This window comes from Acinetobacter sp. 22323, from assembly GCF_052044895.1.
Taxonomy (GTDB): domain Bacteria; phylum Pseudomonadota; class Gammaproteobacteria; order Pseudomonadales; family Moraxellaceae; genus Acinetobacter; species Acinetobacter schindleri.
Genome location: NZ_JBQEOL010000008.1, coordinates 1 through 115,343, shown reverse-complemented (window position 1 = coordinate 115,343; position 115,343 = coordinate 1). Strand labels below are relative to the sequence as shown.

The 115,343-nt window shown below is 42.4% G+C and carries 106 protein-coding genes, 1 other RNA gene and 2 pseudogenes (1 of these 109 running past the window's edge); 57 read left to right on the top strand and 52 right to left on the bottom strand.

Annotated elements, in window-relative coordinates; genetic code table 11:
- The 6 genes from ACTJIX_RS07265 to ACTJIX_RS07240 form a co-directional block, all read right to left on the bottom strand.
- Positions 1-740, bottom strand: the 5' portion of a protein-coding gene (locus ACTJIX_RS07265; RefSeq protein WP_004812609.1) for an RNA methyltransferase. Its footprint begins 109 nt before the window's first position; the window shows 740 of its 849 coding nt (coding positions 1-740); its start codon is at positions 738-740; the stop codon falls past the left edge of the window.
- Between the two features lie 35 nt (positions 741-775).
- The gene (dnaE, locus tag ACTJIX_RS07260) at positions 776-4,348 is read right to left on the bottom strand and encodes a DNA polymerase III subunit alpha (RefSeq protein ID WP_004894359.1); all 3,573 of its coding nucleotides are present in this window, start codon (positions 4,346-4,348) and stop codon (positions 776-778) included.
- 659 nt (positions 4,349-5,007) lie between these two features.
- A complete protein-coding gene (locus ACTJIX_RS07255; protein WP_005221724.1) occupies positions 5,008-5,703 on the bottom strand; it encodes a methionine ABC transporter permease in 696 nt (231 codons plus the stop codon).
- On the bottom strand, positions 5,700-6,725 hold the full coding sequence (locus ACTJIX_RS07250) for a methionine ABC transporter ATP-binding protein (protein WP_005221726.1): 1,026 nt from the start codon (positions 6,723-6,725) through the stop codon (positions 5,700-5,702). Before ACTJIX_RS07250 ends, ACTJIX_RS07255 begins: the two co-directional genes overlap by 4 nt.
- 73 nt (positions 6,726-6,798) lie before the next feature.
- Positions 6,799-7,674, bottom strand: a complete 876-nt coding sequence (locus ACTJIX_RS07245) for a MetQ/NlpA family ABC transporter substrate-binding protein (protein WP_005221728.1) — start codon at positions 7,672-7,674, stop codon at positions 6,799-6,801.
- A gap of 590 nt (positions 7,675-8,264) precedes the next feature.
- A complete protein-coding gene (locus tag ACTJIX_RS07240; RefSeq protein ID WP_262478622.1) occupies positions 8,265-8,819 on the bottom strand; it encodes a GNAT family N-acetyltransferase in 555 nt (184 codons plus the stop codon).
- A gap of 92 nt (positions 8,820-8,911) precedes the next feature.
- Between ACTJIX_RS07240 and ACTJIX_RS07235 the strand changes: the two genes are divergently transcribed.
- Positions 8,912-9,862 (top strand): DUF4062 domain-containing protein, encoded by a 951-nt coding sequence (locus ACTJIX_RS07235; protein WP_005221732.1) that lies wholly within the window; start codon positions 8,912-8,914, stop codon positions 9,860-9,862.
- A 47-nt stretch (positions 9,863-9,909) separates the two neighbouring features.
- Here ACTJIX_RS07235 and purD read toward each other — a convergent pair whose 3' ends face one another.
- The 8 genes from purD to ACTJIX_RS07195 all read right to left on the bottom strand — a co-directional run bounded on the left by purD (position 9,910) and on the right by ACTJIX_RS07195 (position 17,921).
- Complete coding sequence (purD, locus tag ACTJIX_RS07230; protein WP_005221734.1) at positions 9,910-11,193, bottom strand: phosphoribosylamine--glycine ligase; 1,284 nt, start codon at positions 11,191-11,193, stop codon at positions 9,910-9,912.
- A gap of 127 nt (positions 11,194-11,320) precedes the next feature.
- Positions 11,321-12,895: a bifunctional phosphoribosylaminoimidazolecarboxamide formyltransferase/IMP cyclohydrolase gene (purH, locus tag ACTJIX_RS07225; RefSeq protein WP_005221736.1), complete on the bottom strand. Its 1,575-nt coding sequence runs from the start codon at positions 12,893-12,895 to the stop codon at positions 11,321-11,323.
- A gap of 94 nt (positions 12,896-12,989) precedes the next feature.
- Positions 12,990-13,259, bottom strand: a complete 270-nt coding sequence (gene fis / locus ACTJIX_RS07220) for a DNA-binding transcriptional regulator Fis (protein ID WP_001086304.1) — start codon at positions 13,257-13,259, stop codon at positions 12,990-12,992.
- Positions 13,260-13,659: 400 nt separating this feature from the next.
- Positions 13,660-14,538: a DUF3426 domain-containing protein gene (locus tag ACTJIX_RS07215; RefSeq protein ID WP_004812626.1), complete on the bottom strand. Its 879-nt coding sequence runs from the start codon at positions 14,536-14,538 to the stop codon at positions 13,660-13,662.
- 14 nt (positions 14,539-14,552) lie between these two features.
- Entirely contained in the window at positions 14,553-15,455 is a 903-nt protein-coding gene (gene prmA, locus ACTJIX_RS07210) for a 50S ribosomal protein L11 methyltransferase (protein ID WP_004812628.1), read from the bottom strand.
- A 135-nt stretch (positions 15,456-15,590) separates the two neighbouring features.
- Positions 15,591-16,478, bottom strand: coding sequence for a bile acid:sodium symporter family protein (locus tag ACTJIX_RS07205; protein WP_004812629.1), 888 nt, complete (start codon positions 16,476-16,478; stop codon positions 15,591-15,593).
- Between the two features lie 81 nt (positions 16,479-16,559).
- Positions 16,560-17,450 carry a bile acid:sodium symporter family protein gene (locus ACTJIX_RS07200; protein WP_004812632.1) on the bottom strand — a complete coding sequence of 297 codons (891 nt, stop codon included), beginning with the start codon at positions 17,448-17,450 and terminating at the stop codon, positions 16,560-16,562.
- A 126-nt stretch (positions 17,451-17,576) separates the two neighbouring features.
- On the bottom strand, positions 17,577-17,921 hold the full coding sequence (locus tag ACTJIX_RS07195) for a hypothetical protein (protein WP_004812635.1): 345 nt from the start codon (positions 17,919-17,921) through the stop codon (positions 17,577-17,579).
- Positions 17,922-18,186: 265 nt separating this feature from the next.
- Between ACTJIX_RS07195 and mnmG the strand changes: the two genes are divergently transcribed.
- The 3 genes and pseudogenes from mnmG (at position 18,187) to ACTJIX_RS07180 (ending at position 22,039) form a co-directional block, all read left to right on the top strand.
- Positions 18,187-20,067 (top strand): tRNA uridine-5-carboxymethylaminomethyl(34) synthesis enzyme MnmG, encoded by a 1,881-nt coding sequence (mnmG, locus tag ACTJIX_RS07190; RefSeq protein WP_004812636.1) that lies wholly within the window; start codon positions 18,187-18,189, stop codon positions 20,065-20,067.
- 306 nt (positions 20,068-20,373) lie between these two features.
- Positions 20,374-21,585: pseudogene (gene mhpT, locus ACTJIX_RS07185) on the top strand (3-(3-hydroxy-phenyl)propionate transporter MhpT).
- A 127-nt stretch (positions 21,586-21,712) separates the two neighbouring features.
- On the top strand, positions 21,713-22,039 hold the full coding sequence (locus tag ACTJIX_RS07180; RefSeq protein ID WP_004812643.1) for a hypothetical protein: 327 nt from the start codon (positions 21,713-21,715) through the stop codon (positions 22,037-22,039).
- A gap of 59 nt (positions 22,040-22,098) precedes the next feature.
- Here ACTJIX_RS07180 and glnG read toward each other — a convergent pair whose 3' ends face one another.
- Complete coding sequence (gene glnG / locus ACTJIX_RS07175; protein WP_004812644.1) at positions 22,099-23,571, bottom strand: nitrogen regulation protein NR(I); 1,473 nt, start codon at positions 23,569-23,571, stop codon at positions 22,099-22,101.
- Complete coding sequence (gene glnL / locus ACTJIX_RS07170) at positions 23,558-24,667, bottom strand: nitrogen regulation protein NR(II) (protein WP_004812645.1); 1,110 nt, start codon at positions 24,665-24,667, stop codon at positions 23,558-23,560. The genes glnG and glnL overlap by 14 nt, the downstream gene beginning before the upstream one ends.
- Positions 24,668-25,018: 351 nt before the next feature.
- On the opposite strand from glnL, the gene rimO reads away from it, so the two are divergent.
- The 12 genes from rimO (at position 25,019) to lpxA (ending at position 37,377) form a co-directional block, all read left to right on the top strand.
- Positions 25,019-26,362, top strand: coding sequence for a 30S ribosomal protein S12 methylthiotransferase RimO (rimO, locus tag ACTJIX_RS07165; RefSeq protein WP_004812646.1), 1,344 nt, complete (start codon positions 25,019-25,021; stop codon positions 26,360-26,362).
- 40 nt (positions 26,363-26,402) lie between these two features.
- Complete coding sequence (gene pyrH / locus ACTJIX_RS07160; protein ID WP_004812647.1) at positions 26,403-27,131, top strand: UMP kinase; 729 nt, start codon at positions 26,403-26,405, stop codon at positions 27,129-27,131.
- 77 nt (positions 27,132-27,208) lie between these two features.
- Positions 27,209-27,763 (top strand): ribosome recycling factor, encoded by a 555-nt coding sequence (frr, locus tag ACTJIX_RS07155; RefSeq protein ID WP_004812648.1) that lies wholly within the window; start codon positions 27,209-27,211, stop codon positions 27,761-27,763.
- Between the two features lie 7 nt (positions 27,764-27,770).
- The gene (uppS, locus tag ACTJIX_RS07150) at positions 27,771-28,523 is read left to right on the top strand and encodes a polyprenyl diphosphate synthase (RefSeq protein ID WP_004812649.1); all 753 of its coding nucleotides are present in this window, start codon (positions 27,771-27,773) and stop codon (positions 28,521-28,523) included.
- A 3-nt stretch (positions 28,524-28,526) separates the two neighbouring features.
- Positions 28,527-29,351, top strand: a complete 825-nt coding sequence (locus tag ACTJIX_RS07145) for a phosphatidate cytidylyltransferase (RefSeq protein WP_004812650.1) — start codon at positions 28,527-28,529, stop codon at positions 29,349-29,351.
- The gene (ispC, locus tag ACTJIX_RS07140; protein WP_004812652.1) at positions 29,352-30,548 is read left to right on the top strand and encodes a 1-deoxy-D-xylulose-5-phosphate reductoisomerase; all 1,197 of its coding nucleotides are present in this window, start codon (positions 29,352-29,354) and stop codon (positions 30,546-30,548) included. It abuts the gene before it with no gap.
- A 3-nt stretch (positions 30,549-30,551) separates the two neighbouring features.
- Positions 30,552-31,907, top strand: a complete 1,356-nt coding sequence (gene rseP / locus ACTJIX_RS07135) for an RIP metalloprotease RseP (RefSeq protein WP_004812654.1) — start codon at positions 30,552-30,554, stop codon at positions 31,905-31,907.
- Positions 31,908-31,947: 40 nt separating this feature from the next.
- Positions 31,948-34,455, top strand: a complete 2,508-nt coding sequence (bamA, locus tag ACTJIX_RS07130) for an outer membrane protein assembly factor BamA (protein WP_034592579.1) — start codon at positions 31,948-31,950, stop codon at positions 34,453-34,455.
- 80 nt (positions 34,456-34,535) lie between these two features.
- Complete coding sequence (locus ACTJIX_RS07125) at positions 34,536-35,027, top strand: OmpH family outer membrane protein (protein WP_034592588.1); 492 nt, start codon at positions 34,536-34,538, stop codon at positions 35,025-35,027.
- A 3-nt stretch (positions 35,028-35,030) separates the two neighbouring features.
- Entirely contained in the window at positions 35,031-36,101 is a 1,071-nt protein-coding gene (gene lpxD / locus ACTJIX_RS07120) for a UDP-3-O-(3-hydroxymyristoyl)glucosamine N-acyltransferase (protein ID WP_008305277.1), read from the top strand.
- A 5-nt stretch (positions 36,102-36,106) separates the two neighbouring features.
- Positions 36,107-36,592, top strand: a complete 486-nt coding sequence (gene fabZ / locus ACTJIX_RS07115) for a 3-hydroxyacyl-ACP dehydratase FabZ (RefSeq protein WP_008305276.1) — start codon at positions 36,107-36,109, stop codon at positions 36,590-36,592.
- Positions 36,589-37,377, top strand: coding sequence for an acyl-ACP--UDP-N-acetylglucosamine O-acyltransferase (lpxA, locus tag ACTJIX_RS07110; RefSeq protein WP_004812664.1), 789 nt, complete (start codon positions 36,589-36,591; stop codon positions 37,375-37,377). The genes fabZ and lpxA overlap by 4 nt, the downstream gene beginning before the upstream one ends.
- A 56-nt stretch (positions 37,378-37,433) precedes the next feature.
- Here lpxA and ACTJIX_RS07105 read toward each other — a convergent pair whose 3' ends face one another.
- The gene (locus ACTJIX_RS07105) at positions 37,434-38,255 is read right to left on the bottom strand and encodes a YbgF trimerization domain-containing protein (RefSeq protein WP_004812666.1); all 822 of its coding nucleotides are present in this window, start codon (positions 38,253-38,255) and stop codon (positions 37,434-37,436) included.
- Between the two features lie 294 nt (positions 38,256-38,549).
- Between ACTJIX_RS07105 and ffs the strand changes: the two genes are divergently transcribed.
- An RNA gene (gene ffs / locus ACTJIX_RS07100) (signal recognition particle sRNA small type) lies at positions 38,550-38,646 on the top strand.
- Between the two features lie 209 nt (positions 38,647-38,855).
- Here ffs and ACTJIX_RS07095 read toward each other — a convergent pair.
- The 4 genes from ACTJIX_RS07095 to ACTJIX_RS07080 all read right to left on the bottom strand — a co-directional run bounded on the left by ACTJIX_RS07095 (position 38,856) and on the right by ACTJIX_RS07080 (position 41,860).
- Positions 38,856-39,473 (bottom strand): regulatory protein RecX, encoded by a 618-nt coding sequence (locus ACTJIX_RS07095; RefSeq protein WP_004812668.1) that lies wholly within the window; start codon positions 39,471-39,473, stop codon positions 38,856-38,858.
- A 77-nt stretch (positions 39,474-39,550) separates the two neighbouring features.
- Positions 39,551-40,594, bottom strand: coding sequence for a recombinase RecA (gene recA / locus ACTJIX_RS07090; RefSeq protein WP_004812670.1), 1,044 nt, complete (start codon positions 40,592-40,594; stop codon positions 39,551-39,553).
- A 146-nt stretch (positions 40,595-40,740) separates the two neighbouring features.
- Positions 40,741-41,181: an RNA-binding S4 domain-containing protein gene (locus ACTJIX_RS07085; protein ID WP_004812671.1), complete on the bottom strand. Its 441-nt coding sequence runs from the start codon at positions 41,179-41,181 to the stop codon at positions 40,741-40,743.
- On the bottom strand, positions 41,174-41,860 hold the full coding sequence (locus ACTJIX_RS07080; RefSeq protein ID WP_004812672.1) for an HAD-IA family hydrolase: 687 nt from the start codon (positions 41,858-41,860) through the stop codon (positions 41,174-41,176). The genes ACTJIX_RS07085 and ACTJIX_RS07080 overlap by 8 nt, the downstream gene beginning before the upstream one ends.
- A gap of 12 nt (positions 41,861-41,872) precedes the next feature.
- On the opposite strand from ACTJIX_RS07080, the gene ACTJIX_RS07075 reads away from it, so the two are divergent.
- From ACTJIX_RS07075 to ACTJIX_RS07065, 3 genes are all read left to right on the top strand, one after another.
- Complete coding sequence (locus tag ACTJIX_RS07075) at positions 41,873-42,724, top strand: 3'(2'),5'-bisphosphate nucleotidase CysQ family protein (protein ID WP_004812673.1); 852 nt, start codon at positions 41,873-41,875, stop codon at positions 42,722-42,724.
- Between the two features lie 60 nt (positions 42,725-42,784).
- The gene (locus ACTJIX_RS07070; RefSeq protein ID WP_008305272.1) at positions 42,785-43,534 is read left to right on the top strand and encodes a histidine phosphatase family protein; all 750 of its coding nucleotides are present in this window, start codon (positions 42,785-42,787) and stop codon (positions 43,532-43,534) included.
- A gap of 119 nt (positions 43,535-43,653) precedes the next feature.
- Entirely contained in the window at positions 43,654-43,779 is a 126-nt protein-coding gene (locus tag ACTJIX_RS07065; RefSeq protein WP_004812675.1) for a hypothetical protein, read from the top strand.
- Positions 43,780-44,027: 248 nt separating this feature from the next.
- Here the strand turns inward: ACTJIX_RS07065 and rpsT are convergent, their stop codons facing one another.
- A complete protein-coding gene (gene rpsT, locus ACTJIX_RS07060; RefSeq protein ID WP_004786139.1) occupies positions 44,028-44,297 on the bottom strand; it encodes a 30S ribosomal protein S20 in 270 nt (89 codons plus the stop codon).
- 214 nt (positions 44,298-44,511) lie between these two features.
- Between rpsT and ACTJIX_RS07055 the strand changes: the two genes are divergently transcribed.
- The 3 genes from ACTJIX_RS07055 to ACTJIX_RS07045 all read left to right on the top strand — a co-directional run bounded on the left by ACTJIX_RS07055 (position 44,512) and on the right by ACTJIX_RS07045 (position 46,579).
- The gene (locus ACTJIX_RS07055; protein WP_004812676.1) at positions 44,512-45,177 is read left to right on the top strand and encodes an NAD-dependent epimerase/dehydratase family protein; all 666 of its coding nucleotides are present in this window, start codon (positions 44,512-44,514) and stop codon (positions 45,175-45,177) included.
- Positions 45,178-45,188: 11 nt separating this feature from the next.
- Positions 45,189-45,698 carry a ribonuclease E activity regulator RraA gene (gene rraA / locus ACTJIX_RS07050; protein ID WP_108675948.1) on the top strand — a complete coding sequence of 170 codons (510 nt, stop codon included), beginning with the start codon at positions 45,189-45,191 and terminating at the stop codon, positions 45,696-45,698.
- 101 nt (positions 45,699-45,799) lie between these two features.
- The gene (locus tag ACTJIX_RS07045) at positions 45,800-46,579 is read left to right on the top strand and encodes a glutathione S-transferase N-terminal domain-containing protein (RefSeq protein WP_004812679.1); all 780 of its coding nucleotides are present in this window, start codon (positions 45,800-45,802) and stop codon (positions 46,577-46,579) included.
- 80 nt (positions 46,580-46,659) lie between these two features.
- On the opposite strand, the gene ACTJIX_RS07040 is transcribed toward ACTJIX_RS07045, so the two are convergent.
- Positions 46,660-47,829 (bottom strand): ribosomal protein uL16 3-hydroxylase, encoded by a 1,170-nt coding sequence (locus tag ACTJIX_RS07040; RefSeq protein ID WP_440611317.1) that lies wholly within the window; start codon positions 47,827-47,829, stop codon positions 46,660-46,662.
- Between the two features lie 419 nt (positions 47,830-48,248).
- Here ACTJIX_RS07040 and ACTJIX_RS07035 point away from each other — a divergent pair, with 419 nt between their 5' ends.
- Complete coding sequence (locus ACTJIX_RS07035) at positions 48,249-49,493, top strand: BapA/Bap/LapF family prefix-like domain-containing protein (RefSeq protein ID WP_228156491.1); 1,245 nt, start codon at positions 48,249-48,251, stop codon at positions 49,491-49,493.
- 59 nt (positions 49,494-49,552) lie between these two features.
- Here ACTJIX_RS07035 and ACTJIX_RS07030 read toward each other — a convergent pair whose 3' ends face one another.
- Together ACTJIX_RS07030 and ACTJIX_RS07025 are read right to left on the bottom strand one after the other, a co-directional pair.
- The gene (locus ACTJIX_RS07030; RefSeq protein WP_004812682.1) at positions 49,553-50,146 is read right to left on the bottom strand and encodes a Maf family protein; all 594 of its coding nucleotides are present in this window, start codon (positions 50,144-50,146) and stop codon (positions 49,553-49,555) included.
- Entirely contained in the window at positions 50,146-50,529 is a 384-nt protein-coding gene (locus ACTJIX_RS07025; protein WP_004812683.1) for a DUF2237 family protein, read from the bottom strand. Before ACTJIX_RS07025 ends, ACTJIX_RS07030 begins: the two co-directional genes overlap by 1 nt.
- A 140-nt stretch (positions 50,530-50,669) precedes the next feature.
- Between ACTJIX_RS07025 and ACTJIX_RS07020 the strand changes: the two genes are divergently transcribed.
- From ACTJIX_RS07020 to ACTJIX_RS07005, 4 genes are all read left to right on the top strand, one after another.
- Positions 50,670-51,857, top strand: coding sequence for a phosphoglycerate kinase (locus ACTJIX_RS07020; RefSeq protein WP_004812684.1), 1,188 nt, complete (start codon positions 50,670-50,672; stop codon positions 51,855-51,857).
- Positions 51,858-52,015: 158 nt separating this feature from the next.
- Entirely contained in the window at positions 52,016-52,294 is a 279-nt protein-coding gene (locus tag ACTJIX_RS07015; protein ID WP_004812685.1) for a hypothetical protein, read from the top strand.
- Positions 52,295-52,413: 119 nt separating this feature from the next.
- A complete protein-coding gene (gene fba / locus ACTJIX_RS07010; RefSeq protein ID WP_004812686.1) occupies positions 52,414-53,448 on the top strand; it encodes a class II fructose-bisphosphate aldolase in 1,035 nt (344 codons plus the stop codon).
- Between the two features lie 95 nt (positions 53,449-53,543).
- Positions 53,544-54,398, top strand: a complete 855-nt coding sequence (locus ACTJIX_RS07005; protein WP_004812687.1) for a DMT family transporter — start codon at positions 53,544-53,546, stop codon at positions 54,396-54,398.
- Here ACTJIX_RS07005 and ACTJIX_RS07000 read toward each other — a convergent pair.
- Together ACTJIX_RS07000 and nfsB are read right to left on the bottom strand one after the other, a co-directional pair.
- Positions 54,367-54,588, bottom strand: a complete 222-nt coding sequence (locus ACTJIX_RS07000; RefSeq protein WP_004812688.1) for a hypothetical protein — start codon at positions 54,586-54,588, stop codon at positions 54,367-54,369. The genes ACTJIX_RS07005 and ACTJIX_RS07000 overlap by 32 nt on opposite strands.
- A 108-nt stretch (positions 54,589-54,696) precedes the next feature.
- On the bottom strand, positions 54,697-55,350 hold the full coding sequence (gene nfsB / locus ACTJIX_RS06995; protein ID WP_004812690.1) for an oxygen-insensitive NAD(P)H nitroreductase: 654 nt from the start codon (positions 55,348-55,350) through the stop codon (positions 54,697-54,699).
- 243 nt (positions 55,351-55,593) lie between these two features.
- Here nfsB and hpaI point away from each other — a divergent pair.
- A pseudogene (gene hpaI, locus ACTJIX_RS06990) lies at positions 55,594-56,388 on the top strand (4-hydroxy-2-oxoheptanedioate aldolase).
- Between the two features lie 126 nt (positions 56,389-56,514).
- Here hpaI and ACTJIX_RS06985 read toward each other — a convergent pair.
- Complete coding sequence (locus ACTJIX_RS06985; RefSeq protein WP_111810445.1) at positions 56,515-57,231, bottom strand: UDP-2,3-diacylglucosamine diphosphatase; 717 nt, start codon at positions 57,229-57,231, stop codon at positions 56,515-56,517.
- Between the two features lie 110 nt (positions 57,232-57,341).
- Positions 57,342-57,851 carry a peptidylprolyl isomerase gene (locus ACTJIX_RS06980; RefSeq protein WP_004812701.1) on the bottom strand — a complete coding sequence of 170 codons (510 nt, stop codon included), beginning with the start codon at positions 57,849-57,851 and terminating at the stop codon, positions 57,342-57,344.
- Positions 57,852-58,328: 477 nt separating this feature from the next.
- Between ACTJIX_RS06980 and ACTJIX_RS06975 the strand changes: the two genes are divergently transcribed.
- Positions 58,329-60,056: a glutamine--tRNA ligase/YqeY domain fusion protein gene (locus tag ACTJIX_RS06975; RefSeq protein WP_004894460.1), complete on the top strand. Its 1,728-nt coding sequence runs from the start codon at positions 58,329-58,331 to the stop codon at positions 60,054-60,056.
- A gap of 148 nt (positions 60,057-60,204) precedes the next feature.
- Positions 60,205-61,116: a bestrophin family protein gene (locus ACTJIX_RS06970; RefSeq protein WP_004894463.1), complete on the top strand. Its 912-nt coding sequence runs from the start codon at positions 60,205-60,207 to the stop codon at positions 61,114-61,116.
- Between the two features lie 33 nt (positions 61,117-61,149).
- Here the strand turns inward: ACTJIX_RS06970 and ACTJIX_RS06965 are convergent, their stop codons facing one another.
- The 4 genes from ACTJIX_RS06965 to putA all read right to left on the bottom strand — a co-directional run bounded on the left by ACTJIX_RS06965 (position 61,150) and on the right by putA (position 67,503).
- Positions 61,150-61,719 carry a lecithin retinol acyltransferase family protein gene (locus ACTJIX_RS06965; protein WP_004812708.1) on the bottom strand — a complete coding sequence of 190 codons (570 nt, stop codon included), beginning with the start codon at positions 61,717-61,719 and terminating at the stop codon, positions 61,150-61,152.
- A gap of 302 nt (positions 61,720-62,021) precedes the next feature.
- The gene (locus ACTJIX_RS06960) at positions 62,022-62,246 is read right to left on the bottom strand and encodes a hypothetical protein (RefSeq protein WP_008305254.1); all 225 of its coding nucleotides are present in this window, start codon (positions 62,244-62,246) and stop codon (positions 62,022-62,024) included.
- A gap of 242 nt (positions 62,247-62,488) precedes the next feature.
- Entirely contained in the window at positions 62,489-63,571 is a 1,083-nt protein-coding gene (trmA, locus tag ACTJIX_RS06955; RefSeq protein WP_005221794.1) for a tRNA (uridine(54)-C5)-methyltransferase TrmA, read from the bottom strand.
- A gap of 179 nt (positions 63,572-63,750) precedes the next feature.
- Entirely contained in the window at positions 63,751-67,503 is a 3,753-nt protein-coding gene (gene putA / locus ACTJIX_RS06950) for a trifunctional transcriptional regulator/proline dehydrogenase/L-glutamate gamma-semialdehyde dehydrogenase (protein WP_262478724.1), read from the bottom strand.
- A gap of 118 nt (positions 67,504-67,621) precedes the next feature.
- Between putA and ACTJIX_RS06945 the strand changes: the two genes are divergently transcribed.
- On the top strand, positions 67,622-68,119 hold the full coding sequence (locus tag ACTJIX_RS06945; protein ID WP_004812716.1) for an Lrp/AsnC ligand binding domain-containing protein: 498 nt from the start codon (positions 67,622-67,624) through the stop codon (positions 68,117-68,119).
- Positions 68,120-68,175: 56 nt separating this feature from the next.
- On the opposite strand, the gene putP is transcribed toward ACTJIX_RS06945, so the two are convergent.
- Positions 68,176-69,690: a sodium/proline symporter PutP gene (putP, locus tag ACTJIX_RS06940; RefSeq protein ID WP_008305250.1), complete on the bottom strand. Its 1,515-nt coding sequence runs from the start codon at positions 69,688-69,690 to the stop codon at positions 68,176-68,178.
- Between the two features lie 409 nt (positions 69,691-70,099).
- Between putP and aspA the strand changes: the two genes are divergently transcribed.
- The 5 genes from aspA (at position 70,100) to ACTJIX_RS06915 (ending at position 77,904) form a co-directional block, all read left to right on the top strand.
- On the top strand, positions 70,100-71,551 hold the full coding sequence (gene aspA / locus ACTJIX_RS06935; RefSeq protein WP_004894477.1) for an aspartate ammonia-lyase: 1,452 nt from the start codon (positions 70,100-70,102) through the stop codon (positions 71,549-71,551).
- 130 nt (positions 71,552-71,681) lie between these two features.
- On the top strand, positions 71,682-72,041 hold the full coding sequence (locus ACTJIX_RS06930) for a hypothetical protein (RefSeq protein ID WP_004894481.1): 360 nt from the start codon (positions 71,682-71,684) through the stop codon (positions 72,039-72,041).
- Between the two features lie 122 nt (positions 72,042-72,163).
- A complete protein-coding gene (gene mfd / locus ACTJIX_RS06925) occupies positions 72,164-75,622 on the top strand; it encodes a transcription-repair coupling factor (RefSeq protein ID WP_005221800.1) in 3,459 nt (1,152 codons plus the stop codon).
- A gap of 241 nt (positions 75,623-75,863) precedes the next feature.
- Positions 75,864-76,298: an HIT domain-containing protein gene (locus ACTJIX_RS06920; protein ID WP_004894486.1), complete on the top strand. Its 435-nt coding sequence runs from the start codon at positions 75,864-75,866 to the stop codon at positions 76,296-76,298.
- A 58-nt stretch (positions 76,299-76,356) separates the two neighbouring features.
- Positions 76,357-77,904, top strand: a complete 1,548-nt coding sequence (locus ACTJIX_RS06915) for an adenylate/guanylate cyclase domain-containing protein (protein ID WP_004894490.1) — start codon at positions 76,357-76,359, stop codon at positions 77,902-77,904.
- A 71-nt stretch (positions 77,905-77,975) separates the two neighbouring features.
- On the opposite strand, the gene fdx is transcribed toward ACTJIX_RS06915, so the two are convergent.
- From fdx to ACTJIX_RS06875, 8 genes are all read right to left on the bottom strand, one after another.
- Positions 77,976-78,314 (bottom strand): ISC system 2Fe-2S type ferredoxin, encoded by a 339-nt coding sequence (gene fdx / locus ACTJIX_RS06910; RefSeq protein WP_004812732.1) that lies wholly within the window; start codon positions 78,312-78,314, stop codon positions 77,976-77,978.
- 15 nt (positions 78,315-78,329) lie between these two features.
- Positions 78,330-80,189 carry a Fe-S protein assembly chaperone HscA gene (hscA, locus tag ACTJIX_RS06905; RefSeq protein ID WP_004894493.1) on the bottom strand — a complete coding sequence of 620 codons (1,860 nt, stop codon included), beginning with the start codon at positions 80,187-80,189 and terminating at the stop codon, positions 78,330-78,332.
- Positions 80,190-80,229: 40 nt separating this feature from the next.
- Complete coding sequence (gene hscB, locus ACTJIX_RS06900) at positions 80,230-80,745, bottom strand: Fe-S protein assembly co-chaperone HscB (protein ID WP_004812736.1); 516 nt, start codon at positions 80,743-80,745, stop codon at positions 80,230-80,232.
- A 135-nt stretch (positions 80,746-80,880) separates the two neighbouring features.
- Positions 80,881-81,201 (bottom strand): iron-sulfur cluster assembly protein IscA, encoded by a 321-nt coding sequence (gene iscA / locus ACTJIX_RS06895; protein WP_004894496.1) that lies wholly within the window; start codon positions 81,199-81,201, stop codon positions 80,881-80,883.
- A 41-nt stretch (positions 81,202-81,242) separates the two neighbouring features.
- Complete coding sequence (gene iscU / locus ACTJIX_RS06890) at positions 81,243-81,629, bottom strand: Fe-S cluster assembly scaffold IscU (RefSeq protein WP_004812740.1); 387 nt, start codon at positions 81,627-81,629, stop codon at positions 81,243-81,245.
- A 103-nt stretch (positions 81,630-81,732) separates the two neighbouring features.
- A complete protein-coding gene (locus ACTJIX_RS06885; RefSeq protein WP_004812743.1) occupies positions 81,733-82,950 on the bottom strand; it encodes an IscS subfamily cysteine desulfurase in 1,218 nt (405 codons plus the stop codon).
- 1 nt (position 82,951) lies between these two features.
- A complete protein-coding gene (locus ACTJIX_RS06880; RefSeq protein ID WP_004812744.1) occupies positions 82,952-83,425 on the bottom strand; it encodes an Rrf2 family transcriptional regulator in 474 nt (157 codons plus the stop codon).
- Positions 83,426-83,540: 115 nt separating this feature from the next.
- Positions 83,541-84,185, bottom strand: coding sequence for a hypothetical protein (locus ACTJIX_RS06875; RefSeq protein ID WP_004812747.1), 645 nt, complete (start codon positions 84,183-84,185; stop codon positions 83,541-83,543).
- Positions 84,186-84,388: 203 nt separating this feature from the next.
- Here ACTJIX_RS06875 and ACTJIX_RS06870 point away from each other — a divergent pair, with 203 nt between their 5' ends.
- The 3 genes from ACTJIX_RS06870 to ACTJIX_RS06860 all read left to right on the top strand — a co-directional run bounded on the left by ACTJIX_RS06870 (position 84,389) and on the right by ACTJIX_RS06860 (position 87,295).
- On the top strand, positions 84,389-84,868 hold the full coding sequence (locus ACTJIX_RS06870) for a phasin family protein (RefSeq protein WP_004894501.1): 480 nt from the start codon (positions 84,389-84,391) through the stop codon (positions 84,866-84,868).
- A gap of 157 nt (positions 84,869-85,025) precedes the next feature.
- On the top strand, positions 85,026-85,298 hold the full coding sequence (locus ACTJIX_RS06865; protein WP_004279807.1) for an HU family DNA-binding protein: 273 nt from the start codon (positions 85,026-85,028) through the stop codon (positions 85,296-85,298).
- A 131-nt stretch (positions 85,299-85,429) separates the two neighbouring features.
- Positions 85,430-87,295: a SurA N-terminal domain-containing protein gene (locus ACTJIX_RS06860; RefSeq protein WP_262478725.1), complete on the top strand. Its 1,866-nt coding sequence runs from the start codon at positions 85,430-85,432 to the stop codon at positions 87,293-87,295.
- Positions 87,296-87,493: 198 nt separating this feature from the next.
- Here ACTJIX_RS06860 and ACTJIX_RS06855 read toward each other — a convergent pair whose 3' ends face one another.
- Entirely contained in the window at positions 87,494-88,366 is an 873-nt protein-coding gene (locus tag ACTJIX_RS06855) for a DUF2797 domain-containing protein (RefSeq protein WP_406612179.1), read from the bottom strand.
- A 34-nt stretch (positions 88,367-88,400) separates the two neighbouring features.
- Between ACTJIX_RS06855 and ACTJIX_RS06850 the strand changes: the two genes are divergently transcribed.
- A complete protein-coding gene (locus ACTJIX_RS06850; RefSeq protein WP_004894508.1) occupies positions 88,401-88,871 on the top strand; it encodes a DUF6231 family protein in 471 nt (156 codons plus the stop codon).
- Between the two features lie 102 nt (positions 88,872-88,973).
- Positions 88,974-89,666, top strand: a complete 693-nt coding sequence (locus ACTJIX_RS06845) for a YidB family protein (protein WP_108675954.1) — start codon at positions 88,974-88,976, stop codon at positions 89,664-89,666.
- 60 nt (positions 89,667-89,726) lie between these two features.
- Here ACTJIX_RS06845 and ACTJIX_RS06840 read toward each other — a convergent pair whose 3' ends face one another.
- Genes ACTJIX_RS06840 through ACTJIX_RS06830 form a run of 3 tightly spaced genes read right to left on the bottom strand, consistent with a single transcriptional unit; the run spans position 89,727 to position 91,695 of the window.
- Positions 89,727-90,347: an OB-fold-containig protein gene (locus ACTJIX_RS06840; protein WP_076753468.1), complete on the bottom strand. Its 621-nt coding sequence runs from the start codon at positions 90,345-90,347 to the stop codon at positions 89,727-89,729.
- A 20-nt stretch (positions 90,348-90,367) separates the two neighbouring features.
- On the bottom strand, positions 90,368-90,676 hold the full coding sequence (locus ACTJIX_RS06835) for a Rieske (2Fe-2S) protein (RefSeq protein ID WP_008305220.1): 309 nt from the start codon (positions 90,674-90,676) through the stop codon (positions 90,368-90,370).
- A 14-nt stretch (positions 90,677-90,690) separates the two neighbouring features.
- The gene (locus tag ACTJIX_RS06830) at positions 90,691-91,695 is read right to left on the bottom strand and encodes an adenosine kinase (RefSeq protein WP_348903956.1); all 1,005 of its coding nucleotides are present in this window, start codon (positions 91,693-91,695) and stop codon (positions 90,691-90,693) included.
- A 275-nt stretch (positions 91,696-91,970) separates the two neighbouring features.
- Here ACTJIX_RS06830 and ACTJIX_RS06825 point away from each other — a divergent pair, with 275 nt between their 5' ends.
- The 3 genes from ACTJIX_RS06825 to ACTJIX_RS06815 all read left to right on the top strand — a co-directional run bounded on the left by ACTJIX_RS06825 (position 91,971) and on the right by ACTJIX_RS06815 (position 96,693).
- Positions 91,971-92,420 carry a GNAT family N-acetyltransferase gene (locus ACTJIX_RS06825; RefSeq protein WP_163168220.1) on the top strand — a complete coding sequence of 150 codons (450 nt, stop codon included), beginning with the start codon at positions 91,971-91,973 and terminating at the stop codon, positions 92,418-92,420.
- Positions 92,421-92,585: 165 nt separating this feature from the next.
- The gene (locus ACTJIX_RS06820) at positions 92,586-95,525 is read left to right on the top strand and encodes an insulinase family protein (protein ID WP_440611316.1); all 2,940 of its coding nucleotides are present in this window, start codon (positions 92,586-92,588) and stop codon (positions 95,523-95,525) included.
- 19 nt (positions 95,526-95,544) lie between these two features.
- Positions 95,545-96,693, top strand: coding sequence for a phospholipase A (locus ACTJIX_RS06815; RefSeq protein WP_008305212.1), 1,149 nt, complete (start codon positions 95,545-95,547; stop codon positions 96,691-96,693).
- 58 nt (positions 96,694-96,751) lie between these two features.
- Here the strand turns inward: ACTJIX_RS06815 and ACTJIX_RS06810 are convergent, their stop codons facing one another.
- From ACTJIX_RS06810 to ilvA, 3 genes are all read right to left on the bottom strand, one after another.
- Positions 96,752-98,089, bottom strand: coding sequence for a TrkH family potassium uptake protein (locus tag ACTJIX_RS06810; RefSeq protein WP_008305210.1), 1,338 nt, complete (start codon positions 98,087-98,089; stop codon positions 96,752-96,754).
- A complete protein-coding gene (locus tag ACTJIX_RS06805) occupies positions 98,086-98,742 on the bottom strand; it encodes a potassium channel family protein (protein WP_008305208.1) in 657 nt (218 codons plus the stop codon). The genes ACTJIX_RS06810 and ACTJIX_RS06805 overlap by 4 nt, the downstream gene beginning before the upstream one ends.
- Before the next feature lie 189 nt (positions 98,743-98,931).
- Complete coding sequence (ilvA, locus tag ACTJIX_RS06800; RefSeq protein ID WP_004812768.1) at positions 98,932-100,470, bottom strand: threonine ammonia-lyase, biosynthetic; 1,539 nt, start codon at positions 100,468-100,470, stop codon at positions 98,932-98,934.
- Between the two features lie 104 nt (positions 100,471-100,574).
- Here ilvA and rpiA point away from each other — a divergent pair, with 104 nt between their 5' ends.
- The 10 genes from rpiA to ACTJIX_RS06750 all read left to right on the top strand — a co-directional run bounded on the left by rpiA (position 100,575) and on the right by ACTJIX_RS06750 (position 110,618).
- Positions 100,575-101,246, top strand: coding sequence for a ribose-5-phosphate isomerase RpiA (gene rpiA, locus ACTJIX_RS06795; protein ID WP_004894532.1), 672 nt, complete (start codon positions 100,575-100,577; stop codon positions 101,244-101,246).
- A 140-nt stretch (positions 101,247-101,386) separates the two neighbouring features.
- On the top strand, positions 101,387-102,073 hold the full coding sequence (locus ACTJIX_RS06790; protein WP_406612177.1) for a YgjP family zinc-dependent metalloprotease: 687 nt from the start codon (positions 101,387-101,389) through the stop codon (positions 102,071-102,073).
- 208 nt (positions 102,074-102,281) lie between these two features.
- Positions 102,282-103,274, top strand: a complete 993-nt coding sequence (locus ACTJIX_RS06785) for an aliphatic sulfonate ABC transporter substrate-binding protein (RefSeq protein WP_440611315.1) — start codon at positions 102,282-102,284, stop codon at positions 103,272-103,274.
- Positions 103,275-103,348: 74 nt separating this feature from the next.
- On the top strand, positions 103,349-104,935 hold the full coding sequence (locus ACTJIX_RS06780) for a rhodanese-like domain-containing protein (RefSeq protein ID WP_406612175.1): 1,587 nt from the start codon (positions 103,349-103,351) through the stop codon (positions 104,933-104,935).
- A 296-nt stretch (positions 104,936-105,231) separates the two neighbouring features.
- Complete coding sequence (locus ACTJIX_RS06775; RefSeq protein WP_227590964.1) at positions 105,232-105,429, top strand: hypothetical protein; 198 nt, start codon at positions 105,232-105,234, stop codon at positions 105,427-105,429.
- Positions 105,430-105,562: 133 nt separating this feature from the next.
- Complete coding sequence (gene argC / locus ACTJIX_RS06770; protein ID WP_180184223.1) at positions 105,563-106,618, top strand: N-acetyl-gamma-glutamyl-phosphate reductase; 1,056 nt, start codon at positions 105,563-105,565, stop codon at positions 106,616-106,618.
- 75 nt (positions 106,619-106,693) lie between these two features.
- Positions 106,694-107,443 (top strand): DUF6776 family protein, encoded by a 750-nt coding sequence (locus tag ACTJIX_RS06765; protein WP_004812777.1) that lies wholly within the window; start codon positions 106,694-106,696, stop codon positions 107,441-107,443.
- Positions 107,444-107,462: 19 nt separating this feature from the next.
- Positions 107,463-107,876, top strand: a complete 414-nt coding sequence (clpS, locus tag ACTJIX_RS06760) for an ATP-dependent Clp protease adapter ClpS (protein ID WP_004812779.1) — start codon at positions 107,463-107,465, stop codon at positions 107,874-107,876.
- A 9-nt stretch (positions 107,877-107,885) separates the two neighbouring features.
- Positions 107,886-110,162 carry an ATP-dependent Clp protease ATP-binding subunit ClpA gene (gene clpA, locus ACTJIX_RS06755; RefSeq protein ID WP_440611314.1) on the top strand — a complete coding sequence of 759 codons (2,277 nt, stop codon included), beginning with the start codon at positions 107,886-107,888 and terminating at the stop codon, positions 110,160-110,162.
- 102 nt (positions 110,163-110,264) lie between these two features.
- Positions 110,265-110,618 carry a YnfA family protein gene (locus ACTJIX_RS06750; protein WP_004894552.1) on the top strand — a complete coding sequence of 118 codons (354 nt, stop codon included), beginning with the start codon at positions 110,265-110,267 and terminating at the stop codon, positions 110,616-110,618.
- Between the two features lie 18 nt (positions 110,619-110,636).
- Here the strand turns inward: ACTJIX_RS06750 and ACTJIX_RS06745 are convergent, their stop codons facing one another.
- Complete coding sequence (locus tag ACTJIX_RS06745; protein WP_005221845.1) at positions 110,637-111,113, bottom strand: hypothetical protein; 477 nt, start codon at positions 111,111-111,113, stop codon at positions 110,637-110,639.
- A gap of 339 nt (positions 111,114-111,452) precedes the next feature.
- On the opposite strand from ACTJIX_RS06745, the gene ACTJIX_RS06740 reads away from it, so the two are divergent.
- Complete coding sequence (locus tag ACTJIX_RS06740; protein WP_004812786.1) at positions 111,453-112,745, top strand: MFS transporter; 1,293 nt, start codon at positions 111,453-111,455, stop codon at positions 112,743-112,745.
- A 53-nt stretch (positions 112,746-112,798) separates the two neighbouring features.
- On the opposite strand, the gene argF is transcribed toward ACTJIX_RS06740, so the two are convergent.
- Positions 112,799-113,719 (bottom strand): ornithine carbamoyltransferase, encoded by a 921-nt coding sequence (gene argF, locus ACTJIX_RS06735; protein ID WP_004812788.1) that lies wholly within the window; start codon positions 113,717-113,719, stop codon positions 112,799-112,801.
- A gap of 110 nt (positions 113,720-113,829) precedes the next feature.
- Entirely contained in the window at positions 113,830-114,378 is a 549-nt protein-coding gene (locus tag ACTJIX_RS06730; protein ID WP_004812791.1) for a TetR/AcrR family transcriptional regulator, read from the bottom strand.
- 27 nt (positions 114,379-114,405) lie between these two features.
- Between ACTJIX_RS06730 and ACTJIX_RS06725 the strand changes: the two genes are divergently transcribed.
- The coding region (locus ACTJIX_RS06725) for an IS30-like element ISAba125 family transposase (RefSeq protein ID WP_079396101.1) at positions 114,406-115,343 on the top strand (938 nt) is incomplete at its 3' end.

Genomic DNA, 115,343 nt, shown 5'->3' with positions numbered 1-115,343 from the left:
CGATCTAATTGTATACGTCCAAATAGGCGACGCAAGCGTAAAGGTAGCAATCGTGGATTTTTAGGATCCATAAACTCAATTTCTGCCAGCATTTTTTCTAAATGTGGATAGAACTGTTCCATCTGTTCATGATTCACCAGCGGTTCATCCCATTCCATTTCAATGCCATCAATGACCTGCATGGTGGCTTTAGCATCACGTGGATGTTCTACCTGATCCAATGCAGCCATACGCAGTTCATAGCAGATGACCTGAATTGCTTGTGCGACATTGAGTACACCGTAGTCGGTATTCACTGGAATAGTGAGGTGATAATTTGCCATTGCCAGTTCTTCATTGGTCAGGCCACGGTCTTCACGACCAAACAGAATCGCAATTTCCTGTTGCTCTTGCACGACCGCAGACAGCGCTTTTTCAGCCGCAGGACGCACATCCAGAAGAGGCCAGGGAATGGTACGGCTGCGTGCGCTGGTACCGAATACAATCTGGCAGTCTTTAATGGCATCTTCAAGGGTTTCGACAATCTCGATCTGCTCGATCAGATCAGTTGCACCTGCAGCCAGGGCATCAATGTCCGGATGTGGGTAGGTTTTTGGTGCCACCAGAACCAGCTTGGACAAGCCCATGGTTTTCATGGCACGTAAGGCACTGCCGATATTGGCAGGTAAAGTGGTATTGACCATGACAATACGCACATGGGAGAGATGTGCTGAAACAGCAGCATTGTCAATTTGACTCATGATGATTCCAATATAAATATTTTAAAGGTCAGAATTTATGAATATTGCGGCTGAGACTCGGCTTCATATTGCGCCAGGGCATCATCCATACTCATATCTGCAGGGGGAGGCGGCACTTCAACCGGCTTGGCCTCTTCATAAGATACCGCGCGGGCAGCTTTAGATTTAACCTGATATTCAATATGCAAGGCAGCCTTACCAAAGTAGTCCCGTAATTTGACCAGCAGCTCATCCAGCGGAGCGACTTTCCAGTTCAGGCCCAGATGCAGCTCAGTCGTTGCATAGTCATAATCCAGATAAAGAATGACTGGAATATGCGTACTCATATCCACATTGGTATATGGCATTAAAATCTGTTGCAGATCACGGCTGAGGGTTTTACTGTAATGTTCCGCTTGCAGGGTAATCTTGATGCTATTGGCTCGTTTCTGGCGGATTTCGTTCAGGCTAAAGGCTTTGGTCAGACGACCCATTGGACGGTCAAAACCTTCGCGCTCATAAATTTCGCCTTCAATTACCACCACTTGATCCACCTGAACGATGTCTTTAAAGCGGTTAAAACGTTCATGATTGGTGGATACTTCAATCCGTGCCGTACCATCATCCAGCGTCACCATCATCCGGTTCGGGAAGTTGGCTACATCCACTACCAGACCTGCAAATACTGTCGTCACACCACGGCGGGTTGGGGGCAGTTCATTGATCTGACACGGTACAAAAGCTTTCAGCTCATTACGGTAAACATCAATCGGGTGACCAGTCAGATATAGACCAAGCGTATCTTTTTCGCCTTTAAGGCGGACTTCATCGGACCACGGTTTGACTGGCTTAGAAGGTTTGCGTTGAACTTCTTCAACTTCACCAAACAGATCCATAATACCAGTTTCACGGTTTTGGCGAGCCTGATCCGCAGCCTGTACCGCTTCAGGGAGTTGTGCCATCAGGTCAGCACGCTCGATGCCCAAGCAATCCAAAGCACCGGCACGAATCAAGGCTTCCAAAGTCCGTTTATTGATTTTTTTCAGGTCAATACGATGGCAGAAGTCAAACAGGTCTTTATAGGGACCTTCTTTCTGACGGGATTCAATCACCGACTGCATAGCCGCTTCACCAACGCCTTTAATCGCTCCTAGGCCATAGACAATGGTTTTTTCATCAGTAGCATGGAACTGGTAGATCGACATATTGACGGATGGTGGTAATACTTCCAGATTATTCTTGCGGCAGTCATCAATCAGGAATACCACGTTATCTGTATTCTGCATTTCCGAAGACATCACCGCTGCCAGGAACTCAGCCGGATAATGGGCTTTCAGCCACGCCGTCTGGTAAGCAACAAGAGCATAAGCTGCCGCATGCGATTTGTTAAAACCATAGCCGGCAAACTTTTCCATATAGTCGAAGATATGGTTAGCCGTGGCCTCATCAATATCTTTTTTCGCAGCACCTTCAATGAAGATTTTACGCTGCTTGACCATTTCCTCAGGCTTTTTCTTACCCATGGCACGACGCAGCAAGTCCGCGCCACCGAGGGTATAGCCGGCACAGAACTGTGCAGCCTGCATTACCTGTTCCTGATAGACCATAATCCCGTAAGTTGGCTCTAATACGCCTTCAAGCAGGGGATGCAGATATTCAAACTCACCGCCGTGCATACGATGGATAAAGTCAGGAATCAGGTCCATTGGACCCGGACGGTACAATGATACGAACGCGATAATCTCTTCAAACTTGCTTGGGCGTGCTTCTTTCAGCATCTTTTTCATGCCCACGGATTCAAACTGGAAGACCGCGGTAGTATTGGCTTCAGCAAAGACCAGATAAGCATCTTTATCATCTAGCGGGATATAAGCAATATCCAGCGGTTTATCGCTCTGAATTCGTTTATTGATATTCTTAACCGCATCTTCAATTACGGTCAGGTTACGCAAACCCAGGAAGTCGAACTTCACCAGGCCGGCTGCTTCAACATCGTCCTTATCGAATTGGGCAACACGCGCAGTACCATCAGCATCACACATCACAGCTGAGTAGTCTGTCAGCTTGGTTGGTGCAATTACTACACCACCGGCATGTTTACCGGTATTCCGGGTAATACCTTCAAGCTTGAGCGCCATTTCCCAGATTTCAGAAGCATCGTCATAATCCGGATTGGAGGGATTGGTAACGACGTCTTTCAGTTGTGGCTCGGCTTCCAGAGACTCTTCCAGGCTTAAACCCAAAGGTTTGGTGGGAATCAGTTTGGAAATGCGATCAGCCAGACCATAGGATTTACCGAGGACACGTGCCACGTCACGAATTGCCCCTTTGGCCGCCATGGTACCGAAGGTCGCAATCTGGGAAACTGCTTCTCGGCCATAAGTACGCGCTACATAATCAATTACGCGGTCACGACCAGCGATACAGAAATCGACGTCAAAGTCAGGCATCGAAACACGTTCCGGGTTTAAGAAACGTTCGAATAGCAGGTCATAACGCAGTGGATCAAGGTCAGTAATTTTTAAACTGTAGGCTACAAGAGAACCGGCACCTGAACCACGGCCCGGACCTACCGGTACACCATTCCCTTTGGACCACTGAATGAAGTCCATTACGATCAGGAAGTAACCCGGGAAGCCCATGTCCAGAATAATCTTGATTTCAAAGGCCAGACGTTCATCATAAGGCTGACGGATTTCCGGCCAGTCCTCACCACGTTGTTCAGGGGGATACAGAAAGTCTAGGCGTTCTTCCAGACCGACTTCACATAAATGGGTAAAATAACTGCCTATGGTATGACCTTCCGGAATCGGATAGTCTGGCAGGTCATTAAAGCCTAAACGCAAGGTGACATTGCAGCGTCTTGCGATATGAAAGGTATTTTCAATCGCGGTTGGAATATCCGAGAAAAGCTCTGACATTTCTGCTGAACTTTTAAAATACTGTTCAGGACTATAGGTTTTAGGGCGGCGATTATCACCAAGTACATAACCATCGGCGATACAGACACGTGCTTCGTGCGCTTCAAAATCTTCGCGTGCAATAAAATGCACATCATTATGTGCGACTACACCGATATTATATTTTTTGGCGAGTTTGACCGCTTCTTCAATGAAAAGGTCTTCATTAGGACGACTGGTACGAGTAAGCGCTAAATATACGCGATTACCAAATTTCTCTACCCATTCTTGTAGTAAAGGTTCAGCCTTATCGGGATTTGAGGTAATCAGCATTTTGCCGACATCAGATTGCATACCCAGCAATACGATCATGTCATCGTGCTGCTTTAAGATCCAATCTTTTTGTACACAAGGAATATCTAGTTGTTGGCCGCTAATAAACCCTTCAGAAACCAGTTCGGTCAGGTTACGCCAGCCTTTATTGGTCATGGACAGCAGGGTGACACGATGTTCGGCATCATTCAGGCGAATTTCAGAACCGAGAATTGGCTTGATGCCTTTATCTAGGCATTTTTTATAGAATTTGACCGCAGCATGGAGATTAGATAAATCGGTTAGCGCGAGTGCTGGCATCTCGTCATTTGCGGCAGCTTTGACCAGGTCCGGTATCCGTACGATGGATTCAGTAATCGAAAATTCTGTATGAATACCAAGATGAACAAAGTGCATAAATGAGTCCCTGCAAAAACCACTCGATAGTTTAGCACGGGATTTATTGTTTCAGTTTGAAATTGAGGGGAAATGGCTAACTTTTAGGTCAAGTTTGGATTTGTTCTTTTAAACTGATTATGGGCTAGAGGTTTGGAGATATTTCCTTTTACTTTTGACGGGGCAAAAGTAACAAAACCCCTTTGTTGATCTGATGGTACATCCCTGTACCACAGATCAACAGGCGACATCCCTGTCGCCATGACATGTAACAAATACTTTTCTGATTTTTTAATAGGGCTTTTTTTCAATAAGGGTTCAAATTGCTAATGCTTTTTTAAGAATTTATGAGAGAGATGATAGTGCCTATTGGCTCTTGAATAAGTTGTAAAGCTTGCGGAAGACAGGTCAACAGGCGACTTCCTGTCGCCGTGACATGTAACAAATACTTTTTTGATTTTTTAATAGGGCTTTTTATCAATAAGGGTTCAAATTGCTAATGCTTTTTTAAGAATTTATGAGAGATCTGATGGTGCCTCTTGGCTCTTGAATAAGTTGTAAAGCTTACGGAAGACAGATCAACGGCAGCATCCATGTGTTCGCTTCGATGTTTAAGATACAGATATTTTATGGGTAGAAAATAAAACCCTCAAAAAGAGGGCTTTATTTAAAGAACTAGATTAACGAATTCGGGATAACCAGTCACCGAGGCTTTGTACAATCTGCACCAGAATCAACAATACGATCACCGTCATGATGACTACAGAGGTATCAAAACGCTGATAACCATAAGAAATCGCTAAGTCACCAATACCACCCGCACCGACAGCACCGGCCATTGCCGTTGCTCCAATCAAACTGATGGTAGCAGTAGTCAAGTTTAGAATGAGTGAACTGCGTGCTTCAGGTAAAATAAACTTAAAGATAATCTGCATTGGCGTTGCACCCATGGCTTGGGCAGATTCGATAATGCCCTCATTTACTTCCAGCAGAGAGGTTTCTACCAAGCGGCCGATATAAGGCCCCACATAAATGGTCAAAGGCACAATTGCTGCCCAAGTACCAATTGATGTTCCGACCAGAAATTTAGTCAGTGGAATCACTGCGATCAACAAGATAATGAATGGCAGGGAACGCAGTGCATTTACAATCGGATTTAGACCATGATAAATCACCCGGTTTGGCAAAATTCCATTTGGACGAGTAACTAATAGAGTAATCGCCTGAATAAAACCCCAGATACAACCAAACAGCATCGCGAAGAACACCATATGGAAAGTTTCTTGCAGTGCGGTCACGAACTGGTCCATCGACAGCGAGCTTTTCCAGAAAGGCGCAGTGATCGTAGTAAGCCACTGTACAAATAAGTCTCTCATTCCTGTACTCCTGCCTGATCTACCTGTACGCCGTGATCTCTGAGATATTGTATTGCAGCTGTAATTTGTGCAGGATCACCGAGAAGCTGGATAAACATCTGTCCAATCACCGAACCATTAATTTCAGTCATATTGGCAAACAGGATATTCAAACTGATATCAAACTGTTTAATCACGCCCTGAATCACAGTTTCCTGCGCTGAGCTACCCAGGAACTTTAAACAATAAATACTGTGGTGATTCTGATTTTCCAGATTCGTCAGAATATTTACGGGCAAGTTTTGCTGTAGTACGGTTTGAATAAAGTTTTTCGTGGTCGGATGCTGAGGCTGACTGAAAATCTGTAAGGTAGAGCCAGTTTCAATCACATCACCTTTTTCCATGACTGCCACATAATCACACACAGTTTCAATCACATCCATTTCATGGGTGACCATCACAATCGTAATGCCTTGTTCCTGATTAATGCGTTTCAGCAGTTGCAGTACAGATTTAGTCGTTTGCGGATCGAGTGCTGAGGTTGCTTCATCACATAACAAGATCTTTGGATGATTTGCTAAGGCACGGGCAATACCGACACGCTGCTTCTGACCGCCAGAAAGTTCATCTGGAAAAGCATTGCGTTTATGTTTTAAATCAATAAAGTCCAGCAATTCTTCAAGACGCTTTTCCCGTTCAGCTTTACTCCAGCCAAGCAGTTTCATTGGCATTTCAATATTGGAAGCCACAGTTTTGGTCTGCATCAAATTAAAATGCTGGAAAATCATGCCAATCTGGGTACGTTCCTGACGCAATGATTTGGCATCCAAAGCAGTAAAATCTGTACCATTAATTATTACCCGGCCCGAAGTTGGTCGTTCCAGCAGGTTAATCAGGCGAATCAGGGTACTTTTACCAGCACCACTATAGCCAATAATACCAAAGATACTGCCAGTCGGAATCTGCAAGTTGATCCGGTTCAGGGCATGCAAGGTCTGGCCCTTCAGCTCGTACTGTTTGGAGATGTCTTTAAATTCAATCATAGTGTCAAATACTGCATCACGAATAAAAAAACAGGCAAGTTATCCTTGCCTGTTTTGAGTATTGATTATTGTATTACTTTGCTTCGGTCAAATAAGTTACCGGTTTGTTTACCGCAACCTTTGTACCGCCAAAGTGTTCATCAACATAGGCTTTCACAGCAGGAGTATGATACAACTGGCCAACTTTTTGAAGTACAGGATCATTTTGACGATCGGCTGCAACTGCTAAAACGTTCACGTTCATTTTAGTGCTTTGATCAATGGCTTCATAGTAGATCGCATCTTTCAATACGTTCAGACCACCTTCCATTGCCAGGGTATTACCTAAAACAATCGCATCGACTTCATCTTTTACACGTACCGCTGTTGCCATTTGAATCGGCTTGATCACGATCTGTTTCGCATTTTCAGTGATGTCAGCAGGCGTACCTTTAACCAGATCAAAGTTTGGTTTAAGTTTTACCAGACCCGCAGATTGCAATAATAACAGTGCACGTGATTCATTTGCGCCGTCATTTGGAATGGCAATCGTAGCGCCAGTTTTAAAGTCTTCTACTTTTTTTACTTTGCTTGAGTAAATCCCCATTGGCTCAAGATAAGTCGTAGAAAGTGGAGCAATCTTTTGTGTATTAGCGTCGTTATAAGCCACCATATAGGCATAAGACTGGAATGCGTTAACATCAATTTCTTTATTGGCAACAGCAGTGTTCATCGACACATAGTCGGTGAAGTTTTTTACATCCAGCTTGATGCCAGCTTGCTCGGTTTCAGGTAAAGTGGCAATGTAGCGCCAGATATCAGCATCTGAACCTGTAGAAGCCATAGTCACTGTTTGCAGTTCGCCTGAGTCTTTGTTTTGTGCTGCATCCGTTGCAGGGGCTTCTTGTTTTCCGCATGCAGTTAAAGTCAATACAGATGCACTGAGTAAAACGCCAAGTAGCTTTTTCATAAAGATGTCCTAATTCTCGTGTTGCCTAAAGTATATGCATTTTAAGGTCATGTTAAAGTGGAGTTTTATTACACTTTCATCTGACTCTAGATCGATGTCGCATGTGGCTCCGGCAGGGAAAATGCAAATGTACTGCAATAGTTCACGTTAGTTTGATCGGTTTAGAGTTCACCAAATGCTATATACTTTTTCTATTTGGAGAAAGTAAATAGAGATTATTTAAAGATATAGTCGTAAATGATGCTCTGGATGGGCGCAATCATACCAATTATTGTTTATTCAATATAGTGAATAAAAAAATGATTGCTTATCTGATTAAGTGAATAGCTAATTCATAAAAATGTTAGTAATTACAATATATTATTTTTACTTTAAATAAATTGAATACTCATTCTGATGAAAAGATGATCTTTATAATATTTTTGCCGATATTAAGCATAAAAATGCATATAGATAAATATAAGAAAAATATCTGATTCTTGGGAAATTAAGAAAATTCTATCTTAACGAGATAAATCTTTCCTTCATGCTCACTAGGCGATGCAGGATCTGATCTTGGTTTTTTTAGTTCATGATACTGCAAGCATGTTTTAACAGAAGGGGATATGCAGATAATCCGAACGCTGTTTTTCATAGAGTACGTGTCTACACAAGATATGATCGGAAGATACAAGCGGATGGTCAAATTCTCCTACTTTTTCTAAGCCAATATTTTGCATGACACGTTCTGATGGTGTGTTGATGCGAGCAGTAAAAGAAATGACTTTCTCTAGACGCAGGGTTCTAAAGGCATATTTCAGTACAGCTTTTGCACCTTCAGTTGCATAGCCTTGATGCCAATATTGTGGCAGTAAACGCCAGCCAATTTCAGGGGCATCGGCAAATTCTAGTTCAGGTGGATGAACATTCAGACCAATAAATCCGATGAATTCGCCTGTGGCTCTCAGTTCTACGGCAAACAAGCCCCAACCACGTTTTTCGATGTCTGTGCGGATGCGTTCTAGAAAAGCAGTTGCCTCAGTCGCATCGAGTTTTTTAGGGAAGTAGTGCATGACCTCGTCATCTGCACACATTTGGATAAATGGGGCAGTGTCGGATTCCTGCCATTGGCGCAGAATCAGGCGAGGGGTTTGGATGTTTGTCATAGATAAAGTTAATCTGATTTATTGATCATTGTTTGTAAACTTATGTAATTCTATTAGAATATTTATCAAATTAATTTGTTATACGAAATCTAATGAAAAAATATCAAGTTTTCATATCATCTACATACTTAGATTTAATCAATGAAAGACAAGCAGCGGTAGAAGCGATTTTAAAAGCAGGCCATATTCCAGCAGGTATGGAGCTATTCACAGCTTCAAATAAGAGTCAGTGGGACATTATCAAGAAATGGATTGATGAATCTGATATTTACATGCTGATATTAGGTGGTCGTTATGGATCTATCGAACCTGAATCAGGATTGAGTTATACAGAGTTAGAATATAATTATGCATTGCAACAAAACAAACCTTTGTTTGCTGTGGTCATGGAAGATGAAGCGCTACAAGCAAAAGTTCAATCAGTTGGTACTAAGGTTTTAGAGCTTGAGAACCGACCTAAATGGGAAAATTTTAAAACTAATGTCACATCTTATATGTGCTCATTCTTTGAAGATTATAAAGATATTAAATTAGCAGTACACGAAAGTATTGGACAATTAGAAAAAGAAAATCAAGTTGTTGGTTGGATTAGGGCTGATTCTGTACAGAATCCTCAAGAATATTTAGATCAAATCTTAAAATTGCAGCAAGAAAATAGAGTGCTGCAACAAGAAAATGTTTTATTAAAACGCAAAAAAGCGAGCAACAATACTTCGGAAGAGGATATAGCAGAATTAATTGAGCTTTTCTCACAAGAAAAGGTTAGTTTAAAGAGCTTAAAGAAAGAGGAAGATAGTTTCCCTGATGAGATTACTGTGTTACATGCAATAAAGAGTTTTCAAGATAAGATAGTAGTTGGTGTAAACAACTCAATGAATGCAACAAAACTGGATATGTTTATTTTTTATGAGTTAGCGCCAAGATTAATAATCCATAACTTAATGCAACAACAGAAACTAACAAATACGAGCACGGCGAGTAATGTGATAGTTACTGATAAAGGCAAAGAGCTTCTAGCTTATATAGTGAAAAATAAATTATAAGCATAAAAAACCCCGAACGAATCGGGGTTTTTTATGCTTAAATCAAATTAAGCATTTTCACGTGCAATTGCGCGATAACCAATATCTTTACGATATTGAACGCCGTCGAATGTCACTTTTTCGCAAAGCTCTAATGCTTTGGCTTGAGCTTCACCAATGGTGTTACCAAGTGCAGTTACGCAAAGTACGCGACCACCAGCAGTTACGATATCGCCATTCTCAAGTGCTTTCGTACCTGCATGGAACACTTTCGCATCTGCCATTTCAGTGTCTAAACCTGAAATCACATCGCCATTGCTAGACGTTTCAGGGTAGCCACGAGATGCAAGCACGATACCAACAGTTTTACGCTCATCCCATTCAGCTTCGGCAGGTAAGTTGCCTTCGATACCTGCTTGAACCAAATCAACTAATGATGATTTTAAACGCATCATGATTGGCTGAGTTTCAGGGTCACCAAAACGACAGTTAAACTCGATCACTTTTGGTTGACCTTTGTCGTCAATCATCAAGCCAGCATATAAGAAACCAGTATAAACATGACCGTCTTTTTTCATACCTTCAACGGTAGGACGCATCACTTCATTCATGGTTTTTTCAAACACGTCAGCCGTCACCACAGGCGCAGGTGAGTAAGCACCCATACCGCCGGTGTTTGGACCTTGGTCGCCTTCAAAAATACGCTTATGGTCTTGTGATGTTGCCATTGGCAAGATGTTGTCGCCATCAATCATACAAATGAAAGAGGCTTCTTCACCTGCAAGGAATTCTTCGATGACTACACGTGAACCCGCATCACCGAATTTGTTGCCAGCCAGCATGTCATCAATCGCATCAAATGCTTCTTGATTGGTCATGGCAACAATCACGCCTTTACCTGCAGCAAGACCATCAGCCTTGATCACGATTGGTGCACCATTTTTCTCTACAAAGGCTTTCGCTGCATCTACTTCGGTAAATACATCGTAGAAAGCTGTTGGAATGTTATGGCGTTTTAAGAAGTGCTTAGCGAATGCTTTAGAGCCTTCCAGCTGAGCAGCAAATTGGGTAGGGCCCCAAATTTTCACACCTGCCGCGCGACATGCATCGACTACGCCATTTACCAGTGGTGCTTCTGGGCCAACAATGATCAACTCAATGGCATTGTTTTTAGCAAAGTCGATAATTGCGGTGTTATCTAAAATGTTCAGTGCGACATTTTCACATTTTGGTTCAGTTGCTGTACCCGCATTTCCCGGTGCAACAAAAACTTGTGTAACTTGTTCATCTTGTGCGATTTTCCATGCCAATGCATGTTCACGACCGCCACTACCCAAAACTAAAATATTCATCGGTTCATACTCCATGAATCGAAAATGACATAAAGTCCTCAACCTTTAAAGGAGAGGACTTTATGCAAGATTAGAAATCTATGTCTCTTAATGTAAATGACATTGTCATTACAATTTAATCCATCAATTAGTGACGGAAGTGACGCATGCCTGTGAATACCATTGCAATGCCAGCTTCGTCAGCTGCTGCAATTGTTTCTTCATCACGCATAGAACCACCCGGTTGGATAATGCATTTGATACCAGCTTTGGCAGCGTTATCAATACCATCACGGAATGGGAAGAATGCGTCAGACGCCATTACAGCACCTTCAACCACAAGACCTGCATGTTCAGCTTTGATTGCAGCAATACGAGCAGAGTTGACACGGCTCATTTGACCTGCGCCCACACCAATGGTTTGACGATTTTTCGCATAAACAATCGCGTTAGATTTCACGTATTTAGCAACTTTCCAAGCGAAGATCATGTCATCAATTTCTTGTTCAGTTGGTGCGCGTTTAGTCACAACTTTAAGATCATCTTTAGTAATCATGCCTAAGTCTTGATCTTGAACTAACAAACCGCCGTTTACGCGTTTGTAGTCAAGTTGTGCAGCACGTTCGTCAATCTTTGGAAGTTCGCCACATACTAGTACGCGTACATTTTTCTTCGCACCAGTGACTTCAAGCACGCCTTCAGCAACGCTAGGAGCGATGATTACTTCAACGAATTGACGGTCAACAATTGCTTGTGCAGTTTCAACATCTAATTCACGGTTGAATGCAATGATGCCGCCGAATGCAGATTCTGGATCAGTTGCATAAGCAAGATCGTAAGCAGCTTTGATACCGTCTAAAGATACTGCAACGCCACATGGGTTGGCATGTTTAACGATGACACAAGCAGGCTTTGCAAATGATTTAACACATTCAAGTGCAGCGTCTGTGTCCGCAATGTTGTTATAAGAGAGTTCTTTACCTTGTAACTGTTTTGCAGTTGAAACAGAAGCTTCAGTTGCAGCTGGATCTACATAGAATGCAGCAGACTGATGCGGATTTTCACCGTAACGTAAATCTTGAGCTTTGTTCAATTGTGTATTGAAAGTACGCGCGAATTTGTCAGCCTGACCCTCCTCGACACCTACGCGAGCGCCTAAGTAAGATGCGATCATACCATCGTATTGCGCAGTATGTTCAAATGCTTTCACTGCCAGGTCAAAACGGGTTGCATAAGATAAAGCACCTTCCGCTTTAAGCTCAGCAATTACCGTTGCGTAGTCAGATGCATTCACTACGATACCGACAGAAGCATGGTTTTTTGCAGCAGCACGAACCATAGTCGGACCACCGATGTCGATGTTTTCGATCGCATCAGCAAGTGAACAGTTTGGTTTTGCTACAGTCGCAGCAAATGGATATAGGTTAACAACAACAAGATCGATCGCATCGATGTTGTGTTCAGCCATCACAGCTTCGTCTAGACCACGACGGGCCAGAATGCCGCCATGAATTTTCGGATGTAGTGTTTTAACACGGCCGTCCATCATCTCTGGGAAACCAGTGTGCTCTGAAACTTCAACTACAGCGACATTATTGTCTTTCAACAATTTATATGTACCGCCAGTAGATAAAATTTCTACCCCTAGAGCAGCAAGGTTTTGTGCAAACTCGACAATACCGGTTTTGTCGGAAACAGAGATTAAAGCGCGTTTAATAGTCATGATCTTCGTCACAGTTACCAAGGAACAGATTAAATCTAAATAGCTAATTTACAGTCAAAAAAAATGCCTGCGATTAACGCAAGCATTTTATCATTTATTCACTCATTAAACCGTGTGCTTTTAACTTTTTACGCAAAGTACCGCGGTTTAAGCCGAGAATTTCAGCAGCGCGGGTCTGGTTACCACGCGTATATTCTAGAACTACAGATAGAAGAGGCTTCTCCATTTCTGCCAGCACCATGTCATACACCTGAGAAGGTTGCTCGCCTTGCAGTTGTGCAAAATAGTGGCGAACTGCGCGATCTACGTGAATACGAAGAGCGACATCAGATTGTGCAGTAAAAATAGGAGATTTGCTATTCATGCGAATTAATCCGAAAAATCAAATACCACTTGGGTAAAGTGATATATAAAAGTGGTCTATAAATTAAATGAGCTTCTGTTTTAGATCCTAAAACAGAAGCTCTAAAACATGGTCATTACATTGAGCATGTAGCTTGACACATCTCAGCCAGTTGGTCGAAATATAAGCGTAACAATTGTTAAATTTTTGTTACCGACCAAAAATCAAACAAAAAAATCTGCATGATACGCAATAAGTGTTAGAGCGCATTAGCAAGACTGTATTTGTTGTGAAAAATTAGCGAAGAGTTGGCAGCACATAGCTTTCGTGGCGCGTATAATACCATTGTCTACAAAAAAGTGAGCAAGAAAACTGCATTTTTTTTTAGTTTTTTTATCTTTTTTGATAGTTTTTTTCAATATCAAGGACGAATTATTTCTAAACTATAGCTATCGAAACTTTTTCGCTTGACTGGAACCTGAAAGTCGAATTTAAAAGGACTATTTTTTGGAATACGCTGGATGCTCACTAAACTTTCAATCAGGTATTCTGAAGGTGAAAGCGTATAGGAAGCAGTAATCACCCCATTATCTTTTAAGTCGAGACGCAAAACTGGCATGGCCAGGCTGCGATCATGATAATTGATCAGTTCACCTGTAAATCGGGTTTGTTTTGAATCTGATGCCGTGACTTTAACATTCCTGGTATTAATCAGGTCGTAATGTTCTTCCATATTAGAACAATTGAATACATCACAAACAGCATTAAACGCTGTACCCATCACATGACTATTCTTTAAGTACTGTGGATTAAACCAGAAGAACTGAAAAACCAATATGCCGAGTAATAATACATTTATTGCTGTCCAGCCAATATATTGCAAGATAGAGCGCTGACTTCTGTCATGTGTATCTTCTTCCCAGTTCATGGCTGGAAGGGCACTGATGGGCTCGGTACTAAAATAGTTTAGATTATTCAAATAGGTTTTGAGATCAATATTCGAGTTTTCAACTTTTTCATCAAAAATATGTAAAAGATTGTTGAGGCGAGAAGAAATCTTGCTGTTATATAAGTCTGCATCAAATTGTGATGTAGGTTGAGCTGGACTAAGAGACTCAACATTAGCTTCAGGGGGGGTGCCAGTGGTCGAAGGCTGAGGTTCGGTCACCAGATGAGAAAGTGCATTAAATGAGGTGGTGCATTTGGGACAACAAACCATACCCTGAGCAATGGTTAACTGAGCAACCGTTACTTTGTAGATTGTGGAACAAGTCGGGCAGAGGGTTCGTTTATCACTCATACATTCACGCTTATTTAATTCTTATGGCGTTTACCAGAAATTCGACACCAGTATTCATCACGCTTCGCTACTTCTAATATATCAAAATGATTAGAGTAAATGCTAGTAACATCAGTAACTTGTTCTTCAATAACACCCGCAAGTGCGAATTCGCCCTCAGCTTTTACCAATTCTGCAAAGTGCGGTTCAAGCATCATCAGTGGACCTGCCAGGATATTGGCAACGAAAACATCTGCCTTTATTGCACCAAGCTCTTCGTTAAACTCTTCCGGTAAGCCTACATAAAGCCGATCAAGTACACCATTAAGTTCAGCATTTTGTTGGGTGGCTAAGACTGCTTGTGGATCAATATCGGTTGCATATGCTTTTTTCGCGCCAAGTAGCAGGGCAGCAACCGCTAAAATGCCTGAACCACAGCCATAGTCAATGACGATTTTGTCTTTGAGATCTGTTTTTCCCAGCCATTGCAGGCAGAGGAAAGTAGAAGCATGATTGCCTGTACCAAAAGCTAGACCAGGATCGAGCTTGATATTTACTGCATCTGCTTCAGGTGGTTCCATCCATTCTGGCACAATCCAGAACTTGTCAGAAATCTGAATTGGTTCATAAGCATCCATCCAGGTGCGTTCCCAAGCTTGATCTTCCAGAAATTCATGACGGATAGGCGCTTCAGGCATTTGTGCACGAATAAAGGTTTCGAGTGCATCGACATCGATTTCTTCGCCTTCTTCTTGTGCATAAATACCGGTAACAATCACTTTATTCCACAACGGTGTTTCACCTGGAAGTGGTTCAAGTAAATCCTGATTTTCAGCATCATCCAGCGTCACGCTCACCGCACCCAGCGAGCTGAGTAATGTTTCAGTGAAATCAACCTGAGCCTGATCAACCGTAATATGAATTTGTAACCACTTCACAGAAATAACCTTATGTATATCTTTTCAAAAAGCTATTGTAACGGAAGTTCCGGTTTTTGTGCGGCTAGATTGCTGTGCAGGTGTAAATAAAAAAAAGGATGCCTGAGACATCCTTTTAAAGGTTTTAGACTTTATCTAATCTAGATTTGTCAGGGGTTTTTGTACCTGAAGCGGTGCAAGTCGATTCAGTAAAGTGCCAAAAATTGCAGCAAATATATACATAAAAATCGAATAAACTGCCGCTGGCATTGCTACTGCTGAGCTGCCAATTACGGTCAGGGCAATGGTCATGGCAAGAGTGCTGTTATGAATACCGATTTCAAAAGCACTGGCGCGTGCTTGAGCGCTATTAATGTTAAGGAGTCGTGGAACCAGATAGCCGATGCCAAGGCTGAGGATACAGAATAAGGCAGTTGCCAGTCCGACTTGAGTCAGATATTCACTGATATTGGCACGTTCCTTCACAATGGTTGCGACAATAATAAGAACCAGAAAAGTAATAGCAAAAATCCGCAGTGGTCGATTCAATTTTGCTGTCACACCTGGTGCATAATGACGAATCAGCATGCCAATCCCAACTGGAATCAGAATAATCGCAAAGACCTGCAGAATTTTGCCAAATTGCAGGCCAACTTGCTGACCATCCTGCATGAAGTGCAAGATCGAGAAGTTAATAATTAAAGGCAGGGTAATTGCAGCAATGACTGAGTTGATTGCTGTCAAAGTAATATTCAGTGCTAGATCACCTTTGAATAGGTAGCTAAACAGGTTGGCTGTGGCACCGCCTGGAGAAGCAGCCAAGAGCATCAAACCGACTGATAACAGTGGTGGTAAAGCTAGTAGTTTACATAGTGCAAAGGCGATTCCCACTAGGATAATCAGCTGACAGAAAAGTGCGATGAGTACAGCTTTGGGATGGCGGGTAACTCGGCTAAAGTCACGTGGGGTAAGTTCAAGTCCAAGCCCCATCATAATGATCGCTAAAGCCAGTGGTAACAATATGGTAATAAAGCCAGAATCCATCTGTATACTCCTTATTTAAATGTCTTTTTTATCTATTTTTAAGTCCAGCATACAGAGGAAATTATGGTTTACATAGCGTGTTTACAAATCTGATAAACGATGCTTAGATTTCTGATAAATGATGCGTTGACGGCTCAGGATAATGCCAAAAAAGGTGGCAAGAGTGTACATGACAATAGTATAGATACCCGCAGGGATGGCAATAGTATTATTGCCTAATACGGTAATAGCGATAGTTATGGCAACAGCGGTATTATGAATGCCCACCTCAAAGGTACAAGCACGTGCCTGACGGTCTGGAATACCAAGCAGTAAAGGTAGGCAATAACCAATAAACAGGCTGGAAAAGCCAAAAATTACGGTTGCGATTCCGATGCTATTGAAATATTCCATCAGATTATGGCGTTCGCGTACGACTGCAAATACAAATAATGCAATGAGGAAGCCAATTGCGAAAATACGCATTGAGCGATTGACAGTGATTGTGAGCCTTGGGAATTTAGCCCGTAATGCCATACCGAAGATAACAGGAAGTAATATGATAAAAAATACCTGAACCATCTTCATGGCTGGCATGGTAATGGTATCGTCACTGCCCAGGAAAAAATGTAAGGATAAATTAATAATAAAAGGCAGGGTGAAGATCGATATAAAAGTATTAATTGTAGTGAGGGTGAAGTTAAGCGCTAAATCACCTTTATATAGGTAGCTGAAAAGATTGGCAGTTGGTCCACCCGGAGAGGCTGCCAGCAGCATTAAACCCACTGCCAGTAGCGGCGGCAAATCCAATATGATACAAATCAGAAAAGCCAGACTGGTCAACAGGATCAGCTGGATAAATAAGGCAATAAAAATGACCTTAGGATAGTTGAGTACACGAATAAAATCCTTGACGCGTAATTCAAGTCCTAACCCCATCATTAAAATTGCCAGCAGTACCGGCAATAAAAAAACAAAAAATACCGAATCCATAGAATGTCCTTTTTATTATTGGATCTTCATTTTTAAATTAAGTTTAACGTAAATTATTAAATAATCAATAGAAAATGGGCAAAACCTCAATTTTGCCCATTTATTCTTGTATCACTTCAAAGAGCTTTATTTAGGTCGAGGAGGAGTGAAGCCCAAGGCACATTTACCACTAATTTCCTGACCATTAACGGTGGTTGTGGTGTTTCCAGAAGCGTCTTGACAAGCACTGTAAATTTCAGCTTCATCACCCATTAAGGTTGTTTTAGAGTTGGAAAAAAACTGTGGTTCACAGGTTCCGTTCCAGATAATACCACGATGAGCAAAAGTTACGGCATCACCAGCTGATTTGCCTTTACAGACTTTTTGATACAAATCTGGATTGTAAACTTTAGCAACCTTATCATTTGCAGTTGCCATGCCTGTTACTGATAGTGCACCGAGCATTATTGAAAATAATATTTTCTTATCCATTTATTTCACCTTTTTTCTTCGTGTGGCGTCAAATTTACATCTTAGAAAATACTCAGCTGCATACAATTGCGATCAGGTAACCAATACAAGCTCTATGTATTGATTTATCGGTGTTTTGCTAAAAAATGAAAGATTAAGTGACAATTAAGAAGGTTTATAAAAATACGATAGGGTGACCTTGAATTAATTCCACTGAATTTGTCAACTATTCTGCAATTTTTGCTATAATCTTCGGCTATCCTTTTTTAATCTCTCAAATACCACTATGCACTATCCTAAAGTATACGATGTCATTGTGATCGGTGGCGGTCACGCAGGTACGGAAGCAGCATTGGCTGCGGCGCGTATGGGTCGACAGACTTTACTCTTAACTCACAATATTGAGACTTTAGGGCAGATGAGCTGTAACCCAGCCATCGGTGGTATTGGTAAATCGCACTTGGTGCGTGAAATTGATGCCTTGGGCGGTGCAATGGCACTTGCTGCTGACAAAGGCGGTATCCAATTCCGAATTTTAAACTCACGTAAAGGTGCTGCGGTTCGTGCGACGCGCGCGCAGGCTGACCGTGTACGTTATAAAGCTGCGATTCGTGAAACATTAGAAAACCAAGCGAATCTTGATATTTTTCAACAAGCAGCGGATGACCTGATTGTTGAAGGCGATACCGTTAAAGGTGTAGTAACCCAAATGGGTATTCGCTTTGATGCGAAAACTGTGGTGTTAACTGCAGGTACATTCTTAGGTGGTGTGATTCACGTCGGTCTTGAAAAATCAAGCGGTGGTCGTGCAGGCGATCCACCATCAATTTCATTGGCGCATCGTTTACGTGAACTTCAACTTCCAGTCGGTCGTTTAAAAACAGGCACGCCCCCACGTATTGATGCACGTTCAGTTGATTTCTCTGTAATGACACCACAGCCGGGTGATTTCCCATCTCCGACCATGTCATTCATGGGTGATGCTTCAATGCACCCTGAACAAGTGAACTGCTGGATTACACATACCAATGAAAAAACTCATGACATTATCCGTGGCGGTTTAGACCGTTCACCAATGTATACTGGTGTAATCGAAGGTGTGGGTCCACGTTATTGCCCATCGATTGAAGACAAGATTCATCGTTTTGCCGATAAAGACTCTCACCAAGTATTCCTTGAGCCTGAAGGTTTAGATACGCACGAGTTGTATCCAAATGGTATTTCAACATCATTGCCATTTGATGTGCAGTTTGAATTGGTGCGCTCAATCCGTGGTATGGAGAATGCACACATTCTTCGTCCAGGGTATGCGATTGAATACGATTACTTCAACCCGCAAGCGTTGAAATTCACTTTGGAAACCAAAGCGATTAATAACTTGTACTTTGCAGGTCAAATCAACGGTACAACAGGTTATGAAGAAGCAGGTGCGCAAGGTTTACTTGCAGGCTTGAACGCAGCACGTCGTGCGTGGGATCAAGAGCAATGGACACCAAAACGTGATGAAGCATACATGGGCGTACTAGTTGATGACCTAATTACTTTAGGTACTAAAGAACCGTATCGTATGTTCACTTCACGTGCGGAATACCGTTTGATGTTACGTGAAGACAATGCGGATCAACGTTTAACACCAATCGGTCGTGAAATGGGTCTGGTGGATGATGAGCGTTGGGCGGCTTACTGCGAGAAAATGGAAGCGGTTGAGCGTGAGACAGGTCGTTTGCAACATCTTTGGGCAGCGCCAAACAATCCAATGGGTAAAAAATTCGTTGAGATGACAGGTGCAGATCTTTCTAAAGAATGTTCTGCAATTGATTTATTAAAACGTCCTAATATTAGCTTTGCTCAAATTGCAGAACTTACTGGTTCTGACGTGTCAGCTCAAGTAGGCGACCAAATTGAGATTGCGGTGAAATACGAAGGTTATATTAACCGTCAGCACCAAGATGTAGCGCAAATGAAGCGTTTGGAAGAAACCAAGATTCCTACTGATTTTAACTATGACATCGTTTCAGGTCTTTCTCGTGAAATTACCTTGAAGTTAAAAGATGTTCGTCCTGAAACGCTTGCACAAGCAAGCCGTATTCCGGGTGTAACCCCTGCTGCAGTTCAACTGGTGATGATTACGATTCGCAAGAATGCACAAACAAAAAAATCTGCTTAAGATTTTGAATTAAAGAAGCCCGTGTAATGCGGGTTTTTTTATAAATAAAAGTTAATAATCACCGAGATGAATGATTCCATAGTTAAAAGCTACCAATAAAATAAATCATTGAAAAATAATAATATTGATAATTTTTCATCTAAAAATAGAATCACTGTCATTGTTTTTAAGTCTTATTTGGAGGTGAAAAAGCAAATCCTTACATTTCAAATCCTACCATTGTAGTGCTATTTATTCGAAAGGATTAGATTAACAATTAGGCAGTGGGCTAGGCCAAAAAAAGCCTGGAATTGAGGAAGATGAATCATGATGTTGACACAAAAGGAAAAAATACAAAAATTTCTGGTGATATTTTTGTGTTTCTAGGTCGCATTTTTTGAAGGCTTTGATTTACAAGCCCCTGGAATTGCAGCCAAAGGTATTGCAGAAACGTTTGCACTTGATCAGGTGCAAATGGGCTATGTATTTAGTCTCGGCGTTTTTGGTATGTTGTTCGGCGCTTTCTTTGGTGGGCGAATCGCGGACTATTTAGGTCAGAAACGAGTCTTAATGCTGTCAGTGGCTATTTTCGGGGTGTTCTTTGCACTTACAGCGATCGCACCAAGTATTGAAATTTTATATGCGGCACGTTTCCTGACGGGGTTGGGCTTAGGGGCTGCGATGCCCACCATGATTTCAGTAGTGGGGGATGAGGCGACTGAACTTAACCGGGGTAAGCTGAATAGCTTAATGTATTGTGGTTTGCCTGTAGGTGCGATTTTTGTTGCCGGGCTGGCAATCTATTTTAAGGACATTAGCTGGCAAACACTATTCCTGATCGGTGGTTTGACACCATTGGTCCTGCTGCCTTTCATAGCTTTGATTTTAATAGATAAACCGAGTGCTGTTAAAGCCTAAACGACTGAGCAACAGATCGCAGTACCCAATATGGCTGAAGTACTGTTTAAACAGGAACAATATAAACGTACTGTGCCATTGTGGTTCGGCTTTTTCTTTACCTTAATGATTAACTATATCCTGATCAGCTGGTTACCAAATTTACTGATGGAACAGGGGCTTTCCAAGCAGGAAGCTTTTAGTATCATGCTGATCTTCCAGGTTGGTGCTGTAATTGGTACTTTAGGGCTAGGTTATTTATTAGATCGCCTGAAACTCTGGCAAGTGGCTGCTATCATTTATGTAGGCCTGGCAATTGTATTGATTCTGCTCTTTACCAGTAAAGTGATTCCATTGCTGATCCTGGCCGGTTTAATGGGTGGAATTTTCTCTACCGGTGGCCAATCTATCCTGTATGGTATTTCTCCAATCTTCTACTCAGGGGCAGGTAAAGTTACGGGAGTGGGAAGTGCGATTTCACTCGGGCGTTTGGGTGCCATGACTGGTCCACTTTTATCTGGCAAGATTCTGGCATTGGGCTTGGGAACAACAGGTATTCTGTGGGCCAGCTTGCCGGCTGTGGTGATTTCTGCTGTGGCAGTCACTGCTCTGTCCCGTTATAAGACAAAAAACAAGCATTAATTTAAGTGATCTATCTATGAAAAAAGTTGGTCTGATGGCTGGCTTTTTTTATTTGAAGATATTTAGACAGATTATTTAACAGGTAGTTTTTGTTAATATAAGTTGAACTAAAAAACGAAATTGAGATATGAGCTATCAGTTAATTGAGCTGGATATAGACGCGACCGACAATATTACCTGCCTACATTGCCAGCAACAGATTATTAACTGGCAAGAAGAGCAATATGTCCAGCCTTGTGAACATACCCTGTTTATTGCCATGGATATTGGTTTTGAATACATCACTGATGAGTTTGAACAGACCATGCAACATACTGTGGATGATTTACATGCCAATGATGATCAGGTCAATATGTTCGCAGAGTTGACTGCAAGTACTTATCCGGAATTTATAATTTTAAAATCGGATCTGGGTGTGGAAGGTTATTCACGTTATATTGGCCTTACTGCTTAAATCTCAGAATGAAAAAAGCGCCAAATCAATTGGCGCTTTTTTGTGGCTAACTTTAAAAATTAACCTTCAACTTCTTCTTCAACATCATCATCTGCACTGTCCATACCCAGCTCTTTAAGTTTGCGCGTCAATGTATTTCGACCCCAACCTAAAAGCTCAGCAGCATGGCGTTTACGGCCACGAGTTTGCTGAAGGGCTGCATTAATCAGAGTGCGTTCAAACATTGGTGTTGCGATGTCGAGAATCTTCATCTCACCATTTTTTAGCTTTTGAATTGCCCATTGGTTCAGTAATTCATCCCAATGATGCGGAGCAACCTGATTCAGATTTGGAATTGGTGCACCATTGTCCTGCTGGATAGGAATCTGTTTCAGTTCAGGTGGCAAGTCTTCTGGATAAACTTCACGACCTGTGATCATAACCGTTAACCAGCGACAGGTATTTTCCAGCTGACGCACGTTTCCTTGCCAAGGCAGCTTTTGCATATATTCCTGAGTTTCAGGACGCAGAATCTTCGGATTGACACCAAGCTCTTTGCCTGCACGTGCCAGGAAATGCTGTGCCAGCATTGGAATATCTTCAGAACGGTGTGCCAGTTTAGGAATATGAATACGAATTACATTCAGGCGGTGATACAAGTCTTCACGGAAGCGGCCATCGTGTACCAGTTTTTCCAGATCCTGGTGAGTTGCTGCCACGATACGCACATCAACCTTGACTGGAATATGACCACCTACACGGTAAAATTCACCATCAGCTAGGACACGTAACAAACGAGTTTGTGTTTCAAATGGCATGTCACCAATTTCATCCAGGAACAGCGTACCGCCGTTGGCCTGTTCAAAACGGCCCTGACGTTGCGTATTTGCACCGGTAAAAGCGCCTTTTTCATGACCAAACAATTCAGTCTCAATCAGGTCTTTCGGAATCGCGGCCATGTTCAGGGCAATAAATGGCTTATTGCTACGTGGTGAATGGCGGTGCAAAGCATGTGCCACCAATTCTTTACCTGTACCTGATTCACCATTAATCAAAACAGTAATATGCGACTGAGATAGACGGCCGATAGCGCGGAATACTTCCTGCATTGCAGGAGATTCACCGATAATTTCAGTCGATTGAATTGTTGGAGTCGCTTTTGCAGATTCCTGTTGCTGTAACTTGGTGATGTGCAGGATGGCACGATTCACCAATGCTAGCGCTTCATCAATATCAAATGGCTTTGGCAGATACTCGAAGGCACCGGTCTGATAACTGGATACCGCTGATTCCAGATCCGAGTGCGCCGTCATAATTATGACAGGCAGATCAGGATTAGTATTCTTGACCTTACCTAAAAAGGTTAAGCCATCAATACCCGGCATTCGGATATCGGTCAGGATCACATCTGGTGCATCCACACTCAGCTGATCAAGTGCTGACTGGGCTTCTTCAAAACTGGTAACGTCGAAACCTTCTTCTTTGAATGTTTTTTCGAGTACCCAACGCATGGCACGATCGTCATCAATCACCCATATTTTATTTCGCGACATGATCTGACTCCCAAGGTAAAAATAAGCTAAATACGGTTTTTCCTGGAACTGACTGGCATTCAATCATTCCGTTATGTTGGTGCATTATATTTTGAGCAATACTGAGGCCCAGGCCGGTTCCTTTGGCACGGCTGGTCACAAGCGGGTAGAAAACGGCTTCAATAATATCGTCTGGTACACCCGGACCATTATCTTCAATGTCGATGCGTACCACTGAACGATGAATCACACCATTAATAGTATATAGACGCTGAATACGGGTTCTTAAAATCAGTTCAGGCTGATGCTCGACAAAGAAGTCTTTGTTTTCAGTCATCGCCTGAACCGCATTCACACAGATATTCAGCATGACCTGAATCAGCTGATCGCGGTCTGCTAAAACTTCTGGCAGGGACAGGTCGTAGTCCCTAGTGATTTTAATTTTCTTTTTGGTCTGATTTACAATTAGTGAGCGGACACGTTCTAAAGGCTCATGGACGTTGACCATTTCATAGCTTGGTAACTGACGTGAACCCAGCATACTATCCGCCAGATTTCTCAGGCGATCCACTTCACTGATAATAATATCTGTAAATTCTTTGTATTTCGGATCATCCAGGCTACGTGCGAGAAGCTGTGTTGCACCACGAATACCACCAAGCGGGTTCTTGATTTCATGTGCTACACCACGGATCAACTGGCGCGCCACCTGATGTTGCTGAATATAGTTTTCTTCACGTGAGATTTTCAACATACGGTCACGCTGATTCAGCTCAATCAGCAATAAGGGGTGATGTGGTTTGCCTGCATTCAGTAGCGAAACCGTGTAATCCACATGAATATCTTTAAAATTGACAATAATGGTCGCTTCACGGCGGGTATAAGGTTGTCCAGTATGCAGGGTGTTATACAGCGACTCTTCAGTATTGAACTCATCTGTAGGGGCTTGCAGGATATTTAATACCGGTGTGCCAAATGCGCGTAACAAGCTGATATCGAACATGGCCTCGCAGGCAGTGTTCAGGTAATAGATATTCAGGTTGCTATCAATCAGCATGACAGCAGTGGTCAGGTTGTCCACCAAAAGGCGATAGTCGATGGAAAGGGGCTGATCCATTAGCGATGGTTTTCCTGTATTAAAATAGCGCAATGGCATCTTCATAAAGCAAAATTTAAAGTCTTAAGTTCTCATTTGATGCACATTAAGCAAAATGCACGCCAACTTTTTAAATAATCCCTAAATTATTGCAATGAAATGGAAGTGGGGTCATGAAGATGCATGATTTGTTAATGGTATAGCTGATAAAAATCAGCATGTAAATCATAAATGTTCAATTTTGGTGCATGTATAATTATATTGAATATTTTATGGCTTTATTTTGGTGCTTGATGTAATCAGTCTCCATTTCAACTGTTTTTATGTTTCGAAAAGACATACAATACGCGCATTCTAGTGGAGCGCAGATTCATGAAGTCCCCCAAAGTCGGTTTTGTTTCTTTAGGTTGTCCTAAGGCATTGGTAGATTCTGAACGAATTTTAACTCAGTTGAAGACTGAAGGTTATGATGTCGCATCGGATTATGACGGTGCTGATTTAGTAGTGGTAAACACCTGTGGTTTTATTGAATCTGCAGTACAAGAGTCTCTAGACGCCATCGGTGAAGCGATGAGCGCGAATGGTCGCGTGATTGTGACGGGCTGTCTAGGTAAAGACGAAGACAAGATTCGCCAAATGCATCCGAATGTCCTGAAAGTGACTGGTGCTGCGGCTTATGAAGAAGTAATGGATGCGGTTCATCAATATGTCCCTGAACCGCCAAAACATAATCCATTTATTGATCTGGTTCCTGAGCAAGGCATTCGCCTTACTCCAAAACACTATGCGTACTTGAAAATTTCAGAAGGCTGTAACCACCGTTGTACTTTCTGCATTATCCCAAGCATGCGTGGTGATCTGGTATCGCGTCCAGTCGGTTCTGTGCTTGAAGAAGCTGCAGCGCTAAAACGTTCAGGTGTCAAAGAAGTACTCGTCATCTCCCAGGATACTTCTGCTTACGGCGTGGATACCAAGTACAAACTTGACTTCTGGAATGGTCAGCCAGTTAAGACCAAATTCTATGATATGTGTGAAGCGCTGGGTCAGTTAGGCATCTGGGTGCGTCTGCACTATGTCTACCCATATCCACATGTGGATGCGGTGATTGATCTGATGGCACAAGGCAAAATTCTGCCATACCTGGATATTCCATTCCAGCATGCAAGTCCTAAAGTATTAAAGCTGATGAAGCGTCCTGCGCACAGTGAAAATACATTAGAACGTTTGAAAGTATGGCGTGAAAAATGTCCTGAATTGGTGCTGCGTTCGACATTTGTAGTGGGCTTCCCGGGTGAAACCGAAGAAGACTTCCAAATGTTGTTGGACTGGTTGCAGGAAGCTCAGCTGGATCGTGTGGGTTGTTTCACTTATTCAGCAGTTGAAGGTGCAGCAGCGAATGATCTGCCAGATCATGTGCCGGAAGAAATCAAGCAAGAACGTTATGAACGTTTCATGCAGGTGCAGCAAGCGATCTCAGCAGCCAAGCTGCAAAAGCGTATCGGTCAGAAAATGACAGTGCTAGTCGATGATCTGGAAGAGGAATTCCCGGTTGCTGTAGCACGTTCTTATGCCGATGCACCAGAGATTGATGGGAATGTATTTGTTGAAGATATCGACAAGAGCCTGATTAAGACAGGTGCTTTGCTTGAAGTCGAAATTACCGATGCAGACGAATATGACCTGTTTGCAAAACTGATTTCGATTAAATCAGCCTAATACCTAGATAAAATTAAATGAAATAATTTGGAGTTTGATGATGTTGGATTCTAAAAAGCCGCGTTTTGGCCGTATTTTGCTGAAACTTTCAGGTGAAGCGCTTGCCGGCAATAAGGATATGGGTATTGATGCACCAATCCTTGACCAGATGTCTTTAGCGATTGCACACCTGGTTGGATTGGGTGTACAGGTCGGTATTGTTGTCGGTGGTGGTAACTTGTACCGTGGTAGCCAGTTGCAGAAAGATGGTCTGGTTGGTCGTGTAACCGGTGACCAGATGGGTATGCTGGCAACCGTGATGAACGGTCTGGCATTACGTGATGCGCTGGTACGCCGTAACATCAAGACACGTTTACTTTCAGCATTGCCAATTGGCACCGTTGTAGAATCTTACTCAAGCCGTGATGCGATTCGTCACCTGACGCGTGGTGAAGTCTGCGTATTTGTTGCAGGTACAGGTAACCCGTTCTTTACCACTGATACAGCAGCTTGCTTGCGTGGTATTGAAATTGAAGCGGACCTGATTCTGAAAGCAACCAAAGTTGATGGTGTCTATAATAAAGATCCAAGCAAATTTGAAGATGCTGTTAAATACGAAACCTTAACCTTTGACCAAGTGCTTGATGAAAAACTGGGTGTGATGGATTTAACGGCGATTTGCCTATGCCGTGATCATAACGTACCGCTACAAGTTTTCGACATGAACAAGTCTGGTGCTTTATTGTCCGTTGTGATGGGTGAAAAAGAGGGTACTCACGTTACCAATTGATGACGTGAACCTTGAAGCACTTTATACTAGTCAAAATTTAGCTTTTACATTTTTTAGAATTAAGTAAGGAAGATCATATGATTAACGATCTTAAAAAAGACGCAGAAGACCGTATGAACAAGTCACTTGACTCGTTGGAGCATGGTTTTGCCAAAGTTCGTACTGGACGTGCACATCCATCGATTCTGAACGGTGTTATGGTTCCTTACTATGGCTCTGACGTGCCATTGAACCAGGTTGCAAACGTAGGTGTTGAAGATTCACGTACCTTGCTGGTTCAACCATTTGAGCGTTCAATGGTTGCTGCAATTGATAAAGCCATTCGTGAATCAGATTTAGGGCTTAACCCAATTACTGCTGACGCAATTCGTGTACCAATGGCTGCGTTAACTGAAGAAACTCGCCGTGACATGCAGAAAGTTGCGCGTAACGAAGCTGAAAACGCTAAAGTTGCGATCCGTAACATTCGTCGTGATGTTTTAGGCGATATCAAAGCTTTATTGAAAGAAAAAGAAATTTCTGAAGATGAAGAGCGTCGTGCTTCTGACGAAATCCAGAAAATTACCGATAAATATGTTGCTGAAGTTGATAAACGTTTGGCTGCAAAAGAAGCTGAATTGATGAAGGTCTAATTCATCAATGACCTTTTCTGAAGAGAGTTCCCGTCTTCCAAAACATGTTGCCATCATCATGGATGGCAACAATCGTTTTGCCAAAAAAAATCAGATGCAAAAGGGTGAAGGACACCGTGAAGGTAAAAGCGTCCTTGATCCAATTGTAGAACACTGTAGAAAAAGAAAAATCCAGGCTTTAACTGTATTTGCGTTTTCGAGTGAAAACTGGAATCGTCCGCAGTATGAAGTGGATCTGCTCATGCGATTGCTCGAAGACACCATCCATGAACAGTTACCGCGCATGGAAAAATTCAATATTGCCTTGCGCTTTATTGGTGATTGCAGCCGTTTATCTCCAGAGTTGCAAGCTTTGATGTTGCATGCTGAGGAAAGGACTGCTAAGTTCGATAGCATGACGCTCACTATTGCCATTAGTTATGGTGGTATGTGGGATATGGCGCAGGCTGCGAAGCGAATTGCTGCGGATGTTTTAACAAATAAATTAGAACTTGATGCAATTAATGCTGATGTTTTTGGTCAATATGTAAGTCTTAGTGATTTACCACCTGTGGATCTGTTAATCCGTACCGGTGGAGATTTCCGCTTGTCAAACTTCCTGCTCTGGCAGGCAGCTTATGCGGAACTGTATTTTACTGAAACCTTATGGCCAGAATTTACCACGGAAGAACTTGACGATGCCTTTGCCGTATTTGGTGGGCGTGAACGTCGGTTTGGTAAGACATCAGAACAGATTCAGCAAGAGAAACTTGAGAATTAATACATGTTAGAGCGGATTATAACCGCATTGGTTTTGGTGGCTGTTGTACTCAGTTGTATGTTTGCCACTACTGCATATTACCCAATGTTTGTGTTGATGGTCGTTGCTGCAGGTGTGGCAGGTTATGAGTGGTTTAAACTCATGCCACATCAGGGGGAAAAAGTAATTAAGCCGTTTGCTTGGGGTTATGGCTTACTCACAGCAGTTCTTTCAGCACTTGCACTCTATTTTTCAGACATCTCCATGCTGCTTTGGGCGGCATCGATTTTGACCTGGATCCTCAGCATCTATTGGGTTAAATCCTATCCTGAATATGATGGCTGGTACAATGTTACTTTAAATGGCATTGGTGTGATCCTGATCTCGGCGGCGGTCACTGCAATCTATTCAGTCTGGCAGCATTCACCTTGGTGGTTAATGTATCTGTTTTTGCTGGTTTGGGGGGCAGACAGTGGTGCCTATTTTATTGGACGCAAGTTCGGCAATAAAAAGCTCGCACCGAAAGTTAGTCCAAACAAATCGGTTGAAGGGTTGTATGGCGGAATCGTCACATCCATGTTGATTGTCATTACAGTCACATTACTTTATCTCGATATCAGTATTCCCGAACTGCTTTTATTCCTGATTTTATCAGTATTAACAGTCTTTAGTTCTGTACTTGGTGACCTGTTTGAATCGATGATCAAACGTCGTGCTGGTATTAAAGATTCGGGACGTATTCTGCCAGGACATGGTGGTGTATTGGACCGTATTGATTCTCTCCTGGCTGCAGCGCCGATTTTTGCTGCAGGCATGTATGTCTTAAAACTAATTGGCGTAGATTTATAAATGTCACAAGCTGTTTGTATACTGGGTGCTACAGGTTCTATTGGGCAAAGTACTTTAAAAATCCTGCAGCGACATCCTGAAGCTTACAGCGTATATGCTGTGACTGCACAAAGCCGTATTGCTGAACTGGTCGAGATCTGTAAGCAGTTTCGACCAAAAATCGCTGTGGTGCCAGCCTTTAAAGTAGATGAACTGGCACAATTGCTGAAACAGCAACAGTTATCCGAAATAGAAATTTTACCAGATGAAGCAGGCTTGATTGCTGTTGCTGAACATCCAGAAGTAGATATAGTCATGGCGGCGATTGTTGGTGCAGCTGGCCTTTTGCCGACATTGGCTGCGGTCAAAGCGGGAAAACGCGTCCTGTTGGCTAATAAAGAAGCTTTGGTGATGTCTGGTGATATTATGATGCAGGCTGCTCGTGATCATGGGGCTTTATTGCTACCTGTGGACTCAGAGCACAATGCAATTTTCCAGTGTTTGCCGGCGAATTACTTCGATGCTGAGCGTAACGGTCAGCCAAAACTGGGTGTACAGCAGATTCTGTTAACTGCCTCTGGTGGTCCATTTTTAAATCATACTTTCGATCAGCTGCAGACGGTCACACCAGCACAAGCCTGCAAACATCCAAACTGGTCAATGGGTCAAAAAATTTCAGTAGATTCAGCAACCTTGATGAATAAAGGTTTGGAACTGATTGAAGCCTGTCATTTATTTGCAGTAAAAGAACAATTTGTTACAGTTGTCGTGCATCCACAGAGTATTATTCACTCCATGGTTCAATATGTAGATGGTTCAACTTTGGCGCAAATGGGTAACCCGGATATGTGTACCCCGATTGCACATGCCTTGGCATGGCCAGAGCGGATCAGTACGCATGTCGCTCCATTAGATTTATTTGTACATTCACAACTGAATTTCCAGCAACCGGATACCCAGCGTTTTCCTGCATTAAAACTGGCACGCCAGGCAATGCAGCAAGGCGGGATTGCGCCTGCTATTCTGAATGCAGCCAATGAAATTGCCGTGGCAGCATTTTTGCATGAAAAAATTACTTTCATTCAAATACCTCAGATAGTTGAATATACGCTGAATTCGATGGACAATCGGACAGCAGATCAGCTGGAAGTGATTCTTCAGGCTGATCGGCAGGCGCGTGATATCGCCCGTCAATTCGTTGTGAATAAAGGAAGTTAAGCCATGAACGCCTTGTTTATTATCGCAGCTGCAATTCTGTTATTAGGTCCTCTGATTGCGATCCATGAATTTGGACATTACTTTGTAGCTCGAAAACTTGGCGTAAAGGTTTTAGTTTATTCGATTGGATTTGGTCCAACGCTAATTAAATGGACTTCAAAAAAGTCTGGTATCCAGTATCAGCTTTCTGCTTTGCCGTTTGGCGGCTATGTCAAAATGCTCGATGAACGTGAAGGTAATGTACCTGAAGAGGACCTCCCTAAAGCATTTAATCGTCAACATCCATGGAAACGTATCGCGATTGTTGCGGCTGGTCCTTTAATTAATCTTTTCTTTGCAGTGATTCTATTCTGGATTTTATTTTTACCTGCACAAGAGCAGTTAAATACCCGTGTGGGTCAGGTTTTGCCTAATACACCTGCAGCTGCTGTACAGATGCAGCAAGGTGACAAAATTACCGCAGTGGATGGCACTGAAGTCGCAACCTGGGAAAAGCTGAATTATGCCTTGGTTGATCGTGTTGGTGAAACCGGGCTGATTACGATTCAGGCCGAACGTGATGGACAGATAAAAAGTTTCCAATTGCCGATTCAGAGTTTTCTGAAAGATCAGTCACAGTCTCCACTGGATACTTTAGGTTTTATACCGTATCGTCCAGAAATTCCTGCCGTGGTATCTAAGCTCAGTGACGATGGGGCTGCAATCCGCCAAGGCATGAAGGAAGGTGACAAGATCATTGCCATTGATGGTGTGGCGATGAAAAACTGGTTTGATGTGGTACAGGTTGTCCAGGCATCACCAGAAAAATTATTAAAAATAGATGTATTACGTAATAACCAGGTGGTGCATTTACAGGTGATGCCACAGGCGAAACGTGACAATATGGGTAAAGTGACGGGTATGCTGGGTGTACAAAGTGACCCAGGTAAAATTACAATCCCGGCAGAATATAAACAGACAATTCAATATAGTCCGACTGAAGCACTGGTCATGGCTTTTGACAAAACGACACAACTGTCTTCGATGATTCTGAACTCGATTGTGAAGATGGTTCGTGGTCTGATTGGTCTGGATAATTTATCTGGTCCAATCACGATTGCCAAAGTGGCAGGTCAAAGTGCGGAAATGGGATGGCAAACTTTTATTTCCTTTATGGCGCTAATGAGTGTAAGTTTAGGGATATTAAATTTACTGCCAATTCCAATGCTTGATGGCGGACATCTGGTTTACTATTTTATTGAATTATTACGTGGTAAACCTGTTTCTGAACAAATACAATTGGTTGGCTTAAAAATTGGTATGGTATTGCTGGGTAGTATGATGCTACTTGCACTATTTAATGATTTTATGCGTTTATAACAACGTAGATGGAATAAATTAACAAGCGGAAAAGACTGGCATGCAGCACACACATTTATTTATGCCTTTGGCACTCGTTAGTGCTATGGCAGTTGCACAACAAGTATATGCAGCAGATGAATTCGTAGTACAAGATATAAAATTTGACGGACTGGTTCGTCTCACTCCCGAAAATGTGTATGGCCTGGTGCCAATCAATAGTGGTGATCGTGTCAATGATCCGATTATTGCCAATGCGATCCGGAGTCTGTATGCCTCAGGCTTGTTTGATGATATCAAGGCAATTCAAGCTGAAAATACGCTAGTATTCCAGGTAGTTGAACGCCCGGTTATTTCCAAGATCGAACTAAAAGGCAACAAGCTGATTCCGAAGGAAGCTTTGGAAGAAGGTTTGAAAAAAATGGGTCTTGCTGAAGGTGAGGTTCTAAAAAAATCTGCTTTGCAAACTGTAGAAACTGAGCTTGAACAGCAATATATGCAGCAAGGTCGTTATGATGCAGACATTACAGTAAAGACTACGCCGAAGCCAAATAACCGTGTCGATCTTCTGATTGAATTTGTGGAAGGTAAGGCTGCAAAAGTTTTTGACATTAATATTATTGGGAATACGGTCTTTAAAGAAGATGAGATCAAGCAGGCTTTTGCTATCAAGGAAAGCTCTTGGAATTCGATTATTTCCCGTAATGACCGTTATGCACGTGAGAAAATGGCAGCAAGCCTTGAAGCTTTGCGTGCCATGTACCTGAACCGTGGTTATATTAACTTCAATATCAATAACTCAAGTCTGAACCTGAGTGAAGATAAGAAAAATGTCTTTATTGAAGTATCGGTAGATGAAGGTGAGCAATTCAAATTTGGTGAGACCAAATTCCTGGGTGATGCGCTTTATTCAGCAGATGAACTCAAAGTTTTACAACTATACAAAGACGGTGAAATTTATTCACAGGAAAAAGTGAATGCGGTTAAACAGTTATTACTGCGTAAATATGGTAATGCTGGCTATTATTTCGCTGAAGTAAATGTTGTTCCAGAAATTAATAAAGATACTAAACTGGTTGACTTAAATTATTACATCAACCCAGGTCAGCAGGTGACTGTACGTCGCATTAATTTTACTGGTAATAACAAAACTGCGGATGAAGTATTACGTCGTGAAATGCGTCAGATGGAAAGCGCACTGGCTAGTAACGAAAAAATTGATCTGTCTAAGGTCCGTCTGGAACGTACTGGTTTCTTTAAATCGGTTGATATTAAACCGGCGCGTATTCCTGGTTCGCCGGATCAGATCGATTTAAATGTTGCAGTTGAAGAGCAGCATTCCGGGACAAGTACCTTGGCAGTTGGTTTCTCGCAAAGTGGTGGTGTAACCTTCCAGGCAGGTTTAAGTCAAACTAACTTCCTGGGTACAGGGAATAGTGTATCGGTTGATCTATCTCGTTCTGAAACTCAAGATTACTATAACCTGAGTGTAACCGATCCATACTTTACTATTGATGGGGTACGTCGTGGTTATAACCTGTACTACCGTAAAACCAAGCTGGATGATGACTATAACGTAAACAACTATGTTACAGACAGCTTGGGTGGTGGTATTAACTTCGGTTATCCAATTGATGAGAACCAAAGTGTAAGCCTGGGTCTGAATATAGACCAGACTGAAGTGACCACAGGGCCATACGTATCTACATATGTACGTGATTATTTGCTAGCAAATGGCGGTAAGGAAACAGGAAGTCCAGGTAGATACTGTCCAGAAGGTTTGCTGAATAGCGAAGATGGCACCTGTGGTCCTAATAATGAAGGATGGATCTCTTTTCCTGATGAGTTTAAAGGTGATTTCTTAACCTATAACCTGAATCTAGGTTGGTCTTATAATACCTTGAACCGTCCAATGTTCCCGACCACAGGTATGTCACATCGTGTTAATGCAGAAATTGCCTTGCCAGGAAGTGATGTGGAATATCAAAAGCTCACCTATGATGCTCAGGCTTTCTTCCCATTAGGCAAAGACTTTGTTCTGCGTGGTTATGGTCGTTTAGGTTATGGTAATGACCTGCCTTTCTATAAGAACTTCTATGCCGGTGGTTATGGTTCAGTACGTGGTTATGAAAATAGTACCTTAGGCCCTAAGTATCCAGGTGTAACATACAATGAATCACGACAACAAGACTATGGTCCAGAAGAAGTGGGCGGTAATGCTTTAGTTCAGTTTGGTACTGAGTTAGTGCTGCCTGTTCCATTTAAGGGAGATTGGGCACGTCAGGTTCGTCCAGTACTCTTTGCAGAGGGAGCACAAGTTTTTGATACTCAGTGTGATGTACCTCGTGGAAATTTATATCTTGATTCACAAAATACTGATGTAGATGCAAAGCAATACTGTAAGGATAACTTTGGTTTCGATGCAGGCAATATGCGTTATAGCGTAGGTGCTGGTTTCACCTGGATTACCATGATTGGCCCATTATCACTGAGCTATGCATACCCGTTGAATGATAAAGACGGTGATGAAACTCAAAATGTTCAGTTTGAAATTGGACGTACTTTCTAAGAAGACTTTGATCTTAAATACAAATTTTGCTCATGAAGCCATCAGGTTTTGTGAGCAAAATTTTTTGAATGGGTAAAAACATGAAAAAAATGATGATGGCAATGGGTATTGCTTTAGCGGGATTAACTTCATTGTCACATGCGGATGATTACGGAATTGTTGATCTGGAAAAAGTAGTACAAAACAGTATCTATTTAAAGCAGCAAAATGCCACTCTAGAAAATGAAATCAAGCCGCAAACCGCACAGATTGCACAGTTTCAAAAAGACCTTGCTGCAATCAAGCAAAAAGGCCAGGCTGCAAAAACACCAGCAGAACGTGAAAAAATAGCCAAAGAATTTGAAGGTAAAGCGACTCAACTGGCAGGGGTGCAGCAACAGGTACAGGCAACCGTGCAAACGCGTATGCAAAGTGTAAATAAAGCTTTTGAAGGAAATTTGAAGCGTGCTGCTGAACAATTACGCCAAGAAAACAAGCTAGATGTGGTTTTAAATAAAAATTCCGTACTTGCTTATGACGCGAAGTATGATTTAACTGATAAAATGATTCAAAAGGTTAATGCAATTAAATAATCGATGAATCATCAAAAACTTCAGTTAGCTGACCTCGCTCGTCTTGTCCAAGGTGAGTATGTAGGTCAGGCAGATTTATGTTTGAGAGGTTTGGCAAGTCTTGAAAATGCAACCTCTCATGACCTTGCATTTGTCAATGCAGATAAATATCTGGAACAGGCAGCTCAGAGTAAGGCAGGCGCTTTAATTGTGACTGCTGAATTAAAAGAGCAGCTAACTTCCCAGCAGAACTTCATTGTCGTGGCCAATCCTTATCTGGCTTTTGCAATTCTGACTCACGTTTTTGAGAAAAAGCATACGACTCAGGGAATTGAAAGTACCGCACAAATTCATCCATCTGCCATCATTGCTGACAGTGCCTATATTGGTCACTATGCCGTCATTGGTGAGAATTGTGTAGTGGGTGAAAATACGATTATCCAGTCCCACGTTCAGATCGACGACCAGGTTGAAATTGGCCGTGACTGTTTTATTGATGCACATGTGACTTTAACAGGTGCTACAAAAATCGGTAATCGTGTTCGGATCCATGCCAATACCGTAATTGGTAGTGAAGGTTTTGGTTTTGCACCTTATCAAGGGAAATGGCATCGAATTGCCCAGTTGGGTTCAGTCCGTATTGCAGATGATGTCCGGATCGGCTCAAACTGTAGTATTGACCGAGGTGCACTGGATGACACAATTCTGGAACAAGGTGTCATTATTGATAATCTTGTGCAAATCGCCCATAACGTCAAGATTGGTGAAAATACTGCGATTGCAGCCAAATGCGGGATTGCCGGTAGTACCACGATTGGCAAAAACTGTATTCTTGCGGGGGCCTGTGGGGTAGCAGGACACCTACATATTACCGATAATGTGACCTTGACAGGAATGTCAATGGTGACAAATAACATTACTGAAGAAGGCACTTATTCTTCAGGCATGGGATTGTTACCAAATCAGCAATGGAAACGCACAGTGGTTCGCTTAAGACAATTAGCAGATGTGCCATTGACCCAGTTGGTGAAACGATTGGATCATATGCAATCTCAAATTGAGTCCATTGAATCAACATTTAAGTTGCGTAAATAATTATGATGACAGAGTCGAATTTGCCTACATTCACGAAGCCTGAATTGCCAATGAATATTCAAAAGATTCGTGAATATTTGCCCCATCGCTATCCATTCTTACTGGTTGATCGCGTTGTCGATATTACCGAAAATGGCATTGTTGGTTATAAAAACGTCTCAATTAATGAAGAGTTTCTGCAAGGCCATTTTCCGAACTATCCAATCATGCCAGGTGTATTGATTGTAGAGGCATTAGCACAGATCTCAGGTATCCTTGGTTTTGTCATGAATAATGAAACTCCAAAAGAAGGTTCATTATTTCTTTTTGCTGGCGCTGAGAAGGTTCGATTTAAAAAACAAGTGGTTGCTGGCGACCAATTAGTACTTAAATCTGAATTAGTGATGCAAAAACGTGGCATTTACAAATATAATTGTATAGCCACAGTAGATGGCGTAGTCGCAACAACCGCGGAAATTATGGTTTCGCATCAGAAAGTCGAGCAGGCATGAGCAATAACTCCCTTATTCATCCAACTGCCATTATTGACTCATCTGCAGTAATTGCTTCAGATGTTCAAATTGGTCCTTACTGTATTATTGGGCCAAATGTCACTATTGGTACAGGTACCAAACTTCATTCACACGTCGTTGTGGGTGGGTACACACGCATTGGCGAACACAATGAGATTTTCCAGTTTGCGAGTGTGGGAGAAGTTTGTCAGGACCTGAAATATGCAGGTGAAGAAACCTGGCTTGAGATTGGTGATCATAACAAGATTCGCGAACATTGCAGTCTGCACCGTGGTACTGTTCAGGACAATAGCATTACCAAAATCGGCAGTCATAACCTGCTGATGGTAAATACGCATATTGCACATGACTGTATGGTGGGCGATTACAATATCTTTGCAAATAATGTGGGTGTAGCTGGTCACGTCCATGTGGGTGATTATGTGGTAATTGGGGGTAACTCAGGTATCCATCAGTTCTGTAAGATCGACTCTTATAGCATGATCGGTGGTGCATCACTGATTCTTAAAGATGTGCCTGCTTATGTAATGGTTTCCGGCAATCCTGCGCATGCATTTGCAATGAATGTAGAAGGGATGCGTCGTAAGGGTTGGTCGAAAAATGTAATCAATGGCCTACGTGAGGCATTTAAACTGATCTATAAATCAGGTTTAACCACACAAGAAGCAATTGAAAAAATTCGTGCAGAGATTCTGCCAGAAGTGGCTGAAGCACAGCGCTTGCTTGATTCTTTGGAGCAGTCTAAACGTGGTATTGTGCGTTAATAGACTATTCATAAAAAAGACACCTTTTCAGGTGTCTTTTTTATTTCTGAATCTTTTTATTTAAAGAATTTAGCTTCTTCAGACTGCGGATAATTTTTCAACAAGCGAGATTTATATTGTGCAGCCAAGGTCTTGTTTTTCTCTACCTCACTGCTGACATTATACAATTGATACAAAGCACGAGCAGCTTTTGCCGAATTTGGATAGCGGTCTGCCACAATGGCATAATTTCGCTTCGCTTCAGTAAAATTCGGTGGATCAATCGACAGATTAAACTCTGCTAACCAGAAATAGGCATTGCTGATATAGACGCTATTCGGATTATTCTTAATGAAATTCTGCATTGGTGCAATCGCTTTTGCGGCACCGCCATTCTTGTAGGCATCCAGGGCTACTGTATATGCAGCTTTTTCTAACTCGGAGGGTTGGGCAGAAGAGCTCGAAGCTGTTGATGTCTGAGCTTGGCTTAACTTGCTGTTGCCTGCTCCTGAACTGGGTGCAGTATCCTGTTGATTATCCTCCTCAGTGCCTTGTTCAGGATCAATCTTTTGCTGTAGTAACTCAAGACGTTGATCGAGATCGGCATAACGGTTAGCCAGTTCACTTTTTAGTGACTGGATCTCGTTGTCCTGTTCTTCAATCTTGCCGCGCAAGCCACGAATATCACTTTCCAGTTGCTGATTTTTTTGCAGCAATTGCCAGCTCATATTGGTCTGTACCGGGGTATCTACTCCTGAGGAAATCGCAGGCAGGGTGCTGGTAGGTGCTGTACTGTTACCACCTTGGCTTAAGCCTCGAGATTCAATTGGAACTGCAGCAAAGAGTGAAGTAGTACAGAGCATGCTGAACGCGCATAAGACATGTTTTTTAAACATCATCTATTTTATCCATGTTGTTTTTGAATGGACCAACGTTCAAGGTGGTCAATCAAATAAATTATTCAATGTATATGCCACACATTTAAAACGGCATTGCCGGGAATTGCAACATGCTTTTACAAAGTTGAAGGGGTTTTCCGGGCAGGAATTTGTATCTCGGATTTACAGAAAATCCTGAATTAATCCTACATTGTTTTTAAAATAATCAAACGGATAGCTTGTGCCAGATTTTTTAGTATTCTCACTTGCAAGTTCATTAAAAATCTCTATACTCTGTTCTTGCAATGGTAGCCCTGCCGGTTACTTCGCAATTGCACTCTGCGAACCCCGCCAGGACCGGAAGGTAGCAACGGTAGTAGAACTGCGATGTGCCGAAGCTTTGCTGGTAGGGTTGCCACCATATTTTTTATATAATAAAAACAATACCAATTTGAATTTTCTATTCTCAAAGCTAATCTTTTATTCATAAGCTCAAGCTGTATATCTTATTATTTTAATGCTTAGTTCATGGTTGTTTTATTTTCGATTTAAGCTTGTTTCCCAAACTATATGAAATTCAATATTCAAGACTTTTAGTTATTCAGGTTTTTAGAAAAGTAATCAATCTTCTGCTTTACGGTTAATCGCTTTCATAATGGCATCCATTTCAAAACCCCGGTACATGAGAAAACGAATCTGCTTGGCTTTGACTTTGGGATCTTTTGTAACTTCAGGGCCGTATTTCTTGAGCTTCAGTTCATAAGCTTGCTGAACCCAATCGGTTTCTTTCAGTTCATCTATAATTAAAGCTGTATCAATCTTTTTGCTTTTCAGCTTCATTTTAATCTGATTCGGGCCTTTACCTTTGCGCTTTTGGCTGGAAAGTAAAGTTTCTGCAACACGCTGATCACTTTGGTAATTCTCACGGGAAAGCTCATCAACAAGCTCTAGTACTTCATCACGATTTTCTGCATATAAGCACAGTTTTTCGATCAGTTCCGCTTTGGCGTATTCCTTACGAGTCAGTACTGCAAAGGCGTAAGAGCGCAAACGGGAGCCGGTTAAGCCCGGTTTCTTTTTATCTTCCTGCTTGTTATCAAATAAGCTTTCTTCAGGATCAAACTCGGGCAGGGTATCAGCTTGGGATAGAGTTGCCGGCTTGGACGAATCATGAGCATCGCCAAACTGTTGCTTGATGGTTTCATAATCCAGGAGCTTAGTGAACTTTGCATCAGACATAGTGAATCCCATTCATTTTATTACCTTTCCATAATAACAAAAACGCCCCGTAGGGCGCTTTGTAAGACGTTTAAGGATTATGCATCCAGAAAGTCTGCTGGTTCTTCTTCGTCTTTATCTTCAACCACATTGCCTGTCGTCAAAAGCTGCTCACGAATCAGTTTTTCAATGGTATCTGCAAGTGCTTTGTTCTCTTCCAGATAACGAATAGTGTTGTTCTTGCCTTGGCCAATCTTGTCACCTTGATAAGAGTACCAGGCACCGGCTTTCTGTACGATTTCCTGCTGTACTGCAAGGTCAATCAATTCACCGAGATGGTTTACACCTTTACCATACAGAATTTGGAATAGAGCTTCCTTAAATGGAGGCGCCATTTTGTTCTTCACAACTTTAACTTTAGTTTCAGAACCAACGATTTCGTCGCCTTCTTTTACCTGACCAATACGTCGGATATCCAGACGTACAGAAGCATAGAATTTCAGTGCATTACCACCAGTAGTAGTTTCCGGACTACCAAACATAACACCAATTTTCATACGGATCTGGTTAATGAAGATCACCATACAGTTTGAACGCTTGGCATTACCAGTGATTTTACGCAGTGCCTGGCTCATCAAACGTGCTTGCAGACCCATGTGTGAGTCACCCATTTCGCCTTCAATTTCAGCACGAGGGGTTAAGGCAGCTACGGAGTCGACAACGATCAGGTCAATCGCGCCTGAACGTACAAGCATGTCGGCAATTTCAAGTGCCTGTTCACCGTGGTCGGGTTGAGATACCAGCAGGTTGTCGATATCTACGCCCAATTTACGTGCATATTGAGGATCAAGCGCATGTTCTGCATCGATGAATGCACAAGTACCACCAGCTTTTTGACATTCTGCAATCGCTTGTAATGTCATTGTGGTTTTACCTGAAGATTCAGGACCATAGATCTCGATAATACGGCCTTTTGGTAAACCACCAATACCGAGCGCGATATCAAGCGTTAAAGAACCTGTAGATACAGCTTCAACTGCTTGAACGGTATTATCACCAAGACGCATTACTGTGTTTTTGCCAAACTGTTTTTCAATCTGGCTTAAGGCAGCATTCAGCGCCTTGTTTTTATTCTCATCCATCTTACAACCTCAATACGATGTCACTAAATTAGTACTCAAGTGGATGTCTTAAATTAGAGCTTTGTTCCACAGGTATAATAGTGACAGAAAGTTCCCTGATATTCTATAAAATTCAGCGCATTTACGACATACGCTGACGCTTGAATTTAATCATCATTATATGACCAATGCTGGTCAAATAGCTGACTATTTTCGTCTCTAAATTTACTGATGTCACGGCGATCTTTTTTACTTGGTCGGTGATCCGGACGAGCAAGATTATGCAACTTTCTTTGTGATGCAATCAATTCCCGTCGGGCAATACTGACTTCAGTTTCTTCATAAAGTGTTTGCGCAACTGGAGCAGGGCCACGGACATCAGATAGTTCTTTGACAACAACAGTTTTCTTGTCAATGCCTTGCTGGACCGTGATTTCCATGCCGATCCGGACTTCACGGGAGACTTTGACACGTTCGCCGCCAATATGCACCTTGCCGCCTTCAATGGCATTCTTGGCAATGGAGCGCGTTTTGAAAAAACGTGCCGCCCACAGCCATTTATCTATACGCATGCCTACCGCATCTTCGGGTAAAGACGATTTACGCATATTGCTTGTTAACCTCAGCCTGATTTAAATATGTGATTAAATCTGTTAATTGGTGCAGCATCGGGTAATTGCAAGTCTCGCGAGAAACTTTGCTGGAGGAGGGCTGTTTAATACTGAACAGATTCTGAATGCCATAGGCTTTGGCACCATTCAATACTTTTTCCGTATCATCAATAAAATAGACTTGTTCAGGATCAAAAGGATGCAGGGCGTTTAGACCTTGCCAGAATTCAACAAACTCCTTGGCATGCCCGATGGTTTCAGAGCTGACAATCACATCAAAATAATCTTTGAGTTGCAGATGTTCCAATTTGAAGCTGAGTCCGGCACAGTCGGCATTGGTGGCCAGCCAGATCGGGTAGCCATTTGCCTTTAGATAATCCAGTAACTCCAGTGCCTGTGGTCTTAATGCGACTTTGGATTTATGCTCGATTTGCATTGCCAGAACATCTACTTCGACTTTAGCTGTCCAGAAGCGCGATGAGTACCAGTTTAGGGTATGATTATGTTCTTGATAGAATGCATAAAGCGTTGTTCGACTTTGCTCCAGGCTGCAATGGTGCGTTTCAGCATAGCGGACAGGAAGCAGGTCATTCCAGATGAAATCGTCATAGGCAAGATCAAGTAGGGTCCCGTCCATATCAAAAATAATGGGCGGTTTTTCTGAGCAATTCGGCATATAAGGTTTTCTATGTTTAAAGCAACAACAGCACCACAAGATCCGATGATTTTGCAGTTTGTGCCCATTTTGACACAGGCTTGTGAAATTTTGCGAGAAGAATATCAGCAATATTGTTCCGGTGCTGCTTTTGACATTGAAAGGAAAAAGGATGATTCGCCTGTGACGCAAGCCGATTATCGGGTCAATACTTTTTTAACTCAGGTCCTCGCTGAAATTTCTGATTTACCGTTACTTTCTGAAGAAGGTAAACAGGAGGACCGTCAGGCATGGTCCGCATTCTGGCTGCTCGATCCTCTGGACGGTACCAAGGAATTTCTGTATCAACGACCCGAATTCACCATTAATCTGAGCCTGGTCAAAGACAATCTGACGACTTTTGCCATTCTTGCAATTCCGGCACAACAGCTTATCTATTTCTGTCCAGAACAAGGTATGCCGCTGAAATATGACATTCAGCAAGATTGCTGGCATGAATATTTTTCAGCATCTCAACAAGATACTGTGCATATTGGTCTAAGTCAGAGTAGCCAAAAAAAGCCTAAATATGCGGCTTATCTGGAAAGTCTGGCTAAATTTACTGAGTTTGAGGAGTTTAAAGCTGGCAGTGCTTATAAATTTTGCATGATTCTGGAAGATCAGGTGGATATTTATCCGCGCTTTCATCCGACCTGTGAATGGGATACCAGTGCCGGGCAATGTCTGCTGGAACGTATTGGCGGCGGTTTGGTAGATTTTAAGGGGCGGCCATTTAGCTATAACCAGCGCGAGACCTTATTAAATAGTGGTTTTATTGCTTATAAGACCAAAGAGATGAAGATATTGGCCTTTAAAGCGCTGGCTGATATGCAAGGCTGTGATTGAGCTGTGTAACGTTCATGTTATAGTGAAGCTGATTCCGTTGATAGACCAGTTGGCAAGATTGTGGCATTAAAACTGCTTCCACCGAGTATGCTCAGCGCAATAGATTTATTGCCTGATACGAAGACACCTGTGACTCTGTTTACGCGTCATTCCTTGCGTGAAGAAGTTGCTGGTCAAGGCCTGGCAGGCTACGACTTGCAATTAACATCACAGGGGCGTGATCTGGCGCAGGAGTGGGGGGCTTATCTGGTCAATCAAACTGATCGTCATATTCAGCATTGTATCTCTAGTCCTATTCAGCGTTGTGTCGATACTGCCGCCCTTATGATTGAGGGTGCAGATGCAACCAATAAGGCATCGCATACCCATAACATTGAAATTATCGAACAAGGCTTACTGGTCGAGCCTGGCAGTTTTGTGCTGGATATTCAGAAGGCTGGGCCATATTTCAAGAAACAGGGTGCATTAGGTTTTATTAATAGTTTTGTGAATAACGCCTTGCCGGGCATGAAGCATCCAATTCATGGTGTGGTCGATGTCCTGGAGTTAATCTATAACACGCATCCAAAAACGCCGTATGGACTCAGTCTGGCAGTAAGTCATGATACGATTCTGGCAGCCATGATTGCAGTCATGTCAGGTCATCAGGAGGTTAGCCGGGAAGACTGGCCAAAAATGATGGAAGGTTTGTTTGTTTGGTTTGAAGGTGATGTGTTTGAGGAGTCTAAACTGAAATGGATCTGGCGCGGTAAGGTGTATGAACTGGATATTTCCCAGTTTCAGAATGCGGAATTACACACCAGGAAATAAGTTAAAAGCTCAATCATGAGGGGTGAGCTTTTTACATTTGTCTTATGAAAGTGAAATAGAATAATCATCAAAAATCACTATGCTGATATTTAAACAGATATTCAAGTATGGGAAAAACAATGAAAACCATCACAATTTTAAGTTTGGTTATTATGGTGGGTCTAACCGCCTGTCAGAAACGTGATACGGATTCACCAGAGCAGGACAAGACCACAACGCCACATTCTATGGATAAGGATCAATAATTCAAATATTAAACTGGCTGATATTTCCGTTCTTATTTTTATCAATCCTATTTTGGGCAGGAAATAGGATTCCATAAGTTTTAAAGAATATTTTAAAAATATTGGGAAATAAGGAAGAAGAATTGAGTGGAAATAATCTTGTAAAGTTTATTTATTCAAAAATTGTCTTTTTATTGAATAGATCATTTTGTTGATTTACTAAATTTTGGGCACAAAAAAAGCCCTAAAAGGGCTTTTTTCATTTGCGATTAGTTAGAAGCTAATGCTTTAACTTGCGCGTTCAAACGGCTCTTATGACGAGCTGCTTTGTTTTTATGGATGATACCTTTGTCAGCCATACGGTCGATTACTGGAACAGCTTTTTTGTAAGCTTCAGTAGCAACAGCATAGTCGCCAGCAGCAATAGCAGCTACTGTACGTTTAAGATAGGTACGAACCATAGAACGCAAGCTTGCGTTGTGTTTGCGTGCTTTAACGTTTTGACGAGCACGTTTTTTAGCTTGAGCAGAGTTTGCCACTCGTGCACTCCTTGAAATAGATTGGTCTGGGCGGGCTGAAACTCAACTGAAAACCAACATCAGAAGAACTATCACCAGCCCGTAAACAAGTGCCATATTTTGAGGAAACTGAGGGCTTAAGTCAAGTCTTGACATGCTTTGACAACATTTTAGTTGCAGAAAAATTCTAAAGAAAACGTTAGATTAGTATTCAGGCAGGGAGATCGTACAAAAAATGACTAAAACCATAACATATCCAATCATCATTGGTGCCACAGGTCTTGTGGGTAAGAGCTTGGTACAACAGCTGGTTAATGAGCCGAGCTGCAAGCGTATCAGTGTCGTGGTACGCAAGCACCAGCCAGAGTTTGAGCAATGGCCCAAAGTCAAACAACTGGTCTTTGAGGATTTTCTGATGTTGAATGATCAGGATGTCAGCGGACATACCCATGCTTTCAGCTGTCTAGGTACAACTTTAAAGCAGGCAGGTTCCAAAGATGCTTTTTATAATGTGGACTATACCATCAATGCCCATTTTGCTGAGCTGGTTCAACAGACGGATGCGCATTATCTGCTGATTAGTGCCATGGGGGCGAATGCTGAATCCTGGTTTTTCTATAATCGGGTCAAAGGCGAGCTGGAAGATTATATCCAGACCTTAACGCTGGAACGAATCAGTCTGATCCGGCCATCTTTATTAATGGGTGAACGTGGTCATCAACGTTTACTGGAAGATGCTGCACAGAAACTCTATGGCAAGTTTTCGCATTTGGTACCGGATTCTTTTAAATACAAGCCAGTGACAGCCGAGCAGGTGGCTCATACTATGGTATATGCAGCCCTGAATCAGACTGTGAAATTTGAAATTTATGATAATTTAGCCATACAAAAAATGAAATGAGGGTAAAAATCGTGTCCAGCGTACCATTTGTAACTTGTGACCTGCTTGATGATAATCCAGATAAAGACCTGCAGGTTGTAACACCATGCCTGGATGGCAAGTTTTTTAAAAGCTATGGTGCACGTAAAAGCTTTGGTGGCCAGATTGTCACAGTAAAGTGCTTTGAAGATAATTCTCGTGTCAAAGAATTACTGGCAACTGATGGTGCAGGCAAAGTCCTGGTGGTGGATGGTGGTGCTTCGATGCGCTGTGCACTGATGGGTGACCTGATTGCTGAATCAGCAGTAAAGAATCACTGGAATGGTGTAATTATTTACGGTTGTGTACGTGATGTGGATGCGATTGCCGAACTGGATCTTGGTGTGCATGCCTTAGCTTCGATTCCTCAAAAGAGCAACCGCAAAAGTATTGGGGAAGTCGATGTTCCACTGTACTTTGGCGGCGTGACTTTTCAATCAGGTGAATACGTTTATGCGGACAATAACGGGATCGTGCTGTCTAAAGAGAAACTGGTGGACTAATCCTGTTTATTGAAAACATACAAAAATCAGCTATACCGTGAAAGTCAGGCAGTTTAGATTGCTGTTTTCACGGCTTTAAAACAATAAAGAGGACAGACGATATGTTAGGCCATCAGATTAAAGTAGCACAGGCATTGGCATCCGCATTTCTGGAAGGTGGACGAGGAGTTTCCGGAACGCCATTTCCAAACCAGCCTGAAAAACCCTTAAAGCTTTATGAGTACGAAGGCTCGCCATTCTGTCGCCGTGTCCGTGAAGTGATGACTTTACTCAACCTTGATTATGAAGTGTATCCATGCCCACGAGGCGGTAAACGCTTCCGTCCTGAAGTAAAACAGCAGGGAGGCAAACTCCAGTTCCCATTTTTAGTAGATGAAAATACGGGAGATAAGCTTTACGAATCTCAGGATATCATTCACCACCTGTTTAAGCATTATGGCAAAACTGGTAAGACTCCGGCGAAATATTCAAATTATCCAAAGGTGCCGGTGGCTGCAATTGCCGGTACGATGGTCAACGGTTTACGCGGTGGTATGGCAAAACCATTAAAGAAAAATAAACCTGCACCTGAACAGCTTCTGGAGCTGTGGGGGTTTGAAGCCAGCCCGTATACCCGTATAGTCCGTGGTGTATTGTCTGAGCTGGAAATTCCTTATATCTACCACAATGTGGCGAAAGAACGCTGGCAAGATTATGGCCCAGCCAAGCTACGCCTAAAGCCAGGAAAATATGAGCCCTTGCCAGGCGGTAAACGCGAACAGCTGTTCACCATGATGGGGAACAATATCCAGGTGCCTTATCTGGTCGATCCGAATACCAATGTAAAAATGTTCGAATCTAAAGATATTGTGAAATATCTAAAAGGTCAGTATGGCGCTTAATTTTCGTAAATTTTTTAATTAAAGAATTTCCTGGGTCACTAACAAAAAAAGAGGATCAAATGCCCCTCTTTTTTTGTTTCTTATTCTTCTTCAGCAGGCGGAACCAGCATCAGGATGGATTCATTGAGCAGATCTGCCAGGTCTTCTAGCATATCTTCATCAGCAAAGTCCAGATTGAGCATCACAGATTCACCATTGGCGATCAGCTTGAGTTTTTCTGCAAAAGCTTCTGAGACACATAAACCTTCACCATTGCCCCAGAATAGTATTTCATCATCTTCTTCAGTATAAAGCAGGCGTGATGCTGGCTCGAGCATAATGCTATAGCCTTGGTCTAATGCTTCTTCCAGGTCGCCAGTACCAATTTCTTCTGCTTCTGGAATATTTTCTGGGTATTTAGGTTCAGACATCAGGCCCATGATGGCATCTTCAAGTACATTGGAGTTATGTAACTGCTCCATGATTTTACTTTTCAGATATTCAAGCTCATTAGCTGTGACTTCACCGGCAGCACTGATTTGATCACGAATGATATCAGTCAGGGGATTACGTAAAACTTCATTTTCAGCAAACTTGTCTCCAACACGGTCCATCATGTCACTGACATTTGGCATACGGAAACCAAAAGAGAAAGTTAAACAGTCATCTTCAGCTACGCCGTAGTGTGAAAGCCCAGGTGGCACATATAGTAAGTCACCTGGAGCAAGAACTTCATCAAAGTTTACATCCATTTCTGGAAGTAATTTTAATGGCTGACCCGGAACAAACTCAGTTTCTGCATTACACATCTGACCTAATTGCCAGCGACGGTGACCATAACCTTGTACAAGGAAAACATCATAGAAGTCGAAATGCTTGCCTACAGAACCACCCTGAGGCGCATATGACACCATGATGTCATCACGGCGCCATTGTGGAATGAATGGAAATTTCTTCCAGAGTTCCGATAGATCAAAGGAATAGTGATCTACTGCCTGAACAAGGAGTGTCCATAATTTAGGCATCTTCTGGAAATCAGCTTTTAGTAAAGGTGAAGATTTCACTGACCATTGGTTCGGGTCGCGGTCTTTTTGCTTGATCAAGCGTGCAGTCACGTTTTCATCCAGAGCCAGCTCCAGGACATCATCAGGTTCAAGCAGGCCAGAAATTTCAGGCATGGCATTACGTACAAGGAGAGGTTTTTTCTGCCAGTATTCAGCAAGGAATTGTTCAGCGGTAATTCCGCCTAATACATCTAAAGGTTGGGACATGGGATTAACTACAAGATAAATTTTGCTTATTGTCCCTTGAGTTATTGAATGGTGCAAGCGAGATGGTAAGAAATAGGCCTTTTATAAATTCCAGGAGAGTAAGCCAAGTAATATCTATTTTCATAAAATAAATGATGAGAATTTTATTTAAAAATTAATCTATTAAAAAATTTTAGCGCTCTTAAAAATTGAATAAGAAGAATAGCATTTTGAATGAAGGATAAGAATTACAAAGATATGAACTAAATTAGAGTAGCTCAATTAAAAGTGATAATTACGTAAATAAAATAGTGAAAAACATACTTTGATTGACATAAGTGACGAAATGACACAATTTTTTGTAAGGAGAATAAAAATAATTTGGAAAATAAAATGAAAGAAATTCAATTAATTAATAAAAAACAAAAGAAAAAATACAGATGAATGCTGATACGGTTCGAATTGATCAAAGCTCCATTGTAAAAATCAAAATTTCTAAATCAGATATTGTCCAGATGTCTCAAGAAGGTACAAATCTGATTTTAGTATTGAGAAATGGCGAAAGATTGGTGGTTGAAAATTTTTATGCAAACAATCATGAAGGTTTAACGTCTAGTCTTGTGATTGAAGAGCAAAGCGGTACTTTATATTGGTTTGATGAGGTGACCAAGCAATATAAGCAGATTTCAAGGACAGATACCTTATTACCATCTTCCTCGTTTCTTGCAGAAAATTGGGAGTGGATAGCGATTGGTACATTGCTCATTGGTGGAGTTGCAGCGACAGACAGTGGTGAGGTTGAAGATGATGAACAGTTAGAGCTAAATGAGCCAGTGCCAATAGATCCTGTGCCGGAAGTGCCAGTAGAACCTGAACCGGAAGTACCGGTAGAGCCAGAACCAGAGCCGGAAGTGCCAGTAGAGCCAGAACCGGAACCAGAAGTACCAGTAGAACCAGAACCAGAGCCGGAAGTACCAGTAGAACCTGCACCAGAACCGGAAGTACCTGAACCTGAACCAGAAGTGCCAGTAGAACCTGAGCCGGAGCCAGAAGTACCGGTAGAATCACAACCGGAACCAGAAGTGCCAGTAGAACCTGAGCCAGAGCCGGGGCAACCAGAACCAACAAATCCAACACTTCGACTAGCTCGACTTAACCTAGTTGAACAAAATGAATATACCGTTCCTGATCAAGAAGCTGTGAGCAGATTCAAAACATCACAAGAATTTATGAGGAATAGCTTTGAAGAGCAACAAGTGGCAGTTGATACTAATCATGATGTTATTCCATCAGATGGGAACGAGGACATTATTGATGCTAAACAGCTCATAGATTTTATTTCTTCGGGCTTAGATAGCAATACGCAAGTTTATAAAATACTAAATACAGCGGATGCAATTTCAAATTTAAATAATCAGATGAATCTGTTGTTAGAGGGTACAGAAAAAGAAAGTAGTTTGATGGATATCGACTTTATGCGAACAGATACTGTTTCATTAGCTGAACTGCTTTCTGATTCTAGTCATGTAGACAATATTATTGTAGTAGGGAATGAAGGGGATCAAATTATTATTCAAACTGATGCTGAAGAGGTTGCGCAAGCCAGCGATCCGTTGATATTGGAAAATCAATCAGATCTCATGTTGCAACAGCTTTTATCTGAGCAGCAACAGATTATTGGTTAAATATTTACCTGATCGATAGTTGCTAAAAAGCCGTCCTAAAACTGCTTCCTTACTAATTTTTAAGGCACCAGGATATCCAGCTCACGCAAGATATTGCATAGTTTGATCATCGGCATGCCCATTAACGTCGTCTGGTCCTGACCAATCATTTCTTCAAACAGACTAATGCCTAAGCTTTCACATTTAAAGCTACCAGCGCAGTGCAGAGGCTGTTCAATGTCAATATAACGTTCGATTTCAGCTTGAGATAGCTTGCGGAATTTTACCTTATAATGCTCAACCAGAGTTTGCTCAAAACCGCTAGATTTCTGTTGTACGCTCAGTGCTGTACTAAAATATACAATCTTGTCTGAATTGGCCTGTAACTGGCGAACTGCTTTTTCAGCAGTTAAGGGCTTGCCGATAAAAATATCTGGTGCGCCTTCACGCCAAGCCACCTGGTCAGAGCCAATGACGATTGCATCTGGGTGTTGCTCAGCCACATGTCGGGCTTTTTCAAAAGCCAGTCGCTTGGCTAAGTCATCCGCATGATTTTCACCTTGCGGTGATTCATCGATATCCGGGACGATCGATACGTAGTCAAGACGTAAGCGATTCATCAATTCTTTACGGGTCTGGCTGGAAGAGGCCAGAATAATCTTTGCGGTATTCATTAGACAGCGTATTCTTCTAAAACATGCAGAGGGACATAGGCTAGAACTGCTTTATGGCAGGCTTGTAGCTTGATTGGTGGCGCCTGGCCTGCTTCATAAGCTTCCACCCAGCGCGTCACGCAAATACACCAGAAATCACCTGGCTGAAGCCCCGGAAAACCGACTTCTGGTAACGGTGTAATCAGATCATTACCTACTTCTTGGGAGAAATTTAAAAACTCCGAAGTCATCTGTGCACAAACTGTATGCTGGCCTAGGTCACTAGGGGAAGTGTGGCAGAAACCATTACGGAAATAGCCGGTAATCGGGTCAAAACAGCAGCTCGCCAATGGCTCGCCCAAAACATTTAAACGGTTTAAATCTGGATCTGGATGTATCGACATGGGTACTGAATCTGATGGATGCTTTTTTCTATCATAACAAAACTTTGGCAATCGTTAGCTTTTCTGCAAAAGATGCTAACCTTTTTCTGCATAATCATTTAAAATCGCCTCGTTTTTAATATCTATAAAGAGAGCTCTAGATGAACTTTCAACGTATGACTGACCTTGACCTTGAGGGTAAGCGCGTTCTTATTCGTGAAGATTTAAACGTCCCTGTTAAAAATGGCGTGATTACTAGCGATGCGCGTTTACGTGCAGCATTGCCAACTATTAAAGCTGCCGTAGAAAAAGGTGCAGCGGTTATGGTGTATTCACACCTTGGTCGTCCAGTTGAAGGTGAGCCTAAAGCTGAACAGTCACTTGCACCTGTAGCAGCATATTTGACTGAAGCATTAGGTCAGGAAGTAAAGTTATTCACTGACTACCTGGATGGCGTTGAAGTTCAACCTGGTCAAGTGGTTTTACTTGAGAACTGCCGTTTCAACATCGGTGAAAAGAAAAATAACCCTGAACTTGCCGCGAAATATGCAGCACTTTGTGACGTATTTGTAATGGATGCATTCGGTACAGCACACCGTGCAGAAGCATCTACTGAAGGTGTGGCTCGTCTGGCGAAAGTGGCGGCAGCAGGTCCTTTACTTGCAGCAGAATTGGATGCTTTGGGTCGCGCGTTGAAAACTCCTGAAAAACCAATGGTTGCAATCGTTGCTGGTTCTAAGGTTTCAACTAAACTAGACGTATTGACTTCACTTTCTGATATCTGTGATCAATTGATCGTAGGTGGTGGTATCGCCAATACTTTCCTTGCAGCTGCTGGCTACAATGTAGGTAAATCACTGTGTGAAAGTGATTTGATCGACACAGCTAAAGCAATTGCAGCAAAAGTTTCTGTGCCACTTCCAACAGACGTTGTGGTTGCTAATGCATCTGAAATCAATTTTGATGACTTCCTGAGCTCATTGGCTTCTGCTAAAGCGGTTGTGAAAAAAGTTGAAGATGTTGCTGACAACGACATGATCCTTGATGTAGGTCCAGAAACTGCAAAAGCATTTGCTGAAATTTTGAAAACGTCTAAAACGATTCTTTGGAATGGTCCAGTGGGCGTATTTGAAGTCGATCAATTCGGTGAAGGCACGAAAACTCTATCGTTAGCGATTGCTGAATCGGAAGGTTTCTCGATTGCAGGTGGTGGTGACACGCTTGCTGCGATTGATAAATACAACGTTGCTGACAAAATTGGTTATATCTCGACTGGTGGCGGTGCATTCCTTGAATTTGTCGAAGGTAAAACCCTTCCTGCAGTTGCGATACTTCTAGAACGCGCTTAATTGCATGTTTTAGCCTAAAAAAAGCTGGCCAAGTGCCAGCTTTTTTTATGTCATTTTTTTTTGACAGCGGATACTTACCATTCATGGCTTCGTCATTAAAATGCAATAAATCTGTCATAAGATGCAGATATTAAATCACCAAATGACGAGATTACGTGATGAAAAAACAGTTAACTTTAGCGGCATTATTGGCAGCATCATTGGCACTGACTGCATGTGCGAAACAGGAAAATGCCCCAGCAGCTGAAGCAGAAGCTTCGGCAGCTGTTGCAGATGAGACTGTAACGCCAGAACAGCAAGCAGCGATTGATGCAATTGATCAGCCGGTTCTAGATGAAAAAAATACCGACATTCCTGCTGAAATTGCGAATGCTCCGGCAGATGCAGCGACTGCAGACGAGTCAGTTGCAGCAACTTCGGAAGCTGTGGCACCTTAATTGGATCAATGTGAGACAAAATCCCTGCAAATGCAGGGATTTTTTTTAAATAGTGTTATTTGTTGCTGAATTGAAACCTTTGTGCATGTAGAATATGTGGCATTCACTGGGAGGATATTATGGCTCTTATTTCATTGCGCCAGCTCTTGGATCACGCCGGCGAACATGCTTACGGCGTACCAGCATTTAACGTAAACAACTTAGAACAAATGCGTGCCATTATGTTGGCAGCAGACCAAACAAATTCACCTGTAATCGTACAGGCATCTGCGGGTGCACGTAAGTACGCAGGTGCACCGTTCTTGCGTCATCTGATTTTGGCAGCAATCGAAGAATGGCCACACATTCCAGTGGTAATGCATCAAGACCACGGTACCAGCCCTGACGTATGTCAACGTTCTATCCAGTTAGGCTTCTCATCAGTGATGATGGATGGTTCTTTGGGTGAAGACGGTAAAACTCCAACTTCATATGAATACAACGTCGATGTCACTCGTCGTACGGTACAAATGGCGCATGCGTGTGGCGTTTCTGTTGAAGGTGAAATTGGTTGTCTGGGTAGCCTTGAAACAGGTATGGCGGGTGAAGAAGATGGTGTAGGCGCTGAAGGTGTACTCGATCATTCTCAGCTTTTAACTTCAGTTGAAGAAGCGCGTCAATTCGTTGCTGATACTAACGTCGATGCTTTAGCAATTGCTGTAGGTACTTCTCACGGTGCGTATAAATTCACGCGTCCACCTACAGGTGATATTCTTGCGATCGACCGCATTAAAGAAATTCACGAAGCACTGCCAAATACGCACCTTGTAATGCACGGTTCAAGCTCTGTGCCACAAGAATGGTTAGCTGTAATTAACCAGTATGGCGGCGACATCAAAGAAACATATGGTGTTCCTGTTGAGCAACTGGTTGAGGCGATCAAACACGGTGTCCGTAAAATCAACATCGACACAGACTTACGTTTAGCTTCTACTGGTGCAATGCGTCGTATGATGGCTGAAAAACCAAGTGAGTTCGATCCACGTAAATTCTTTGCTGCAACAGTTGAAGCAATGAAGCAAATCTGTGTAGATCGTTACGAAGCATTTGGTACAGCAGGTAATGCTGACAAGATTCGTCCAATTTCATTGGAAAAAATGGTTTCTCGTTACTAATTGCTAGCCTGAAATCATGTTTGAAAGCCCACAAAAAACTTGTGGGCTTTTTTTTATATTAAAATAGCGTACTTAAAAATAATGATGAGCATGCAATGGAACTGATCTTTGCAGCTGCACTATGCAGCGTCATGGTCTCGATTTTACTCAAGACAGGAAGGAACAGGGGACTCAATCCCATTCATCTGATTGCCTGGAACTATGCTACAGCAAGTGTTCTTTGCTATTTCTGGTTTAAACCCGATCTGGCACATGTATCAGTCACTCATACGCCGTGGTTACTGATTTTTGCCCTAGGTATCTTGTTGCCAAGTGTATTTCTGCTACTGGCTCGGGCTTTGCAAACAGCGGGGATCCTAAAGACAGAAATCGCCCAACGTCTATCAGTCGTACTTTCTCTTGCAGCAGCTTATTTCATCTTTCAGGAACAGTTTAGCCAGCTGAAAATCATTGGAATCGGTCTCGGGATCACTGCGGTGATTTGTATCCTGCTGTCCAATCGAAATGATACTGGCACAGGAATTCGAGGTATGCTGTATCTGGGATTAGTGTGGGTCGGATATGCACTGATTGATGTATTATTGAAATACACCACCAGTTTAGGATTACAGTTCGCTGTGACGCTGAACCTGATGTTCATTTGTGCCTTTATTTTATCAATGGCTTATCTATTGATTAAATATCATCATTTTGGTGATTTGAAGCATATTGGCGTCGGGCTGGTTCTAGGGGGACTTAACTTCGCCAATATAGCGTTTTATGTTAAAGCGCATATGCTGCTAAAAGATACACCAGCGATTGTGTTTGCGGGAATGAATATTCTGGTAGTGGTATTTGGGGTACTTGCAGGCCTGGTCTTCTTTAAAGAGCGCCTAAAGCCTGCAAGCAGTCTCGGGTTGGTGCTGGGGCTTGCCAGTGTTATCTGCTTAGCCTATGCCATGTCTGCTTGACATAGGCACTGGCATAATCTAGTGGCAGACGAATCAGGTCTTCTTTTTCAGCCAGGCCCAGAAGCATGCCAGCCTGTCGGCAGTGTGGACAATGCGGATAACGATGCTGTTCATGCTTATATTGATGTAGATAGATTTTTTCGCAGTGTTTGCATTCAAATTTCATTGGTCTGGATGGAAGAACTGACATGGATACCTCTATTGTTATTCTGAATTATAAGTGTTCTTTAGTTAAGCAAAAATTAGGCCCATAATGACAACTAAAGGGGCTTTGCGCCCCTTTTATAGCATAAAATTCTTACAGTTTGGTGAAAACATCTTCAGCTTTCAGACGGGATTTTGGCAGCTTGGCATTGAAATCATTTTCACTGCGGTAACCCAAAGTCATAATTACAGATGGAATCAAGCCTTGTTCATTGAGCTTCAATTCTTCAGTAAGAATGCCTTCATCAAAGCCACCAATGGGTGTTGCATCTACACCTTCGATTGCTGCAGCAATTAACATTTGACCCAGTGCAATAAAGGTCTGGTTTTCCGCCCAACGCTGAATATCTCCTTTTTCATTACGGTAATATTCAACATAACCTGTACGGGTATTGCGCTGTGCTTCTTTGGCGGTTTCATCTTTAAAACGGCCGAGTACATCATCACGTTCCAGAAGATTATTTAAATGCTGCTCAGTAATGTCAGCTTTGGTGCAGAAAAGAATTGTATGCGAAGAATCCAATACTTTTGGTGCATTATATGCATATGTACCCACTAAAGCCTTGGCAATACGTGCTTTGGCATCCGCATGGTCAGCGATAAAAAAATGCCAGGGCTGGATATTAATTGAAGAAGGAGCTAGGCGAAGAATCTCGGTCAAACGATCAAACTGTTCCTGCGGGATTTTCTTGGATGGATCATAAGCCTTTGTCGTATAACGAGATTCAGAAACCCTAAGTAAATCCATAACTGGACTCCATTCGTCTTTGTTGATCTTGGATGGGGGCACACAGTAAAGTCATACTGTAAGTGAAGTGGATTATTACAATAAATTTCCTTCAGGCAAAGCATAAGTTGTGCAGATATCTACTATTTATAGTGTCAGCACTTAGAGCTTTGGCTAATAATAAAAGAGCTTTTCACTATTGGCACTTTTTGCCAAGAGGCGTTTAATAAGCTTATAAGCAATAACATGCAAGCGAGCGGGCGTATGCAATACACCAATTACTTCAAAAGAAAACTCAAAACTAAACAGCAAATCGGGTTATGGGTCGGTCTGGCAGATGCTTACGGTACAGAAATTGCTGCCAATGCCGGCTATGACTGGCTGCTGATTGATGGTGAGCATGCACCTAGTGATTTAAGAACCACGTTATCGCAACTACAAAGTATTGCAGCCTATCCATCGCAGGCAGTGGTACGCCCACCCATTGGCAGTGTACAGCTCATCAAGCAGCTTCTGGATATTGGCGCGCAAAGCTTACTCATCCCCATGGTTGAAACGGTTGAACAGGCCGAGCTGATGGTAAAAGCGGTACGTTATCCACCAGAAGGGATCCGGGGTGTTGGTGCAGCACTGGCACGTGCTACTCGCTGGAATAGTATTCCGAATTAGTACCAAACCGACCACGAAGATATCTGTCTGTTGATTCAGATTGAATCGGTAAAAGGTCTGGAAAATCTGGATGAAATTTTAAAGGTTGATGGTATTGATGGTGTTTTTATTGGGGCAGTGGATCTGTCTGCGACCATGGGGTATCAAGGCAATCCAAATCATCCTGAAGTTCAAAAAGCCGTGATTGACGCGATTCAGCGGATTCGTGCTGCTGGTAAAGCGGCCGGTATTCTGTCGACACAACATGATATTACTCAAAAATATCTCGATTTGGGTGCTGAATTTGTTGCGGTCGGCGTGGATACCAGTGTACTGATGAATTCTTTGCGTGAACTATTATCTAAATATAAGCCGGGTACTGAAGTAGTGAAATCTGAAGGTGGATATTAGTCCACTTAGTATTTTCCAAAATAGCAAAAGCAACTGATTACAGTTGCTTTTTATTTGTCTTGGTTTTATGAGGTCAAGTTTTTAAACTGTTTCACTAATCAATTCAAAGCTGCGATTGCAACTCATTTAGTAATGCCAGGTCGTCAGCTGTATTTCTTGCTCAGGATCACCAGAAAGCTCAAGAATCTGTGCAGATTCTTCTCGCCAGTCGCCTAAGACAATCCGCTTTTTGCCATTTACATCATGAATATTGGCACGATGAGTATGACCATGAATCAGCAGATCGACATCTTGTAGTGCGGTGTTAACAGCATCTTGATTTACGTCCATAACCTCATAGCTTTTGAATTGCTGCGCTTCATGGCTTTTCTTGCGGAAACCTTGTGCCAACTGGGCACGAAAAGACAACGGCATTTTTCTTAAAAAGCCGACTAACCAGGGATGACGGATAATTTTACGGAATCTTTGGTAGCTGATGTCATCAGTGCAGAGTTCGTCGCCATGTTCTATACGAATCTTTTTGTCAGTAATCGTTAAGAACTGAACATCGGGCAAGAGGTGTCCTGTGAACTGATTTAGAAAATCTTTGCCCAAAGCGAAGTCACGATTACCGACTAGAAAATAAACCTGATTACCCGCTTTGGTAAACTGTTTTAAATGCTCAATAATTTCATCCAGCCAAGGAGCGGTATAGTCGTCACCAATCCAGGCATTAAACCAGTCACCCAGAATATAGAGTTGGGTATTCTTATCTTTATAGGCATTTAATAAATCTAAAAACCCCCGAACGAGTCGAGGGTGATCAGGTGACAAATGTAAATCGGCGATAAACAGATGGGTCACAAATCTTTTCCTTTTATTCCTCTCTAGATCCCTCATTCATATGAGGGATTTTCTATTACACCGTTTTAAAGCATCGCTTTAAAACTCATAAAGAACGGAGAGGACGTTTTTTATTCAGAAATGATTTTTGCGGATTCGATTACAACGTTCTCTAGTGGAACGTCAGCGTGGTAGCCACGGTTACCAGTGCGAACACCTTTGATTGCGTCAACAACGTCCATGCCTTCAACAACTTTACCAAATACTGCATAACCCCAACCTTGTGCAGTTTTGCCAGTATGGTTAAGGAAAGCGTTGTTTTTCACGTTAATGAAGAACTGAGCAGAAGCAGAGTGAGGTGCTTGAGTACGTGCCATTGCAATGGTACCAACGTCGTTGCTCAGGCCGTTGTCAGCTTCGTTTTCAATCGCGTCACGCGTTGCTTTTTCTTTGAAGTTTTCGTCCATGCCGCCGCCTTGAATCATAAAACCATCAATAACGCGGTGGAAAATTACGCCATCATAAAAACCGTCACGTACATATTCTAAGAAGTTTGCCACTGTTTTAGGTGCTTTTTCAGCGTTTAATTCAAGAACAATACGACCTTTATTGGTGTTTAATTCGACTTGAGGAAAACTCATTGTGTAATCTCCTGATCATGACCTTTGAAGTCATGGGTTTTTTTGAATGAGAGAAGCATAAGCAAACTGTAATCGACAAGGCAAGCAAAAATATACTTTTCTCGGATAAAATTCTGAAAATCGTATCTTATTTATGCATTGTTCCAGCAGGCAAATCCAGATGGTTGCCTGCGCGTTACCAATTAACAATGACAAATTTTTTTGCAAGAGTATGTTTATTTTCTTAAACAGCGACATGCGATTAGATTTATGAAAAACTTCCGGATCATTCGTCCAAATTTGTATGCAATTGCAGCAGACCTAGCCTCATCATTTTAAAATGATTGAATAGAAAACAAATGCCACAGTTAGCAGTTGAGAGATTGATCACCTAAAGTTAAACTAGGGGACTTTAGTTTATGTTTTACGGCATGTCTAAAGCCTCCCGTAACAGGACATAAAACCCTTAATTTTAACTTTAGAAGTGAATGATTGATCATGAAGCCAAATGATGTTGTTACATCTCTGCCCGAGAACCCGACCCAAAACAAGAATGCAGTCGATTCAGCGCAGCAGCAGGAACAACAACCGGGCTTAGATTTTGTGCGCCAGGTCATCACTGATGATTTAGAAGCAGGCCGTACCCAACAAGTGGTGACACGTTTCCCACCTGAGCCAAATGGTTACCTGCATATCGGACATGTAAAAGCGATCTGTCTGAACTTTGGTATTGCTCAAGAATTTAATGGTTTATGTAATCTGCGTTTTGACGATACCAACCCGGATGCTGAAGAACAAGAATATGTTGATGGTATTGCCAATGATGTGAAATGGTTAGGTTTTGAATGGAATGGTGAGCCGCGCTATGCATCGAGCTATTTTGATCAGCTTTATACCTGGGCTATTCAACTGATCGAACAGGGTGATGCCTATGTGGACTTACAGTCTCCAGAAGAAATCAAGTTAAATCGCGGTAACTTTGTAGAATCAGGTAAAAACTCGCCACAACGTGATGCCACTGTTGCTGAAAACCTAGAGCGTTTTGAGAAAATGCGCAATGGCGAGTTTGCGGAAGGTCAGGCTGTGCTTCGTGCCAAGATCGACATGGCGTCTCCAAACGTGCATATGCGTGATCCGATTCTGTACCGTATCCTGCATTCTGAACACCATCAGACTGGCGACAAATGGAAAATCTACCCTATGTACGACTATGCGCATCCATTATCAGATGCCATTGAAGGTGTAACACACTCTTTATGTACACTGGAATTTCAGGATCACCGTCCATTCTATGACTGGGTGGTTGAGAAAGTTCAATCCCCAGCTGTTCCACGTCAGTATGAATCAAGCCGTCTGAATGTCGACTACACCATTACTTCTAAGCGTAAGTTGCGTAAACTGGTTGAAGGCGGATATGTGAATGGTTGGGATGACCCACGTATGCCAACTGTGGTGGGTATGCGCCGTCGTGGTTTCACCCCGGAAGGTCTGCGTGACTTCTGTAAGCGGGTAGGTGTATCTAAGGTTGATGGCAGTATCGTCGATGTAGCAATGCTGGAGTATTGCATTCGCCAGTCTCTGGAAAATGCGGCTGCACGTGGTATGGCAGTACTTAATCCACTGAAAGTGACTTTAACCAATCTGCCAGCGGATATGGATCTGACGCATTCTCGTCACCCAAATGTGGATATGGGCGAGCGTGTGATTCCATTGACCTCTGAAATTTACATTGACCGTAAAGACTTTGAAGAAGAACCACCTAAAGGCTTTAAACGTCTGATTCCTGGCGGTGAAGTGCGTCTTCGTCATGCTTATGTCATCAAATGTGATGAAGTGATTAAAGATGAAAATGGTGAAGTGGTTGAGCTGAAATGTTCAATTGATCCTGAAACTTTAGGTAAAAACCCCGAAGGCCGTAAAGTCAAAGGTGTAATTCACTGGGTATCTGCAACGAAAGGTATTCCTGCAGAAGTTCGTATCTATGACCGTCTGTTCACTGAATCTGATCCAGAAACTGGGGATGATTTCCTGGCGAACCTGAACCCTGAGTCATTGAAAGTGGTACAAGCCGTAATTGAGCCAGCACTTGCAGAGGCTAAACCGGAAGACCGCTTCCAGTTCGAACGTGAAGGTTACTTTGTAGCGGACCAATACGATCACTCAAGTGAAAAGCCAGTGTTTAACCGTATTCTGGACCTGAAAGACAGCTTTAAGCCAGGTAAATAAGTTATTTTGGCTTGGTGACTTAAATTGTATTGGTCATTTGCTGCTAAGGAAACCAATTGGCCTCGGCGGATTCAAAACAGTTTGGTTCTAATACCTTTAGATAGCCCAACTTCGGTTGGGCTATTTCTATGGAGCGTAAAACAAAAACATGATCGTCCGTGATAAAAGTAATAGTTTTAGTCTGCTGTTTGCGTGGCATGGCACCATTTTGCCTAAGGTATTACCCGCACTTATGTCAGTGATTCTGATTTCTGGGGTACTGGTTTATTTAAGCCGGGAGCACTTTTTTAGCCTACCTGCAGTCCCTGCAATTGGCTTCACCATCTTCGGGGTAATTCTGTCGATCTTCCTGAGTTTTCGGAATACCGCCTGTTATGATCGCTGGTGGGAGGGGCGTAAGCTTTGGGGTGGATTGATCGCCACCACGCGTCACCTGAGTCGGGATACTCACATACTCGATACTGAAAACAGGGAATTGCTCTTATACAGGATGATGCTGTTTACTCATTTATTGCGCGATCGTTTGCGTCAGCAAGAGAGTAACATTGAGCATTACCAGCCTGATACTCAGTTTGATCCAATTGCTTTCAATCAGATCAAGCAGCAGGTTAATCCTGCACAATGGGTACTGGAACAGATGCAGAAACAGTTAGTAGAATGTTATCGATCAGGGCAGATCTCCGATATTATTTATAATAACCTGAATCAGCATACGGTAGAGCTCGGAAATATTCAGGCAGGTTGCGACCGGATTCTGTCGACGCCGTTGCCATTTTCTTATTCCGTACTGTTGCATCGAGCAGTATATTCTTTCTGTTTTATTCTGCCTTTCAGCCTGGAAGCCAACTTGGGATTATGGACGCCAGTCCTAGTGGCATTGATTGCCTATCTGTTTTTAGGCTTGGATGAGTTGAGTGCCGAGCTAGAAGAACCTTTTGGACTACAGGACAATGACCTGGCGCTTGATTCAATCGTGCGCTTGGTCGAACGGGAAACTTTAAGTTCTATAGGACGGGAAATACCTGAACCTTTAAGGCCTTGGAAAGGGCATCTGAGTTAAGTCAGTTATTTTCATCGATATTAAAAGCCCCATTTATTTGGGGCTTTTAATTAGCGTTTTTTCAGGTTGCTGAGTATGTTCCTGGAATTGTTCCTGTAGCTCACGGTATTGCTGTAAGCGTCGTTTTGCTTTGTCGCGTAATTTCTTTTTAATATACAGTGCCAAGGCAAAGCAGGTGGTGGTTAAGGTCAGAAACATACTGTTCATGAAGCTCATCATCGAACTGATATAACCAATGGTGGTTAGACGGTTCATCATGCGGATCACCTGCGGGCTGCTTTCCACGCCAGTAATCGCCCAGGTACATAGATGTTCACAGTTATTGATAATCAGATGATAATTATTTTCATGCATGCGTGAACGCATACGACGCACAACTTTACGGCCTTTGTATTTGGTATGTGCATATTCCTGAACTTGGATTGGTTTACCATGACTAAACTTGTCAATCGAGGTAATTTCAATCGGGTGCTTTTTAAATAAGTGCGCAAAACCGGAATAATGGATCACACGACCTCGTCCGGCATAAATACCATGATGGGTATAGCCGAAGTGTTTGACCATAAGGTGAGCACCTAAGGGAAAACGTTGAGTTTGTTGCATATGCCACTGAATGCCAATTGATGTACAAATGTTTCAAGAAACCAAGTTTAACGGGTTTTTGTGATTTTATCGATGTTTATGTCTGAAAAATCAGCGAACTGATCAGTTGTAGTTAATAATGGAATGATGAAAAAAGTAGAAAGCTTAAGATTAAAATAGCCTAAGTATTATTGAGGATCATTACTTAACCGAGACAAGAGCTAGAGTAGGGCATACAGATTGAATAATGCTTCTATTTAAAAATTTCAGTCAATAAAAAAGCATTTGCTTTCACAAATGCTTTTTTAAATAAAGCCTGACCACTACTGTAATGGCAAGTGCTGCAGTTCATTCAGTTCCTTACGGCTATAGCCGCGAGAAGCGAGAACTTTTTTGATACCGACAATCACGTCTTCATCAGTTGCTTTTGCCAATGCTTCAAGAAGCTGTTCATTTGACTTACAAGCGCAGTCATTTTCAACACAAGCAATTTGATTCTTGTGTTCATTTTGTTGTTCAGCAGTGAACAACTTTTGCCAAAAACTCATAGAGCCTTCATACATGATCTAACATAGCTTGAAATATAGCCAATTAAATAAATAAAGCAATAGGACCTATGTGATAAAAGCAGCAAACAGTCTTTAAAATTTCCGATTGCAGCAGGTGTTTCAAACGATATTATTCAGTTGAAATAATGGAATTCATGTATAAGTCCATTATTTTAAAAACAAAAAATGGAGCTATTAGAAACTCCATTTATGTAACAAAAAAATAAATTGAAACAATATTTTTAGCATTTTTCCAGCAGCACACCTGACTCCACATGATGGGTATATGGGAACTGATCGAACAGGGCAAATTTAGTAATTTTATGCGTCTGAGACAGCTGTTTCAGATTGTCATGCAATGTATCTGGATTGCAAGAAATATAGATGATACGTTCGAAGCGCTGCAGTAACTTGAGTGTTTCATCATCAATACCGGCACGTGGTGGGTCGACAAAGACAGTATCAAAATCATAAGTTGAAATATCAATTTTGGCTTCTTGCAAACGACGGAACACACGTTCACCGTTATAGGCTTGGGTGAATTCTTCAGCAGACAGACGAGCCACCTGAATATTGTCAATACCGTTCTGCTGAATATTCCATTCAGCTGCATAGACTGAAGATTTCGCCAGTTCGGTCGCTAATACACGACGGAAGCGGGTAGAGAGTGGTAAGGTAAAGTTGCCATTACCACAGTAAAGCTCCAATAGGTCTTTATCAGACTGCTGTGCAGCATTGCATGCCCATTCCAGCATTTTCTGGCAGACTTGCGCATTAGGTTGAGTAAAACTGCTTTCAATTTGCTTATATTGATACTTGCGATCGAACACAGTCAATTCTTCAACAACATAGTCATCAGTTAAAATGACTTTCTGCCCACGACTACGACCAAAAATCTTAATATTGAGTTGTTCTGATATGGCTTTAGCTGCAGCTTCCCATTCAGCAGTCAGTGGGCAACGATAAACCAGTGATACCAACATTTCACCTTTTAAAGTGGCAAGAAAATGCGCTTCAAAGAGACGATTTGATAAAATAGGCTCAGCCTTAAGTGCTGCCAATAAGAGTGGCATTAAGGCATTAATACTGCGGTCGGCCACCGGAAACTCATCAATACGGATGACTTTTTTATTATTGTTCTCATCACGTTCAAACATGGCATAAAACAGGTCATCTTCAGTATGCCAGATCCGAAACTCAGCACGCATGCGATAGTACTGTTCAGGTGATTCGAATACTTCTAAAGCAGGTGGTTGATATTCGGCAAATTGCGCGCTAATGCGTTCAACTTTGGCATCCAGTTGTTGCTGATAAGATGAGGTCATATGCAGTAAAAATCGCAAATATTTTGAAAGCCAAGATGGTAGCAAAAAATTGCTGTTCTGCCTAAGACTATTCAGGGAAACAGGCTGGAAAAGCTGCTAAAAAAAAGGCCAAATCTACAAAGGGGAGAGATTTGGCCTTAAGAGGAAAGAAATTAAAATAAAATAAGTGATAAAGCTGCTTATAAGCCTGACATGGTCATCAGACTGGCATTACCACCCGCTGCTGCGGTATTAATGCTAATTGCACGTTCAATTACAAAACGTTCCACCGGAATCTCATAATTTCCGGAACTTAGATGAGTAATACCTACAATTGGACCTTGACGTGTTGCAATACGCTGCTGCAGATCAATCAGTGCAGAAGCATCACCATGATGCAGTACAGCTTCGAAATCACCAGATTCCATATCTTTAATCACTTTAATGGCCTTTACCACTTTTGCTGGCATACTTTGTAAATGTTTAAGTATAAAAGTATTGTCTGCCAGTACAGCCGGGCGACTACCCACCGATAAAATCGCCAGTAATTGCTGAATCTGATCAGCATCATTCGTTGCCAGAGATAATATACTTTCACGTGGCAAGATCATGTACTGGTTTTCTTCACCTGTTGGACCTTGCAGGCTAAAGCTGTGCCCAGTTGTGATTTTAGCCGGAGTGGTTAAGGAAATCGTTGGGAAAGTTTTATATACCCAAGCTTTAAATTCCTGTAGTAATGGATTTTCAAGCGTTGCCTGAGCAGAATTCATCGCATAAGGTTGAGCTAACTTTTTCTCGGATACCTGATGCATTAGACGGTAAATATAAAGTGGACCACCGGCTTTTGGACCAGTACCGGATAGACCTTCACCACCAAATGGCTGTACCCCAACGACTGCACCGACAATATTACGATTAATATACAGGTTGCCGACATGTGCTTTCGAGATCACAGTCTGCATGGTTTCATCGATCCGGGTATGTAGTCCCATAGTTAGGCCATAACCCTTACTGTTGATCTGATCTAGCAACTGTGGCAGTTGGCCAGCTTTATAGCTAATCAGATGTAGCACCGGACCAAAAACTTCACGTTCCAGATCATTCAGGTTTGGCAGTTCAATTAAAGTAGGCGGAATGAAGGTGCCTTGAGCCAGTTCAGAAGCATCCTGATTAAACATTAATTGATGGACTTTATGGCCTTTGCTGCGCATCTGATCAATATGCTTCTGAATGTTCTGCTGGGCATCGGCATCAATGACCGGACCAATATCGGTTTTGAGCAGAACTGGATTGCCAACTCGCAACTGCTGCATAGCACCTTTTAACATATGGCGTACAGTGTCCAGATTATCTTCCTGTACACACAATACACGCAGGGCGGAACAACGCTGACCGGCACTATCATAAGCAGAGTTGACCACATCTAGCACCACCTGTTCGGTCAATGCAGATGAATCGACAATCATGGCATTCTGACCACCAGTTTCGGCAATCAGGGTCACACTTTCGCCAAACTGGTTTAACCGTTTGGCTACAGTTTTTTGCAGAATCTTTGCTACTTCGGTAGAGCCGGTAAACATGATGCCTTGAATGCGGGAGTCCTGGCTCAGCTGGGCACCAATGGTTTCACCACGGCCGGGCAACAGTTGCAATACATCTTGTGGAATGCCAGCTTCCCAGAGAATTTGTACAGCTTGGGCAGCAATTAGCGGGGTCTGCTCAGCCGGTTTGGCAATCACAGTATTGCCCGCTACTAATGCCGCAGAAATCTGGCCGGTGAAAATCGCCAGCGGGAAGTTCCAAGGGCTGATACACAGTACGGTACCTAAAGGCTGGATATGGACATTGCCAGGTAAATCTGACATCTGGCCAGCATAATAACGCAGGAAGTCAATCGCTTCACGTACTTCGGCAATGGCATTGGCATAGGTTTTACCAGCTTCACGCGATAGCAGAACCATCAGGGGCAGCAGGCGTTGCTGCATCAGCTCAGCGGCTTTATTCAGACAGGCGGCACGTTCATTCTTTGGCAGATTGGCCCAGAAATGTTGTGCATTGGCAGCTTGGATCAGGGCAATTTCTGCCTGTTCAGTCGTTGCTTCATAAACGGTACCGACGATATCCTGATGCTGGGCTGGATTGATTACGTGTACAGTATTACTTATATCAGGTTCTGAAAAAGCTGTGCCCATTGCTGCTGCCTGGAACTGGGTATCAGCCAGACTTACTGCAACTTCATTTAAAGCATTGAGTTCCGCGTCATTGGCCAGATCCAGTCCAGATGAATTGATACGTGTGCCATAAAGATCTTGAGGATAGGGAATATGAGGATGTTTGGTACCCAATACATTTCCCTGTTGAGCGGTCTTTATAATTGTCTGACGAGGATTTTCGATCAGATCTTCAACTTTTAAGCTCTTGTCCGCGATCCGGTTCACGAAAGAAGTATTGGCACCATTTTCCAGCAGACGGCGTACCAGATAGGCCAATAGGGTTTCATGATTGCCGACTGGGGCATAGATACGACATGGAATACCGAGCTTGCCAGCCGCTTTGTCACCGACCACATTTTCATATAGCGGTTCACCCATGCCGTGCAGGCACTGGAATTCATATTGACCAGCGTAGTAACGTTCCGGATTGGCGAGTTGGTAAATGGTGGCCACAGTTTGTGCATTGTGAGTGGCAAATTGCGGGTAGATATAATCGGGTTCTGCCAGCAGTTTACGTGCGCAGGCAATATAGGACAGGTCAGTATGTACCTTGCGGGTAAATACCGGATAATCCGCCATACCTTCGATCTGGGCTTTTTTGATCTCGCTGTCCCAATACGCACCTTTGACCAGACGGATCATCAGGCGTTTCTGGCTGCGTTTAGCCAGATCAATAATATAATCCACTACATAGAAGCAGCGTTTCTGGTAGGCTTGAATCACGAAACCAATGCCTTTCCAGTCATTGAGTGTCGGTTCAAAACACAGGCGTTCTAAAAGCTCTAAGGAAATTTCCAGACGTTCGGTTTCTTCCGCATCGATATTCAGACCGATATTGTACTTTTTCGCCAGAACCGCCAGATTCAGTACTTTGCTATACAGTTCATCATTAACACGATCCATCTGTGAGCGTTGGTAACGTGGGTGCAGCGCAGACAGTTTGATGGAAATGCCCGGGCCGTTATAAACATCTTTATCTGTTGATGCCTGACCGATGGCATGAATTGCATTTTGATAATCCTGATAATAACGTTCTGCATCCGGATCGGTTAGGGCTGCTTCACCCAGCATGTCATAAGAATATTGGAAACCTTTTTCTTCCAGACGTTCGGCATTTTTCAGTGCTTCATCAATGGTTTCGCCAGTCACAAACTGTTCACCCATCATGCGCATCGCTACATCGACCGCCTTGCGGATAATGCCACGGCCACTGCGTGCCAAAAGGCCAGTTAACAGACTTGACAGGCTTTTCTGCTGTGGGGTTTCCATCAGCTTTCCGGTCAGCATCAGTCCCCAGGCCGCAGCATTGACAAACATCAGCTGGCTTTGCCCAAGATGTTCTTTCCAGTTGCCCTGATTGATCTTGTCACGAATTAACAGGTCGCGGGTCGCCGTATCCGGAATACGCAGCAAAGCTTCTGCCAGACACATCAATGCGATACCTTCCTGAGAAGACAGCGAAAATTCCTGTAATAGCCCTTGCACAATGCCGGCCTTGCCACCTGAACCTTTACGTTCACGCAAGGAATGCGCCAGATCAAAAGCCAGGCTTTGGATTTTGTCCGTCAGTTCAGAGGAAATTTCACTATGTTCCAGCAGGGTTTCCACGCACTCGGATTCTGCACGTCGCCATGCGGAATTAATGCGCTGTTCATATTCATTTTTATCCTTAAATTCAGCAATATAATTCGATTGCTGTAGGGCATTCGAGTGCGAATTTGGGCGTAGGATGGTGGACATAGTGACTTCCTGTACTGCGTCAAACGGTTCTTTGAGTTGAATGAGTTTTAATCTATAATCCCAAAATAATTGACGAATATCTCACTATAGTTTGTATCATTTTTAGAGAATAATTCTAATGAATAGCCCATATGTAAGCCTTGACCGAATAGATATTCGTATTCTTGATTTGCTGCAATCTGAATCGAAAATTTCCAATATCAAACTGGCAGAAATGGTGAACCTGTCGCCAACAGCAGTACTGGCACGGGTGCAGAAATTGACCAAGGAAGGATTTATTCTCGGTTATGAAGCCCGTCTGAATCCGGTCAAGCTGAATAACGGTTTTGTAGTTTTTGTCGAGATACTGCTGGATAAAACTACACCGAATGTACTAGAAGAATTTTCTGAAGCAGTGCAGCATATTCCGGATATCGTGGAATGTCATATGATCAGTGGTGGCTTTGATTTTGTAGTAAAAATCCGCTGTGCGAATATGGATGAATTCCGTAAAATTTCCGGAGATATTCTGTGGCAGTTGCCGGGCGTAAAAGAAACCCGCAGTTATCCGGTGATGGAAGTAATTAAGGAAACCCAGCAGATCAAGCTGAAAGTACCTGCCAAAGCTAAAGTATAAAATGCTGATAAAACAAAAGGGACACGAAGTCCCTTTTAGTTTTTGAAATAGAAAGACTATTTCTTCATTTCTGCCATTTCTTTTTGATATTCGGCTTTCGCCAGTTCAAAACGATTGACTACATCGTGACTTGGAGCTTTATCTAGCAAACTAACAATCACAATGCTAAGCGCTGCCAGAATAAAGCCGGGAATAATCTCGTACAACCCTGTATCGCCCATATAATTTTTCCAGGCAATTACGGTTACTGCACCTACTACCATGCCAACAATTGCGCCATTGAGAGTCATGCGTTGCCAGAACAGCGAGAAGATGATCAATGGACCAAACGCTGCACCAAAGCCTGCCCACGCGTAAGCCACTAGACCAAGAACTTTGCTGTTCGGATTGATTGCCAAGGAAATTGCAATCAGGGAAATCACAATCACCATGCCACGGCCAACCCAGATCAGTTCTTTTTGCGAAGCATTTTTACGCAGGAAACCTTTGTATAAATCTTCGGTAAGAGTCGTAGAACAGACCAGCAGCTGACAGCTTAAAGTACTCATAATCGCAGCCAGAATTGCAGCCAAAACGATGCCAGCCACCCAAGGATTAAACAGGATTTTGGTCAGTTCCATAAAGACTGTTTCAGGATTCTGGTTCACGATCGCTGCAGCAGGTAAATCAGGATTTGCTGCAAAATAAGCAATTCCGATATAACCTGCAGACATTGCACCCACCAGACACAGGATCATCCAGGTCATACCGATACGACGTGCAGCGGGAATGGTTTTTACCGAATCTGCCGCCATAAAACGAACTAAAATATGCGGTTGGCCAAAATAGCCTAAGCCCCATGCCAAACTTGAAATAATCGCCACCATACTCAGACCTTCCAGCATATTGGATGCATGTGGACGGGCTGTTTCAAGCAATGTACCGACCTGTTGAGCATTATCACCCAATGCCAGATAGGTAATGATCGGAGTAATTAACAAGGCGAAAATCATCAAACCAGCCTGAAAGGTATCGGTCCAGCTGATCGCCAGAAATCCACCGATACACACATACAGAATCGTAGCAACAGCACCGAGCCAGAGTGCAGTGGTATAATCCCAGCCAAACAGGCTTTCAAATAAGCGTGCACCTGCAACCATGCCGGAAGCACAGTAAATCGCAAAGAACACCAGAATCACGATTGCAGAGAGCAAGCGTAAAATCCGCTTCTTATCCGAAAAACGGCTGGTAAAATAATCGGGCAATGTCAGGGCATTGTTCTGGTATTCGGTGTGGGCACGCAGGCGGCCAGCCACCAGGAGCCAGTTCAGCCAGGCACCAATAATCAGACCAATCGCAATCCAGACTTCAGACAAGCCAGACAGGTAAATTGCACCAGGCAGACCCATTAGCAGCCAGCCGCTCATGTCGGAGGCGCCTGCCGAAAGTGCAGTCACCACACTGCCCAGACTTCGCCCACCCAAAATATATTCATCAAAATTGGACGTTGCACGATAGGCGTATAAACCAATTCCAATCATGGCGACGATATAAAACAGAAAAGTAATCAGTGTCGGGTTTAGCGAGCTCATAGGCAGAGTATCCTTAAATATTGCACATCATCATCCGGGATGATTTTTTGTACTGCGTTCACAGGGCAGTGATTCAAACACGGTTTAAAAATTACACTCTGTAACAGTTAAGCAGTTTTTATGTATGCTTTATGTAAATTTGATTTTTTAAATAGAATAGTATGGAATTCAAAATGGCTAAATAAAGCCAAGAATAGTCTAATTTAGAGCTAAGAAGCTAATTTTTAATAAATAGTTAAAATCATTAAACTTTTGTTATTTTATTACACAAAGTTACAAAACTAACAGCAAATGCGAACTAGACATATTTTGTTGCAAATATCGCTTAAAAGATTTCTATTTGTTTCTGACCACTCCGCGCATAGTGGAAGAGCACCATCAAGGTGCATCATCGCCAAGAGTAAAAAATATGGACAATATGCTTCAAATTGACTTGAACAGAATCGAACAGGATTTATTGGGTAAAAAACAGATTCCACAGCATAGTTATTATGGAATTCATACTATACGTGCGCTGGAAAACTTTCAGATATCAGGTTTAACTGTAGGACAGCAATTACATTTTATTCGCGCTTTGGCACAAGTTAAAAAAGCGTCTGCACAAACCAATCTACATTTTCAGAAAATTTCAGAACAACAATGTGCAGCCATTCAGCAAGCCTGTGATGAGCTGATTCAACATCCGGAAAACTGGCAGGATGCTTTTCCACTGGATCCTTATCAGGGCGGAGCCGGGACTTCCATCAATATGAATGCCAATGAAGTGATTGCCAACCGTGCGCTGGAACTGATGGGGCATCGTAAAGGGGAATATCATATTCTGCATCCGAATGATCATGTGAATACATCGCAATCTACCAATGATGTCTATCCCACGGCACTGCGCCTGGCGACTTATACACGTTTAGATGAACTGCTCAATGTGCAAAAATCTTTGATTGATACTTTATATAGTAAGGCTACAGAATTTCAGTATGTGATCAAGATGGGCCGTACTCAATTGCAAGATGCTGTTCCTATGACTATGGAGCAGGAATTCCGCGCTTTTGCGACTTTATTAAAAGAAGATTTTAAGCTGATTGAGCAGATGCGTCAGTTATTGCTGGAAGTTAATCTGGGTGCAACAGCAATTGGAACTGGTGTAAATACACCAACGGGTTATGCCAAGCGTGCTGTAGAAACTTTGGCACACATTACTGGTCTGCCTTTAAAAGGCGCGGAAGATTATGTAGAAGCGACCAGTGATTGTGGCGTATTCATTATTCTGTCTAGCAGCCTGAAACGTCTGGCAGTCAAGTTGTCCAAAATCTGTAATGACTTACGTCTCTTAAGTTCTGGACCACGTACCGGTTTGGCAGAAATCCGCTTGCCAGAATTACAGGCAGGTTCTTCGATCATGCCAGCCAAAGTGAATCCAGTGATTCCGGAAGTGGTGAATCAGATTGCATTTCGGGTAATTGGCAATGACCTGACCGTGACCATGGCGGCAGAAGCTGGACAATTACAGCTCAATGTCATGGAACCTGTCATCGCGGTATCTTTAAATGAATCGATTCAATTGCTGACCCACGGTATGCAGACGCTACAGCAAAAATGTATTGCCGGTATTCAGGCCAATGAGCAGAACTGTTTAAATGCCGTGATGCGCAGTATCGGCATTATCACTTTGCTGGAACCACTGCTAGGGCATGCCATGTGTGATGAAATCGGAAAACAGTGTATTCGTGAAAATAAAACTGTGCCTCAAGTCGTACTGGAGCTGGGTCTGCTCAGTCAGGCTCAGTTAGATCAAATCTTTGCCTTTGAAAATCTGGTCTCGGAAGTACCTAGTGAGATCAATCAGTTAGAACAAGTGTCCTGAAGCTCTTAAGGCTTTGAATCACGATTTATAGGATCGTGCTGATTTTAACCATTTACCCCAAATCCAGTCTGTGGATTTGGGGTATTTTCATCTAGACTAGATAAATCCCACGATGAATTCGGAACATAGCATGTTTGATAAAATCAGCACTTTATTCAAATCAAATAAACCTTCTCCTCCACAGCTTTATCTAGAAGAAAATAATATTCAATATACCGAAGAAACTGGCTATATCGTAGATGGGATTAACCTGAATCAAGAGTTAGGTGAAAGACTAGAATATCTGTCTAACCGACGCATGAAAACATTTGATGATCTGAAAGAATTATATTTTACAGCCATGATCATTAATGAAAAAATTGATCTGGAAATTGCCAATCAACGTTTTAATTCAAGATTGGGCAATACTGAAGAAAACTTGCTGCAATTTAAAGTAATCGTAAAAAAGTTGAATGATTATTACCGAAATTTTCTGCGTGAGAAAAAATAGCATTTGAAGTGGAAAGAAACCATTATTTTCCTGATAGCAAAGACTGCATAAAAATAACGAAATGCGCAGATACCATCGTGATAGTATAAGGGACATGTTGTTTAGACTTTAAAGCTATATACATGTTCCAACAAGAAATTTCCCAACTCAATTTAAAACAACTCAAAGCTGGTGAACGACGCTGGTTAGGCAACCTGCAGGGATCATCCACAGCATTATTGCTGAAGGAAATTGCCAAGCAGCATAAACAGTTATTTGTGATTGTGGCACGCAATAATCAGCACCTTGGTCAGCTGGAAAGTGAACTGGAATTTTATGGCATCAAGCCGACTATATTTCCAGACTGGGAAATTTTGCCTTATGACCGTCTCTCTCCGCATCAGGACATTGTCTCTGAACGTCTGGCAATTCTTTCCAATATGCCGCAAACCGGGGTGTTGCTGTTATCTGCTTCTACGCTGGCACAGCGTGTAGCACCAAGCTCATGGGTATTGGGTGAACACTTTGATATTCGTGTCGGGCAAAAGCTTGATCTGGAACAGCAAAAGAAAAAACTGATTCAGGCGGGTTACCATCTGGTTGATACGGTATATGACCATGGTGAATTTGCAGTCCGCGGCAGCATCATGGACATTTATGCCTCTGGTCAGGATGCACCGATCCGGATTGACCTGTTTGATGATGAAATTGAAACGCTGAAATTTTTTGATCCGGAAACCCAGCGCACTACGCAAACTTTAGAACAATTTACCGTATTACCAGCACAAGAATTTCCACTGAAAGAAGGGCGCGCCACTTTCCGGGACCGTTATGGTGAGCTGTTCCCCACAGCAAATCCCAAGAAAAACCCGATGTATCAAGATGTCATGGATGGTATTGCTTCGCCCGGTATTGAATTTTACATGCCACTTTTCTTTAGTGCAGAAGCGATGCAAGCTTACAGCACTTTGGCTTCATACTTACCAAAGAATGGCATTGTCATTACAGATCGCGGTCTGGAAGAGTCATTAAACCAGTTTTGGGCTGAAGTGGTACGTCGTTATGAGGATCGCCGTCATAATGTGGATCAGCCAATTCTGCCTGCGGAAATGCTGTTTATCCAGACTAATCTTGTGCTGGAACAATTGAACCAGTTTGGTCGCATTATTGCCTCTCAAGATGTTTTTGATGAAAAAGCGGGTGTGATAAATCTGGATACTCAGACACCGCCACGACTGCCGGTCGATCCGAAACGGGAAAAGCCATTCATCGAAGTTAAAAAATATATCGATGCAGCTAATCATCCTGTTCTACTCGTGGCTGAAAGTGCAGGTCGCCGAGAAACTCTAAAAGATGCACTGCGTCCAAGTCTGGGGGATATCCCGACTGTTGAGAATTTTGATGCATTTGTCGCATCATTACATGCGATTGCCATTACCAGTGCACCTTTAGAACGTGGTCTGGTTTTGACTGATCGTATCGCTGTGATTTCGGAAAACCAGCTCTATGAACATCGGGTGGTACAGCGCCGTCGCAAGCGTCAACAGGAAGTATCCGAAGAATTCCTGATTCGCAGTCTGACCGAGCTGACCATTGGTGCCCCAGTTGTACATATTGATTATGGCGTAGGGCGTTATGCCGGCCTGATTACCTTGAGTATTGACGATCAGGACCATGAATTCCTGCAACTGGATTATGCCGATGATGCCAAGGTGTATGTACCAGTTACCAATCTGCATCTGATCAGCCGTTATAGTGGTGGTGATCCTGATCTGGCACCACTACATAAGCTCGGAACAGATGCCTGGAGCAAAGCAAAACGTAAGGCACTGGAACAGATTCACGATGTCGCAGCCGAATTACTAGATATACAGGCACGACGTTCATCCAAGCCCGGGATTAGTTTTGAGCTGGATCAAAGCCTGTATATGCAGTTTGCCAGCAGTTTTGCCTATGAAGAAACGTTAGATCAAGCCAATGCCATTGAAGCAACTTTATATGACATGCAGCAGGCCAAACCAATGGATCGTCTGGTTTGTGGTGATGTAGGCTTTGGGAAAACTGAGGTCGCAATGCGTGCTGCTTTTGTGGCGGTGCAGAATAACCGTCAAGTCGCAGTTCTGGTCCCAACCACTTTGTTAGCACAACAGCACTATGAATCCTTTAAAGACCGCTTTGCGGACTGGCCAGTACGCATTGAAGTACTGTCACGTTTCGGTTCTTCTAAGGCACATACTAAAACGATTGACGACCTGGCAGAAGGCAAAGTGGATATTGTGATTGGTACACATAAAATTTTGCAAGAAAATGTCCAGTTCAAGAATCTTGGCCTGATGATTGTCGATGAAGAACATCGTTTCGGGGTGCGCGACAAAGAGCGTATTAAAGCTCTACGTGCTGATGTAGATATGTTGACCCTGACCGCAACACCAATTCCCCGTACCCTAAATATGGCTTTTAGTGGTATGCGTGATCTTTCAATCATCGCGACACCACCAGCACGTCGTCTGGCAGTAAAAACCTTTGTGCAGGAACAGACCAATGACACCATTAAAGAGGCGATTCTGCGTGAATTGCTGCGTGGTGGTCAGGTTTATTTCCTGCATAACGAAGTGGATACCATTGACCGTGCTGCAGAAAGCCTACGTGAACTGGTACCAGAAGCGCGTGTCATTGTTGCCCATGGGCAAATGCGTGAACGTGAACTGGAGCAGGTCATGCAGCAGTTCTATCACAAGGAATATAATGTTCTGGTGTGCTCGACCATTATTGAAACCGGGATCGATGTGCCGAGTGCCAATACTATCATTATTGAACGTGCGGATAAGCTGGGGCTGGCCCAGTTGCACCAGTTGCGGGGGCGTGTTGGTCGTTCCCATCACCAGGCGTATGCTTATCTTTTGATTCCATCGATCAAAGGTTTAAAAGGCGATGCTGAAAAACGCCTGGATGCGATTCAACGGGCTTCAAATCTGGGCGCGGGTTTTATGCTGGCAACCGAAGATCTGGAAATCCGGGGTGCAGGTGAACTCTTGGGTGAACAGCAAAGTGGTTCGATGCAGGCGATAGGTTATAGCCTGTATATGGAAATGCTGGAAAAAGCCACCAAAGCCATTCAAAAGGGCAAGACACCGAACTTTGATGCACCATTATCTTTAACGGCAGAAATTAATCTGCATATGCCAGCCTTGATTCCGGATGACTATCTGGGGGATGTACATCAGCGTCTGCTGTTCTATAAACGTATCAGTAATACCGATACCCAAGACAAACTCGACAATATCCGTATGGAGCTGATTGACCGTTTTGGTATTCCACCACAGCCAGTGAAGCAGCTATTTGCAGTACATCAGCTTCGTCTGAAAGCAGAACAGCTGGGCATTACCAAAATCGACATTGGCGGTCAGGGCGGGCATATCGAATTTGCTCCGGATACGCCAGTGCAGGCCATGAGTATTATCCAGATGATGCAGAAACATCCGACCTATTTCCGGATGAATGGCGGGCAACGTCTGAAAGTCATGGTCATGCTCGAAGACTATCAGAAACGTATTCAGTTTTTAAACGATTTGCTGGATAGCCTGCTGAAAGAGCTGCATTAAAAAGGTTTTAAAAAATGGGTCAGAAAAGGAATTCTGACCATTCTTTTAAATCGATGGCGAAGTCACCCCTCAATGGAAAGAAAGTCTTGATTAATTTGTGTGATTCGGTAAAGTCTGAGTTGTGACCGAGTTCATAACAAATCATCCAAATTTGTATTTAAACACATTGCTCACAATATTCAGCTAGCACTGGATATGTTAGTATTAGCCATCATTCTAATTTTGCATCATTTATAAAGATATGTTTAGTTTGCATCCTCAACTTGCTCAAGATACGTTTTTTGTAGGCGACTTTCCTTTATCAACATGTCGTTTGATGAATGATATGCAATTTCCGTGGTTAATCCTGATTCCACGTGTGCCGGGCATTACAGAATTATATGAACTTAGCCAGGCCGACCAGGAACAGTTCCTGCGTGAATCAAGCTGGTTGTCTAGTCAGCTTGCGCGTGTATTCCGTGCAGACAAAATGAATGTGGCTGCATTAGGTAATATGGTTCCACAGCTGCATTTTCATCATGTAGTTCGTTACCAGAACGATGTGGCTTGGCCAAAACCAGTGTGGGGAACTCCTGCGGTTCCTTATAGCAGTGAAGTTCTTGCTCATATGCGTCAGACGTTAATGCTGGCTCTACGTGGTCAGGGAGATATGCCATTCGACTGGCGTATGGATTAATCTGATCCCATGCTGCAATCAGGCCTGTAAATTATACAGTGCTGCAAGGAGCAACTGAGTGCAAATAGACGATTGGGTACATAAAGAGCCGAAACAGTTTGAATATTTCCATCGACTGATGGGATATATCATGCTGTCGCTGGTCATCGTCGTTTTTCACTATACAGATCCTGATACGCAGTACCAGATTTTTATCCCGTTTTTCTTTCTTGCGATTATACTGGCTCTGCCGAAGCTGTCGCGCTGGCTCATCTATCGCTACAACACCAGTATCAAGCGTAATGTCTTCTTTGTGCTCGACATTGCTGTAATTGCAGTCATTCTTTCTGCAATGCATATGAGTCTGGTACTGTCTTTATTGGGACTGGTCGCATTGTTGTATACTGCAATCAGTAACAAAATTTCATTTTTGACGTTCTCATTGGCAAGCCTGATCGGTATTGCCATTTTTTATTTCTGCAATATTTTTATCTTTGGTTTTGGTGAATATTTTCAGCCAACCAGCAATGAGTTGACGGTTTTGGGCTTCCTTTGTCTGGTGACTTATTTTGGTGTAGGTAATTATTATCAAACCACGCGTGCACGTTTTATGGCGCAGAAAAAGAACCATTATTATGATCAGATGAACCGCTATATGGAATTTGCCAACCAGCTGAGCCGTTATGCACCCTTGCAGCTGTGGCAATCAATTATGAAAGGTGAGTCTGAAGCCAAGATTGAATATAAACGTAAGAAACTTACCGTATTTTTTTCCGATATTCAGGGTTTTACGGAACTCTCTGAAACGCTGATTCCAGATGACTTGGCCTTCCTGCTGAATGACTATCTCAGTCACATGACAGAAATCGCCAAGCACTATGAAGGCACGGTAGATAAATTCATGGGTGATGCGATCCTGATCTTTTTCGGTGATCCGCATTCTGATGGTGTTGAGCAGGATGCTAAAAACTGTCTGGATATGGCGATTGCCATGCGTCAGCAGATGAAAATCCTGCGTGAACGCTGGGTGAAAATGGGCTATCCACCGCTACATATCCGTATGGGTATTTCGACGGGTTATTGCCACGTTGGCAATTATGGCGCTAATCACCGTATGGCTTATACGATTGTGGGACGGGATGCCAACCTGGCAGCACGATTACAATGTGCTGCTGAAGTAGATGAAATCCTGATTTCTGAAGATACCCATACACTTATCAAGAATGACTATCTTTGTGCAGGAAAAAAACCAGTATTCCTGAAGGGGATTAAAGAGCCAGTACGTACTTGGCAAGTAATGGAGCGATTTACTTCAGAGAAAATTGATTATCAACGCTGGTTTGACTACGAATATAAAGGTTTCCATCTGTTACTTAATCTGGATGAAGTACAGAACTACGAATATCCTAAACTGGTCAATGTGCTTGAAAATATGATTAAGCGGATTCAGACCCAGCAGAAGATGACCAATTCACAAGGTATTGTAAAGTTAAAACTTGAAGATGAAGTCATTGAACATCTACCAGCGAGTACAGCAGAACCTGTGGTATTAGAAAAAGAGACTGAGAAGCAGGAATATGAAATCAGGTCAGATCAATCAGAAAAAAAGACCAGTCGTGCGAGTTAAGAAAAAACAATCACCATAAAGATCAGATGTAAAAAAACCACGCTTGAGCGTGGTTTTTTTATGAAAATCACTTAGTGATTTTCTGAAGCGTGGTTGATGGTGTATTTGGGAATTTCAACTTCCAGATCTTCGTCCACCACTTTGACCTGACAAGACAAACGTGAATCAGGCTCAAGGCCCCATGCACGGTCTAACAGATCTGCTTCAACATCATTCATTTCTTCCAGGCTGTCAAAGCCACGACGTACAATCACGTGACATGTGGTACATGCACATGACATATCGCAAGCATGTTCAATCTTGATCCCGTTATTTAGCAGGCTTTCACATAAATTGGCATCTTGTTCAACTTCAAACTCAGCACCTTCAGGGCAAATTTGCGCATGTGGAAGAACTTTAATACGTGGCATAGTCTTTACCTTAAATTAGTTTGAGTTTGACCAGTCGTCGAGTTTAGTACCTTTCAGTGCTGCATCGATATGCTGGTTCATACGAGCAGCTGCAAATGCATCACTATGTATTTTAAGCTGTTCTACGGCAGATTCAATCGCTTTGATATCTGTACCTTGCAGCTCTTGTTCAAGCTTGGCTTGAGCAGCTTGCAGATCAGTAAGCTGCTGTTCACTTAACAACGCCGCATCCATTTTCAGGGCCTGAGTAAGTGCTTCAAGTTCACGTTGTGCTTCAACTTTAGTTTCCTGAAGATGACGCAGGTTTTTGTCTTCTTCAGCAAATTTATAACCTTCAAGCAGTAAACGCTCTGTATCTTCGCTCGATAAACCATAAGATGGCTTGATATCGATCTGTGCTTTCACGCCAGACGTGGTTTCTTGCGCAGCTACGGTTAATAGACCATCAGCATCCACCTGGAAAGTCACTTCAATACGTGCCTGACCTGCAGTCATTGGGGGAATACCGTGCAGTACGAAGCGACCCAAGCTACGGCAATGCTCCACCAGATCACGTTCACCCTGAACTACATGGATCAACATCGCGGTCTGACCATCTTGATAGGTGGTGAATTCTTGACGGCGTGCCACAGGAATCGCGGTATTACGTGAAATTAGACGCTCTACCAGACCACCCATGGTTTCAAGACCTAGAGACAATGGTGTTACGTCTAATAACAATGAACCGTCGGTTGAATTACCAATCAATTGGTTCGCAGTAATCGAGGCACCAATTGCAACTACTTCATCCGGATTGATGGTACATAGAGGTTCTTGATTGAACACTTCACGCACTGCTTTCTGAACGGCATAGGAGCGGGTAGAACCACCTACCAGAACAACATTTTGAATATCATCCAGTTCCAGTTTGGCATCACGCATTACACGTTTACAAACGCTAATCGTTTTATCCAGTGCAATTTTAATGATTTCTTCAAACGTTGGACGATCTAATGTTAAGACATGATCCAGCAGTTTTAATTCTACAGACTCTGCATCAGAAAGCGCTTCTTTGGCTTTACGCGCAGCTGTAATGAAATGTGCATATTCAGCATCATTGAGGGTTTCAATATTCAGCTGTTTCTTGGCCCATTTTAGAATCAGACGATCCAGGTCATCACCACCCAGAGCAGTATGGCCACCAGTCGCTAATACTTCGAATACGCCTTGCGAGAAACGCAGGATAGATACGTCAAAAGTACCACCACCTAGGTCATAGATCACATAGTTGCGATCTGTGCTTAGATTTGATTCTTGATCTAAACCATAAGCAACCGCTGCTGCAGTCGGTTCATTTAACAAGCGTAAAACATTTAAGCCAGCAAGCTGTGCTGCGTCACGTGTTGCTTGACGCTGTGCTTCATCAAAATATGCAGGAACTGTAATAACAGCGCCATTAATCTCATTTTTCAAGCTTGCTTCTGCACGGTCTTTCAGCTGTTTTAAGATTTGTGCTGAAATTTCGACGGGTGTTTTACGACCTTGAGCTGTTTCAAACGCTGGCATTTCATTCGCTTCACCCACTAAGGTATACGGGTGCTGGAATTTAATATCCGCTTGAGAACGACCCATGAAACGCTTTACAGAAACGATGGTATTTTTTGGGTCGGTCATTATGAATGGTGCAGCTTCATAGCCGTACTGAGTGCTTTGCTCTGCATAATGAACGATAGAAGGAAGTAACACACGTCCTTGTTCATCATTAAGTACTTTGGCTTTACCTGAAAGAACCGTGGCGACCAAAGAATGGGTGGTGCCTAAATCGATACCAATCACAATGCGGTGTTCATGCGGTGCACTTGATTGACCTGGTTCTGCAATCTGCAAGAGAGCCATAGTGTTACATCCTTTGCACGTTAAATATTAAAGAGAGAAATTAAAAATCGTCATCGAGGTCAAAGCTGTCGTCATCGAGGAAGCGGTCTTCCGCTTTATCAATATCGGCCATGACTTTGACAAAGAAGCGCAGTTTACGCACAGTATCGCGAGCCTCAGCCCAGTCTTCCTCTTCATAATCTATTTTGAATTCACGCACCAGACCATCAATCCACTGTTGAACTTCAACTTTTAGGGAAGATAAATCTTCTGCTGAAGCTGCATCATCAAGCTGCTCACGAATTTCAAGCGCATCTTGCAGGAACTCAAAATCACTGATGGACTGATCCAAATGATAATCCTGTTTTTTCAATGAAAGTAAGTAAGCAGCGCGACTATCCACAGCCGACAACACCTTATATGCCTGATTGATTTCACTTGATTTGATCAGGGCCTGGTCTTTGTCTGCAGCTTTATCTGGGTGATATTGTTGCTGTAACTTTAAAAATTCAGCTTTTAAAGCAGCTGAATCAATATCAAGTGCGACAGGGAGGTTGAACAACTCAAAATGATTCATGGGAGATTGGATCCACGATTAATATGCAAATTAACTGCAATGTACAGCTAAAAACTACTGCCTAAATGCAATTAAAACAGTGTAGATGACACTGTTTTAATGCTGCAAGGATAAATGTACGCTAATGATTAAGCCTTATATAGTGAAGGATTCACCGCAGCCACATTCACCTTTTTTGTTCGGGTTGTTAAATTCGAAGCCTTCGTTCAGACCATTTTTTACGTAGTCCATCTCCATACCTTCGAGATAAACCAGGCTTTTCGGGTCAACGAAAACTTTAACACCAAACTGTTCAAATACTTCATCATGTGTATCAGCGTCATCGACGAATTCAAGCACATAAGCCAGACCAGAACAGCCTGAAGTTTTCACACCAACGCGAATGCCTTCACCCTTACCACGATTTTTCAGGTAATTGCTGATATGAGTTGCAGCATTTTCAGTTAAATGGATCATGAAAACTCCGTTAATCTTTCTTCAAAAATACACGTCAGCAATTAAGCTTTCACTTTTTTGCTACGATAATCTTCTACAGCAGCTTTAATGGCATCTTCAGCAAGTACAGAACAGTGTACTTTTACTGGAGGAAGAGCAAGTTCAGTTGCAATATCAATATTCTTGATCGCTTGAGCTTCGTCCAGAGTTTTGCCTTTTAGCCACTCGGTTACCAGTGAGCTAGATGCAATTGCTGAACCACAGCCGTAAGTTTTAAAACGTGCTTCTTCGATTACACCTTCATCATTCACTTGAATCTGAAGACGCATCACGTCGCCACATGCTGGTGCACCCACCATGCCTGTACCTACGTTTTCTGCATTTTTGTCTAAAACACCAACGTTACGTGGGTTTTCGTAATGGTCAATTACTTTTTCGCTATAAGCCATGTTGCTTCTCCAAACCTCGGGGTCAGCCTAATATTAAATATGGGGATTAAAAAACTTTTATCAATGAGATAACAACATAAATGCTGTTATCTTCGATACAAGATTAGTGTTCAGCCCATTCAACTGTAGAAAGGTCGATACCTTCTTTGTACATATCCCAAAGCGGAGAAAGTTCACGTAACTTCTCAACAGCAGCTTTAGTGACTTCAAGTACATGATCAATATCTTCTTCAGTGGTGTATTTACCAAAGCTAAAGCGGATTGAGCTGTGTGCAAGTTCGTCTGATAGGCCCAATGCACGTAGAACATAAGACGGTTCTAGTGTTGCAGAGGTACATGCTGAACCTGAAGATACTGCTGCATCTTTCAGAGCCATCATTAGTGATTCACCTTCAACAAAGTTGAAGCTCACGTTCAGGTAGTTCGCAACGTTATAAGTTTCGTGGCCATTCAGGAATACCTGTTCAAGGTCACGTAAACCATTCCAAAGTTTGTCACGAAGTACACGTAAACGCGCTTGTTCAGAATGCAAGTTTTTACCTGCAAGTTCAAATGCTTCACCCATACCTACGATCTGGTGAGTCGCAAGCGTACCAGAACGCATGCCACGTTCGTGACCGCCACCATGCATTTGTGCTTTCAGGCGTACACGTGGGCTACGACGTACAAAAAGGGCACCGATACCTTTAGGACCATAGATTTTGTGTGCAGAGAAACTCATCAAGTCGACTTTCAGTTGAGAAAGATCGATTTCAACTTTACCTGCAGCCTGGGCAGCATCTACGTGGAAGAAAATTTTCTTGGCACGAGTGATTTCACCAATTGCAGCAACATCCGTTACGGTACCAATTTCGTTGTTTACCATCATCAGGGAAACAAGAATGGTATCTGGACGAATTGCAGCTTCAACCATGTCTGGTGTAATCAAACCAGTTTTTGGTTGTGGTTCCAGATAAGTAATTTCAAAGCCTTCAGACTCTAACTCACGGCATGTATCCAAAATTGCTTTATGTTCAATTTTAGACGTAATAATGTGTTTACCTTTAGATGCATAGAACTGAGCTACACCTTTTAGGGCAAGGTTGTCAGATTCAGTCGCACCAGAAGTCCATACGATTTCACGTGGGTCAGCTTTGATAAGGTTAGCTACCTGTTCACGTGCGTATTCAACTTTTTCTTCCGCTTGCCAGCCGTATGCATGTGAACGAGATGCAGCATTACCGAAGGTACCTTCGAAAGTTAAGCATTCCATCATGCGTTCTGCAACTTGAGGGTCTACAGGAGTGGTTGCTGCATAGTCAAGATAAATCGGACGTTTCATGTCAAATACCTGTAACCGATAAAAGAGCTGAATCAAAAGATGCTGAATTTTGGCGAAGTGAAACGGTTTGAACGTTGTCACGTGCTACGAGGTCAGCAAGCGAGATTTTTGCGAGATAATCGGCAATGTGGTGGGAGAGTTCCTGCCATAAATCGTGAGTCAAGCACATCGCACCATTCTGGCAATTGCCTTTATGGTCGCAGCGAGTGGCATCAACAGTTTCGTTTACAGCTTCAATGATTTCTAACACAGTGATGTCTTGAGCATTACGCGCCAGATGATAACCACCATTGGCACCACGGACACTTGAAACTAAGCCATGACGTTTTAGTTTCGCAAATAACTGCTCAAGATAGGCAACGGAAATAGTTTGACGAGCTGCAATTTCAGCAAGCGTGATCGTTTGTTCAGTTGGCTGCAAAGCTAGATCAAGAAGAGCAGTCACTGCGTAGCGACCGCGAGTGGTTAAGCGCATGATTCGATACACATGGTTAGACTAGATGTGTCGATTTTAAGAATCCTGACTAAAATAGTCAAGTTTTTTTATTATGCAAAATGAAACGTTAAATCGTACCAAAAAGAAGGCTTTATTAAGCAAGCCAATTATATACTAATAACGTAATTAAACCTACGGTAATAAGACCAAAGATTATATTAATTTGCTTCTGACGACGTTGCATGCGTCGAATCCGGTTTTCATACTGCTTAACTTCCACTTGCAGGGTATTAATTTTAGAACGTTGCTGGTCAATTTTATCTAGAAGTGGGGCCAGACGATTACGTGAAGTAACGACTTCAGACTCGTCTCTTGGTTCATACAGCCACTGTTTCCAGTCAGCAAGCAGTTTCGGCAGGGCAAACAGGGTCAGCAGATCACGGAATTCGTCTTTCAGGATCTGATTGCCATCAATACGCATAGCCTTAATGCTGCGACGATTGCCAAAAATAAAGATTTTGATCAGATCGGACAGATTAGTACGCACATCAAGGTCAATGATTTTATTTGGCGCTTTATGGTCAAATAGCAGACCCTTATCGGTAAACTGCACATAAAAGTCGAAATAAGGAATATAACTATTAATCTTAATAGCAATATTTTCATCAATAAACTTTTTAGCTTGTAATGCAACAACGCGATCATGTTTTAGAATAAAAGTGAAAATCGTTTCTAAAACAATTAAAGTCATTGTCAGCAATAAGTGCGGCTGCTTTTGACTTTGCTGCGATTCGCTCATAGATACAACCAATCCTTTCCTGAAAAATTTGAAATATAAAGCATCCTGCCTAATTGATATTTCAGGGATTAAACTTAAAACATGAAATAAATTGCTTTGTAGAACAGTTTAGCAAAACTGGCAAGTATTAAATTTGCTAATATGCTGTAATTTTGTAGATTTCTATATAAAATTTGCATAGAAAATAATCAGGAGGCGTGCACATGGACAAATCTGAAGCGGCACAGGATGCAATTCCGGAAACAGAACAAAAAACATCAAAAGCTAAGTCGAGATCAGGATCAGAGCGTAAGTCGGTCCTCGACTTTCGAAAATATACCAAACAAATCTGGCTGGCTGGACTGGGTGCATTCTCTCGTGCCGAAGAAGAAGGCAATAAATTATTCGACTCTTTGGTCAAGGTGGGAGAAGAGCTTGAATCCAAAACGACTGACATTGCCGACCAAACTGTCGAAAAAGTCTCAGAAAAGGCCAAAGAGTCTGTCACAGATACCAAAGATAAAGTTGAAAAATTAATTGATCACTCTGTTCATCATTCCTTGAATCGTATAGGATTAGTGACGCTGAAGGACGTACAGCATCTAGAAAAACTGATCCTGCAGCTGCATGCTAAAGTCGATCAGTTGATGGAAGAACAGGGGAAAATACAGGATGAATTGTCTAAAAAATCACAACGAAAGTGACTTTATTCATTATTCAATGTTTTTTTCGCTTATTTTTTAAAAAAAAAGAGGTCGAAGAGTATTGCGTTTAGCCCTAAACCATTGTTATAAAGTCGCTATGGCAATTTAAACAAATTCTTGGACCTTAAATAAACGATATTAAGAGGACGTAATTTTCATGAATAAATCAGAATTAATTGATGCAATTGCAGAGAAAGGGGGATTATCTAAGGCTGACGCTGGTAAGGCTTTAGATGCTACAATTGCTTCTGTTACTGAAGCGCTAAAATCAGGTGATACAGTTACTCTCGTTGGTTTTGGTACTTTCGGCGTTAAAGAACGCGCTGCACGTACTGGCCGTAACCCACAAACTGGTGCTACGCTAGAAATCAAAGCAAGCAAAGTACCTAGCTTCAAAGCTGGTAAAGGCTTGAAAGACGCTGTAGCTTAATCGCCAACAGCAACCAAACGCGCCTCACTAGGCGCGTTTTTTTATTGATTAATTAAATAGTCAGGATTAACACATTCATTCAGTGGGTTTTTTCGGGTAAAATCCCATGCAAATAAAATATTGGAATACTTATGGAATCTTTTCGTAAAGTTATTAAGGGTTGGCTGGGCAAGGTCTTGCTCGTTCTGTTTTTGACCCCTTTAGCGCTTGTAGGTATTGAAGGATATTTTAGTGGTGGGAACAAAGATACAGCCAAGACGGTAAATGGCACAGATATCTCTAAAAAAGAATTGGAATCTCTGACAAAATCATTCAAAGAACAATATCTCAGTTATGCCAATGGCGATGAAACATTATTAAATCAGGCATTCATTGATCAAAAAGCTATGGATACGCTGGTTGCACGTACAGTTTTGCTACAACAAGCTGAAAACCTGGGCATCAGCCTCAGTGATCAGCAAATTGAGCAAATGATTGCTCAGCAACCGAGTTTCCAGCAAAATGGTCAATTTTCAAATGCGCTCTATGAAAACTATTTGCGCTCTGTAGGCATGAACAGCCAGCAGCTGATTGCAAGCCTGCGCACTGACCATGCTCTTAAAATGTTGTCATCTACATTTATTGACTATCCATTGGTTAGTAAACTGGAAATTCAGCAGATTGCTGACTTGCAGACTGAACAGCGTCATGTGCATATTGCCAGTGTTAATCTTGAGAACTACAAGAAAAACGTTAAGGTGACTGATGCAGAAATTGCAGCTTACTATGAAAAGCATAAGACTGTATTCAAGCAGCCAACAAGTGTGGATGTAGATTACGTAGTTTTAAAAGCGGGTGATATTAATACCGCTGCTGTTACGGTAACCGATGCCGAACTACAAGATGCCTATAACAGTTTTGTCGCGGCGCAAAAATCGACTGCTAAGCCAGAAGTGAAACATATCCTGATCACTGCGGATAACCGTTCTGAAGCTGAAGCGCAAAAACTCGCAACAGATGTAGCAGCTAAGATCAAGGCGGGTACAACATTTGCTCAGGCTGCAGCTCAGTATTCAGAAGATCCTGAATCTAAGGCCAAAGGCGGTGCAATCGCAGTTTATGAAGCGGGTGTGTTCGGTAATGCTTTTGATAAAGCTGTTGCTTCATTACAATCTGGTCAGGTTTCTGCACCCGTGAAAACAGATTATGGTTATCACATCATTGCTGTACAGGCACCTGATGTAGCTGTGCTATCATTTGAATCACAAAAAGCACGTCTGACTGAAGAGGTGCTGGCTTCTAAAAAATCAAATGCATTCTCTGATACTGTGAATAGCCTGAATGATATGGTGGTCAGCAGTGACTCACTGGATGTGGTAACACAAGAAGTTAAAGGTGTTCGCGTACAATCAGCCAAAGGCGTGACATTGTCTACACGGGATCCATTACTCAGTGATGCCAATGTGAAAGTGAAGCTGTTCAATGACGATGTGAAGAATGGTGACCGTAATGTATCATCTAGCATACAGTTGGCAAACGGTGATGTAGCTTGGGTGAAAGTGCGTGATTACCATGCAGCAGGTGAGCAATCACTGGCGGAAGCGAAACCACGTGTTAAAGCAGAATTGATTGAAGAAAAAGCGCGAGCTCTTGCAAAAGCCCAGATTCAGAAATCATTGGATGAGTTTAAGACCAAACCTGCTGCTTCTGTAGCAAAAGGTAATCTGGTGTTTGAAGATGCGGGTATCTATACCCGTGCTGAAGGCTTGCTAAAACGTGATGTACAGCGTGCAGCATTTAGCCTGAAAGCACCTAAAGCTGGATTCTGGTCTGTGACGACTGCAAGCTTGCCTAATGAGCTGGTAGTAGTTGCTGTATCTGAAGTGAAGAAGAATCCGATTGATGTCTTAAGCGAAGAACAGCGTACTGAACTGGCAAAACTTTATGCCCAGTTACGTGGTCAGCAAGAATTTGATGATTATACGCGTTATCTGAAATCGCAAGCGAAAATCAAATAACAGATTTTCCTTTAAAAAAAACCGGCTTTCGAGCCGGTTTTTTTATTTTCTGGGAAAGTTTTTGCTCTATAAGAGCGCCATCTTTAGAGTCAAGGAGGCATTGAAATACTGAAATGTGTTTTAAATTTTGGTAGTAAATTCCCTGATGAGTAAATAAAAAAGCGGGACATTTTATCCCGCTTTTTTAAATAGTTCGATTTACTCAGCACGAACCTTAATTTCATAGCCGGTATATTTACGGATATTAATAACACCGGTATCCAGGATCAGGTACTGGCCTTTGATACCTTGTAATTTGCCACGGATCACTGGGGTTTTATCCAGATTATGTGATTTGATCTTTTCAGGATAGCTTTCTACCGGATAAATAAACTCGCGTGGGCGTTCTTGCTCCAGAATTTCGACATTTTCATTAAAGTCCAGACTCATGCTGAATTCATCACGAATATTGGTAATTTGCGGTTCGAATTCATCCAGAAGCTGATCACGGATATCAATCAGGTTAAGGGGCTCAGCTTCACCTTTAAGCAGTTTGCGCCAATCAGTTTTATCGGCAACCCGGGTGCCGAACATGACTTCCATTTGACCTGAAAGACGACGAGAACCTACTTTCATGATGGGTAAGGCTTGCGTTGCACCCTGATCCAGCCAGCGTCCTGGCATATGGTTGACACGGGTAATTCCGACTTTAAGTCCACTGGAATTGGCTAAATATACAATATGAGGCTGGAAGCATACTTCATGCGCAAAGGTGTCTTCACGGCAAGTACCCAAATGATAATGGCAGCTCTCAGGCTTCATAATACACATGTCACAAGATGCTTTGGTTTTAAAGCATTTGAAGCAGTGACCTTGAGAAAATGATTTTGATGTTTTGGTACCACAAGACACGCAGTAGATATTACCGGTCCATTCGATCTCGATTTCTTGACCCAGACTAAATGGAAGATCAATTTCTGAACGATCTAATATGAATTTATATTCAACATTTGCCCTGTGTATATCTTGATCAGTTACACTAAGGTTCTTGAGACCGGCATGCATTTTATGGCAAATGCCTTGAAGTTCCATATAAATTACTCACTTAAATCATAAGGATGCTGTTATGGCTGAACAGAATGTCATCACTTCGATGCTAGACGATTTTGCGCAGGAACAGCCCATAAAAACTGCGATTTGTATTGGTCAGGATTTGACCCAAATCAAGTTTAATCAGTCCATTCAATGGCATTATTTTAGCGTATCTGACTTTTTAAGTCTGCCTTTTCAGCAACGTTATGATCTGGGAGTAGTGATGCTAGATACACCTGAAACGAGTGAGTTATCAGATCAATTGATCAGTCAGATATTGGTCAAGCTGCGTGACTTATTTGCAAAACGTTTGGTCGTAGTAAGCCGTTTGCAGGATGAGAAACTACTCCGTTCTTTAGGACTAACCCAACTTATTGATAAAACAACACATAAAGCCGACTTTGCCCTATGGCAATTTAATATTCTGACTTATAAGCATGTACCAGACTGGTTTAATTCCAAATTCTGGGCCAATCCGGAAAATTGGAATAAGTTCCGCTGGTAAGGAAAAAATCTACTAAATTTCATTGCAAATATTAACATATTCATCCATTTCAACCTTCTGTTCAGCACGTATGCTGTAAGAAAGATTGACAGGATAAGCAGTATGACAAACCTCAGTAATATTGTAGAGATGCTGGCCAAGCAGGCCTTAGGCGGTAGTCAGCAACAGCAGAATACCAATCAGCATCAATCCCAAAACCAGTCGCAACAGTCACAAGGTGGGTTGGGTGGAATTCTTGGTACCGTACTTGGACAGTTAAATCCGGGTAATACGCATCAAACTGGTCAATCCCAGCAAGGCGGCTTGGGCGAGATTTTAGGTTCTGTACTGAGTCAACTGGGTGGTGCTGGTCAGCCACAGCAGCAGCCAAATCAGCAGACGCATCAGCAACCTCGATCATCAGGATTCGGAGCAGGTGGAACCAAGACCTTACTTATTGCCGTATTGCCATTGGTACTTGCCTGGATTCAAAAGCAGGGTGGTTTACAGGGAGCACTGGATAAGCTTAAAGGTCAAGGCTTAAACAGTCAGGTTGATGACTGGGTGTCTACAGGTCCTGGTGAGAATGCGCCCGTGGATAACCAGCAGTTACAGCTATTATTTGATGATCAGGAAGTAGAACAGGTGGCTGAGCAGGTGCATGCCCCAAAGCAAGATGTATATAGTGCTATTTCTAAAGTCTTACCGCAGATAATTGATTCATTAACTCCGCAGGGTGAGCAAACCAGCAAGCAGGAAGCCAATAATGATATTCAGAATGTCCTGAATATGGTTTCAGGTTTCTTAAAGCGTTAAATGAAATTTCTTTAAAAAAAGCCCGGCTATAAATGCCGGGTTTTTTTGTATTTTTATAAATTATGAGTGTTCCAAATCCAGGCTAAACAGACGATTAGATTTGCTGATTTTTTTGGCCACATAATGTGATTTGCGCAGACGTATCAAAATAATCTGAGATTGAAATTCCAGCTCACCAAATTCCGGCTCGACCTGCACATAATGTAGCTGACCAAATTCATCCCTTACGCGGGCTTGAGCTGAAAATCCGGGACGGGCATTACCACTGGAAATGGTTGCCAGACGGCCAATCAGATTGACATGATGTTTTTTGTATTTAGGTGGAATCACCTGATCCAGACAGTGAATCATAAATACTGTAAAGAAAATCGCAATAATCAGCGCAGGAATAATCAGGTAATACGCCGGTAGAAATTCCTGTTCTTGAGAATAGATCAGCAGTTGCAGCACATAACCGGCAACACTGAAATTCATCAGCAGGAAAAATACAATTAAAATTTTCGAAAATTTAACATTAAGCAGGTCGAGATTGCGGAAGTAGAAAGGGGAAATCTGTTTCAAAAATTTCGTCGGGCGAATTTTAAATAAATAACCTAAGGTTTCTACCACGCCCAGCAAAATCACAGCGAATAAACTTAAATGAAAAGGCATCAAGTTATAGTCTACGAAAAATGCCGGCATGGTAGCGTCCAATTTCAGAGTTATTCTGTGAGGTAAATCCCACCATCAGAATGCACGTTAATCTCTACTTTTTCAAGTGCTTGACCTTGACATGGACCAGAAATACATTCTCCGGTTTCAACCAGGAATAAAGCACCATGGGTTGAACACTCAATAAATTCCTGATCACGATCTAGAAACTGGTTTTCCAGAAACTCCAGTTCAACCTGCAAGTGTGGACACAGGTTCTGGTAAGCATAGAACATACCATCGCGTTGAGTAATGAAAATGGTGTCGCCATTTGGTGTTTCAAAAGAACGTGCTTCACGTTCCGGGATGTCTTCGGTCATGCAAATTTTAAACATTAAGCGCATTCCTTTTGGAAGTTTTCCAATAACGCAGCATAGTCAGCAATGGCCAGACGTGGGCCAAATTGTGAAACCACCTGACTTGAAATCAGAATTGCCAATTCAGCTGCAACTTTCCAGCCTAGGCCTGCATTCAGTGCATACAGGAAAGCACCGGCAAAGGCATCACCAGCACCATTGGTATCAACTGCAGTTACAGCACGACCCGGTACAGTAAAGCTTTGACCTTCATTGCAGATCAACGCGCCTTTGGCTGATAATGTAATGACAATGTGTTGGCTGATTTCTTGCAATTTAACTAAAGCGGCTTCAATCGTTTCAGTCTCAGTGTACATCAAAGCTTCCTGTTCATTGCAGAACAATAGATCTACGCCATCTGCAATCATTTCGTCCAGGCCGGCACGTGCATATTGCACCATGGCTGGATCAGACAAGGTTAAAGCAATTTTCGCATCACTGGCACGGGCAATAGTACGTGCCTGTTCTACAGCATGACGAGCAGTCTCTGAAGTCGACAGATAACCTTCGATATATAGCCATTTTGCAGTTTTGAGAGGTGTGAAATCAATTTGAACGTCAGTCAGTTCCGCAGTGATCCCCAAATAAGTATGCATGGTACGTTCTGAATCTGGACTTACCAGTACCATACAGGTACCAGTAACCCCTTCACTGATTGAACGGGTTGTGGTTTGTATGCCGGCTTCATTTAAACCATCCAGGTAGATTTGACCCAGACCATCATTCCCGACACGGCAGGCATAGAAAGCTGAACCACCGAGCGCAGCAAAAGCCACAGTCGTGTTTGCAGCTGAACCACCAGAAGCCTGGCCTTTATAGTTTTGCGTGGCTTTCAGGTTCTCATACAGCGCAGCTTGTGTTTCACCATCAGTCAGTTGCATGGTGCCTTTTTGCAGGTTGTGTGCAGTTAAAAAGTCGTCAGATACTTTAAATTCCTGGTCAATTAGCGCATTACCAATTGCAAAAAGATCAACATTTGCCATGTCAGAGAGTCACATTCAAAAAACGAAAGTCATAAGTTTACACGAATGCTCAGGTTTGCTATAGGGTGTTGAATCATTTTCAAAAAGTTTTAGGGTATGCTGTAAGGCATTCATTTCGCACTTTGGTCGAATTAAAGCAGATAAATTTCGTAATCCTGCGGTCGTGCCATTGATTTAAATAGCGGATTTTATTTATAAGTGTTATATCACCTGTAACTGCATATTCATGCAAATGCGGGTTGAGCCGAGACTACAATTTCTGACAGTGTGTATATATGGATATTAAAATCGTAAAAGCCGAGCAATTACCAGATCAAATCGAAACTTTTGCTGCTCTGGCAAAAAAGGAAGGCTATGATTTAATTGAGAAATTAGTTGAAGAATATCGCACAGGAAAAAACTCCTTCAGTAAAGATAATGAATATCTTGCTGTGGCTTATGATGGAGACAAGCTGATTGCTTGTGGCGGTTTGAACCAGCAATGGGGACCAGATGGTGTGGAAGAGCGTATTGGCCGTGTACGTCGTTTCTATGTACATCCGAAATATCGCCAGCATGGAGTAGGCAAGCAATTACTGGCTTATCTGGAACAGTTAGCACGTCCGCATTATTCTGCACTTTGCCTGCATACTGAAACCAAACTGGCGGCGAGCTTTTACCAGAAGCAAAATTATGTGTTTGTCGAAAACCATCCGAATTATAATTACTTTAAATATCTGATCTAGCCGATTTTCAATTTAACAAATACGGTTCATAAACTTGGTGATTCATTTTCTGAATGACCAAGTTTACTTAATTCGATCAAAATGATCGGTTTTCAGCGTGAATAATAACAAAAACTAAAGCTATAATGCGATCAGTTGTTTTTTATCTAAAAATTAGGAGATCGCATGACTGTAGATGTCACTGAAACCATTTCACAAACTGTACATCCTGCGTTTCAGTTGGTACGTCAACACCATGTTGAAGCTTTAGACATTTTAGTGTCTGAATATAAACATAATGTGACCGGCGCCATTCATTATCACCTGGCGACCAATCACGATGAAAATGTCTTTTTAGTGGCTTTCCGTACGCAGCCAATGGATTCTAAAGGCGAAGCACATATTCTTGAACATACCGCGCTTTGCGGTTCAGAAAAATTTCCGGTACGTGATCCATTCTTCCTGATGATTCGCCGTTCCCTGAACACGTTCATGAATGCCTTTACTGCGGCAGACTGGACAGCTTATCCGTTTGCAACCCAGAATGATAAAGACTTCCAGAACCTGTTAGAAGTATATATGGATGCTGCTTTTGCAGCGAACTTGAATCCATTGGATTTTGCCCAGGAAGGGATCCGTATTGAGCTGGAAAATGGTGAACCGGTTTACAAAGGTGTTGTGTTTAATGAAATGAAAGGTGCAATGAGTTCACCTTCAGATCAGCTCTATCATACGCTGGCGCATTACCTGTTCCCGGATACCACCTATCATTACAACTCAGGTGGCGATCCTAAAGATATTCCTGATTTGACTTACCAGGAGTTAGTTGATTTCTATAAGTCACATTATCATCCAAGTAATGCGGTATTCATGACCTTTGGTAAGAAGTCAGCTTATGAACTGCAAGAACAGTTTGAAAACTTGGCACTGTCTAAATTTGAACAGGGTGAGACCTTATACTCAACGCCAGAAACCCGTTTGTCTGCACCGGTATCGGTGACTGATACTTATGCAGTTGATGCAGAAGATTTACGTGATAAAACCTATCACGTTATTTCCTGGTTATTACCGGAAGCAAGCGAAATCAAACTTCGTCTGGGTATGCGTCTGGTAGAAGGTATCCTGTTAGAAGATTCGGCATCTCCACTACGTCATTATCTGGAAACCTGTGGTTATGCAGATGCAACAGGCCCATTTATGGGGGTGGATGACTCTAACTTTGAAATAACTTTCTATTGCGCAGTTCAAGGCTCAAATCCAGAACATGCTGAAGAATTTAAAAATGGCGTATTCAAGATTCTGGAAGATATTGCTGCGAAACCGGTAGATCAGCAGGCAGTAGATGCGATTCTGCATCAGATTGAATTGCATCAGCGTGAAATCAATGGTGATGGTACGCCATATGGTTTAAGCCTGATCCTGAATGGTTTAGGTAGCGCAATTCATCACCGTGATCCGGTTGAAGTCTGGGATGTGGATTCTGCAATTGCCGCAGTTAAAGAAGAACTGAAAGACCCGATGTGGCTGTCTAATCTGATCAAAGAACATCTGATTGATAACCCGCACCGTGTGCAACTGACACTGGTTCCAGATGCCACCAAATCTGCCACAGAAGCTGAAGCGGAAAAAGCACGACTGGCAGAAATTGGCAAGACACTAACTGAAGAACAAAAAGCTGAAATCGTTGCGCAGACTGAAGCTTTAAAAGTCCGCCAGGATACACCGGATGACCTGAACCTGTTACCTAAGGTTGGCCTGGAAGATGTGCCTGCTGAAATGCAGATCGTACAAGGTCAGTTGCGTGAAGTAATTTCCAATGGCATCGATACGCCATTAAACCTTTATTATGCTGGTACCAATGGTATTTATTACCAACAAGTCTTGGTACAGATTCCTGATGAAGTGGTGCAATCACCATACTTTAACCTGCTGTCGATTCTGGTCGGGGAAGTCGGTGCGGGCGAATATGATTATCTTGAATTCCAGCAAATCCAGACTGCTGTTAGCGGTGGATTGGGTATGGGAGCTTCATTACGTTCAAAAGTAGATGACAAGAATAAGATTTCTGCCTGGTTAACGCTCACAACTAAATCTCTGGTAAATAACCTGCAAGCGATTCAGTTGCTGAAAACCGGATTTGAGCAGCTTCGTTTTGATGAAAAAGGCCGTATTATTGAATTGCTGCAACAGCGTAAAACACGCTGGCATTCGCGTATTTCGGGCTCAGGCCATAGCTATGCGATGCAGGTAGCTTCACGTCAGCACAGTGCTTTAGCGACCCGTGATTATCATAACACTGGTCTTGGTGCATTGAACTGGCTGATGAATCTGGTTGCTCAGATTGAGAAAGATGAAGCTGCTTACGATGCCATGATTGAAGAGCTGAAACGCATTCATCGTATTTTACTGCAAGCTCCAAAACAGTTCTTACTGGTTTGTGAAGAACCGCAAGCGGACCATCTGGTAGAAGAAGTTCAGAATGTTTGGGATAAAGTTGCTGTGGACCGTAATCCGGTACAACTTGCTCAAACTGAAAAAGTATTGAATGAAGCAGATGAGGCATGGCTGATTCAGGCCAATGTTCAGTTCTGTGCAGCAGCTTATCCGGCAGTAGAAGTATCTCATCCAGATGCAGCACCATTGATGGTCTTGGCAGGTTATTTGCGTAATGGATACCTGCATAGTGCGATCCGTGAAAAAGGCGGTGCTTATGGTGGCGGTGCCAGCTATGATGGTAATGCCTGTTCATTCCGTTTCTACAGCTACCGTGATCCACGTTTAGCAGAGACTTTCAAGGACTTTGATGCAAGTGTTCAGTGGCTATTAAATGCGGAACAACAGCCACATCAACTGGAAGAAGCGATTCTGGGTCTGATTGCCAGCATGGATAAGCCGGGTTCACCAGCAGGTGAGGCAATTACAGCTTGTTATGCTTACCTGCATCAGCGTACTCCGGCATTCCGTAAGCAGTTACGTGAACGTCTGCTCAATGTGACGCTGGATGACCTGAAACGTGTGGTTCAGCAATATCTGGTAGAACAACAGCCATCGCGTGCAGTGGTTGCACCAGTAGCAAAACGTGAAGCACTGGAACAGCTCGGATTTGTGATTCAACAGGTTCAATAAAAGAAAAAAGGAAAATTGAATGGCGCTTAATTCGTTTAAGCGCCCAACTTTGCAGCTGAGCATTTTGCTGGGCTGCATGGGTGGGGCGCAGGTGTATGCAGAAGAAAATCAAACAACTATCCCCAGCAGTCCGATGCCAGCAACGGCTGAGGCCTGTGCCGCGGTAGAAACCAGTGCAGAACGTCTAGCGTGTTATGATGCTTTGTTCAAAGTACCAGAAGCTGAAAGAGTGGTACTGGTATCTGAACGCCGCGCAGCTGCTGAACTTGCGCCTGAACCCGATAACCTGAAAGCTAGAATTGATAAAACTGTTTCTACAGTAACGGTCAGTGAAGGATCGCCACTGAAACCAAACCTGTCTTTATTGGACAGCCGTTGGGAACTTTCACCGGAAAGTAAACTGGGTACCTGGAATATCCGTTCTTATCAGCCGGTGTATGTATTGCCAGGATTTTGGACCTCCGAGAAAAATGAGTTTCCTGAAAGTCCGAATGAACGTAATACGGTAACAGAAGATCAGAACCTGAAATCCATGGAAGCCAAGTTTCAGCTTTCACTAAAAACCAAAGCAGTAGAAAATATTTTTGGTAATAATGGTGATATCTGGCTGGCGTATACCCAGTCTTCACGCTGGCAAGTATATAACTCTGAAGAATCACGTCCATTCCGTGAAACCAATTATGAACCAGAAGCCAGTATTGTATTCCGAACCAATTACGATTTATTTGGTCTGGACTGGCGTATGCTAGGTCTGACCTTTAATCATCAGTCCAATGGTCGTTCGGATCCACTATCACGTAGCTGGAACCGGGTGATGCTGAATCTGGGCTTTGAGCGTAATAACTTTGCCCTGATGCTACGTCCTTGGTATCGTTTTGAAGAAGACCTGCCAGATGATAACAATCCGGATATCGTAGACTATGTCGGTCGTGGCGATTTGACTGCATTTTATCGCTGGAAAGATCATGACTTTTCGCTCATGTTGCGTCATACCTTAAAAGGCGGTGATGATAGTCGTGGTGCAGCGCAATTTGACTGGTCATTTCCGATCAGTGGTCGTCTGCGTGGACATTTCCAGTTGTTTGATGGCTACGGTGAAAGCCTGATCGACTATAACCATAAGGCGACGTATGTCGGCTTGGGTGTTTCGTTGATGAACTGGTTCTAAAAAGCATTATCATCAAAAAATCCACGTGCTGACGTGGATTTTTTGTTTTATATCGAAATTACCCAACCTGAATTTCTGAAGGCGGATGTTTAAGGCGGCTCTTTTTCGGTGTGGCAATAAAATAGGCCAAGGTCAAAGGACCTAAACGACCTGCAAACATCAACAGCATCAGAATCAACAGACTGGCTGGCTGTAATTCAGAAGTGACGCCACGAGATAACCCAACTGTACATGCGGCAGAAACCGTTTCAAACAGCAGATCCAGAAAGTCCTGATCTGGCTCCAGAATAAGCAGACTCATAAATCCGGTTGCAATCAAGAGGGCAGTAATACAGACCACTGCCAATGCTTTAAAGGTGGTTTTCTCTGGAATCGAATGCTTGAATAAACGAATTTCATCTTCACGCCGTAGGAAGCTAATTACACTAATCACTACAATGATAAAAGTTCCGACCTTAATGCCACCTGCGGTACTTAAAGAACCACCACCAATAAACATCAGGAACATGGTAACTAAGGTGGACGCATTGGTCAGCTGATCCATCGGCAGACTATTAAAACCTGAAGAACGCGGTACTGTGGCATGGAACCAGGCATTGACCGCCTGATCGCCCACACTCATCAATGCCAGTGTTTGAGGATTAGAAGCTTCCAGAATCCAGATCAGGATAAAGGCAGAAAGATTCAGTGCAGCAATGGTACTCAAAATCAGCTTACTGTTAGTACTCAGTTTGCGCCAGCGTTTATGCTGTCGTACATCCATCAACACCAGAAAGCCAATGCCGCCAATGATATACAGCATGCTAATGGTGAAGGTAATAAGATACTGATCGGCAAAGCTCATTAGGCTATTCGGGAACAGGGAAAAGCCACCATTGTTAAAAGCAGAAATACTATAAAAGGAAGCGTAGAAAAAAGCCTGGGCAAAGTTGTAATCCTGTAACCATGCAATAGTCAGAATCACTGTGCCAATTGCTTCAAAGAACAGCGAATATAGAAACACACCTTTAATGGTAGTACTGATTTTTTTCAGGCTGGTCTGACCGATGGACTCCTGAGCCATGACTTGTTGCCTTAGTCCCATTTTGGGCGCCAGACTCATGGCAGCCAGAATGGCAAAGGTCATAAAGCCGAGTCCGCCACATTGCAGGAGAATCATGATTACGATCTTGCCAAAGACCGTATAAGCTTCTCCGACATTGACCACAGACAAACCGGTAATGGTCACCGCAGAAGTTGCAGTAAAAACAGCCTGAAACCAGGTGACATCACCATGATGAGAAACTGGTAGTATTAACAAGATTGAACCAATCAAAATCAATGCCAGAAATCCCAATGCGATAATGCTGGGTGGACTGAGATTAATGGTCCGGTTTTTATGAGCAGTTATTTTCATAGATTTTTAAAATGTTTGGACAGGCGGCGTAAAGGTTCCAGCAAACCCTCAACAAGCAGAATATCATCTTCTTTAAGAATAAGATGGGGATCGAGGATATATTGCACCACGGGGCCACGCTTATGCAGAATGGTTTTAATTTCTGGTGCATGATCCATCAGCTGATTGAGTTTGATACCACTTTGTTCAGCATGAATCTCAATTTTGACCAGATAACGATCATCCTCAAGCGCCATATAGCGGCTGACCATCGGATAACTTAAGGATTGCGCAATCCGAACACCCATATCTTCCTCGGGATGAATAATCTTATCCACCCCAAGATGGGTCAGGATCATATGGTGAGCTTTGGACTTGGATTTGGCCCAGATTTTTTTAACCCCCATATTCTTGAGGTGTAGGACGCAGAGAATACTGGCTTCAATATCTTCACCAATCGCCACCACCACCGCTTCACAGTTCTGAACATTTAGTTCGTCCAGCACATGTTCATCCGTGGCATCTGCAATCACGGCATGGGTGAGTTCATCTGAAATGCTTTCAACATATTTTTTATTCAGGTCGATGCCAATTACTTCATGTTTGAGTGACATCAGTTGTGTGGCAACAGTGGCACCGAAACTTCCTAAACCGATCACAGCAAACAGTGCCATGTATTTTTCCTAAAGTTGCTGCGCTTATACATGCGCTTTCTATTAATTTACGTGTTTATCTTAGTGCTTAATTAATATTTCAGCCATTTGCTTTACATAAATATTATCAAAGACCTGAGTTCTTATTCGCTTATATCAAAAAACCGCCTCGAAAGACGGTTTTGATTGTTTGGATATCAGAATCTGAAATTATTTCAGGAAGCGTTGATAACCCAGGTTATTGGTAATCTCGTCATATGGATAGGTGATACTCTCCAGGGTTTCGATCAAACCGTCTGGATTCTGTTTTGCATCTTCCGCTTCCAAACCGACCAGTACACGACCTTCAGCTGCGCCGTGGTTGCGGTAGTGGAACAGGGTGATGTTATGAGTTGGGCCTAGACGTTCAAGGAAAGTCAATAACGCACCTGGACGCTCCGGGAATTCGACACGGAACAGACGTTCATTTTCAATGTCTGCGTGACCACCAATCAGATAACGGATGTGCAGTTTTGCTACTTCGTCGTCAGACAGATCATCAACGTCATACTGGAATTTCAGGTTTTCATAAATTTCCTGACGTTCTTTTTCGCCATTTTTCAGGCTAATACCAACGAAGACCTGAGCTGCGGTTGCATCGCTGGCACGGTAGTTAAACTCGGTGATGTTACGGCCTTGCAGGGCACGACAGAAACTCAGGAAAGCGCCTTTCTGTTCAGGAATGGTCACGGCAAAGATTGCTTCTTTACGCTCACCGAGTTCAGTACGTTCCGCGATATAGCGTAAACGGTCAAAGTTCATGTTGGCACCACAAACAATGGACACGATATTTTTGCCTTGAATGCCGTGTTCAGCGACGTATTTTTTAATCCCTGCCAACGCCATTGCACCAGATGGTTCTACAATACTACGGCATTCGTCATAGGTATCTTTAATTGCTGCACAGACTTCATCGGTATTGACCAGTACCACATCAGGTTCAACAATTGGACCAGAATTATCTGATTTTTGCAGACGGATGACCTCAAATGGTTTTTCACCAATTTGTGCCACCGCAGTACCATCGGCAAATAAACCGACAGATGGAAGAATCACACGTTCATTGGCTTCTAAGGCCGCTTTTAAGCACGCGGATTCATCATATTCCACAGGAATAACTTTGACATGCGGAGCAACATCTCCCAAGTACGCTGCAACACCGGCAATCAGGCCACCACCACCAACAGCAACGAAGACATATTCCACATCACGCCATTGACGCAAAATTTCATTGGCAATGGTACCTTGACCGGCCATCACCAGTTCATCGTCATAAGGTGGAATAAAGGTCATGCCATCTTCTTCGGCACGTTGAATCGCATATTTATTGGCAACATCAAATGAATCACCGTGCAATACGACTTCGCCACCTAAGCGTTTTACCGCTTGAACCTTGATATCAGGCGTGGTTTTTGGCATCACGATAATCGCGCGAATCCCCAGCTTTTTCCCTGACAGCGCCACGCCTTGGGCATGGTTGCCTGCTGAAGCTGTGATAACGCCACGTTCGAGTTGTGATTTCGGTAATTGACTAATACGGTTATAGGCACCGCGTAGTTTGAATGAAAAAACCGGTTGTAAATCTTCACGTTTAAAGCGAATGTTATTATTTAAGCGTTCGCTAATTCGTGGCGCTGCTTCGAGTGGGGTTTCGATTGCAACATCGTATACAGTTGCTTGTAAAATTTGTCGAACCAAACGAGACAGCATGTTAATTTTCCATCTAACAGTTTAAAATAAGCACTTATTGTAACAAACCACGCGGCTTTGCGGTTTAAAAATACTGCGAAAGTCCAAAATAGTTGAGTGATGTCATGAGTCTATATGCAACCCAAGATGAGAAAAAGCAAGCTGCAGCAAAAGCTGCGTTAAAGCACTTACCAAAAGGGGGCATTTTAGGCGTCGGTACTGGAAGTACTGTCAACTTCTTAATCGAACTTTTGCCTGAGCTTCAATTGGAAGCAGCAGTTGCAAGTTCTGAGGCCACTGCACAACGTCTTAAAAAATTAGGCATTGAAGTTGTCGATATGAATAGCGTAGGCGGTCTGGATGCCTATGTAGATGGTGCGGATGAAATCGACCGCCATATGCACATGATCAAAGGTGGCGGTGCTGCGCTGACACGTGAAAAAATTGTTGCATCTATTGCGAAAAAATTCGTTTGTATCGTCGATGATTCTAAGTGGGTGGAACAGTTAGGCCGTGAATTTCCGCTTCCTGTAGAAGTGATTCCAATGGCACGTTCTGCAGTCGCACGTAAAATTGTTGCTTTAGGGGGGGACCCTGCGTACCGTGAAGGTGTAGTCACCGATAACGGTAATGTAATTTTGGATGTTTATAACTTAAATATTTTGAATGCATTAGAGTTAGAAAAAACTTTGAATGACATTCCAGGTGTTGTTTGTAACGGTATCTTTGCCTTAAATAAAGCTGATATTGCTGTGGTTGCTACTGATAACGGTATTGAAGAGCGTACTGCGGTTTAATTAAACTTTCTAGAAAAAATCCCTCTAAATCTCCCTGAGCGAAGTTTTAAAGCACTGCTTTAAAACAAGTGCAAGAAGGGAGATTTTTGAAAGCCCCTCTTTGAGAAAGAGGGGTTTGCGGAGATTAAAAAAGAATAAAAATGACCTTATCCGACTTACCTGAAATTCAAATTGTCCGAAATATTCGCTCAACACGTTTAAAGCTTCGTGTGGATGGTACTCAAATTCGCCTGACTGCACCCGTATTTTGCACAAAAAAACAAATCCAGAATTTTATTAATGATGCCGAAAGCTGGTTACTCAAAACCTGGCAATCCCAGCAGGAAAAAATACAAAGTATTGATCGTAGTTTACCTGCTAGCTTGCAGCTATTTAATCTGAATCAGCCAATATCAGTTCAATACCAGGCCCAGAAGCATAATTTTATTCTAGATTATGCAAACTATATGCTCTATATCAGTGATCGAAATCCTGAAAGCTACTTAAAAACTTTTGTAATTGCCTATGCCAAACAACAGTTACCGATTTATCTTGAACAGGTTAGTCTGGAAACAGGATTATCTTTCAATGTCTGTAATATCCGCCAGCCGAAAACCCGTTGGGGCAGCTGTTCTGCCAGACATGACATTATGCTGAATAGCGGTATTATTCTGTTTCCTGAAAATATCGTCCGTTATCTCTGCGTGCATGAACTGGCACATACCCGGCATTTTGATCATAGCCCGCGTTTCTGGACTGAAGTGGCGAAACATGATCCAGCTTATTCAAACCATCGCAAAATTCTGAAAAATACCCTTATGCCATGGTGGTGGGTCAGTCAGAATTAATGCAAGAATCATTTAATAAGGAATAGTTTAAAAATAATATTTAAATCATAAATTTATATAAAAACGAGTTCGAATAATTTCTGCTGCACTTATGAAAATAGATTATTTTTAATTCAGAACCTGCTTTTCTAGAATGCTGAAAAATTAAAAGTTTCTGAGCTGCTTTCGGCATAAAACAAAGAAACGTATTTTCCAGCATATGGGGTAGATGAGGATGGTTCAATCCAGGTTATTATTTATTTTCACGCTAATCTTTAGTGTGCTTTTAACTGCATGTAATAAGGCAGAAGCACCAAAAGAAAAAGTCGAAAAAACGGCTTATACGGCAGACACAGTGCGTATTGGTTACCAGCGTTCTTCTACACTCATGACCTTGTTAAAAGAAACGGATGAGCTTGAAAAGAAACTGGCAGAAAAGAATGTCAAAGTCAGTTGGCATGAATTTACCAGTGGTCAGCCTTTGGCTGAAGCACTTAATGTGGGTAGTGTTGATGTGACTGCTGATGTGGCAGATACAGTTCCCGTATTTGCCCAGGCAGCCAAAGCGAATCTGACTTATTATGCCAAAGAAACTGCATCTCCAAATGCACAGGCAATTTTGATTCCACAAAATTCCAGTATCAAAACTGTTGCGGATTTGAAAGGCAAAAAGATTGCAGTAACCAAAGCTGCGGGTAGTCATTACTTGTTAATTGCAGCACTCAATCAGGCAGGTTTAAGTTTTACAGATATTACTCCAGCATGGCTCAGCCCGGCAGATGGCCGTGCAGCATTTGAGCATGGTGGTGTAGACGCCTGGGTGACTTGGGAGCCATATGTTTCAAGTGGTACAGTTGTACAAAATGCAAAAGTCCTCGCTTCAGGTGAAGGTTTAGCAAGTTATACACGTTACTACTTAACTGGTCATAAATTTGCTCAGGAAAATCCTGCAATCTTGAATGATGTGATTGATACCTTAAAAGAAAAAGCAGCTTGGGTAAAAGCCAATCCGGATGAAGCGGCAAAAATCCTGGCGCCATTATGGGGTAACTTACCCCAGGAAGTGGTATTAAAAGCCAACGCTAACCGAAGTTATAACGTGAAATCCGTAACTATTGAAGATATGCCGGAGCAGCAAAAAATTTCAGATGCATTCTTCAATGAAAAGCTGATTCCTAATACGATTAATGCCAAAACATCTGATCTCTATAACACTCAATAATGCCCCAGAGCCTCGATATTTATCGGGGCTTTTCCTGTTTTATAAATAGCCTAAGCAAAGCTACGAGATTTTCTATGTACCAGATTCCAGAACTAAATTATGCCCAGATTCGAGCAAAACTACTTGCACGTGAAGAAATCGCCATTGTCGATTTACGTGAAGAACATATCTATGCACAAGCTCATCCCTTATTTAGCACTAATATTTCTCTTTCACGTTTAGAAGTCGAAATTTTGAATCGTATACCACGTCTAGACACCACAATTGTACTCTATGATGATGCAGATGGCCGAGTAGAACGTGCTTATCAAAAATTACTTCGTTATGGATATCGTCAGGTCCATGTATTGAAGGGAGGTACCCAGGCATGGGCACGTGATGGGGGTGAATTATTTATCGATGTGAACTCTGCAACCAAAGCCTTTGGTGAATGGGTTGAACACTATAAACATACGCCGTCGCTGAGTGCCGAAGAGGTCCAAGAAAAAATTGATGCGAACGACAATATCGTCATTTTAGATGTACGTCGTTTTGATGAATATAACACTATGAGTATTCCATCGGGTCGAAGCGTGCCAGGTGCTGAATTGGTTTACCGTGCACCAAACCTGGTGAAAAATGAAAATACCACCATTATTGTGAACTGTGCAGGACGTACCCGTAGCATTATTGGCACACAATCATTGCTTAATGCCAAGATCCCACATCCGGTTTATGCACTGCGAAATGGCACGATTGGTTGGACACTTGCGGGTCAAAGTTTGGAACATGCTCAAACCCGATCATTTAAGGATGTGCAGACAGAGCTAAAACCGGAGCTTTTAGAAAATGCCAAAGTGCTGGCACAAAAAGCGCATGTTCGAACCATATCTTTTGAGGAGCTTCAAAAACTACAAGCTGAAACTCAACGTACAACCTATATATTTGACGTTCGTGATGAAGATGAATACATTCAAGGTCATCTGGATGGTTCGCGTTGGGTTGCAGGTGGACAACTGGTTCAGGAAACAGATCACAACGCAGCAGTCCGTGGGGCACGAATTGTACTCATTGATGATCAACTGATTCGTGCCTACATGACTGCATCTTGGTTAGGGCAGATGAACTGGGAGGTTTATGTGCTAGAAACAGATTTTTCAGAAATATTAACCACACGTGGTACGTGGACACCCAGTCTGCCAATAGTCGATACTGTTGAATTAATTAGTCCAGAGCAATTGAAAAAATTAAAATCAACTCAAAATATTGCGATTTGGGATGTGCAGCCTTTTGCACTGTATAAGAAAGCGCATATTCCGGATGCTGCATGGCTACTTAAGGCCGAAGCAGTTGAACGAATTCAACAAGCTAAATTTCAGGCTAAAGACGCCGTAATTCTCACATGCGGTCGTTCAGTTTTGGCCCATTATACTGCGGAAGAAATTAAAGCATTTCATAAAAAAGTGTATGTACTTGATGGTGGTAATGTTGCTTGGGAAAAAGCAGGCTATGCGTTAACTGTAGACAATGTACAAGCACTTTCACCGCAAATTGATCGTTATAAACGTCCATATGAAGGCACGGATAACTCACATGAAGCAATGCAAGCCTATTTGGATTGGGAGTTTGGTTTAGTCGATCAACTTAAAAAAGATGGGACACATGGATTTTTCACCATTTAATTCTTAAACAAACAAAGTCGCCAAGGCGACTTTGTTGATTTGAAGCATCTATGTAGCATTGACTGTGCATTTATATGCTTATTCGATAATATAAAACCAATGATAACGATAAATTAGAAGCCCTCATGATGCGGTTAATCCTCACAATTTTAATTTTTATAGTCTCGCTTCCTGCGCTGTTTTTTTACGGGCTATTTTTATACAGTATTTTTTTCCCAAGTTTACCCATGGATTATCCTTTAACAGTCAAATTTTTTATGCTAACAGGAGTGCTCGCGTGGGGAATGCTATTTTATATGGCTATTTTATGGATTAAACATCGTCAAATACCTAAAAAATTTTCAGCCAGTGCAACACTATTGGCCATTTTAGGGTTAATTCCATTTATGATTCGACTAGACGCCATTATCTTTTTGGCATTACCTGCTTTCTTATTTGTAATTTATCTTTGTCATTATAGTTGGTCTACTCCAGTAACGACCAAACACACATAAAGGTGTTTCAATCTTATCTTTAAACATGCATTTCAAAATATATAAAAAATTAGCATTCCTCAGTGAAAGAGTTTAGAAAACGTGAACTTCCTGTCATACTACCTGGCATAAAGGAAACATCTAGTTAGAGGTAATTATCGTGATTTCAGTGGGTATTGTGGGTGGTACAGGTTATACAGGCGTTGAACTTTTACGTCTATTACTGCGACATCCAAACGTTAGCGTCAAAGCACTGACATCACGTACCGAAGCAGGCCGCCGTGTAGACGATATGTTCCCAAGCCTGCGTGGTCATACTGATCTTGAATTTTCTGATCTCAGCCTTGATTTATTAAAATCTTGTGATGTCGTATTTTTTGCGACACCACATGGCGTTGCGATGAAACATGCAGAAGAACTGGTAGCTGCAAATACCAAGGTAATTGACCTTGCCGCAGATTTCCGTTTACAGAATTTGGCACAGTTTGAAAAATGGTATGGCATGCAACATGCTTGTCCATCTATATTACAAGATTCTGTATATGGTCTGTCTGAACTGAATCGTGACAAGATCAAACAGGCGAATGTGATTGGTAACCCGGGTTGTTATCCAACAACCGTGCAGCTTGGCCTTGCACCAGTATTAAAATCTGCGGAAGCCTTAGTGAAACCTGAAAGTATTATTATTGATGCTAAATCAGGAGTTTCAGGTGCAGGTCGTAAAGCCAGCCTAGGCATGATCTATTCTGAAAATGCAGATAACTTTAAAGCTTATGGGGTAGCAGGTCACCGTCATCATCCTGAGATTGTAGAAGCGTTAGAAAATATCTCAGGTCAAAAAGGTGTATTTGACCATATTTTATTTGTACCGCATCTGGTGCCAATGATTCGCGGTATGCTGTCAACCATTTACATTGACCTGACTGAAGCAGGCCAGACAGCAGATCTGCAGGCACTGTATGAACAGTTCTATGCCAATGAACAGTTCGTTGATGTCATGCCATCAGGCAGTTCGCCAGAAACCCGTTCAGTACGTGGTGCCAATGAACTCCGTATTGCACTGTACAAGCCTCAACCAACGAAACTGGTTATTCTGGTAGCACAAGATAACCTGGTGAAAGGTGCAGCAGGTCAGGCGGTACAGAATATGAACCTGATGTTTGGCTTTGCTGAAAACGCTGGCTTGCAAAACATTGCTTTATTACCATAAAAAACGTATTACAACTTCACACACATTTGAATTTCGATTTAAATGTGTGTCTTGAAAAAGATAGAAGAGATGACAATGCCGAATAATGAGCCTCACGATCTGACCACAGATGACAAGAAGAAAATGCCATTTCTGAAAGGGAACACGCCACTTGCCATAGGTGCTGCAATTCTGGTACTGAGTAGTGGTTTACTTGGCTATTCGATAGGTCATCGTCAAGGTCTGACCGTTGTAGGTTTTGAGGCGGATGCTGAACAGCTGGTTGAAGTCGTACAAAAGCAGAAAGCCAGTCTGGAAACACTGAATAAAACCCTGAATACAGCAACGCAGGAACGTGATCTGGCCGTAAGTAATGCCAATGACCTGTATCTTGCGATGAATAAAACCCGTGATGAATATACGCAGGCAGAAAGCCTGGCGACCTTATATCGTGAAGTACTGCGTCAGCGTGGTGGTATGCCTTTATCTGTTCAGCATTTAGCAGTAAAGCCTCTACCTGAAAATGCCTTTGAATATCAGCTTGATCTGATTCAGGTAAGTCCAAGCAAAGGGCGTGTTTCCGGGTCGGTTGAATTGCGCCTGATTCGGGGAACTGAAATTTTAATTGTGCCTTTGGCAGATAAAAACTTCAATTTCGAAAATTATGAACGTCTGACTGGTCGTTGGACAATGCCGAAAGGTTTTGTACCAGAATTTATAGAAGTTCGACTGACTGGTACAAGCAAGCCTGTTACCCGCCGTTTTAGCTGGAGTAAGGGTGAGGCAATTGAAAATCAATCTGCATTCCTGTCAGAGATTCCTCAGACACAAGCCAATGCAAACTAAAGTGTGAAATGTAAATCTTATGCCTAGCAACAAGCGTCATATTTGTTTAAGTGAAATCAAGAACTCTTTTAATCAGTCCGGGGTGGTTGACTGGCACATAAGTCCACGCTTGGCAAACGACCCTTTTCATGATGAAGATGCTGATATTGCAGTACAAACAGCACCACCAGAGCTGAAGCGTCCACCGATGTATGCAGTAGTATTGATGAATGACGACTACACCCCAATGGAGTTTGTAATTGAAATTTTACAACAATACTTTGCAATGAATCTTGACCAAGCTACGCAAGTAATGCTAACTGTACATTATGAAGGAAAAGGTGTTGCTGGCGTCTATCCAAGAGACATTGCGGAAACGAAAGCGAACCAGGTCAATAATTACGCTCGATCACAAGGTCATCCTTTACTTTGCCAGATAGAGCCTAAAGTTTAAGGGGGTTGCATGCTCAGTCGTCAATTAGAAGTATCACTACGTTTGGCTGTTAGCATGGCTCGTCAAAAGAGACATGAGTTTCTGACAGTAGAACATTTATTATTGGCTTTACTCGACAACGATTCTGCCGTGAATGCCCTTAAAGCATGCGGTGCAGACATTATTGTACTGCGTAAAGAACTTGAAGAATACGTAGAACAACACACTCCAAAACTCGGCGAAAATAACGATCAGGCACCTCATCCGACTGAAAGTTTTGACCGGATCCTGCAGCGTGCCATTTTCCATGTACAGTCAAGTGGTGGAGACCGTACGGTAGAAGGTGCGGACATTCTAGTTGCGATGTACTCAGAGCGTGATTCGTTTGCAGTGTATCTGCTGAAACGTCATCAGATTAACCGTTTAACCTTGACTCAATATCTGTCGCATGGTACCCGCAAGGAAGAAGTGCAGAACGAAGAAGAACTTGAGGAACTGGATGGCGAAACTGGATCATCGAATGCTTCAGGTCCACTGGATCTTTATACCACTAACCTGAATCACGAAGCGCAAAAAGGTAAAACTGATCCATTAATTGGTCGTGAAAAAGAAATTGAGCGTGCTGCACAAATTCTTTGTCGCCGTCGTAAAAATAATCCGTTGCTGGTCGGTGATCCGGGTGTGGGTAAAACATCGATTGCTGAAGGTCTGGCTTGGCTGATTGTTAATGGTAAAGCCCCTAAACCACTAGAAAATGCCGAAATCTATAGTCTGGATATCGGTGCACTGGTGGCAGGAACCAAATACCGTGGAGACTTCGAGAAACGTCTGAAACAACTTCTCAATGCCTTGAAGAAAAAACCGGATGCAGTGCTGTTCATTGATGAGATTCATATGATCATCGGTGCAGGTTCCAGTATGGGTAGTACCATGGATGCTTCGAACCTGATTAAGCCAGCACTGGCAAATGGTTCATTGCGTTGCATAGGTTCAACCACATTCCAGGAATACCGTCAGGTCTTTGAAAAAGATCATGCTTTATCACGTCGTTTCCAGAAAATTGATGTGAATGAGCCTTCCATCTCTGAAACTATTGATATTTTACGTGGTCTGAAATCTAAGTTTGAAGATTTCCATCATGTTCAATATGAAGATCAGGCTTTGGTATCAGCGGTAGAACTATCAGCGAAGTTTATTAATGACCGTTTCTTGCCAGATAAAGCCATTGATGTGATCGATGAAGCGGGTGCGCAACGCCGTTTAAAAGCCGAGCAAGACGACAGCCTGATTACGGTAGAAAATATCGAAGACATCGTGTCGAAAATTGCCCGTATTCCACCAAAAACAGTTTCTAAAGATGACAAGACTGTATTAGAAAATCTTGAGCGTGATTTGAAACGTGTGGTCTTCGGTCAGGATGAAGCCATTGAAGCACTCGGTTCCGCAATCAAGCTGTCTCGGGCAGGCCTGAAATCTCCAGATAAGCCAGTCGGTAGTTTTGTCTTTGCCGGTCCAACGGGTGTCGGTAAAACTGAAGTCACCAAGCAATTGGCGAAACTGATGGGCGTGGAGCTGGTTCGTTTCGATATGTCTGAATATATGGAACGTCATGCGGTATCCCGTCTGATTGGTGCACCTCCAGGCTATGTTGGTTTTGACCAAGGTGGTTTGTTGACCGATGCGATTCATAAGAATCCGCATTGTGTATTACTACTCGATGAAATCGAAAAGGCACATCCGGATGTATTTAACCTGTTGCTGCAAATTATGGATCATGGCTCGTTGACTGATAACAATGGTCGTAAATCAGACTTCCGTAATGTGGTGCTTGTACTGACTACTAATATTGGCGCTGAAAGTATTTCACGTGTCAGTATCGGTTTCATGGAACAAGACAACAGCAATGACAATCAGGAAGCCATGAAAAAAGCATTCTCGCCTGAGTTCCGTAACCGTTTGGATGGCGTGATTCAGTTTAAAGCATTGCCAAATACGATCATTGAAAACGTGGTTGATAAGTTCCTCACTGAACTTCAAGCACAACTGGATGAGAAAAAAGTCATTCTTGAAGTGGATCAATCTGCACGTGAATGGATGGCTGAAAATGGTTACGATCGATTGATGGGCGCGCGTCCAATGCAGCGTTTGATTCAGGAGCATCTGAAAAAACCATTGGCAGAAATGATTCTGTTTGGTGAGCTGGCAGATAATGGCGGTAATGTTGCTGTATCTGTGAAGAAAGAAAATGGCAAAGCTGTAGGCTTGAAACTTGAAGTGTTTGAAGATCAGACTGCTGAACCAGCCTAAATTCTACTCATCGTAAAATAACCCGTGCTTGCACGGGTTATTTTATTTCTTTATTGCTATGATCTGATCAAGATTTATTGCCTGGCTAAGATTTAACAAGATATGGAATTTCAGTTCACTAAACTTATTACGACTTTTTGTCTGTTCCTGGTCACGGCGGTGATGGAAATTCTAGGCTGTTATTTTCCCTATCTGATTTTGAATCAGGGAAGAAGTCACTGGTTATGGATTCCGACAGCTCTGGCTTTGGCGGCCTTTGTCTGGCTATTAACTTTGCATCCCGCTGCTTCAGGCCGGATCTATGCAGCTTATGGTGGTATCTATATCTTTACTGCTTTGATGTGGTTGCGTTTTGTAGATCAGATCAGCCTGTCTCGATGGGATTTGCTTGGTGGTGCAGTGGTGATATTGGGGGCGCTGATTATTATCATGCAACCCCAAGGTTTAATCCGTTGATTTACTTCCTGTAGAAACTTAGTTCCCTTTACAGTCCTTCTGCGATATTTCAACGTCATAAGATCGAGTAGTGGAACTCAGTTCTAGCATCACTTTATAGGGATTTTCTAACTGATAACGGTGCTCAAAAAAAATACCGCAATTTTGTAATAAGTTTTTGCGGATAAGCTGAGTCACTTCCTTAGGACCTAGATCTTTTTCAAACTGGGCAAAGTCTGGAGTAATAATTAAACCTTTTAATTCGGTTTTATTAGCAGTGAGTTTCAGTTGTTCAATAATCGTGTTGTGATCAATTTGCAGGGGCAAAGTTTTAGAATCTTCCGCACTTAATACAGCCAGCATTTCATTCAGTTCTGCTATTTTCTTGATTTTAAATTTTGAATCAATGATCTGTTGCTGTTGCAGGTATTGATCAAATTCGGAAGCATAAACCTGACTACTAAGAAAACTAATGCCAAGGGTTAAAGCAGTGAATAGATTTATTTTATATTTCATGTAAGGCCACAAATTATTACTGTGTTTTGCGGATTATAAGAGCATGAATAAGATCTGTACGCAACTCCACCATGGTTAATTTATCTGTTTCCTCAGATTCCTTCTTTTTACTTATTCTTAAACATTGAAGTTTAAAAGACTTTTTATGTGAAAAATCTATTAATAATTACACTTTATTTTTTGTGTTGGATTTCATCTAGGTTTATAGTCTTACACCTCCCCACGCAGCATACCGGTAAGTACGTAGGGTGCATGCAAAAAAATATCTAAGTTTAAAGGCATAAAATATTGACCTATAAACAAGAAACTTCAATGATTTAAAAATAAGGATGTCATATTTTGAGTCAAGCTTATTCCAAGCAGGAAAAAAACAGTCGTATTAAAGGAATCGTCGGGGCAGCCTCCGGTAACCTGGTCGAATGGTTCGATTTTTATATCTATGCTGTATTTGCGGTTTATTTTACCAAGGCACTCACTGCACCAAATATGGACAGTTCAACTCAGGCAATTTATGTCTGGGGTGTATTTGCTGCCAGCTTCTTTATGCGTCCGATAGGTAGCTGGCTATTTGGCCGTATTGCCGATAAACATGGCCGTAAAAAATCCATGGTCATTTCGATCTGTTTAATGGCCATCAGTTCATTCCTATTCGCAGCTTTACCAACTTATGAGCAGGTGGGTATGGCAGCACCATTCTTGCTGCTGCTGGTGCGTCTGTTACAGGGCTTATCAGTCGGTGGTGAATATGGCGCTGTTGCGACCTATATGAGTGAGCTGGGTTTAAAAGGTCAGCGTGGATTTTTCTCATCTTTCCAATATGTGACCTTGACCGGTGGTCAGTTGCTGGCAAGTTTACTCGGGGTTATTTTCCTGGGCTTTATGAGCGAACAACAGTTACTTGATGGTGGCTGGCGTATCCCGTTTGTGATTGGTGGTATTGCGGCAATTGTTTCTTTATTGGCACGTAGCCGTCTTGAAGAAACGCTATCTACGGAAGATAGCGATAAGGAAGATTCAGGTACACTTAAAGAATTGTTCAAGAACCATTGGAAAACATTCTTGCTGGTGGTTGGCTATACTTCAGCGGGTTCACTAAGCTTCTATGTGATTACGGTTTATTCAAAAACCTATTTAACCAATATCGGTATTGATCCAAAGACTGTCGGATTTATTATGACGGCCTGTATCTTTATATTGATGATTGCACAGCCATTTTTTGGTGCTTTATCGGATCGAATTGGTCGTCGTACCTGTATGCTGCTGTTTAGTGGGTTGATGGCGATTGCGATTTATCCGGTCATGGCGGTCGGTATGCGGGTCTTCAGTGATACCCCAGTGATCGTTGCATTATTGCTGATTTTCCTGATGATGTTACTGAGCCTCTATACCTCGATTGGCGGTATCGTAAAAGCAGAAATGTTCCCGCCACATGTACGAGCTTTAGGAGTAGGTTTCTCTTATGCAGTGGGTAATGCCGTCTTTGGTGGTTCAGCACCTTCGGTCGCATTACAGTTTAAATCAGCAGGTATTGAAAATACCTTCTTCGTGTATGTCATTGTAATGCTGATTATATGTTTCTTCTGTAGCTGGCAATTACCGAAAGAACCAAAATATTTAAAAGATGATCATTAATCTTTGAGCAATAAAAAAGCACCAAATTCGGTGCTTTTTTATTGAAAGAAAATTTAGTCTTTTTTCAGATTTTCATTAATCAGAAATTCAACCAATGCTTTCTGAGCATGTAGACGGTTTTCAGCTTCATCCCAAACCACGGCATTTTTGTGATCCAGCATATTTTCTGAAATTTCTTCGCCACGGTGTGCTGGCAAACAGTGCATAAACAGGCAGTCGGGGTGAGCCAGATCCATCAAGCGCTCATTGACCTGATAATCAGCAAATGCTTTTTCACGGATTTTCTGTTCTTCTTCCTGTCCCATACTTGCCCAAACGTCAGTCACGATCAGGTCAGCATTGACTGCTGCATCTTCAGCTGAGTCAACCAGCTCTACACAGTGTGCAAATTCAGACAGGAATTTTTCTTGTGGCTCATAACCTTTAGGCGCAGCAATTTTCAGCTTAAAGCCCCACATATGCGCAGCTTCAATATATGAATTACACATATTGTTGCCATCACCGATCCACGCCACAGTTTTACCTTCGATTGGACCACGATGTTCCAGGTAAGTCTGCATGTCAGCAAGCAGCTGGCAAGGATGGTGGTCATCAGTCAGAGCGTTAATCACGGGTACTTTTGAATAAGAAGCAAAACGTTCAACGATGTCATGACCAAAAGTACGGATCATCACTACATCAAGCATGCTTGAAATAACACGTGCAGAATCTTCGATAGGTTCGCCACGGCCCAATTGAGTATCACGTGAAGACAGGAAAATTGCGCTGCCGCCGAATTGGGTCATGCCAGCTTCAAACGAAACACGCGTGCGGGTACTGGATTTCTCAAAAATCATTCCCATAACTTTACCAACAAACGGTTGGAAAACTTCATTGTTATGCTGTTTGCGCTTGAGCTCGATGGCGCGTTGCAGTATCTGGTTAAGTTCTAAAGTCGATAGATCGCGTAAAGTCAGAAAGTGACGGAGAGCCATTCGTTACTCCACAATAATTGCTGAAAAACTGGTTCAACAATTAGTTGTTGGTTAGTTAAAAAAATACGGAATCGGCTAATATACTATATGAATAGGAAATTGCAAAAAAACTAGACTTTTTGATGACCGTCCAGGAAACGATCGACACAATAATTCACATATTCGACAGTTTCCTGATCAGTTTCATCGCTTGGCAAACCCATTAAAATGCGCCATTCCATATTTCTTAAAATACCGAAATATAATTGTGCAGAAAATAATGGATTTGGACAGCTGAGCAGACCTTTGGCATGTGCCTGTGACAAAACTTCAGCAATAGAGTGCTGGATATGTTTTGGCCCCTGTTCATGAATATGTCGAGCAATATCCAGATTGCGTCCACTTTGTTCCAGCACCAGCCGCATAAATGCGGCATTTTCCGGCTGTTTGATATGTTGGTAGAAGTTCAGCAAGGTCTGAATCAAATAGCTTCTAAAGTCTTTAGAACTGTTTAAAGAAAAGGGGAGACAAATATCTTTAAAGAACTGGGTACGGCGATAATCACAAATCGACTTAAACAGGCCTTCTTTATTGCCAAAGTATTTATAAATAGATGCCTTGGAGCCACCGGCATGATTGACAATATCATCCAGGGCAGAGTAAAACTTGAAGTGCGACATAAACCACCTAATTAATTTAAAGGGTTTATGGAGTATATAAAATTGTCATACCATCATCTTAACTTTGAAGATCGTACTGCATTAATGCTTGAGTCAAGAAAAGAAGGCTTTTCAGCCAGAAAATTTGCTGAACTCATTAAAAGACATCCTAGTACGATCTATCGTGAGCTTAAAAGAAATAGCATCAATGACGTTTATCAAGCTCGATATGCTTCTGATAACACCTTCGCTAGACGTAGACGTGGTCACAGAAAACTCAAAATCGATTCAATCCTCTGGAAATTTATTGTTGAAGCGATCCGTTGTTTATGGTCTCCTCAGCAAATAGCAAAGCGTTTAAAGACATTTCCTGATTTGGATCAAACAATGAATGTAAGCCATACAACGATTTATTCAACGATACGAGCATTACCAAAGGGTGAGTTGAAAAAAGACTTATTATCCTGTCTGCGTCATGAAAATAAAAAGCGAAAAGCTAACGGTGAACCTAAAAAAGATTCTATATTACAGGATATTAAAACTATTCATGAGCGCCCAGCCGAAGTTCAAGAAAGAAAAATACCGGGTCATTGGGAAGCTGATTTAATTAAAGGTAAAGACAATAAAAGTTCGATAGCAACACTTATTGAACGAAATACACGGCTCTGTATCTTGGCAACATTACCTGATGCAAAGGCAGAATCAGTGCGCAAGGCTTTAACTGAAGCTCTGAAATATTTACCTGCAGAACTGCGTAAAACGTTGACCTATGACCGTGGACGCGAGATGTCAGAACATAAAATACTCGAAGAAGATTTAGGCATAGATGTATATTTCTGTGACCCACATTCACCTTGGCAAAAAGGCACATGCGAAAATATGAATGGTTTAATTAGGCAATATTTACCTAAAGGGATTGATTTAAATCAGGCAGATCAGCATTATTTAAATCAAGTTGCCATGTCACTGAATACTCGTCCTAGAAA

What these genes read in the sequence shown, in the direction of transcription:
- ACTJIX_RS06810 (WP_008305210.1), bottom strand. Translation starts at nt 98,089, where the DNA reads ATGAAAATAACTGCTCATAAAAACCGGACCATTAATCTCAGTCCACCC.
- ACTJIX_RS06920 (WP_004894486.1), top strand. Translation starts at nt 75,864, where the DNA reads ATGTTTAGTTTGCATCCTCAACTTGCTCAAGATACGTTTTTTGTAGGC.
- ACTJIX_RS06745 (WP_005221845.1), bottom strand. Translation starts at nt 111,113, where the DNA reads ATGAAATATAAAATAAATCTATTCACTGCTTTAACCCTTGGCATTAGT.
- ACTJIX_RS07030 (WP_004812682.1), bottom strand. Translation starts at nt 50,146, where the DNA reads ATGAATACCGCAAAGATTATTCTGGCCTCTTCCAGCCAGACCCGTAAA.
- ACTJIX_RS07195 (WP_004812635.1), bottom strand. Translation starts at nt 17,921, where the DNA reads ATGGATAAGAAAATATTATTTTCAATAATGCTCGGTGCACTATCAGTA.
- aspA (WP_004894477.1), top strand. Translation starts at nt 70,100, where the DNA reads ATGGACAATATGCTTCAAATTGACTTGAACAGAATCGAACAGGATTTA.
- ACTJIX_RS07250 (WP_005221726.1), bottom strand. Translation starts at nt 6,725, where the DNA reads ATGATTGAATTTAAAGACATCTCCAAACAGTACGAGCTGAAGGGCCAG.
- ACTJIX_RS07180 (WP_004812643.1), top strand. Translation starts at nt 21,713, where the DNA reads ATGAGCTATCAGTTAATTGAGCTGGATATAGACGCGACCGACAATATT.
- ACTJIX_RS06790 (WP_406612177.1), top strand. Translation starts at nt 101,387, where the DNA reads ATGACCTTATCCGACTTACCTGAAATTCAAATTGTCCGAAATATTCGC.
- ACTJIX_RS06775 (WP_227590964.1), top strand. Translation starts at nt 105,232, where the DNA reads ATGGCTATTTTATGGATTAAACATCGTCAAATACCTAAAAAATTTTCA.
- ACTJIX_RS07240 (WP_262478622.1), bottom strand. Translation starts at nt 8,819, where the DNA reads ATGACAAACATCCAAACCCCTCGCCTGATTCTGCGCCAATGGCAGGAA.
- ACTJIX_RS07080 (WP_004812672.1), bottom strand. Translation starts at nt 41,860, where the DNA reads ATGCCGAATTGCTCAGAAAAACCGCCCATTATTTTTGATATGGACGGG.
- fba (WP_004812686.1), top strand. Translation starts at nt 52,414, where the DNA reads ATGGCTCTTATTTCATTGCGCCAGCTCTTGGATCACGCCGGCGAACAT.
- clpA (WP_440611314.1), top strand. Translation starts at nt 107,886, where the DNA reads ATGCTCAGTCGTCAATTAGAAGTATCACTACGTTTGGCTGTTAGCATG.
- ACTJIX_RS06945 (WP_004812716.1), top strand. Translation starts at nt 67,622, where the DNA reads ATGAATAGCCCATATGTAAGCCTTGACCGAATAGATATTCGTATTCTT.
- glnL (WP_004812645.1), bottom strand. Translation starts at nt 24,667, where the DNA reads ATGGATCAGCCCCTTTCCATCGACTATCGCCTTTTGGTGGACAACCTG.
- ACTJIX_RS07020 (WP_004812684.1), top strand. Translation starts at nt 50,670, where the DNA reads ATGAACTTTCAACGTATGACTGACCTTGACCTTGAGGGTAAGCGCGTT.
- glnG (WP_004812644.1), bottom strand. Translation starts at nt 23,571, where the DNA reads ATGTCGCGAAATAAAATATGGGTGATTGATGACGATCGTGCCATGCGT.
- ACTJIX_RS06865 (WP_004279807.1), top strand. Translation starts at nt 85,026, where the DNA reads ATGAATAAATCAGAATTAATTGATGCAATTGCAGAGAAAGGGGGATTA.
- ACTJIX_RS06930 (WP_004894481.1), top strand. Translation starts at nt 71,682, where the DNA reads ATGTTTGATAAAATCAGCACTTTATTCAAATCAAATAAACCTTCTCCT.
- ACTJIX_RS07000 (WP_004812688.1), bottom strand. Translation starts at nt 54,588, where the DNA reads ATGTCAGTTCTTCCATCCAGACCAATGAAATTTGAATGCAAACACTGC.
- frr (WP_004812648.1), top strand. Translation starts at nt 27,209, where the DNA reads ATGATTAACGATCTTAAAAAAGACGCAGAAGACCGTATGAACAAGTCA.
- clpS (WP_004812779.1), top strand. Translation starts at nt 107,463, where the DNA reads ATGCCTAGCAACAAGCGTCATATTTGTTTAAGTGAAATCAAGAACTCT.
- hscB (WP_004812736.1), bottom strand. Translation starts at nt 80,745, where the DNA reads ATGAATCATTTTGAGTTGTTCAACCTCCCTGTCGCACTTGATATTGAT.
- putP (WP_008305250.1), bottom strand. Translation starts at nt 69,690, where the DNA reads ATGAGCTCGCTAAACCCGACACTGATTACTTTTCTGTTTTATATCGTC.
- lpxD (WP_008305277.1), top strand. Translation starts at nt 35,031, where the DNA reads ATGAATCATCAAAAACTTCAGTTAGCTGACCTCGCTCGTCTTGTCCAA.
- ACTJIX_RS07200 (WP_004812632.1), bottom strand. Translation starts at nt 17,450, where the DNA reads ATGGATTCGGTATTTTTTGTTTTTTTATTGCCGGTACTGCTGGCAATT.
- ACTJIX_RS07075 (WP_004812673.1), top strand. Translation starts at nt 41,873, where the DNA reads ATGTTTAAAGCAACAACAGCACCACAAGATCCGATGATTTTGCAGTTT.
- ACTJIX_RS06870 (WP_004894501.1), top strand. Translation starts at nt 84,389, where the DNA reads ATGGACAAATCTGAAGCGGCACAGGATGCAATTCCGGAAACAGAACAA.
- iscU (WP_004812740.1), bottom strand. Translation starts at nt 81,629, where the DNA reads ATGGCTTATAGCGAAAAAGTAATTGACCATTACGAAAACCCACGTAAC.
- ACTJIX_RS07125 (WP_034592588.1), top strand. Translation starts at nt 34,536, where the DNA reads ATGAAAAAAATGATGATGGCAATGGGTATTGCTTTAGCGGGATTAACT.
- hscA (WP_004894493.1), bottom strand. Translation starts at nt 80,189, where the DNA reads ATGGCTCTCTTGCAGATTGCAGAACCAGGTCAATCAAGTGCACCGCAT.
- ACTJIX_RS07105 (WP_004812666.1), bottom strand. Translation starts at nt 38,255, where the DNA reads ATGATGTTTAAAAAACATGTCTTATGCGCGTTCAGCATGCTCTGTACT.
- rimO (WP_004812646.1), top strand. Translation starts at nt 25,019, where the DNA reads ATGAAGTCCCCCAAAGTCGGTTTTGTTTCTTTAGGTTGTCCTAAGGCA.
- rpiA (WP_004894532.1), top strand. Translation starts at nt 100,575, where the DNA reads ATGAGTCTATATGCAACCCAAGATGAGAAAAAGCAAGCTGCAGCAAAA.
- ACTJIX_RS07245 (WP_005221728.1), bottom strand. Translation starts at nt 7,674, where the DNA reads ATGAAAAAGCTACTTGGCGTTTTACTCAGTGCATCTGTATTGACTTTA.
- fis (WP_001086304.1), bottom strand. Translation starts at nt 13,259, where the DNA reads ATGAATAGCAAATCTCCTATTTTTACTGCACAATCTGATGTCGCTCTT.
- ACTJIX_RS07040 (WP_440611317.1), bottom strand. Translation starts at nt 47,829, where the DNA reads ATGTCCCAACCTTTAGATGTATTAGGCGGAATTACCGCTGAACAATTC.
- ACTJIX_RS06730 (WP_004812791.1), bottom strand. Translation starts at nt 114,378, where the DNA reads ATGTCGCACTTCAAGTTTTACTCTGCCCTGGATGATATTGTCAATCAT.
- argF (WP_004812788.1), bottom strand. Translation starts at nt 113,719, where the DNA reads ATGGCTCTCCGTCACTTTCTGACTTTACGCGATCTATCGACTTTAGAA.
- ACTJIX_RS06805 (WP_008305208.1), bottom strand. Translation starts at nt 98,742, where the DNA reads ATGGCACTGTTTGCTGTGATCGGTTTAGGAAGTTTCGGTGCCACTGTT.
- ACTJIX_RS07015 (WP_004812685.1), top strand. Translation starts at nt 52,016, where the DNA reads ATGAAAAAACAGTTAACTTTAGCGGCATTATTGGCAGCATCATTGGCA.
- ACTJIX_RS06845 (WP_108675954.1), top strand. Translation starts at nt 88,974, where the DNA reads ATGACAAACCTCAGTAATATTGTAGAGATGCTGGCCAAGCAGGCCTTA.
- ACTJIX_RS07215 (WP_004812626.1), bottom strand. Translation starts at nt 14,538, where the DNA reads ATGAGTGATAAACGAACCCTCTGCCCGACTTGTTCCACAATCTACAAA.
- ACTJIX_RS06960 (WP_008305254.1), bottom strand. Translation starts at nt 62,246, where the DNA reads ATGAGTTTTTGGCAAAAGTTGTTCACTGCTGAACAACAAAATGAACAC.
- ilvA (WP_004812768.1), bottom strand. Translation starts at nt 100,470, where the DNA reads ATGCTGTCTCGTTTGGTTCGACAAATTTTACAAGCAACTGTATACGAT.
- ACTJIX_RS06750 (WP_004894552.1), top strand. Translation starts at nt 110,265, where the DNA reads ATGGAATTTCAGTTCACTAAACTTATTACGACTTTTTGTCTGTTCCTG.
- ACTJIX_RS07095 (WP_004812668.1), bottom strand. Translation starts at nt 39,473, where the DNA reads ATGTCTGATGCAAAGTTCACTAAGCTCCTGGATTATGAAACCATCAAG.
- ACTJIX_RS07235 (WP_005221732.1), top strand. Translation starts at nt 8,912, where the DNA reads ATGAAAAAATATCAAGTTTTCATATCATCTACATACTTAGATTTAATC.
- uppS (WP_004812649.1), top strand. Translation starts at nt 27,771, where the DNA reads ATGACCTTTTCTGAAGAGAGTTCCCGTCTTCCAAAACATGTTGCCATC.
- lpxA (WP_004812664.1), top strand. Translation starts at nt 36,589, where the DNA reads ATGAGCAATAACTCCCTTATTCATCCAACTGCCATTATTGACTCATCT.
- ACTJIX_RS06835 (WP_008305220.1), bottom strand. Translation starts at nt 90,676, where the DNA reads ATGACCGAAGACATCCCGGAACGTGAAGCACGTTCTTTTGAAACACCA.
- putA (WP_262478724.1), bottom strand. Translation starts at nt 67,503, where the DNA reads ATGTCCACCATCCTACGCCCAAATTCGCACTCGAATGCCCTACAGCAA.
- ACTJIX_RS06830 (WP_348903956.1), bottom strand. Translation starts at nt 91,695, where the DNA reads ATGGCAAATGTTGATCTTTTTGCAATTGGTAATGCGCTAATTGACCAG.
- ACTJIX_RS06840 (WP_076753468.1), bottom strand. Translation starts at nt 90,347, where the DNA reads ATGCCGGCATTTTTCGTAGACTATAACTTGATGCCTTTTCATTTAAGT.
- ACTJIX_RS07005 (WP_004812687.1), top strand. Translation starts at nt 53,544, where the DNA reads ATGGAACTGATCTTTGCAGCTGCACTATGCAGCGTCATGGTCTCGATT.
- ACTJIX_RS07145 (WP_004812650.1), top strand. Translation starts at nt 28,527, where the DNA reads ATGTTAGAGCGGATTATAACCGCATTGGTTTTGGTGGCTGTTGTACTC.
- fdx (WP_004812732.1), bottom strand. Translation starts at nt 78,314, where the DNA reads ATGCCACGTATTAAAGTTCTTCCACATGCGCAAATTTGCCCTGAAGGT.
- ACTJIX_RS06880 (WP_004812744.1), bottom strand. Translation starts at nt 83,425, where the DNA reads ATGCGCTTAACCACTCGCGGTCGCTACGCAGTGACTGCTCTTCTTGAT.
- purD (WP_005221734.1), bottom strand. Translation starts at nt 11,193, where the DNA reads ATGAATATTTTAGTTTTGGGTAGTGGCGGTCGTGAACATGCATTGGCA.
- ACTJIX_RS06765 (WP_004812777.1), top strand. Translation starts at nt 106,694, where the DNA reads ATGCCGAATAATGAGCCTCACGATCTGACCACAGATGACAAGAAGAAA.
- ACTJIX_RS06825 (WP_163168220.1), top strand. Translation starts at nt 91,971, where the DNA reads ATGGATATTAAAATCGTAAAAGCCGAGCAATTACCAGATCAAATCGAA.
- dnaE (WP_004894359.1), bottom strand. Translation starts at nt 4,348, where the DNA reads ATGCACTTTGTTCATCTTGGTATTCATACAGAATTTTCGATTACTGAA.
- rseP (WP_004812654.1), top strand. Translation starts at nt 30,552, where the DNA reads ATGAACGCCTTGTTTATTATCGCAGCTGCAATTCTGTTATTAGGTCCT.
- mnmG (WP_004812636.1), top strand. Translation starts at nt 18,187, where the DNA reads ATGCACTATCCTAAAGTATACGATGTCATTGTGATCGGTGGCGGTCAC.
- ACTJIX_RS06860 (WP_262478725.1), top strand. Translation starts at nt 85,430, where the DNA reads ATGGAATCTTTTCGTAAAGTTATTAAGGGTTGGCTGGGCAAGGTCTTG.
- ACTJIX_RS07045 (WP_004812679.1), top strand. Translation starts at nt 45,800, where the DNA reads ATGTTAGGCCATCAGATTAAAGTAGCACAGGCATTGGCATCCGCATTT.
- iscA (WP_004894496.1), bottom strand. Translation starts at nt 81,201, where the DNA reads ATGATCCATTTAACTGAAAATGCTGCAACTCATATCAGCAATTACCTG.
- pyrH (WP_004812647.1), top strand. Translation starts at nt 26,403, where the DNA reads ATGTTGGATTCTAAAAAGCCGCGTTTTGGCCGTATTTTGCTGAAACTT.
- ACTJIX_RS06855 (WP_406612179.1), bottom strand. Translation starts at nt 88,366, where the DNA reads ATGGAACTTCAAGGCATTTGCCATAAAATGCATGCCGGTCTCAAGAAC.
- purH (WP_005221736.1), bottom strand. Translation starts at nt 12,895, where the DNA reads ATGACTATTAAACGCGCTTTAATCTCTGTTTCCGACAAAACCGGTATT.
- ACTJIX_RS06875 (WP_004812747.1), bottom strand. Translation starts at nt 84,185, where the DNA reads ATGAGCGAATCGCAGCAAAGTCAAAAGCAGCCGCACTTATTGCTGACA.
- fabZ (WP_008305276.1), top strand. Translation starts at nt 36,107, where the DNA reads ATGACAGAGTCGAATTTGCCTACATTCACGAAGCCTGAATTGCCAATG.
- ACTJIX_RS06780 (WP_406612175.1), top strand. Translation starts at nt 103,349, where the DNA reads ATGTACCAGATTCCAGAACTAAATTATGCCCAGATTCGAGCAAAACTA.
- ACTJIX_RS06965 (WP_004812708.1), bottom strand. Translation starts at nt 61,719, where the DNA reads ATGCAACAAACTCAACGTTTTCCCTTAGGTGCTCACCTTATGGTCAAA.
- ACTJIX_RS07055 (WP_004812676.1), top strand. Translation starts at nt 44,512, where the DNA reads ATGACTAAAACCATAACATATCCAATCATCATTGGTGCCACAGGTCTT.
- ACTJIX_RS07085 (WP_004812671.1), bottom strand. Translation starts at nt 41,181, where the DNA reads ATGCGTAAATCGTCTTTACCCGAAGATGCGGTAGGCATGCGTATAGAT.
- ACTJIX_RS07255 (WP_005221724.1), bottom strand. Translation starts at nt 5,703, where the DNA reads ATGAGAGACTTATTTGTACAGTGGCTTACTACGATCACTGCGCCTTTC.
- ACTJIX_RS07035 (WP_228156491.1), top strand. Translation starts at nt 48,249, where the DNA reads ATGAATGCTGATACGGTTCGAATTGATCAAAGCTCCATTGTAAAAATC.
- ACTJIX_RS06970 (WP_004894463.1), top strand. Translation starts at nt 60,205, where the DNA reads ATGATCGTCCGTGATAAAAGTAATAGTTTTAGTCTGCTGTTTGCGTGG.
- ACTJIX_RS06850 (WP_004894508.1), top strand. Translation starts at nt 88,401, where the DNA reads ATGGCTGAACAGAATGTCATCACTTCGATGCTAGACGATTTTGCGCAG.
- trmA (WP_005221794.1), bottom strand. Translation starts at nt 63,571, where the DNA reads ATGACCTCATCTTATCAGCAACAACTGGATGCCAAAGTTGAACGCATT.
- nfsB (WP_004812690.1), bottom strand. Translation starts at nt 55,350, where the DNA reads ATGGATTTACTTAGGGTTTCTGAATCTCGTTATACGACAAAGGCTTAT.
- ACTJIX_RS06980 (WP_004812701.1), bottom strand. Translation starts at nt 57,851, where the DNA reads ATGAGTTTTCCTCAAGTCGAATTAAACACCAATAAAGGTCGTATTGTT.
- mfd (WP_005221800.1), top strand. Translation starts at nt 72,164, where the DNA reads ATGTTCCAACAAGAAATTTCCCAACTCAATTTAAAACAACTCAAAGCT.
- recA (WP_004812670.1), bottom strand. Translation starts at nt 40,594, where the DNA reads ATGGATGAGAATAAAAACAAGGCGCTGAATGCTGCCTTAAGCCAGATT.
- ACTJIX_RS07025 (WP_004812683.1), bottom strand. Translation starts at nt 50,529, where the DNA reads ATGTCGATACATCCAGATCCAGATTTAAACCGTTTAAATGTTTTGGGC.
- ACTJIX_RS07205 (WP_004812629.1), bottom strand. Translation starts at nt 16,478, where the DNA reads ATGGATTCTGGCTTTATTACCATATTGTTACCACTGGCTTTAGCGATC.
- ispC (WP_004812652.1), top strand. Translation starts at nt 29,352, where the DNA reads ATGTCACAAGCTGTTTGTATACTGGGTGCTACAGGTTCTATTGGGCAA.
- ACTJIX_RS06785 (WP_440611315.1), top strand. Translation starts at nt 102,282, where the DNA reads ATGAGGATGGTTCAATCCAGGTTATTATTTATTTTCACGCTAATCTTT.
- ACTJIX_RS07065 (WP_004812675.1), top strand. Translation starts at nt 43,654, where the DNA reads ATGAAAACCATCACAATTTTAAGTTTGGTTATTATGGTGGGTCTAACC.
- ACTJIX_RS06975 (WP_004894460.1), top strand. Translation starts at nt 58,329, where the DNA reads ATGAAGCCAAATGATGTTGTTACATCTCTGCCCGAGAACCCGACCCAA.
- bamA (WP_034592579.1), top strand. Translation starts at nt 31,948, where the DNA reads ATGCAGCACACACATTTATTTATGCCTTTGGCACTCGTTAGTGCTATG.
- ACTJIX_RS06885 (WP_004812743.1), bottom strand. Translation starts at nt 82,950, where the DNA reads ATGAAACGTCCGATTTATCTTGACTATGCAGCAACCACTCCTGTAGAC.
- ACTJIX_RS06815 (WP_008305212.1), top strand. Translation starts at nt 95,545, where the DNA reads ATGGCGCTTAATTCGTTTAAGCGCCCAACTTTGCAGCTGAGCATTTTG.
- ACTJIX_RS06820 (WP_440611316.1), top strand. Translation starts at nt 92,586, where the DNA reads ATGACTGTAGATGTCACTGAAACCATTTCACAAACTGTACATCCTGCG.